We start from the raw sequence: 81084 nt of genomic DNA on the forward strand, positions 1-81084 counted from the left end.
TGCCTTATGGAGTATACCCTTGCCACCAAAATATAAGTATAATATAATAGCAACATAGCAACAGGCACTTTTAAAAAACATTTTACCACAATATTGGCAAGGTGATTATATGGAAAAGGGCAAAGAAATAAAAAGGTTACAGGAGATTATGTCGGTCTTTGTAAAGCACGGCTTAAAAGATGGCATAGCCATTATAAATAAGCCTGCACAGGTAAGGGCAGCAATGGAGGAACTGGGTCCCACCTTTATTAAAATCGGGCAAGTTTTGTCAATGCGTCCTGATATTATCAGCCAACCCTTTATTGAAGAGTTCAGGAACTTAAGGGACAATGTAAAACCGGAAAGCTTCGAAGATATAAAGGCAATTATAGAGCATGAACTGGCAAAGCCTTTGGATGATATCTTTTTATCCTTTGAAAGTGAGCCTATAGCCTGTGCTTCAATAGCCCAGGTCCATCTTGCCGAACTTAAGAACGGAGAAAGGGTTGTTGTAAAAGTCCAGCGTCCAAAGATTAAAGATATGATGATCAGCGATATTAATATATTAAGAAGGATGGCCAAACTTTTGAAAATTACCCCCCAAGGTGCTGTTATGGACCCTGTTGAGATTATCGATGAACTGGGAAATACCTTGAAAACAGAATTGGACTTTTTGAATGAAGCTAAAAACATTAAAACTTTTGCTGAAAATAACAAGAAAGTAAAATATATTAAATGCCCTAAAGTATTTGAAAGATATACCACACAAAGCCTTCTAGTCATGGAATACATTGAGGGAATAAAAATATCGGATAAAAAGCAACTTGAAAAGAAAGGTTATTATCTTGACGATATTGCTTTGAAACTTGCCAATAACTATATGCAGCAGGTTTTTATCGATGGCTTTTTCCACGGAGACCCTCACCCAGGAAATATAATTATAACGGAAGATACTATTGCATATATCGATTTCGGAATGATGGGCACATTAAGTAAAAGTATGAGACAGAAGTATATTTCTTTATTGGAAGGTATAGCAACAGGTAATATAGACACCATAACAAACGCCGTCTTAAGGATTGGTATAAAAAAAGGCAATGTTAATCCAAACAAGTTAAGACCTCAAATTGAAGAGTTTTACAGTTATTACGCATATCTTCCAATTGAAGAAATGGATATTCCTGAGGCAATAGACGAATTGATTAAAGTTTGCAGAAGAAATAACATAGCCATGCCAAGAGAAATTACAATGCTGGCCAAGGGAATAATGACTATAGAAAGCTTAATATCCGACCTCTCTCCTGGTATTAATATCATGAAAATAACAGTCCCTTTCATTCGCAGGCTTAAATTTGAAGAAATAGATTTAAAGCAGGATATGACTGAGCAGCTTGAAAATCTATACCTGCTTTCAAAACAGGGTCTGAAGATACCCCTACGAATTGGCGACCTTGTCAACAATGCGGTTGAAGGCAAGTTAAAGGTTAAACTGGAACATTCAAATCTCGAAAAAAGCGTCGGCGAACTCAATAAAATGATTAACCGTCTTGCTTTTAGTGTAATAGTAGCAGGCCTTATTGTGGGTTCTTCCCTTATTATTAGGGCTGAACCGGGGAAAGATCTGCGCATACTTGGAATTAGCAATATTAATTTACTTGGCCTTGCAGGATACCTGGGTGCGGCCATCCTAGGTTTCTGGCTTTTAATTTCTATAATCCGTTCAGGTAGAATTTAACTCCAAAAATTTACTTGTCTAATCACCGGTTTTCTTGTTTCTTACTAACTAATTATTCCTTTCTTTTTCCTGCTTTGTTATGTTTCCACTTTATTATACTGTGTTTCCCGTATTTTTTATAGTTTCTGCTTTTATTTACATGATTTATTGGGGATTCGGTTGCAAGAGCAATCTTGCCAAACCTTTTCGACCTTTTTTCTTCCTTTCTTGCCCTGGCCTTAGTACGGACGTACTCCTGGTAGTAGGGAGATTGGCACAAAAGATACCAGCGCACAATAGGGCGAAAAAGCTTGATGAAGAACGCCCTCTTCCCAAAAAGCTTTGCCTGCTCTTTGAGAAAATCATCAAAAGTATGTTTCTGATATTTAAGAAGCCTTTCGCTTTCTTGTGAATCCATCCAGTCAGTATGGTAGCATTTCTTCCCAAAGGCCTCATCAGGCAGCATTCCTATTCCAAGCATATCCAATGCTTTTTCCATGAACTCCCTTTGATACATCTGGCATTTTTTCCCTCCACCAATCAACAGGATTTTTCCCCATATTTCCTCTGATTCAACTGCATTTGCCAAGGCATATCCAATATCGCCGGGATGTACAAACTCTATCCTGTCGGTTAGCGGCACATCATACATTATTGGGTCAATCCTTCTCCAATCTATGGACGGCGCTGCTGCAAGCCTTAATATAGACCATTGTATTCCCGAACTCATAACAATTTTTTCGCATTCTATTTTCTGGTGGCCATAATTATCTACAGGATTCAGGGGATCCCCAACCTTTCGCGGCGGTGGCAAATGCTGTGAATCTCCATATACTGCTATTGTAGAAGTAAATATAAGCTTTGGGGGATTTTCTTGAGCTTTAATTGTCTCAACAACCCGCCTGGTTCCCCCCACATTAATTTTATAAGCTAGTTCCGGAGCCTTTTCACTGGCAGGAGGAATAATGAAAGCCAAATGTACTACTACGTCCTGTCCCCTTACTGCTGTGTCAAGATTTTCTCCCGTCTTTAAATTCCCCCATATTACTTTTACTTCTCCGGATAATGATTTTGCCGCTTTTATGTTTCTTCCTGTTCTAACATCATAACATGTTACATCATGGCCTTTTTTCAATAATTCAGAAACAGCGTATTTACCTACATTTCCAAAGGCTCCCGTCAATAATACTTTCATACCAAACAATCTCCTTTCTTTACATTCCCTTACATTTTGTTAGGCCTATTTGTATCACTTATTAAGACCTATTTATATCACATTGCCAAAATTCGGCCATTTAATTCACTCTCCTAATCCCTTTTTAAGTACTTTTAACAGTATCTTGTACTCAGGCGTATTCTTAATAGTTTTCTCTGCAGTGTCAACATATATGATATCTGTTAAACCCAGTGCATAAAGCAACCAAGCAAAAAAGCGGGTAAAATCCGTAGAATCAATGTCTTTTCTTAAACCAGGCAATCTAATGGAGTTTACAAAATAATCTTCAATTGGTTTATTAAAGGGTTTGCTGTATTTTCTTAAATATTCTCCGCCAAATTCATTTGCATCCAGTATTATCAGCTTGAAAAAGTAGAGGTTTTCATCTGCAAATGATACCAGGTTATCCAACACTGTCTCTATATTCTCATCCAAGGTTTTATCATAAGATACCCCTTTAATAAATAGTTCAATAAAATTTCCTGGGAATTTCTCACAGAACAAATGCTCAAATATTTCCTCTTTGGTCGAGAAATAATTGTAAATATTTCCCTGCGACACCCCTGCATCAATCGCTATTTCTTTAATGCTGGTGTTGCCAAATCCTTTACTGCAAAAAAGTTTCAGGCTTGATTCCACTATTGCTTCCTTGTTTTTTCCAGGTCTCATTATGCACCGCCATTTCCGGGTATTATTCAATACCACTACACAATAAGATATCACTCGTATAATGAGTGAATGTTCATTCATATTTTAATTTTAAAAGAACACCTCTTAGTTGTCAATAGATAATTTTATGCTATTATGATAATTTTATGCTATCTGGGCTGGTTCCCTGAACTGGCTCATATAAAGATTATAGTAAAAACCTTTTGCTTCCATCAGTCCGTCATGGGTCCCTCTCTCTATTATCTCTCCGTTATTTATTACCAGTATCTGGTCAGCTGCTCTTATCGTACTCAAACGGTGAGCTATTACAAAACTTGTGCGTCCTTTCATCAAAGACAGCATGGCTTCCTGGATTTTCATTTCGGTCATGGTATCAACACTGCTGGTAGCCTCATCCAGAATAAGTATTGCAGGGTCTGCCAATATTGCTCTGGCTATTGTAATCAACTGTCTTTGCCCTTGGCTTAAGTTAGCACCTCCCTCAGTAATCATGGTATCATATCCATCAGGAAGCCTATGAATAAAAGAGTGGGCATTGGCAAGACGCGCAGCTTCTTCAACTTCCTCGTCGGTAGCATCCAGCCTGCCGTAACGGATATTTTCCCTGACTGTACCGGAAAACAGGTATGTGTCTTGAAGCACCATCCCCAAAGACTTCCTTAGCCGTTCTAATTCATATTTTCTAATGTCCACTCCATCTATGAGGATACTGCCTTCGTTTACATCATAAAAACGCATGAGAAGGTTTACTATGGTGGTTTTGCCGGCACCTGTAGGACCGACAAGGGCTATGGACTGCCCAGGCCAGGCTTTAATATTGATATTCTTCAATATAGGTACATCTTTTTTGTATGAAAAAGATACATTATCAAAAATAACTTCGCCTTTTACATTTTCAATATCAATTTTCTCTTCAGCATTATTAGTATTAACTTCAGGAGCCTGATCCATAATTTCAAATACTCTTTCGGCACCTGCCAGTGCAGACTGAATGGTATTAAACTGATTGGCTATTTCATTAACAGGCCTGGAAAAGTATTTTGAATAGGTAATAAAACTTGCAATGACTCCTACAGTTATTACCTGCTTTATAACAAGCCAGCCGCCTGCACCTGCCACCAAAGCAAAGGAAAGCTGGTTGAGCACGTTCATCAGAGGAGGTATTATCCCTGAAAAAATCTGGGCTTTTATTCCCGCCTCTTTAAGCCTTATGTTTATATTCCCAAACTCCAATACTGCCTTCTTTTCTCTTGTAAATGCTTTTACCACCCTTTGTCCCGACACAATTTCCTCAATGTATCCGTTTATCTCACCAAGCTCTTTTTGCTGGGTAACAAACAATTTCCTCGTTTTCTCAGCTATTTTAAATGTTAAAGCCATCCCCAGAGGCATTACTATAAGGCTTATAATAGTTAAAAGAGGGCTTAGTACCAGCATCATAATAAATGCTCCTACTACTGTTATAAGGCTTGAAACCATATGCACAGCGCTTTGCATTAGAGTATTACTGATTGTCTCTATATCATTAGTAAGCCTGCTCATTATTTCTCCATGAGTCCTGGTATCAAAGAAACTTACAGGAAGGGTCTGCAATTTTTCAAACAGGTCTTTCCTCAATTCCTTCACTGTATTCTGTGATATGTCAGCCATTACAAAAGTCTGAAGCCAGGTCATAAGAGCACTCAAACCATAGAATACTACCATTATAAATATAATGTTAGCCAGTTTCTTGAAGTCAACACTTCCTATTCCGCCTTTAATTGTATCAATAGCTACACCGGTAAGATAAGGACCTACAAGGCTTAACACCGAGCTTGTCAAGGCCATTATAATAACAAGAATTAATTTCGCTTTTCGCCTGTTCAAATATTTTAACAATCTTTTTAAAGTGCCTCTCGCATCCTTTGCCCTGACTTTAGGTCCCATCATGCCATGTCTCCCTGGGCCGGGACCGATCATGGGACCTCTTCCCGGACCACCTTGAAAACCGGGGCTACCTCCCATCCCCTGGCTACCACCCACACCGTGGGTACTATTCACACCTTGGGCTCTTCCCGTGCCTTGGGCACTTCCCATCCCCTGGGTACCACTCATACCCGGCCCCGGCCTGCCTTCAGAAGCCTTTCCGGCATATTGCACCGCATTTGATCCCAATCGGTTGTTATCTTCACGTGAATAACCGGTTTTAGACATAAGCCACCATCCTTCCGCCCAACTGTGAATTGTAAATATCCTGGTATACCCTACAGGTTTGTAGAAGTTCTTCATGGGTACCCATATCAACAATTTTTCCGTCTTCAAGGACTATAATTCTATCTGCTTCCATAACAGTGCTGATACGTTGTGCTATAACAAAGCATGTTGAATTTTTCATCAGATTCTTCAATGCACTTTGTATCCTTGCCTCTGTTTCCATATCAATAGCACTTGTACTATCATCCATTATGAGAATGGCTGGCTTTTTTAATAAAGCCCTCGCAATAGATATTCTCTGCTTCTGTCCCCCTGAAACATTGACTCCTCTTTGTCCTAATACTGTGTTATATTTATCAGGAAATTCCATAATAAAATTATGGGCTTGGGCTGCTTTAGCAGCCTCAATAACTTCTTCTTCCGATGCCTCCTCACAACCCCAGCGAATATTATCCATAATTGTACCGGTAAAGAGAATGCTTTCTTGTAATACTACGCCAATATTTTTTCTAAGTTCTTCAAGATCAATGTCTCTTATATCTATGCCGTCAATTAAAATGCTGCCTTCGGTTACTTCGTAAAACCTGGGGATGAGATTGACCAAAGTAGATTTACCCGAACCGGTAGGCCCTATTATTGCTATTGTTTCACCCGGCATAGCTGTAAAAGTAATGTTTTTCAGTACAGGATCCCCGGTTGCGCCTTTATATTTAAATGAAACGTTTTTAAACTCTACACGCCCTTTAAAATTTACACTTTCTTTCATTTCTTTTATTAAAGGCTTTGATACAGCTTTATTTAGTTCTGCTCCGGTTGGTTCTGTTGCTTCACCTTCAGTATTAAGAACTTCAATTATTCTATCGGCAGAAGCCTTAGCTCTGGTAATCATTGTGAATATAAAAGCCACCATCATTAAAGAAAACAGTATTTGTGTCATATATGTAATATATGCCATTATTTCTCCTACCAACATTTCTCCGGTATTCACTTTAATACCACCAAACCATATAATGGCTATTACACTTCCATTCATTATCAGCATGTTTAATGGCATAATAGCTCCAACAATACGAGCAGCTTTTATAGTAATGTCTGTTAGGCTTTGATTAGCCGTTGCAAATCTCCGGTTTTCATATTCTGAACGTACAAAAGCCTTTACCACCCTGACTCCTGCCAGGTTTTCCTGCACAACTGTATTTACTTTATCCAGTCTTTCCTGCACCTTAGTAAAGAGAAGGAAACCTTTCTTCATAACAAAAGTAATAGATAAAATCAGTAAAGGCATTGTAACTAAGATAATGATGGATAACCTGATATTTATAGTCAGGGCCATTATAATGCCTCCTATACAAAGAAGTGGCGCCCTTACCAACATTCTCAACATAAAAAGTACCGCATTCTGTACCTGGACTACATCATTTGTAAGTCTGGTCACAAGGGAAGCAGTCCTGAATTTGTCCAATGCATCAAAAGAAAATGACTGCACCTTTTTAAAAAGATCAAGTCTTAAGTCCGCACCAAAATTTTGAGATGCCTTACTTGAAAAGTATGTTGCACCTATACCTCCTCCAACACCTATAATAGATATAGCTATCATCAGTAAACCTGTTTTAAGAATAAAAGGTATATCTCCATTTGTTATACCATTATCTACTATGGAAGCCATAAGTTTTGGTTGCATAAGTTCCATAAGGACTTCAACCATCATTAATAACGGCGCAAGAACGGCCATTTTCCAGTATGGCTTTAGATATTTAACCAGTTTTTTCAAGTAATAATCACCTCTTTTTAATTTGACGGCTTATTTTTGACAGCTTATTATTAATTATATATCTTTTAACTCTTTGGACGCTTTCATAAGATTATCCCTTATATGAATTAAAAAACGTCGTAAAAGTATTTTTTCTTCTTCCGTAAATCCATCAAAGCATTCCTTTTCAAGGCTTGTGAATATTTCCTCCATCTCAATTATTTTTTCTCTACCTGTTTCTGTTAAATATACCCTAGAAACTCGAAGATCTTTATCATCGGTTTTACGAAAAAGTAGATGATTTTTCTCCATTCGTTTTAACATAACAGTAACTGTGGCATTTTTTAGTTTAAGTTTTTCCGCGAGCTCCTTCTGGCTTATTCCATTGTGATTCATAAGTGTAAACAATACCGCAGGCTGTCCGGGATATACACCCAATTTGCTCAAAAGCATATGGGTTCTATAATGATACAAGCGCATTAAATGTCTGAATATGAAATTGAGTGAATTTTCATCATATTTGATCATTCTATAACTCCCTATGCACTATGTGCAGTTTTAATTATTATAGCTAATTCCAGGCTAGTATTTTAAAGGAAATTTAATATACTACTACCTGTAACATTATTATTTACTTAGTCGACTAAACATTAAGATATTAACACATGAATATTTTTATGTCAAGGCTATTTTTGAAGGATTGTTTTTTGATAGGGTATGTATTTTTATTTATTGCTTAATATTCACGTTCTTGTTTAATATTCAAGTTCTAATGCTTCACCAGTTACCCAAAATTCGGTTTTTTGGACTTTAGTACCGGTAAGTTGCTCGCTTCTCTTGTCAGGCTGACTTCCTCCAATATATACTTCAAACTTTCCAGGTTCAAGAATGCATTTTCCTTCGTCGTTTATTAGGGCCATTTGTCTCGGTGTAAGTGTAAAAGATACATTTTTGGACTGTCCGGGGGCAAGCCTTATCCTTTTTATACCCCTAAGCTGCCATACAGGAACCTCAACTGATGCTTCAACGTCAGCCAAGTATAGCTGAACCACTTCTTCAGCCTCAATGTTACCGATATTTTGTACAGAAACAGTAAAATGTACTGTTTCTCCGGCATTTATTACGCTGCTGCTTGCTTTTATATCGCTATATTGAAATCCGGTATAGCTCAAGCCGTACCCGAAAGGATATAGAGCCTCGTTTTTCATATACCTGTAAGTTCTGTTTTTCATGGAATAGTCCCTGAAATCCGGAAGTTCTTCAGTTGACTTGTAAAACGTAATCGGAAGCCTGCCCGAAGGGCTGTACTCTCCGAATATCAATTCTGCGACCGCCTTGCCTCCTTCACTGCCGGGGTACCAAGCCTGAATGATAGCAGGAATATGTTTGTCAGCCCAGGTAATTGCAAGGGCGCTTCCTGAAAGAATCACTAATATTATTGGTTTTCCCGTATTAAAGATTGTTTCCAGGAGTTCCTGCTGGAGGCCGGGAAAATTCAAATCAGGTTTGTCCCCTCTGCCATATTCACTTGATGCGTCTCCTTCTTCTCCTTCTATAGAAGCATCCAGCCCAAGACACATAATGACTACATCCGCCCTTTCAGCAGCTGATATAGCCTCAGAAAATCTATCTTTAATTTCTCCGAGGCTTTCGACCTTATCCCTGTACAGGTGACACCCTTGTGCGTAAAATATCCTTGTACCCGGCAAAACTGCTTCTCTTATTCCTTCAAGTACTGTGACACTTCTTGAAGGCGTTCCATTATAGTTGCCCAACAATACACTTCTGCTATCAGCATTCGGTCCTATTACAGCAATGTTTTTAATCTTTGCCTTATTAAGTGGAAGTATATTGTTTTGGTTTTTTAGTAAAACCATTGATTTTCTTGCTGCTTCCAGGGCAGCTTTCCTATGCTCTTCACAGTCGTTTACTTCATACGGTATGCTGGCATAAGGTACTTTTCTCTCATTGTCAAACATTCCAAGCTTAAACCGTGCAGTCATTAACCTTATAACTGCCCTGTCAATAGCTTCCTCACTGATTAGTCCTTCTTCATGTGCAATCAGGAGATTGCCGAAAGTACTTCCGCAGTTTAGGTCACAGCCATTATTAACAGCCATTGCTGCAGATTCTGGCCCTGTGTTTGTCACCCTGTGGTGAAGGTGAAAGTCAGAGACAGCTCCACAGTCCGACACAACATACCCTTCAAAACCCCACTCTTCCCGTAGTATTTTCTGAAGAAGAGTTTTGCTTCCGCAACAAGGTTCACCATTTGTTCTATTGTACGCACCCATTATTGACTGGGCATTGGCTTCCTTAACACATTCTTTGAATGCGGGAAGGTATGTTTCCCTTAAATCTTTAGGAGAAACTACGGCATTAAAACTATGCCTTTCATCTTCAGGCCCGCTATGTACTGCAAAGTGTTTTGGAGTTGCAATAAGTTTCAGGTATTTAGGGTCGTTTCCCTGAAGCCCCTTTACAAATGCAACACCAAGCCTCCCTGTAAGATATGGGTCTTCCCCATAGGTTTCATGGCCTCTTCCCCACCTTGGGTCACGAAATATGTTAACATTTGGCGACCAGAATGTAAGACCCTTGTATATCCCGCAGTCGCCTTTACGCTGAAATTCATGGTATTTTGCCCTTGCTTCTGTAGATATTATATCTGCAATCTTATACATGAAATCTTCATCAAAAGTTGCAGCAAGCCCGATTGCCTGTGGAAATACTGTTGCAACACCAGCCCTGGCAACTCCATGAAGACATTCATTCCACCAGTTGTAAGCCGGTATTCCAAGCCTTGGAATAGCAGGGGAACTGTGAAGCATCTGTGAAACTTTTTCTTCCAAGGTCATCCTTGACACCAGGTCCTTAGCACGCTCTTCAAAGCTCAGGGTTTCATCTTTATAAGCTGGAATTTCTGACATAAAAATGCCTCCTCCTAAAAAGCTCTTAATTTTAATGTTAATTGAAAATTGAAATAACATTGCGGCATACACTCTTTTTTGTTCTTTAGTTTGCCAACAAATCTATCGATATGGTGGAGCATAGGGGACTTGAACCCCTGACCCTCGCATTGCGAACGCGATGCTCTCCCAGCTGAGCCAATGCCCCAAAATTGGTGGGGAATGTTGGATTCGAACCAACGACTTCTACCGTGTGAAGATAGCACTCTCCCACTGAGTTAATCCCCCATCATATTTTTCATATTTTTATATTACTCTTCATTACATTAATTTGTCAAGACACGGAGTGATCATCAAATATTAAATTTATAGCTTTTTGTTAACTGTTATTACTGCCTATCTTTATTAATTCATTAAATTTTTTTGAAAAACCAGTTGTATAAAAATTTATGTCTGAACCAAGCTTCTACTAACCAGGCTTCTTTTTCATATGTTCAAATATCATTATCTTTTTCTATTATTTATCATTTTCACCAGTAATAACTATGGTCTTTAATAATATAACAATATGACAATGTTTAACATATAATAGAGTAGTAAAATAAGATAATAATACATGATTAAACAAAAATTGGGGGATATATTATGCAATTTACAAATCCTTATTTATATTTATATGCATATGATGATATTGCTTTGGCGAAGATAAAAGGCGGACCACTGGCCCCTAATCTCAGTGGTTATGTTGTATTCAAGGATGTCCCGGGAGGGGTTGAAGTCTGCGCTGAAGTATGGGGACTTCCACCTTATAAACCTGCTCAAAACGGCAAACCACCGATTGGTCCCCATGGTTTTCATATACATGAATCGGGCAATTGTGAAGTGGGAGACCCTTCCGAACCATTCAAAGCGGCAGGAGAACACTGGAATCCGACAAACCAGCCACATGGGAATCATGCAGGGGATTTCCCCGTATTATTTTCAAATGACGGATATGCAAGAATGTGCTTTTTTACCAATAAATTTAAGGTGCGTGATATAATCGGGAAATCAGTTATTATACATGAAAATCCTGATGACTACAGGACCCAGCCTGCAGGAGCGGCTGGAAAACGGCTGGCTTGTGGAGTCATCAAATCTCACCTCATTTAAATGGATCTTCATTCTTATACAACATACCCTCCGGCCGGTTAAAATCCACCTCTTCAATACCAAGCATTTTCATTGCAGCAAATAAAACTTTACCGGTATGTTTAAAAGCTACCGCCGTATGATGAGGATACCTCTTTTCAATAAGTACATACCTGTAAAACCTTCCCATTTCCTTTATTGCAAACACACCTATGCCGCCAAAAGATTTGGGATCCAGATCAATAACCTCACCCTGGGCAACATAACTTTTAAGTACACAGTCGGCAGTACCCTGGAGCCTGAATATGGTTATTTCTCCCGGCCTTATTATCCCTTCCAACGTCCCCCTTGTAATATCCGGTTCTTTATCGGGTTCCAATAGGCGGTGCATAATTAACTGGTATTTCATTTGTGCCGTTTTCATACAACATACAGGAGTATTGCCGCAATGGAATCCCATAAATAAATCAGTATGCTTGTAACCTGCAAACTTGTGTTTGTTGTTTTGGTACATGTCCTTGGGAACCGTATTGTTTATATCAAGGATAGTAGGAGGTATACAGGTAGAACATGCAATTATGTATTCACTAAGTGCTCCGTAAATATCCACTTCACAAGCTATCGGAATCCCCTTGGAGGCAAACCTTGAATTTACATAACAGGGTACAAATCCAAACTGGGTCTGGAATGCCGGCCAGCATTTATTTGCAAATACGGCAAATTCCGATGCACCAATATTCGCTTCCATCCAGTCTTTTAATGTAAGTTCATATTGTGCAAGCCTCTCTAAAACAGCCGGGTAGTTATTACCGCTCCCCAATTCTTTAGCCATGTCATTTACTACATCCGGAATTCTGGGATCATCTTTATGTTTATTATATGCTTCAAAAAGGTCAAGTTCAGAATTTTCCATTATTTCAATGCCCAAATCGTATAAAGGTTTTATGGGCGCATTACACGCAAGGAAATCCTGGGGTCTTGGTCCAAAACCGAAAATTTTCAATTTGGAAAGACCAAGAATAACTCTCGCAATGTCTTCAAATTCCGATATCATATCTGCTATTTCTTCAGCAGTGCCAACAGGGTATTCCGGAATATACGGCTTTAATTTTCTTAATCCCAGGTTGTAAGAAGCATTCAGCATACCGCAATATGCATCTCCGCGGCCACCTATCAAGTCGTTCTCAGTTTCTTCTGCGGCAGCCACAAACATCACAGGACTTCCAAACTTTTGAGCCAATAAAGTTTCAGGACCTTCCGGTCCAAAGTTTCCTAAATAAACAACTAAAGCATTCACATCGGCATTTTTCAACTCATTAAGTGCTTTTAATACATCCTTTTCGTTTTCAACAGTGGTATTTGCTTCATAGATTTTAATTTTCCTGTCTTTGCAAGCCTCTACAACTGCCTTTCTTCTTTTCTCACTTAAAGTGACGGGAAAGCAATCTCTGCTTACTGCAACAATTCCCATTTTAACCTGTGGGATATTTAACATATCAACAGCCCCCTTCTTAATATAAATAAGTACATAAGTAAAGTACATAAGCATAAATCGCGCAAATCTAAGAATTATCCGTTAACAATATCCACTCCTGTATAATAGAGTGCATAATAATTATATCATTAAATGTACACGAGTACAAGCAATAAGGCAATAAGGCAATAAGGTTGCAAAATTGCAAAAGTTAACTTGTTATTCATTTGCTATTGTAGTATAATAAAGTTAGTAAATATCAAATAAGAGGAATGAGTTTATGGAAAAAATAAAAATCGAAATTGATATTCCGCAGGATGTAATTATTAGTGTTAATAAAAGTACGAAAGAGTTTTCGGAAGATATAAAAAAGGTTATGGCTGTGGAGTTATATAGTACTTCAAAGCTTTCCCTTGGTAAAAGTGCCCGGTTGGCAGGATTATGTAAGGAAGACTTTATAAAATATTTAAGTGATAAAGGAAAGAGCTTGTTTAATTGGGATGAGGAAGAATTAGAAACAGAAATTCAAACTATAGAAAAGCTTTTGAAGGAGTAAGACAATGAAGGCAATTATTAATTCGTCTCCTTTGATAGCACTGGGCGGTATTAAAAAGCTTGAGCTTTTACCGAAAATATTTTCTGAAATAGTTATTCCTCAAGAAGTATATAATGAGACGGTTGTTAATGGAAAAGATGATACAATATTTAAAGCTATAGATGGTAATGCAGGATTTAAGATTGTATCTGCAAATAACCTTATTCTTATTGAGTTTTTGAATGATTATTTAGATAAAGGTGAAGCCGAGGTTATAGCTTTAGCGAAAGAACTTGGTATTAATAATGTAATTATTGATGAAGCAAAGGGTAGAAAAATAGCAAAACGACATAGTCTTGATGTGATAGGAAGTCTTGGCATTCTGGTAATAGCAAAACATAAAGAGCTCATAAATAATGTTGGAGAACAAATTAAATTAATGATTCAAAACGGAATTAGAATTAGTGATGATGTAAAGCTAAAGATATTGGAGATGAGCGGTGAGTAATGCTATTATAATTAATTACTCGTATTTATAATTTAAATTATTATTTAGTAACGTGCATATCTATACAATAATAGCATTTCTTCCGTAAAGGTCTTAAGGAGCCTGTAAATTCACTTATGCCTTCTCAATTCTTATTCTGCTGCCCAACCCATCGGCTGTAGGAGGCTCTACAATTAACCTCCTGTAGATGCGTTGCTTCATTTCGGGTACATGGCTTATCACCCCAATCACCCTCTCTGTTGTGCTCAAGCGTTCAAGGGCGTCTATAACCATATCAAGGAGCTCCCTATCTAAAGTACCGAAGCCTTCATCAAGGAAAAAGAATTCCAGGGGGCTTTGTCCCTTTAATTGTATTTGTTTTGATAGCGCAAGAGCAAGGCATAGGGAAGTAATAAAGGTTTCACCCCCCGATAATGAGTTAACCATCCTGTGTACCCCGCCATTTATATTATCCCTTATTACGAAACCTATATCCGGCTCTAATTCCAATGCATACCTGTACCTGGTCAATGTGCCCAATGTTTCCGAAGCTTCACGGGCAATATATCTTAATCTTTCTTCTGCTACAAAGTCAATAAAGTTATTTCCCCTTAACAGGCTTTTTATTTGTTCCAGCATATCCGCTTTCCGGGATAATTCATTATTTTTATTGTTTAAAACCATCCACTCTTCATGCTTTTCCCGGGTCCTGTCAAAATTGCTCTTTGCTACTTCATACTGTGAGGATGCCTTATCTTTTGTTTCAAGCTTTTCCCTGTATAATGCTTCTATTTTATGCCATTCTTCTTCTGTGATACTCCGTCCTCCTAATTTATGTAAAAGTATGTTTTTCTGTGCTGCAAGGTTTCTTTCAATCTTTTCATATTCATCAATTTCATCTTTCAGAGTCTTTTGAGCTTCTTTGCTCAACATGGATTTTTCCACATCCTGGATGCTGTTGAAGCCTTTTTCTTTCAAAGCATTCTCAAATCTTTGAGATTCCCGCTGTAAATTCTCTTCGAATATTTTCACCTGGTTTTCCAGGGTGTTTTTTTGCATCTTCCGGTTGTTATATTGTTCTTCCAGGCTCTTTACCAGTTCAGACAGCATCTTTTCTTTTTTCCCCATGTCCAGTATTTTATTTTCAATAATCTTAATGTTTTCCTCTATTTCACTTATACCTATACCGGCATTGGACAATACATTAATACTACTTTCACCTAAAAGTTCCCTTACTTTGGATTCTTTTTCTTCCTTTATTTCTCTTGTATTTTTATAATTTGTATCCAGTTCGGCAAATTGGCTGCTCATCTGCCTTCTTTCTTCCTGCAGTTTGTCAAGCCTTTCTCTTGTTGTCTTTTGAAGTTCCTGCAGTTTTTTTATCTCTTTCTGCAGTCTATCAATTTCTCTTTCATTGCCAGAAATCCGTTCAAGTTCAAAAGAAGCACCTTTAACATTATATTTATCCAAAAACTCTTTATATAATTTTTCTTTCTCGTTGAATATTTGTAAGGATTCCTCTGTTTCTCTTTTTGTTTGTTCCAGTGTTTCCCTATTCACCTGTAATTGAGATTTAATACTGCTTTCACTAACTTTAAAACCGTTTAATATGTCTTTTCCCTTTTTTATGTTATCATTTATGGCATTAAGCCTTTTTTCCCATTTATCAATTTCCCTTTTCTTATCCTCAGCCTGCATGTTTATCTTTTCAATTTCTTCTTCCATTGCTTCCACACTTAATGTGCGTATTTTATCAGGCAGATTATCTATTAGCCTGTCCAACTCACCCCTTTTTGCCAGAATATCCTGCTTTAATTGCGTAATTTGCATTTCTGTATTACTTATCTGTCCGCTTATCTCAATGTGTCTTTTCTCTGCCTCCATAAAAGCAGCTTCAGCTTTTGAAAACAAATCTTCAGCCTCCCTTAGCATATCTTCCAGAATAAGCGTATTCTCCAGTTTAAGATTCCCTTTCTCATCTTTTACAGCATATTCTGATCCTGCATGTTCTGCATATTCTGATTGAAATGCCGGACTGGGATGATGTGTGGACCCGCATACCGGGCAAGGCTCTCCTTCCCTTAAGCTTTTTGACAAAATATATGCGGTATCCTGTTCTATTCTCTTTCTGATGTTTTTTACTTCCTCATCCCTCTTTTCCATTTCAATTTTAATGGTATCTTTATAAGCCTGTGTCTTTTTCAGGTTTTCTTTGTATTTGCCAAGTGCCTCCATTTTTTCCTGGAGCCTTGATTCCATGGTGTTTATATCTGCCGTTTTAGATTTGAGAGTATTTAAAGCAGATTTAAGTTTAAGATACTGCTCAATTATTTGGGTTAACTCCTCCCTTTCTCCAGGCTTAGCCTTTTCGTGCTCGGCAAGCTTGGCATCCAATAGTTTTAAATTCTCTTCCGCATTATTAGTATTTTTTATGATTTCAGCAAGTTCAGTTTCCAGCCTGCTTACTTTAGAAGCAAGATTATATTCCTTTTTTCTAAGAACCTCAATATTCTTTCCAGCAGCATTAAGCTCATTTTCAAGATTTACAGCCTTTTGCACTTCATTTTTATACTCCGGATCAACTTTTAAATTTTCAATTGTTAATTGGTACTTGCCGATATCTTCTTCCATAGCTGTGATTTTTATTTTTATGTTCCCTGCTTCCTTTTCTTTCAAAACAGCACTTCTTTTAACTTCCTCAATGCTGTTATGTAATATATTTATTCTATGTTCAAGCTGCTCAATTTCTTTCTTTATCTCCAGTGCATTTATAAGTTTTGTTTTATTTTCAAGCAGTCTTGGGGTCTCAATTTCCAGATTTTTGCGCTGCTTTTCCAGTTGCATTTTAGCGTCCGAAAGTTCTTTCTCTAAGTCCGGCAACCCGCTTATAACCTGGTCCAACTGTTTTTGAGTTTCCTCAAACCTTGTAACGGCATCTTTGTAACTGTTTATCATGTCTATTAATCCTTCAGCTTTAATTGACCTATCCAATAAATCCTTTTTTCTATTGACAGTTTCCAAATTGGATAAATGGGCTTTTTCCTTTTTCTCAACAAATTCCAGTTCACCAACAAGCTGCCAGACTTCTTTTGCTTCTTCAAACTTTTTTTCCAGATTCTTTAACTCATTCGCCGCCCTTTCCCTGGCCGCTTCAGCCTCTTTGAACTCCTCTTCAGCCTTGAATAGTGCTTCTTCAGAAGCGTCACCCAATGCAGATAAAGCTCCTTCCAGGTTTGATAGTTTTATTTTTGTTGCCGATATCTTTTCAGAAAGTTTCAGGTTAAGTTCCTTCCCGTATTCTTCCAGGTAAAAGATGCGCTCCAGCATATCTCTTTTCCTGGCTTTCTCCATCAGCAGAAATTCTTGAAACTTATTTTGCGGAAGCACCACAGCCCGGGTAAAATCATCATGCTTTAAACCCAGAAGTTCTTCAATTTTGCTGTTTACATCACCCAGTCTGTCAGCAATAGGTACTTCAACACTATCACATTCTTCTACAAGTCTCGCCAGTTTTGCCTCACAGGAGTTTTCAGAGCCTTTCTTCCTGTTATATACCCTTTCCACTCTATATGTTTTCCTCTCATTATCTTTCAGCAAATCAAACCTGAAGGTTACTTTAACTCTGTTGCAATCCGTGTTTATAATTCCCTGGGTTCCCATGTTTGCCCTGTGTACTTTGCCATAAAGAGCCAGGGTAATTGCATCAAGCACTGTTGATTTCCCACTTCCCGTCGGACCAAAAATACCAAAAAGCCCCGTTTCACTCAATTCATCAAAGTCAATTTTCTGCAATTGCTTAAAACTTTGCAAACCTTCTATTTCAAGATATCTGGGTCTCATATTCAATCTCCCCCAATATTTCATCGCTACCCTCATCACTGCTGCCTTCGTTTAATACTTCAAGAAACACAGACATTAATTCCTCGGATATTTCAGTTCCTGTTCTCAATTTGTAAAATTCTCTGAAGAGCTGGTCAATTTTCCTGCCCTCTCTATTTTCAAAAGCAATCTCCTCAGTTATATCATTTTTTAGTACCGGTCTTATATTTATTATCCCGGGATGTAATTGTCTGAGTTTTTTTTGTTCTTCCGCAGTAAATGGCCTATCTGTAATAATCTCAAGGTCTATCCATGCATTTTTGTCTCTTCCTGTTTCACACCATTCAAATGCCTGCATTATACCATCCCTGGCCTGCCACCTTTTTAAAGGCTTGCCGCAGTCCAGAAAAATCTCTTTTATATCCGCTTCTTTTCCAGGTTCCGCATCAATTATGTATAACGCCTTGCTGTAATCTGCTTCGGAAAAACTATAAGCTAATGGCGATCCTGAATAACATGCCGGACATGGCGCATTTTTGACCCACTGGGGTCTGTGAAGATGTCCGAGAGCAACAAAATGGGCATTTGAAGGCAGTACAGAAGGGTCAACAGTAAACGCTCCTCCCACCTGGATGGTCCTTTCGGATTCTGATTCTCTCCCCCCTCGCATGAATAAATGACTCATTGCAAGATTTATTGTATCCTTCCTGAAATTCTCCTTTAATCTTCCAAGCAGGTTTCCCACTTTATCTGAATAAGCTTTCTGAAGTAATTCTTCATCCGCTTCACGGGTTAGAACTTCCTCAAGACGCGCCTCGGATGGATAAGGCAAAGTTAATATTACCGCGCTTTCGTTACAATGTGCTATACCCAGTTCCAACCATCCGGGACCTGAATTGACAAGTTTTATATTATCCGTGTTAATTTTATATGTACCAGGGTCACTTCCCGGATAACCCAAAAGAATAATTCCGTTTTTATATGCTAAGGGGCTTGCAGCGCATAGCCTTTCCGGATTGTCGTGATTCCCCGCAATAACCACCACTGCTCTCCGTCCCCTTGCGTTAAGCTTGTCTACCGCATCGTAAAAAAGCTCTTCCGCTGCAGTTGGCGGATTATAGGTGTCATATACATCCCCAGATACAAGCACAAGATCAATTCGTTCTTCTTCCACTATTTTACACAAGCACTCAATAAATTCCCGCTGTTCATCAATACGGTTTATTTGACGGTTTATTTGCTCTAGGGATTTACCCAGGTGCCAATCCGACGTGTGCAGTATTCTCATAAAACCCTCCACTATCAACTACAGTTATATAATTATAATATCACGATAAATCCAATAATTACAAGTATGTCTTACATAACTTGGATTATGACCTATCTATATAGAATATGGAATATGGAATATGGAATACAGAATAGAATGGAATAAATACGAGGTAAATTAGATTGGTAAAGGAAACCAATAAAACAAAAGGCAGGCAAAACGTGAAGATTTAACACCTATTCTGCCTGCCTTTTTTTATTCTTGCGGGGCTATACAAGCAGTGACTATACAAGCAATGACTTTATTAACAGTGACTATATAAACAGATAAAGCATTCTGGTCTGAGGAATACTAATGCTCAGCCTGTTATCTTGAAAGCTGAAATCCACCTGAATACATTCACCTTCTATATCCTCCCCTGTAATCTTTTCAGGCTTTTTATCCATATTTATAACAATGCTACCTCTTGCAAGCTGATTGCAGTTACCTATAATGAACAGGTCATTTTCATTTTCACTAATCCATCGGCTGCATTTCAACCCCTCGCTCATGTAAAGTATACCCTCATCATCTGCATATCGTCTATTTATGATAAAGGAATTCAGCTTTCTTCTGAAACAAAGGGCCTTCCTTGCATACTCTCGAAGTTCTGCATTATCATCAAATTTATATGTTACTCCAAGCCACATTACCGACCCTAAGAGCAGAGCTCTCTCCATGTCTTTATAAAACCTGTAAACCATTTCTTCGCCATGAAGTCCTGCTCTTGGGTTGACCATATTTACCTGGACATACTCGGGGAATGTGTATTTAAAAATATTGAAGTACTCATCATAAGGGTCCCCGTTCCAGGTGAGGCTCCCCCATACATAGCTTCCATATATGTCTCCACAATTCTCAATCATAATAAACGAATCCGGATTCAGTCTTTTTAATTTCTCATTCAATGTTTTGAGTACATATAGGTATCCTTTATTAAATTCACCAATGTTTCCATGACTGTGCTTTTCATTATAACACGGGTAAGGCTCTGCCGAACCCAGTTGGTCAAGATATATTCCCGTAGCACCATAACTTTTTACCATCCAGCAAGCTGTATCGATCAGAAGCTTCTGCCATCTTTCATCAGATGGACACATTACGGCAAATTTGACAGGGCTCCCATACTGTTCGACAATGAAATCCCCATCTTCTTTTTTTATGGCCATCTCCTGACCAAGTGTGGGAAAAAACTCTGAGTCCATGTCAAATATTCTTGCATTTATATAGAAGGTAACAAAACCCCCATTTTTATTTACATAACTGCATCCATTATATAAATCCATGGAAGTCCCCAGGTCCATATCCGGGTAATACTCTGCATAGTTACAGTCAAATCCCTTTCTGTTCCAGCTGGCTATAAACATATGCCTCAATCCGTATTCCATACCTCTGTCAAACAGATTGGGTATTTTATCGAACCTGTTCATGACTTTTCCATCTTTCTTAAAATTGTAACATTGATTTAAAGCATACTCATTTTTAAGATATGAGGGATTATTATCAAACATGAGGTATTGTTCAATCCATTTTCTGTAAGTTTTTGCACCCCAATGCCAGTCCTCGCAGTTTACTGCAATGATATAAGGGTTTGATCTCCATTTTTCTCCATTCTTAATTCTTAGGTATTTTCTTATACCAAAACCCATCCATGGGTTTTTCGGTCCACCTGTCTCGACGCGCATCCCAGTTACCGGAAAATCACCGTCATTTGAGCTTATATAAAAACCGTTATTCTCGTCGTAGTAGTACATCCACATCATTGAGGCAAGACCACAATAGTTTATTTCCCTGTAATAAATGCCGTCCTTAATGTTTGTGTTGGCCCTCCAAAAATTCAAGTATCTATCCGTAACATACTCTTCAACCGGATTCTTCGTCTTCTCTCCCGCATGATGCGGATAAATAACCACATCATCCTTCCAGCTTTCGCCCAGATAAATACCGGTTATACGCGGAAATAGGACTTCCACAATATCATATTTTGTATCCCTGTTTTCCAGCTCAATGCTCCATTGGGTAGCACAATCGTCTTTTAGTTCAATCAGGATTTTTACAACAATATCAACACTGTTTTCTACACTGTTTTCGGCACTGTTTTCTATACTCGAAAGCCCCTCGTAGTATATCTCAGCCCTGTTGGTTCCCACATCCTGCGACATATTCACCACTCCTGCCGCAGAAGGAACAAACACTTCTTTTACCCCCTCCTGTTTTCTTATACATGAAAGGGAAAAAATGGGGTATCCTGGGACAGTTTTGATATAATTATCGTTGGTAATTTTGTTTCTAATTTCTACCAGATTATTAATGCAACTATCAAAAGTCAGGTTCAAAAAATTGTTACCTAAAGTATGTAGCATAACTGCACCCCTATTCTGCTTTTTCTTTTTGTTACGATTGTTGTTTTAAGTGTTCTATTGTTTTTTCATTCTACTCTTTATTTCTCTTTTACTCATTATTTTACTTGTTGTTATATTTCATAGGTTGAGAATTCCTCTGACACCCAAACATTTTTAAAATACTTTTTCGCCTCAGAAAGATATTTCTCTCTTTTTTCTTCATACCAAAAATGTGTAAGTATAAGTTTGTTTACTCCTGATGAAGCTGCAACTCTGCCTGCCGCTCCCGCCGACATATGATGTGCCAGCCTGGTACCACCTGTTTTTTCGAGTACCGATGATTCACACAGGAAGAGGTCTGCCCCCTTTGCTGCTTCTGTAATTTCATCACCAAAACATGTATCTCCTGAATAAACAAATCTCTTCTCGCCTTTTATAATTATGATTGCATAACTTTCAATTAGATGAGGGACTCTGGCAAAAGATATTTTTAATCCTCCTGCTGTAATTTCGGAATTTTCCATAATAAATTCGTGGTCAAATACATTATCCCTGCATATTTCTTCCGCCAATACCGAAGGGCGCATGGGAAGACAAAGTCTCATCCTCCTCATATTCTGGTTCATCCCAACTTTCGTCTCTATCGCATATTTCAGAGGGAAAATGTCAGCAATATGATCAAAATGCAGGTGCGAAAGAATTATCATATCTATATCCTCTATCCTGCAATATCGCTGAAGCCTGCTTATAGTTCCATTTCCACAATCTATAAGTATCCTTGTGCTTTCATCCTGTATAAAATATCCGGAACAAGCCCCGTTAACTCCGGGGAAAGTGCCATAGTTGCCAAGTATTGTAAGTTTCATTCAATTCCACTCCCCAAATTATTAATATCCCTTCCTATCATCAATATGTCTTTCTTACTTTAATAATATTATATCATTATAGCTCACTTCCAGGTTGTTAATAATTAAGTCATTGTAAATATCTATCCCTGCCTCCTTCATCGCAATCATCAGAGAGCCGACTGAGGGTTTAAATTTTGGGTTCCTGACATTTATATTGTTATTTCCTTTTTTTACATACTCAATAAAAGGTTTTATTAAAAAATCTCCAAATTTAGTTACCCCACCTGTAAGTACGGCATCATATTCACCATCATACATGTTTAACCTCTTTGCCATCCTTTTTACAAGAGAGGCAAGGTGTTTTGCAGCATCTTTAATTATACCTACTGAAACAGCATCGCCTTCAGCTGCTTCGCTATACACAATCTTACTTATTTGTGATATCTTTAATCTGTCAAATTCACTGTTATAAACAAGGTGTCTTATTTCCGGAATTTCGCTTATACCAAAATATTCTTTCAGTTTTTCTGTAAGTGAAGTTTTTAAACTTCTATCTTCATATTCCCTGATTACGGCTTTTAAAGCAGAAAGGCCCATATAATATCCACTGCCTTCATCTCCAAGAACAGGGCCCCATCCTCCCATCTCGGCACTTTCACCTTTCCTGTTTACACCCATTGCAAATGAACCGGTACCACTTAATACAACTATACCAAAAGGCTTTGCCAGCGCACTGTAAAATGCACTCAATTCATCTCCTGTAACACAAATATTACGTATTTCAGATGCATAATCTTCCTTTAATTCGTTTCCGTACTTTCTCATACCCGGAACACAAATAGCCGCATAATCAAAAGTACCTTCGATTTGCCCACTGTATGCTGCTTCTCTAATGGATTGCCTTATTGCCTCCATGGCTACAGATTTATCAACAAAAAGCGGATTTGATGGGCCTCCGGTTCCTCTTCCTAATATAACACCATTTTCATTACAAATCAGGGTTTCGGTCTTTGTACCTCCCCCATCTACACCTACAAACAGCATCATTAATACAAACCTCTTATCCTTTCTCTGTATTTGCTTATATAATAAGCGTTATGCTCATCGCCTCCCGGTACATTTGCACTCATAAAAACCGGTGGCTTTTTCCCTTTTTTCAGAAATTCATTAACAACACTAATAACCAGCTTCTGGGCTATGTAGATTCCCGCTATTGATGAAATTGCTCCAACCTTTTGCCCATATTCTTGAATCTCTATTGACGCATCATCTCCTTTTATGCAGTTATCAATAACATAATCGGCAATATCCATAAGTTTTTTACCAGATGCATGTCTTGGCTGCAGCGAACTTGACAGACTTACAGATGTGATGGCTATAACCTTCAGACTATTTTGCTTACAGAGAAGAGCCATCTCCACCGGTACTGAATTTATCCCGGAGTTTGATATAATAAGAACGGGCTCTCCTTTCTTAAATCTTACGCTTTCAAAAACTCCAGCTGCATATCCTGAAAGACGCTCAACCTTTGTACTCTTGAAAGCTCCTTCATGAAGCATAAGTACAGGATCAAGTATGGGGTTTACCGGCACAAGTCCACCTGCTCTGTAGAACATTTCTTCCACAATCATATGGGAGTGCCCTGTAGAAAAAACATGCAGCAACCCTTCATTTTCTATAGCTTCACTTATTATCCTTCCTGCTTCTCTTATTACCTCGCTTTGTGTTCTTTCTATTTCATTCAAAAGATCAATTACAACCACCTTGAACCTGCTTTCATCAATCATTATATTTACCCCCCTCTTAGTATACATTGATGGGTTCTTTTCAAAAATATTCACTTTATGTAATTTTTAATTCTTTTGTAAGGTTGTAACGAAAATTTTTTGCTATTCATAAAACTTTTATTGGTATAAATATAATACCACAAATACCCATATTAACCGCATTTCTACATTTGTAAGTATAACTCCAAGAATTTTATTGTAAATTTTTCATTTATACATATATTATCCCATAATCGTATTCTTCAGGTATATATCTATATGGTGTAATTTTGTTTCTACTTAATGGGATACAGAGGCAGGGCAAAAATAACTTCAAACCCTTTACCTGGCACTATACTATCTGGAATTTGGAGAAAGATATCTACTTTCTAGTATCCATATTTCTCATAATTTTGCCAGGACTCGGTGTTAATTTTACCAGCATTTTCTATATGGTTGCTTACATATACACTGGGCTTTTTGCCTCTTTCTAACATTCTTTCTACCACTTCCGCCTGTAATGCCCACATTATATAAGCAGCAGCTATACCACTGGATGGACATATAGATTTGCCCAGTTCTTCTACTTCTACCAGTGTATCCCCAATATTACTGCAGTTATCGAGGACATAATCGCACACTTCGAATAATTTTTTCCCACTTGGGTGCTCTGCCTTAAGACTCTTTGAATACTCTATTGAAGTCAGCGCAATTGTATGCACTCCCATCTTCCTGGCTTCTAAGGCCATTTCCACAGGCAGTATGTTCTTTCCTGAGACAGAACCTATTAATAAAACATCTCCCGCCATAATGTTTGACTTAAAAAGAATAAATTTAGGAAGTCCTTCGATCTCATCCAGATAAACTTTCTTTTTACCAGTAATGGTTCTCGGCCTGGTCGGGTTGTTAACATCAACTGTTATATATACTGGCCTTACAGCCATCATTCCCCCGCTCCTGCCGATGCCTTCATGCATCAACATATGTCCCGTGTCAAGAAGGTGCCATACTCCATTATTGCAAAGCGATTCAGCTATAACCTCCGAGCACCTCTTTATAGTTTCAATTTGTGTCTTCTCTATCTTTTCCAGTACTTTTTTCATGTTTTCAAAGTATAGATTTGCAAGCATCTTATCACCCTCAACTGTTAATCATATATTTTTTATAAGAATCATGCAGATTCTTTAAAATACTCTCACTTTCAATATTAATTCCCGATTCAATCATTGCAACCAGCAGTGAACCAACTGCAGGCCTTAACTTTGGAGTTCCTACATTTAGACAGTCACTGATTTTTTTTACTTCCTCTGTAAAAGGTTTCAAAATCAGTTCACCAAAGTTACTTATGCCACCTGTTAAGACAACATCATACTCTTTATCATACATGTTTAACTTTTCTACTATAACTCTAACATATTCGGCAAGGTGTTTTGCTGCATTATTTATAATTTCAATTGCAACGACATCACCGTCTCTTGCTGATTCGTGAACAATTTTACTAAGGCTGCTTATGATACTCCTGTTACATTCCTCGGAATAAACTTTTTTTCTTAATTCAGTTACTTCCTTAATACCAAAAAAGTCTAATACCTTAGGAGTAAGAGTAGTCTTCAAACCTGTCTCTTCATATTCCTTTATCACAGACTTCAAACACAAAATTCCTATGAAATACCCGCTTCCCTCATCTCCAAGAATGGGGCCCCAGCCTCCTAATTTATGCTTTTTACCTTCTCTGTTGATTCCTAACGCAAAAGAACCAGTACCACTCAAGACAATTATCCCATATGGCTTTAAAAGCGCACTATAGAAAGCATTTAAATCATCACCGAAAATACCAACCTTTTTGCAGTATTTCAAATACTCTGATTCTACTTCACTTTTATATAGCTTTATCCCTGGAATACATACGGCGGCATACTCAATCTTTTTATCTCCGCCAATATCCTGAAAAGCTGAACCAGCCGATTCTCTTATTGTTTCCATTAACTTACTCTTTTCGGTAAAAAGAGGATTTGACGGTGCACCGACATATCTGCCTATTATATTACCTTCTTCATCACATATGAGGGTTTCTGTTTTTGTACCCCCACCATCAATACCTAGAAATAAACGCATTAGTATAAACTCCTTATTTTCTTCTTATACTTTTCGATCAATTTGGCATTATGTTCATCTCCATCTAGATAAGACCGCCCGCCCTGTAGAAAAGCTCTTCAGCTATCATATGCGAGTTCCCGGTTGAAAAAACGTGCAAAACACCTTCATTGCTTAAAGCCTGACTTATTAACGCACCGGCCTTTTCTATATTTTCTCGCTGTGTAGTTTCTATCTCGTTTATCAGGTCTACTACTACATTGTTAAACTTGCCCTCATCAAATATATTTAACCCCCGGTTGTTATATTTATGAAGAGCCCTTTTCAGAGCTCTTCATAAAGGTTTATGGACTATTCACCTGCCAGTATTTTATTTCCCTGTGTTTCAATTGCAGCTGCCACTTCATCTACACTCTTCTGGCCGGCAAACAGGAATTCCATTTCTTCTCTCCACATCTTGTAGAAAGCCGAACCATATAACAACGTTCTGAAAGGAACTGCATATTCGAGTGAATCAATCAGGTGCTTATTATCAGGTCTTGCAGCAAGGAAACCGGATGTATCAACCTGCTTGCTGGCCGGCAAGCCCATTTTCTCATTGAGCACAATCTGCTGTCCTTCCTTGCCAGACAGGAACTCAAGCAATTTCCATGATGTCTTGGGATCCTTTACGCCCTTAGGCATGCACCATGTATTAACGAAAGCATGTGAAACCTTCTTGCCATCATTACTAACCGGAAGAGGAACTATTGCATATTCAACAGGAGGTGTAGCGGTATCAAAATCGAATGATGCTGAAAGACCTCCAATTGTCATTGCAACCTTTCCTGCAACTACCGGGGCAGTACCTGATGTTCCAAATTGCTCTGCTTCTGCAGCGGTAGGCATTACCTTGTATTTGAAAATCAAGTCATGCAGGAACTGCATTGCTGCTTTTGATTCTGGTGTGTTCATCATAACCTTCTTTCCATCTGCTGAAACATAGTCCCCCCCGAAAAGCAGGAACCAGTCATAAAAAGGATCAGGATACAGTTTGTTATAGTATCCCCACTGTACAGGTTTTCCATTCTCTACCTTTGTCATCTTTTTGCAAATGTCAAGGAAGTCGTTGACGGTCCAACCTGGCTGCGGTAGCGGTATACCTGCGTCATCAAACATCTTTTTATTGCAGAACATAACCATTGTTGTTACGTCTCTTGCAACAGCGTAAAGCTTACCCTCGATTGTCAATGCATTCAGAACAAGAGGATAAAGGCTTGCTTTATATTCATCAGAGACATATGGAGTGAGGTCCTGAATTGCACCTGCATTTGCATATCTTGGTACCTGGTCCATCGCAAGCATCATTACATCCGGCATGTCTCCTCCGCCAGCAATAAGTGTAATAACCTTGTCTGCATATCCTGAACCAATCTGAGTGAATTCGATTTTCATATTCGGATTCAGTTCTTCGAATTTAGCTTTTAGGTTCTGCAAAGCTGTAGACTTTGTGGCGTCCCACCATGAAAGCACCTTTACCGTTATTTTTTCAGCAGGCTGGCTGGTCGTGGCAGCAGCATTATCAGTTCTTCCTGTTGCTGCACTGTCATCTGTGTCAACCTTCTTTGACTGTTGTACACATCCAATTAATGTGAACAGCATAAAGCATACGAGCATTAAAGTTACAAGTTTTGTAAACAACCTTTGTTTCATACAAATCCCCCTTTTAATTTAATTTTTTTGATTTGTTTTACTGCTTGGGCTTTATACAAATGCTCTACTCAACAAATGTGAAGATGCTCTGTTATCGTTTTTGAGTATCGCCTTTTATACAAAGTCCCAGTAAAAGAGTTTTATAATAAACCCCATTAAGGGTTATTATCTGATTTCTTACCTATTTAGGCTTTATTGTCCTCCCAATCCGGTATTTACAACTGTCCTTATAAAATATTTCTGGAAGACAAGGAATATTATAATTGTCGGAAGTATTGCTATCGTTGACCCCGCAAGCACTATGCCCCAGTTTGTATTTACAGAGCCCTTGAGATATTGGAGTCCTACCTGTATGGGCATTTTTTCATAGGTGTTCATTACAATCATGGGCCACAGAAATTCATTCCACTTTCTGTTAAAGGACAGGATTGCCACCGTAGCCAATGCGGGTTTCGCATTAGGTAATATAATGTTCAAAAATACCCTGAAACGTGAACATCCATCAATTATTGCAGCAGCCTCCAAATCCTTCGGTATTGATAGAAAATACTGTCTTAGAAAAAATATGTTAAATATATTACCACCGCTCACCAGTGAAGGTACTATCAGGGCTTCATATTTGTCAATCCAGTGAAGTATACGCATGATTATAAAATTTGGGATTAGTGTTACATGTCCGGGAATCATCATTGTGCCCAGGAGCATAAGAAAGATTATATTTTTCCCTTTAAAGTTTAGCCTTGCAAATGAATATGCGGCCATTGACGCCAGTATTATCTGCAAAACAGGCACAAAAGTTGATAAAAATAATGAGTTCAAAACAAATCTTCCAAATGGAAGCAGTTCCACAACTCTTTCATAATTGTAAGTGGTAATCGGATTTGGTATTAAATTAAAAGGATTGCCGTTATACAGCTGTGCCGTAGTTTTGAAAGAAGCGGTAACTCCCCATATAAACGGATAAATCATAGTAATGGATAAAACAGTCATAACAGAATAAAATATTATACTCCCAACCTTTATTTTCAAAAAATTCACCTCCATCAACAGGTTAATATTCTACATAAGCCATCTCATCACTGCTGCTCTTTCTTCCTTCTCAGCCTGAACTGAATGAGAGTCAAAACGAACAGTATAGCAAATAATATCCATGCCAGAGCAGAGGCATATCCCATTCTATAATACTGAAAACCGTTATAATAAATATAGTACAGCAGTGTATTCGTAGAACCTGCCGGTCTTCCCTCAGTCATAACAAAAATTGCTTCGAAAATGTTAAACGCCTCTATTATTAACATAATGGTCACAAAAAACGTTGTATTAGAAAGCATGGGAACCGTAATATATCTGTATTTCTGCCACTTCCTGGCCCCATCAACTTCGGCCGCCTCATATAGAGTTTCGGGTATTGTTTGTAACCCGGCAAGGAACATTATCATATAATAGCCACACATCTGCCATATTCTCATAATGATAAGAGCAGGCTTTGCCCAAACCACGCTTTGAAGCCACATGGGTGTATTTGTTATGCCTATTAAGTGGAGCAGAGTATTTATCAGTCCATTGGTCGGGTTTAGAATCCAGAGCCATATCATCGATACAGCTATTGTAGATGTAATATTTGGTATGTAAAACGAAACCTTAAAGAAGCTGGTAAGTTTATTTACCTTTTGATTTATAGCTATTGCTGTTAACATTGACAGTATAAGGACGGAAGGCACCAATCCTATAACAAAATAAACGGTGTTATACATGCACTGCCAGAAGGATTCATCCTTAAATACCCTTATGTAATTCTGTATCCCTATAAAGACAGGCGGGGTTAATAGGTCCCATTTTGTAAGGGATATTACCAGAGAATATATTACAGACCCTGCAACAAAAACCAAAAACCCAATAAGTATTGGAAGAATAAACAGCCATCCAGTTATAGTCTCCTGTTTTTTTAGACTGATATGTATTTTGCCTGAAAGCCTTGGCGTAGTTGTAGTTACCCTACTATTTTCTCGGTTCAGCAGGCTCATAAAATTATCTGCCCCTCCTCAATTTTAGTTATAGGTTTTATTTACAGCCTTCACCTGATAAGATCAATTTACTTTTTCATTAATAATTATATACTTAAAACTACCTTAAGCATATGGAAACTTTATACAGTTTATTATGTTGTCATGGTATTATGTTATTATAACAACTTTGTGTAAAAATTTTCTCTTTAAATACAATTGCTGGTTTCCATATGACAACGATAATTAACTCCTTTTTTTCATCCTCTCATCTATATAAGTCAACATAAAACTTATATTTATCTCCTCTGTAAACTGATTTTACATACTCAAGTGGTGTGTCATTAGATGTATATGTCACCCTTTCAATAATAAGAGCTTGTGTACCGGTCCTTACATTAAGAAGCTTTGCTGTTCTTTTATCAATAAACCCTGCCTCAATACTCTGCCTTCCTTTTTTGATAGAGATATTGTATTTTTCCTGTAAGATTTTATAAAGCGAGCCGGTTAAATCATTCTGCTCAATGTCGGGGCAAAGGAAAAAAGGTATAAATACATTTTCCAGAGAAAGAGCCTGCTTATTAGCATATCGAACTCTCTCAATCGAATACACCTTGACGGAAAGATCAATATTAAGCTTTTCTGCAACATCGGACGACGGGTTGCATATTACCAGCGACAGTAGTTTGGTACTCGGCTCCAATCCCTTACTTCTCATCTCCTCAGAAAAACCTTGAAGAGAATTCAGCTGCATATTCATTTTATTCATTTTTACATAAGAGCCTTTACCTTGCTTTTTAACTATATATCCTTTATTTGTTAACCCCTCCAATGCCTGTCTTGCAGTTATCCTGCTTACATTGAAAAAATTACAGATTTCCTGTTCTGTCGGAAGCTTGTCGCCTTCTTTTAACTCACCGCTATCAATCTTTTCTGCAAAATACTGTATTATTTGCAGATATCTAGGTGTAAGTTCGCTAATATTTATACCGATTTTATTCACCCTCCATTGCTCTAAGATAGTTGCGTAAGAAAAAGTAATTATGTTATTATGGTATTATGTTGTCATAACAAGTTGTCTTAAACTATACCTTATTTAAATGATAACACATCCGCATTCCGAAGTCAATAATTTTGTGTTAAATTTGTGTTAAAATTTTTGGCAAGCCTTCATTCCATTCTTTGGCAGGAGTGTTGTAAATCATTTTATTGCTCATAAGAATTCCCCTTTCAGCACTCTATTATTTCGCCGTTCCAAAATAAATAAATATACTTCTCCTTAACCTTTTTCTGCAGCAGTTTCTCCAGAACCATTGTGTAATACTGAATTTGCATTTTATATTGATCCTTTATCCGAATGATTGCATTTTGTCCGGCTCCGGATTGTATATAATCAGTCTTATAGTCTAACAACACCAGCCCATCGTTCTCTTCAAAAAAGCAGTCAACAACTCCCTGAAGAAGGACAGTTTCATCATCATAAAAACTACCTTTCAGGTGAGTAAACAATTCGCTGCTGCTTATTTGAATGTTGAATGGTACTTCTCTATATATCTTCACGGAATCCAGCATTCTTTTGCCAAGGGTCGAATTAAAAAATCTGTAAATTTTTCGAATATCTATAGCCTTTGCCTGTTGTTCCGTTAATAATTCCTTTTCAACCATTCCATCAACCTGGCTTTTAATTTGTTCAATATCTTTCACCATTGTCAAATCAAGATGCTGCATTACAAAATGCATTGCTGTCCCAACCTGGGCTGCATTAAGCCCTCTGCTTTCTTCCAAGAAAGCAGGCTTTTTTATTAGCGTGGGAGTATATACTGAAAATGCCGGATACTCCTCTGAAGATTCAAAAGCAAATCTCCTTTTCAGCTCAGTAACAGATACCTTAATCGGAATACGAGATGCGTCACTGTACTTATACTCCCAGTCCAGCCTTCTCTTTATCTCATCGTAATACATGCTTTGCCCTTTATCAATTGTTGTTGTGCCAGCCTTTATTTTCTCAATACTTTCAAGAAATTCATTATTGGTTTGTTTTTCTTGTTCGTCACCTTTAATGATATCTCCTTTATGCCACAACCTGATATCCCACAAAGAACCATTCATGTTTAACTCAGCATCGTCTTTATTTAAGACAAGAGAGACATGAGAACCGTCCCCTTTGTCTGTGTCTGTGCCTGCGTCTGTGTTTACGATATGAAAACCATTACCTTTGCATTGCCCCTTGTCTATCATAAGGGCAGGACAAATCCAATCAAGGTAATGTTTCCCTTTTAAAATAATGTATGCGGGAATTTTTTTACCATCAGTGGAAGCATATTCTCTCCAGCGTAAAATGCTTTTATTTAAATCCTTTACTGCCCCTGTTAATATTAGTTTTTCTCTTGCCCTGGTAAAACCTACATACAAAATCCTCATTTCTTCCGATAGGCTCTCTGCTTTGATTTGATACCGCAATGCCTGTTTTGCAAGTGTTGGATATGCTATCCTTTTTTCCACATCTACATAGTCAGGCCCAAAACCAAGTTCCTGGTGCAAAATTATGCTTTTATTCATATCCTGGAAGTTAAAACCCTTCCCGCAACCTGAGAGTATTACAACCGGAAATTCCAGCCCTTTACTTTTATGTATACTCATAATCCTTACCACGTTTTCATTTTCACCCAGGATTTTTGCACTTCCCATGTCTCCCCTGCCGCTTCTAAGTTTATTTATAAAATTTATGAAATTGAAAAGCCCCTTATAACTGGTTTCTTCAAACTTCCTGGCCTGCTCAAAAAGCATTCTCAGGTTGGCTTGACGTTGTTCTCCTCCCGGCATAGCACCTGCGTAGCTGTAGAATCCTGTTTCTGTGTACAGGTACCATATAAGCTCATCAGTGGACATGTATAGTGCCTTATCCCTCCACTTTTCAAGTGTTTTAAGGAATTGGGCTGTTTTTTCTACAAGTTTTTTATTAAAGTGGATTTCTGCTTCCTTTTCTTTTTCTTTTTTTATACCTTTCTCCTCTTTCTGCTCAGCGTCATCGTCATCAACCCTTGCAATTTTCTTCAAAGCTTCATATAGAGGCGCTTCTTTATCCGCAAGCCTTATATCTGCCAGTTCATCGGGAGTGAACAGCACAATAGGTGAACGGAGCACTGCAAGCAAAGGTATATCTTGTAAAGGATTATCGATGATTTGCAGTAATGATAGCATAATCTGCACTTCCACAGTTTTAAAAAACCCTGTACCGGTATCTGCATAAACAGGTATACCTTGAGCAGCAAGTTCTTCTACAAAAACGTCCGCCCAGTTTCTGGTTGAACGGAGTAATATTACTATATCCCTGTATTCAATAGGCCTGTATTTCTTTTTTTGTTTATCATATACTTTGAAGATATCACCTGTGTTTTCACTTTCATTACAATGTTTTTTTTCACCAACCAATTCCTTTATTCTTTTGGCCACTATTCTTGCTTCGCATTGGATAATGTCAAGGGATTCATCTTCCTCGTCCCCTTTATATTCCACGCCATTTTCTCCTCCATCTTCTTCTCCATATTTTATCTCCTCTCCGGTATCTACTTCTTTCCTACCTTCTCCTTCTCCTGCTTCCCGTCTCGCTTCTGCTTCAATTATATGCAATTCTGTAGGCCCTCCTACAATAACTTTACCCATGGTTTCCTCAAATTGTTTCTCCTCTTCGGGGTCTTCATACACCGCGCCCGGGTTTAAAGCCTCTTCCTCATTATAATCCAGTTCTCCTACATATTCGGACATTATCCGGCTAAAAATGAAATTTACACTATCAATAACTTCCTTACGGCTTCTGAAATTCTTGTAAAGCTGAATTTTTCTGTATTTTTCTCTCTTTTCTCGTGAATAAGTATTATATTTCTCCAGGAAAAGCTCTGGCCTTGCCTGCCTGAACCTATATATACTCTGTTTTACATCCCCTACCATAAATATGTTGGGGGTGCCCAGATCCTTTCTCGACACCACATTAAGAATAATTTCCTGGACCAGGTTGCTGTCCTGGTATTCATCCACAAGAATTTCTTCAAACCTCTCTTTATATTCCATTGCAACACTGGAAGGTGAAAATCCCCCATTCTCCTTCCTTTCAGTAAGTATATCCAGGCAAAAGTGTTCTAAGTCGTTAAAGTCGAGAACGGACCTTTCTCTTTTCTTTTCTGTGTACTTCCTATCAAATTCTATTACCAGCTCTGAGAGGTATTTTAGCAAAGGATAAAGGCGGTTTAACTCTTCTATAACCTCATTCGAAGAAGCTGCAAATATGTTGCTCTTAAGCTTACTGATCCTATCCTTTACCTCATTCCTGACGGATTTCACATGTTCCTGCGCACTTTTATCTACATCTTTTTTACAGTTCGGAAGCCTCTTAAACTCAAAAGAGGAAAAGGCATTATAGATGCTGTCCCAGGTGGTATCTCTACATAATTTTACCAACGAATCAATACCTGTAATTTCTTCCCGGAAATTGGGAAGGTATGGATCCAAACCTTCTGAAGTCTCAATTATTGAAAGTGCCTTTTCCATCATTGCCTTTAGGCTTTCAAGTTCAATGGCAGCATTTTTTAAAAGCAGTTCTCCCCACCTGGTTTTTGCAAAATCTTCCCCAGGGCTCAGATTGAAATACTCTGTTTTTCCCTTAAGCCAGTCTTCCGGCCAAGGAAAGCTGTGAATAAATTCATATAAGGAAAAGACCAGATCTTTTAAGGACTGGTCATCCCTGTTACCTCCATAGCATTCAAGGAGTTCAAAGAATTCTTCTTTTAGTTTTTCTTGTTCATATATCTCTTCAAAGAGGTCGTCTAAAGTTTCCATTTTTATTAATAAGGCTTCGGTCTCGTCGGCAATCCTGAATCCGGGGTTTAAGCCTATATAGTGAAAGTTGTTTTTGATAACCTCAAGGCAAAAAGAGTGTATTGTTGTTATATTAGCTTTATTTAAAAGGGCTAACTGTCTTTGAAGCAGTTTTGACCCGGGGTTTTCGTCAAGGGCTTTTGAAATTGCGTCGGCTATCCGTTCTCTCATTTCGGTAGCGGCAGCATTGGTAAAGGTTACAATAAGGAGCCTGTCTATATCTACAGGATTCTCTTCACATGTTATCTTCCTGATTATTCTTTCAACTAAAACCGCAGTTTTTCCGGCACCAGCTGCTGCCGCTACCAAAAGGTTGCAATCCTTCTCAGTTATCGCCTCCAGTTGTTCGTCGCTCCACTTGGTTTCTTCCATTAACTATTACTCCTTTCTTCCCCACAGCACAGTTCCATTAACTTCCAGATTTCCTCATCACTGTTGTCTGTTAAAATCCGGTACCTGTTATCTCTTAAAACAGGGTCAAATTGACATATGGAAGTATAGTTACAATATTGGCATGAAGTAATCTTTTTATTCTTGTAGGGCTTAATTGAAATATCGCCTTTCAACATTTCCATTCCTAAGTTTTCAAGGAGCTTTCTTACATATTTACATAATGTATTAAATTGCTCAATAGTCGCTGCAGAAGAAGCCTTCCCTAAAACATCCCCCTTATTTATTCTTGCAGGTATTATCAGAGAATCTCCATCTATTGTTTTATCCATCTCTTTTATTACTTTGACATCTGCAAGGAGAAGCCCTCTCATTTTAAGCTCCTTCATAATGGCTTTTTCAATGTCCTTTTCCGTTAGTTCTTTTTTATTCCTTATTATAGGGTCGTCAATTTTAAAGTAAAGAATACCACCTGGCATTATCGGGAGTTTTAGTTTTTCGCCCATTGTTTTCCTTATTGTTTCCCCTTCTCCCCATAGGGCATAGAGGTAGGCAATTAATTGTATCTGCACTCCATAATATACATTAGAAAGACTAAATTCCTCACTTCCGGACTTATAGTCTATAATCCTTATATAAGTTTTATCTCCCGTCTCCAATGCATCTACCCTGTCGACCCGTCCCGTAAGTTTGATAACTTCCCCTGTAGGAAGTTCTATATTTATAGGGGGCAAGCCATCCTTGCTACCAAAGTCTATTTCATAACCAACAGGTTCAAAACTGCTCCTTTTTATATGCTCAACTATCAACCAAATAGCCCTGAAAAGCACCCTATCAAGTCTTTTTACAATAATTTTATACCGTTTTGTCCCATTTTTAATTGGCCCGCCCTGCATGTTTTCCAGTAACCTATCCGATATTTCGGCAACCTTTTTGGCACACCAATCTCTGTCAATATCCCGCCATGATATGCCATTTTCGGCCACATATCTTGAAAACTCTTCAAGTACTCCATGGAGAAATGTCCCTATATCGGGATGAGTAAGGTTAAATATTCTTCTTTCTTTTGCTTTCAACCCATATTGTATGTAATATGCAAAAGGACAGGATGCATATTTTTCAAATCTGGATACACTGGAATACACCGGATTTCCATATAATTTACGCACTTTTTCTTTTTCAATTGGAGCCACCAGGTTGGTATAAGTCAAGGCTAACTGTGCGGCCGTGCACTTATCCCGCCATTCTCTGCGGCTTACATACCAGAGGTAGACATCCTGCCACAGGGACTTTATATCATGGCCTTCCATGGCTTTTCTCATTGCAGAAAGCAGTTCATTATATGTTGGCGATCTACCTGAAATAAGCTCCAATTCCTCTTTGTCTTCACCAGAATATACAATATTGCCGGTTTCTAATATATTGGGGAATAGTTTCCTTATTCTTGAAATCGTTATTGAGGGTCTAAGGGTCCTTCCTTCATGATCTGCTATGGGTACGCTCAGTCTCAAGTATTTCCTCGCAGTGGTTAATACAGAATATACCATATACTGGTCCTCGAAAGCTTTAGTGCGTGTATCGCTCGCAAGCTCCAGGCCAAGGGACTGTAGTACGCCCCTGTCTTTATCGGATAAAATTTTCTCCCCGGTATCTGGTACCGGAAATACCCCATCGTTTACTCCAAGTATGTAAAGGGCTTCCACTTCATGGGTCTTTGAGCGTTCAATGTTTCCAACCAGTACCTGGTCCAGGGCAGGAGGGATAAGCCCTGTTTTATGCTCACCAAACCCTATTTTTAAAATATTTAGAAACCTTTCCAGGCCCATCCTTTCACTTCCCATCAATTCTACAGCCTGGTCCAGTATTTCCATTGTAATATTCCATATCTGTCCGTATTCACCTGCAAGGTTTAGCTCTCCCTCTTCCTTAAATTTATCTATATACATATCCATTCGCTTGGGTACTTCTAAAACACATAGCAAGTCGAACAAGGCCTCACATATTTCCCTGGCCGTTTTTCTCCCTGCAGCGCGGCTGTGAAATTCCATCAAGGGGGTAATTATCTGTCTTCGGATATCATTTATCTTCATTAATAAATCCTGGTATTCCTGCTTCTTTTCATCATCCCATACCATTTCGGGTATGTATTCCCAATATTCCTCTTTTGCCCATTTATTTCCTCTTATTCCGCAGGCCAGGACATAATTTTCAATTAAATCAATATCTTCCCTGGGTATACCGGTAAGGCCGGTTTTCAAATATCTGAAAACCGCTTCGTAAGACCAGTTGTAGATAAATATCTCAAATACGGATATTATTAGCTGCACAAGGGGATGTTTAGTTACTTCCCTTTTTTTATCAATAAAGCAGGGTATATCATATTCTGCAAGTATGACCCTTATAAGCTTTTCATATACATCCAGGTCACCGCATACAACTGTAATATCCCTATATCTTAAACCCCTGTCCCTGCAAAGCCTTATAATATCCCTTGCCGTACATTCAATTTCAGTATATATATTGGATGCTGTAAAAATGGTTATATCTTTTGTTTTATCAAAGTTTCCATCTCCTGTATATCGCTTGTAAGGAAACGAGAAAAAGTATCTTTCCAGGTGCTCTAATTCAGGGCTATCTTTAAACCTGTAGAGACGCCTCCCATCCTTATTATTTAAATTATGCTCCTCCACTATTACAGGAGGTTCAACAGGTATATTTGACTCCTTTGCTATTTGCATCAATTTTTTAACTACATTTTTTACAGGGGAAAAAACATCCGTATAGTCAATATATCCATATCCATATCCATAACTATAAGCTGCCTGTGCGGCATCATCTATCAGGCAGTCGGTACAAAGGCTTACATTAACCCTATAGGCTTTATCCATAAGTTTTGCAATAACTTTATATTCTTGGGATGTAAACCCTGAAAATTCGTCAATCCATATTTCTGCCCCATTAAACATTGCAGTTTTATCAAGTTTTTCACATAGAATTGTAAGGTCGTCGTCAGCATCCCGGTACTTTTCATGTATAGTGTTTTCATATTCCCGGTATATCAAAGCAAGTTCTTTTAATTTCTCTTTCAATAAAGAATTATTTGCATGGTTTGTTTCCATATTTTTATATCCTTTTTCCAGGTCTTCAGGCATAACATTATATCTTTTAAACTCCGCAATCATATCTGAAATTGCGTTTACAAACCCTTGCTGCCCGACAGATTTTGAAAATATCCTAAGATCATCTTTCATGTTTTCAAGTATTTTATGTATAACCATGCATTTACCTGCAGAATTTATACGGGTATAAGTAAGGCCTCCCACCTCGTTAAATACCCTGTAAGCCATACGTTTAAAACTTAAAACTTCCGCTTTGATAATTCCACCGGTCCCTATTGTTTTCACCAGGTTTCTTTCGGCCTGCAAGGAAAACTGTTCCGGTACCAGCAATATAAGGGAGTTGGTTTTACCACTGTCTATCCTTGATTTTATTTCATTCAGGCAATAATAGCTCTTGCCGCTGCCGGCCCTTCCGTATATAAACCGCAAGCTCATTTGCAGTCCCTCCAAAATACAAAATACCATCATTGGTGCTGCAATACTTATTATTATTATAACATTAAAACAAAGTGCATCAAGTAACAATTCTTTTTTATTTGTCGAATTGTGCCGAATTATTATACTTGAAATTATAATAATTTCTGTTATAATAAGATGAACCAAACTTTCTGCTCCATCGAGAAGTGTCGGAGGTGGGAAGCTACTTTTCAATTATCAAAACAATCGCCGCTGGAAATCAAAAGCTTTCTAAAATAGCGGCAACCTTAGAACTTAAGCAAACAGATCTTACAAAATATCTTAATACACTCATAAACCTTGATATATTGGAAAGGGTAGTTCCGGTAACAGAGAGCAACCCGGAAAAAAGCAAGCGAGGGCTTTATAAAATCAAAGATAACTTTTTGTTATTCTGGTTTAAGTTTATCTTTCCAAACTTGAGCTTCATCGAGTCAGGCAATGAGGAATTAGCAATGAAAATAATCCGCAAAAACTTGGTAGACGGGCATATAAGCTTCGTATACGAGGATGTATGCATCGAGGAAATGTGGAGGCTCAATGCCGAGGATATATGGTATTTCCACTTTGATAAGGTGGGACGCTGGTGGAATGGCAGGACCGAAATCGATATCGTGGCACTTGACAGTACAGGTACCAACATTATCTTTGGTGAGTGCAAATATTTAGAAAATAAAGTAGGTATCAATGTACTAACTGCCCTTGAAGAAAAGGCAAAAGCGGTTGAATGGAAGAGAGATAGGCGAAAAGACCATTTCGTCCTGTTTTCCATCAATGGATTTACAGATGATTTGATAAAGCTTGCTGAAACAAGAGAAGACCTGCTGCTCTGCCGGTAAGTAATCAATGTCGGCGGTATCCTCCCCTTGATAAGGCATAGGCTGCGAAAAGAGTTACAAAAAGGTTTAACTTAGCTACTAAACTCAATATTTTACCATTACCGGCTGCCTTATTTTTGCCGATTCAATAACGGCACATAATGCAAGGGAGGTATTTGCGGCATCTTCAAGAGTTACATAAAACTCCTTCCCGTCAATCAGCCTGTCTATAAAATGCCTTATGCTTTCAAAAGCAAATCCTTTTGGTTTACCATGGACAAAATTACTTACCAGTATGTCAGGAGTATCTGCCTTCGATTCGGTAAACTTCTGAATTAGGTTGTGATTGCTGGCATCAATGCTTATCATACCCTTTTGTTCCCAGGATATTGAACTTAATATCATTTATATTGGTATTACCATTCGGGGTAATCCAGCCATTTTCCATTTGTGCGATACCACCGTGTTTGAACTCGATAGTAGTAAGATAAACATCAATAGTATCTACTCCAAGGCCTTTTAATACGCCCTCCCTTGATACTGAATACACTCTTTCCACTTCATCATTGAATTCACCCTGATCTTATTCACATTTATTCAATAATATGCTATATTATAAAAGTAATTATATATGTTTTAAATCATGGACCGTATTAGTTTAATTTTTTATCTAGAGTCGTTATAAGATTGCTTGCATCTTTTTAAGATGTCCGGGGTGGTGTGTTTATGCGAAAATTTTTATATTATATAGAAGTTATTATAATTCTTACGATATTTTGGATAATCATTAATGAAAAAATTACTCCCATACAAATTATTGTCGGTATTTTTTTAGGTTTTCTTGCAGTCATTTTTACTGAGAAATACTTATTGCTGGGGGATTATAAACATACTTATATTATTAGTCCGAAGATTCTTATAAAGTATCTTATTTATCTATTCATTGAAATTTATATGTCAGGTTTTACGGCTATTTACAGGATACTCAGCCATAAAGTTAATGTAGGGGTTATTGAATATGAAAGCAATCTTGACAACGACTTTTTAGTGTGCATACTTGCTAATTCAATCACCTTAACTCCAGGGACAGTAACTATTGATAAAAAGGGCAAAAAATTAAAAATATTATGTTTGAGCTGTCCGGAAGATGGCAAAAACTCATTACAGGCAAGTGTAAGGGCTAAATTTGAGAATATATTGAAGGGAGGTAATTAATGGGTTTTAATCAGATTGTTCTTCTAATAATAGCAATTCTTGGGTTGGCAGCGCTTGTGAGGACAATTTTAGGGCCGACTATATGGGATAGAATTCTGGGTTTAAATCTTCTATCTTCAAAGGTTATAATGTCCATTGTAGTATTTGCCTTTTCACTTAATAAATCGTATTTATTAGATATTGCAATTATATATGCGCTATTTGGCTTTATTAGCATTGTAATGATCGCAAGATTCATTGAAAAAAGAGGTGACTTATGAGGGAACAAATTGGAAATATTCTGATTGTCACAGCATTAATATTTATATTTTTTGGAGTATATGGCATTTTCAAGTTTAAAGATTTCTATCCTCGGATTTTAATATCATCCAAGGTAGATACTGTAGGATTAATTACATTAATGCTTGGAATTATTGTTAAATCGGGTATTAACTTTTTCAGTCTTAAAGTACTTATAATACTATTGCTGGTTATTATTACGAATCCCCTTTCAACACATTCAATAGCAAGATCCGCATATATAAGCGGTTATAAAGTTAAAAAGGAGTAGTTAAGGAGTTTATGATTATAAAGATTTTTCTTGGAGTAATGACTGTATTTGCATTATTAGCAGTCCAGACTCATCAATTGAGAAGGGCAGTAATCTATCTGGGGGTTTTCTCCTTGATAAACTCCTTTGCATATGTGTTCTACGGTGCGCCTGATGTTTCTTTAGCTGAAGCAATAATAGGAAGCACATTAGTAACGGTTCTATATTTAATTGCCCTTAAAAAATATAAGCCCCTACCAACACGTTATACTATAACAACACATTATACTTATAGACAAAACACGTTCAGTATAATCAAGGTGTTTGGCAAAAGCCGCAAATTGGTATTAGCCGGCTTCTGTGCTGTTATTGCATTTTTAACTCTAAGTACTTATATTAATACTATTGAACTAACAGGGACACCCGCATGGGACTATTATGTGAAATTTTTCAAGCAGGATACAGGTGCAAATAATGCGGTAACGGCAATTTATTTAAATTATCGGGTTTTTGATACCTTATTTGAAGCGCTATTACTTCTGATTAGCGTAATTGCAGTAATTTATTTTTCATGGAGGAGCGAGGGATAGAAAGCTGTGATTAACAGGAAAACAATGAACAGTAATAATTCCGAAGTTGTATCTAAAATAACAGGCTCACTTTATCCATTTATAATCATGTATGGTTTCTACATAATTATAAACGGTCATATTACTCCAGGAGGAGGTTTTCAGGGAGGTACCGTCCTTGCTGCGGTATTTATAAGCCGCTATCTTGCCTTCCCTGTTTTCGATATCCGTATTAGTACCTTGCAAACCCTTGAAAAGATCTTTTTTATATGTATTCTTTCAATACCTGTATTATTTATTTTTCATGAGTGGAGCTTTAAGAATGACCTATTTAATTCAATTTATCTTGTACTTATGAATACTTTAATTGGGTTCAAAGTCTGCTGTGGTATATCAATAATATTTTTTAGATTTATGTTTTATGAAGGAAAGTAAACCGAAAGTTTATTCAGGAGGTTTCGAAAAAAGAAGGAGCGGTGGTTTTAATGTTGTTAACCGGTGAAATTGTAAGTATTCTGGTATTTTTTATCGGCCTATATGGGTTAATTGCTAAAAGGAATATTATAAAATCCATAATTTCTATTGGAATTATGGACACCGCAGTAATACTGTATTTTATTTCATGCAGTTTTAAGGAAGGGCGTCTCCCCCCAATTGGTGATATTTTGCCACAAGAAATGGTCGACCCTCTTCCCCAGGCTCTCATGATAACGGCTATTGTAATAGGAGTAGGAGTTACAGCTATAGCTTTAACCATGTATATTCACTTGTACCGCAAGTATGGTACGGATAATTGGAAAAAAGTTATGAAGAAAAGGATGAAATAAATGATACCTTTATATATACTTATACTTTCCCCCATATTCTTTGGAGGATTAAGTTTTATAACATTAGACAAATATTCAAGACATGTCGCTATAGTCTTCCAGTGCCTGCTTATCTTTGTATCGTTAAACAACTTTATACATCTGAAGAACTCTGTCAGCTATACATATATGGAGAAGTTGGGAGGGTGGAGTAATACTATTGGAATCTCCTTGAAACTAGATTTAATATCAGCTGTATTGGTGATTTTGACTACAGTTTTGTTTATGGCAATGCTTGTTTTTAACCTCAAAAGCGCTTATGTTAATAAGCTGTTTTTATTCCTGTTCCTTGTTCTTGAAGGCTTAATAATAGGTATATTTGTCTCCCATGACTTTTTCAATGTTTTTGTTTTATATGAAGTATCAACTGTTATTGTAAGTATATTGATCATGTTTAAGAAGGATAAGCAGTCAATATACGATGGAATGCTGTATTTGCTTATAAATATAGTTGCAATGGTTTTTTTCCTGTTTGGAACCGGTATTCTTTACAGGATATTTGGTGTTCTTGATTTTGCAGTTATACATGATAGAATGCTGCTTTTAAAAAATCCGCGCAGTTTGATTTTGCCTTACACATTTATTATTACTGCTGTAAGTCTTAAAACCGCTCTTATGCCTCTTTTCAGCTGGCTTCCCAAAGCTCATGGTACACCCAGTGCACCTTCTATCATATCTGCAATACTATCAGGATTGTATGTTAAAAATGGTGTCTACCTGTTTTTGAGAGTTCAGAAAGTTTTTGAACCTCACATTGATACAACGGATATCTTTCTTTTGATGGGCTTTTTAACGGCAATTGCCGGTTTTATACTTGCAATTTCCCAAAAAGATATAAAACTTATTTTAGCTTATCATACCGTTTCCCAGATTGGTCTTATCATGATGGGACTTAATATGGACAACGAACAGGCCTTTTGGGGAGCTGTTTACCATATAATTAACCATGCTTTTTTTAAGTCTGTACTTTTCCTTACAGCAGGTATAATGATAGAGGAATACGGCACAAGAAATATATATGAAATACGAGGGACATTGAAACGTATGCCTTCTGTTTCTATTGCAACAATTTTTGCTATTCTCGGTATTACCGGTGCTCCATTTTTTAACGGAAGCATGTCCAAGTACTGGATTGCATATGGAGCAAAAGACTCCCTTCTGGAAGTAGGTCTTATTATTGTAAATCTTGGTACAATAATATCCTTTGTAAAATACTCCACGGTATTCTTTGCACGGTCGGATACACCCCCGGCAGTTACCCCGAATGTGCCTTTGTTACGTAAGATTACAGTCATGGGTATGGGAATTATATGTCTTGCCGGTGGTGTTTTTGCCAAACAGCTTATAGGCTTTTTCTTCAATCAGCATTTGCCGGTAGAGCCAATTTCTTATATGGGGAAAGCCGGAATATTTATAATAAGCCTTTTCATAGGAAGTCTTATCTATTTTAGGATTATCAAGAATCTTAAGCTGTTTTACAAATCAAAATCCGTAGAACTATCTTTTAATGATATATGTCTAACTATTTTCCTATTTTTTTCGTTTATGCTTATATATTTGAAGATAAAATACTAGCGTTACATCGAATTTTTGTTCAAATTGTTTCCGGGTTTATTTGCCCCCGAAGTGAATTACACGTTCTATAAGCCTATAGCATCATTTCCGGAATATAATTCGTCATGGGAGGAAAATGTGCCCATAGTCTTTTATAGACTTCCTTATAAAAATTTGCTGTTTCCCCTAAATCGTTTGACCAGATTCTTCAATATGCTGTAATTCTCGTAATAGTCAATATTATATGTAACTTCGTTTTCTCTTGGTATAATGAGAACTCCAAGGTCATTTATACCTTCAGGGTAACATTTGTATTCATATTTCTTTTCTTTTCCGTCAGTACCAATAACCTCAACCCAAATAAAAGTGGGAAAACTCCCTAGCGCCTCTGCCATCCCCTCTTCTGTCTGCACATCCTTCCCATTTATACTCATTATAATATCCCCTCTTTTCATTCCCATCTTAAAGGCATGGCTTTCAGGTGGTACATCCAGTACTCTTACACCTCTGCGCACAGGTACAAACATAGGTATACCATGCCGTTCCCTGTAACGGCTATATAATACTATAGCTTCATGAGCTGCTATGGCAAAAACAGTCCCGATAACACTAAAAATATAAACATACCTGGCCGTTATTGCCAGTAAAAAAAGTAATACGCTATACAATAGAAACTGTATTCCCATTTCATGGCTTTTCTTCTCAGGCTGCCTTGTTATTGCCATGTCGGTATAACATAAAACTGAAATGGCACAATCTAGGCCAAATGCTATTGTCCCTGCTTCCACTGTTACAGGATTAAAGAGAGTCCACCAGTCCACAGTAATACTTTCTGTTATAATATTTGTGTACTCTTGGGCAAGAAATGTAAGAAAAATAAGCGGCACCGGCCAAAACCTCCTGGTTAAAAAAGCTCCGGCAATTCCATGTTCGCTCCTTATATATATAGGAATGCAGTCCTTTCCTGCACCGGCATATACCATTATACCTTCAAAAAAGTGTACTATAGCCACCATGGCCAGTATTGAAGCAACGCTAATTCCGGGAATTTTAAAAACAAGACTTATAAATGCCAGTATTCCTCCCGCATAAGACAGACAAATATATCTAATATTAAATAGAATCAGGAAAGCCATAATAATGAGTAAATATTCAAAAACCTTTGTGTCCAAAGTAACGCCTACGGATACTATTAAAAAACCGGAAACAAATCCGGCAACTACCCCAAAAAATATAGTTTCCTGGAATATTTCCCAAAGCTCTTTTTGAGTTTTTCCGTCATTACCGATATTAAATCCCCTATGCCTTATATACTGTGTTTTAACAAGCAGTACAATAATTATATAAACGGGAATAAGCTTATAGTTTAAAATAAACGCCGCCAGCAATTCCCGGGCAACAGCAGAAAGTATTTTTAATACAGGCAAATCATTCATCTCCTGTTATATTCAAATTAAGTGCATATCAAACTCATACATTGTTTTATTCTTTTTTTATAGTATAATTATAGCATATATTATCCAATAAAATATTAAAATTCGATAAAAGGGGTGCATTTTTTAAAAGTGAAGAAATATATTCGCTGATGACATAAAATCATCTCTGGGATATAATACATATGTATATGTAATATATGCATAAAAGGAGAGATTTTTTTTGCCAGGATCTATCACGGATTTTATTAAAGAAAGTCCATATGTGCTTGCCGATGGGGCAATGGGAACCTATTTTGCGAAGTTGAGCGGAATAAGTGTAGATAGATGTGAGTTTTCCAATATTGAGGCACCGGGTATAATAAAACGGATACACCAAGAATATATTGCAGCAGGAGCCCAGATTATAAAGACAAATACTTTTGCCGCAAATACAATTTCCCTTAAAACAGATTTAAGTACTATCAAAGATATAGTTAGTAAAGGATTTGAAATAGCAAGCAGAGCTGCTGAAGGGAAAAAGGTATATGTGCTTGGCGATATTGGGCCCATTCCGGAAGTAGAAGGGCATGATACTTTTTCAGAATACAAGGTTATTGTTGATACATTTATTGATTTAGGAGTCGAAGGTTTTATCTTCGAAACATTTAGCTCCTTTGACAAGCTTCTTGACATCTGTAAATATATTAAACTTAAGGATGGCAAAGCTTTTATCCTTACCCAATTCGCAGTAACTCCAGAAGGTTTTACCAGAAAGGGAATTTCAGGTAAAAGAATCATAGACGCTGTCGCCAACTCTGGCGTAATAGATGCTTATGGATTTAATTGCTTATCAGGACCCATGCACCTGTTAAAATATGTAAAAGGTTTTAATATAGCTGCTAAAATTAATACACATGAAAATAATAATTTAATATTGTCTGTAATGCCCAATGCAGGGTATCCTACTATCGAAAATGAGCGCACCCTTTATATGGATAATCCGGAGTATTTTGCAAATATTATGTCGGAGATAAGGAACCTGGGTGTAAAAATACTTGGAGGCTGTTGCGGCACCACACCCCGGCACATAAAAGAAATGGCGAAAATTCTAGGAGACAATAGAAAGATATACTCTTTTATAGAAACAGGAAAAAGGCCAAAAACCTACCCTGTTTTTGTCAAAAATAAATTTATGGAAAAGCTTGTCAGCGGTGAAATGGTATTAGCAGTAGAACTTGATCCACCTGCCGATGCACATATTGAAAATATGATTGAAGGAGCAAAAGCTATCAGGGAATGTGGGGCGGATATAATAACAATTGCCGATTGTCCCCTTGGAAGGGCAAGGGTTGACAGCTCTATCCTCGCTGCAAAAATTAAAAGGGAAGCAAACATTGATACCCTCCCCCATATAGCCTGCAGAGACAGAAATTTGAATGCAATAAAGGCATTATTATTAGGTTTGCACATTGAAGGCATACGAAATGTACTTGCAGTTACAGGAGACCCAATACCTGAAGCTGAAAGGAATCAAATAAAAGGGGTGTTTAATTTTAACTCGTATATGCTTATTGAATTCATAAAAGAGTTAAATCATAATGAGTTTACCGGAGACGGTCTTTTTATCGGCGGGGCGCTTAATGTAAACTCCACAAACTTTGATGTGGAGCTTAAAAGGGCAAAAACCAAAATACAAAAGGGTGCCGGATACTTTTTAACTCAACCGGTTTTCAGTGATAAGGGAATAAATGCTTTAAAAGAAGCGAAAAATACCCTTGATGCAAAAATTCTGGGTGGTATACTTCCAATAGTAAGTTACCGCAATGCCAACTTTTTGAATAATGAGATTCCGGGAATAATGGTACCTGAAAGTATTATAAAGCAATTTGAAGGAAAAGGCCGGGAAGAAGCGGAAGTAACAGGCATTAGCTTTGCTGTTGAAATGTGTAGTAGAATTATACCTTATGTGGATGGAATTTATCTTATAACACCTTTTAACAGGTGGCAGATGATATGTAAAATCATTAAAGAGATTAAATCCCGTCTTACTTGAATTGGCCTTTGAAATATAGACGTTATTATATTATCTCAACAATTTTTTTAATAAGCTTTACAAGCTTGCTGGCAACAGTGTTTGCCGTATCTACCACATCCCTGTGATTTAGAGGTTTGCCAAGCACTCCTGCAGCCATATTTGTTATACAGGAAATACCCAATACATTAATTCCTCCATGGTTTGCGACAATAACTTCAGGTACTGTAGACATACCTACGGCATCTGCTCCTATTATTCTTAAATACCTTATTTCAGCCGGTGTTTCATAGCTGGGTCCTGTTAGAGCGGCATAAATTCCTTTTCGTAATTCTATAGAAAGGCTTCTAGCAGCTTCTTCAGCTTTTCTTCCAAGTTCCCTGTCGTAAGCCTCGGACATGTCCGGGAACCTTGGGCCGAAGCTCTCAATGTTTTCCCCTATTAGGGGATTCACACCCATAAGGTTTATATGGTCTTCTATAAGCATTAGGTCCCCCGGTTTAAATTCTATATTAATCCCCCCTGCAGAATTAGTTACAATAAGCTTTGATATTCCAAGCTTTTGCATAACCCTTACAGGATAAGTAACTTGATATATACTGTAGCCTTCATAGTAGTGAAATCTCCCCTGCATGCAGATAACAGGTTTCCCTGATAGTTCACCCAAGACAAGCTGCCCTTTGTGGCCTTCTACCGTAGATACGGGGAAGTGAGGAATATTTATATAAGGTATAACTACCATATCCTCTATTGCTTCTGCCAGCACTCCGAGCCCAGAACCCAAGATAAGCCCAATTTCCGGACCGGTTTCAGAGCTTATTCCTGCCTGTTCTTTTATATACTTGATGGTATCATTTATCTTCCGGTTTAATAGTATCATCAGTCACTGCTCCCTCCTTTCTTTCTTCATACTACCACCCAAGAATCCTACGGTTTAGTCGTTTGGAGTGTCAATCTGTTGCATAATTATCAAAATAGCCTTGGATCAATACTATTGGAGTGCCTTATTCTGTCCACTTTTTACATTTCAGAATAAGTATACACTAATATAATCCACCAGTCAAAAGTTTTTTATATAAAAATGTTTAAAAGTATGATATGGTGGCATATATAAGTCATATACGTAATTACTGGTTAATTCTATTATATTTATTTTAATAAATAATATCATTTTACAGGAGGTTGTTTTTAATGAAATCACTAAAAGGCACAAAAACTGCCGAGAATCTTTTAAAAGCTTTTGCCGGCGAATCCCAGGCCAGGAACCGTTATACATTTTATGCATCGGTTGCCGACAAGGAGGGATATAAGCAGATTAAGAATATTTTCATTGAAACTGCCGATAATGAAAAGGAACATGCTAAAAGATTTTATAAGTTCCTGTTGGAAGGCTTAAAGGAAGAGTTGCCTGCAACAGTTGAAATTAATGCAGCTTATCCCGTTGCTCAGGGCACAACGCTGGACAACCTTAAAGCAGCAGCCAGCGGTGAGAATGAAGAATGGTCGGAACTTTATCCTGCTTTCGCAAAAGTTGCTGAAGAAGAGGGATTCCCGGAAATAGCAAATGTATTTAGAATGATTGCTTCTGTAGAAAAAAGGCACGAAACCAGGTATCAGAAGCTGGCAGACAATATTGTTAATAACAAGGTGTTTAATAAAGACAATAAAATTCTCTGGAAATGCGGCAACTGCGGTTATGTACATGAAGGCACAAGCGCACCCGAAATTTGTCCTGCCTGCGCGCATCCACAGGCTTTCTTTGAAGTGTTTGTTGAAGCATATTAGCAGTAAATCGGATTCACATGTAAATTTCCCCTATGGCCTTTAAGTCATTCCATTTCGGAAACCAGGGGGTATTTCTGTTTAATTTTAAACTCCTGGTTTCTTTTATTATTTCTGCCAAGCCAGCTGGTTCTCGTTCTTTTCTTAGTTTATAAACTTCAATATGATCTGCTTATAAAACTGCACATGCTATGCTGCACATTACGAATCTAACTCCTCAGAGCTGGGTTATGAATTTGGTAATTGAGAGGAATAAATTTACGTGCGTCATCCAGTCCCAATTATTTCTTATACAGGATTTTACCGCCAACTATAGTCATTTCAACGTTTATATTTTCATCAAATATTACAATATCAGCATCTTTTCCAGGTACTATACTGCCCTTATTATTGCTTACACCAATAATTGACGCTGGAGTTAGAGTCATCATCTTGACCGCATCTATAAGGGAAACACCTGCTAAATTAACCATATTCCGCACCAGTCGGTCAGCAGTCGCCACACTGCCTGCAAAGGCTGTCCTATCGGGAAGCTTTGCAACCCCATCTTCAACAATAACCCGCATGCCGTTTTCCAAACTTCCGATAATGCTTTCACCTTCAGGTAGTCCGGCAGCGCGCATAGAATCCGTTACTAAAGCAATACGGTCTGCACCTTTAATTTTATATATGAGTTTTAAAAGGCTTGCAGGCAGGTGAGAACCATCAGCAATTATTTCGACAGTCATCTCATCAATCAAATAAGCTGCCTCTACAACCCCGGCATACCTGTATGCATTTATTCTCCTTACCATGGATGTAGCTGAGTACAAATGGGTAATATGGGTAAACCCATTTTCAAAAGCCTCCAATACTTGTTCATAAATAGCATCAGTGTGAGCTATTGAAGCAAGAATACCCCTTTTCTTTAAATACCTGCCGAACTTCAGAGCACCTTCCAATTCGGGGGCTGCACTCCACCTGATTATATCATCGGTCCAGCTTAATATCTCCTTATATTCTTCAGGTTTCGGATTCCTTATAAATCTTGGATCCTGTGCACCTTTCTGGGCCATGGAAAAATAAGGACCCTCCAGGTGCAAGCCCAAAAACTGTGAGCCTCTTTTGTTTTCCAGTTTAGCCTTTCTATAAACCTCAAAAGTTTTCTTTAATTCTTCATTTGTGCTTGTAGTGGTAGTAGGTACCATGGCAGTTGTGCCATGCTGTACATGCTTTTCTGCAGCTCCAAGATATGCTTCAACCGTACCATCGAGGAAATCGTGTCCTCCTCCCCCATGTGTATGAATATCTATAAACCCGGGTGCTACATACTTGCCTTCTGCATCCACTATTTCGCAACAGCCATTGTTTGTTTTACAATAACTATCGTTTACTTCACTCTCTTCTTCTCCTACCTTAATTATTTCCCCTTCTTCTATTAATACACAACTGTTCTTAATAATCCTAAAAGGTGTTATCACATTTGCATTAACAATCATCATTTTTCCCATACAGCCACACTCTCACTTTCTAAACATGTAGTTTTTTATATGCATACAAGTATATCTGCATTTGCTTGACTCTGTCACAGCAAAGCCACGGGATTCTTGAGAAGTTTGGCGATGTTTTGCCAAGGTATTTCTACTTGGGCCAGTTTGCAAAATACAGATACTCCAGGTTTTCTTCCGAAATACACGTCATATTATGTCTCTTGTTCCTTGGTACATAAGCAACCATACCAGGACCCACTTCCTGTTTCTCATCTCCAACCATAAGTATTGCCCGTCCTTTAAGTATAACATATATTTCTTCTTCATCATCATGTATATCAATTTTTGTGGAATTCCCGCTCTCTACCTGTACATATCCCAATGCAATAGTTTCTGTTTCCTCTCTTTTTACTAAAAGCCTGTTTATTGCTCCTGCTATTTCGCCTTCTTCCCATATTTTTCTTACCAACATGTTAATATCCTCCTTTCAATGAACCATAATTTGTTCCATTACAACTATTGATAAAAATACCAATATCTATTTTCTTAATAACCTCTTTTATAATACATTTTTTATAATACATTTCTTCCGCTGTCCTTATCAATATAAAGTATTGCATTATCATGCTTCCTCAAAATAGATGCAGGGCATTCTTCACTAATTCTGCCCTTAATTGTATTGGTAACGGCTTCTGTTTTCGTGTTTCCCGGAACCATACAAAAAATATATTTTCCTGCCATAAGAGCCGGTATTGTGAGTGTTATCGCATACTTGGGCACATCGTCCAGTGTTTTGAAACATCCGTCATTTACCTGTTGTTGCCTGCATTTTTCCTCCAATTCTACAACCTTTACAAGTTTCTTATCGTTAAAATCCGCAACAGGAGGATCGTTAAAAGCGATATGTCCATTCTCTCCTATACCCATACATACAATATCAGTAGGGTATTGCTTTAATAGAGTGGAATACCTTTCACATTCCTTTTCCGTGTCTTCGGCACTTAAATCAATATAGTTTACCGATTTGAAGCTTACTTTGCCGAATATCCTCTCTTTAAGAAAATTTCCAAAAGCCTGTGGTGCATCTTTAGATATTCCTACATATTCATCCATATGGAAAGCATTAATCCTGCTCCAGTCAATATCCTTTTCTTTTACCAGCGAAGCTAAAAATTCGTTCTGAGAAGGAGCAGCAGCAAAAATAATATTAATCTCCTGCTTTTCCTGAAGAAGCTCCCTGATTTTAACGGCTGCTTCTTTTGCAGCTTCTTCTCCCAGGGCCTGTCTTGAGTCAAATACCTTAACAATTAAACTGTCAACTTTCATTTCTTTAATTTTACTCATTTAATATAACCTCCTATATTTCAGTGTTTTGCTTATCATTAATACAATTTTTTGTAATTTATATGCTTTATAACTATCGACATTAATAAACGTTTCTTCTGCCCATTGTCACTGCTCCAAATCATATGTGAATAAGTATTTAGTAGTAATCGTTTACTATATTAAGTTTACATCAAAATTACTGAAATGGCAAGTAATATAAAATAATAAATCCTTTTGAACCGGAAGACTAACTGCCTCCTATGCATTCAAACGGATTTTATAAAAAATCTTCTTGAATATCTTGAATATATAATATAGATATGATATAATTCCTTTATTAGTATAGATTTAATTAACCTATAGACCTTATCCTCCTTAATTAATTTGGAGATAATAGTCAAGTTAATTAAATCTCCAATTATTAAGGAGGTGTTTGTATGGCAGATAAGACTCTTATTTGCAAGGATTGCAATAGTGAATTTGTTTTTACCGAAGGAGAACAGGCCTTTTACAAAGAAAAGGGCTTTCAGAACGAACCGCAAAGGTGTCCTGAGTGTAGAAGAGCAAGAAAACAGCAAAGAAGAAATAATGCTGGCTTCGGTTCTCGTAGATTTGGTGAAAACAGGTAAAATTAATTGCCACATTATTAAATAAAGGAGAGTGTATACTCTCCTTTATTTAGTTTTGGAATACTTCAATCAATTATTGGATCGGGAATACATACGGGAATACATAAAAATTACATGTTCACATTTCTTAATATATATTATATTATTAAATATATTAAATATATATTTATATATATTTAATATTTATATAATACTAATATTGCAATGTTTAATATTGGTTTAATATTGTAATGTTTAATACTCGGGAGGTGAATAATTATGAAAAATATTCCTCTTTACGACGTGAGACCCATTAGAAACTTGAAGGATATGATTAATTCAAGTGTAGATATTTTTGGAGAAAAAACCGCATTTTTAGTAAAGAATAAGTCCGGCAACGACAATAATTACAGTCCTATAACCTATAAACAGTTTAAGTATGACTTGGATGCAATAGGGACTGCACTTTTAAATTTAGGTTTAAAAAATAAAAGAATCGCCTTAATCGGTGAAAACAGGTATGAATGGGCAATATCGTATCTAGCAGTTGTGAATGGGACAGGAGTTGTTGTCCCTCTGGATAAAGACCTTCCGCAGAACGAAATTGAGAATCTCCTCAGAAGGTCCGAAGCAAATGCAATCATTTTCTCAGGCAGTATTTATCCTCAAATAAAGGAAATAATCAGAAATAACAACTCTGTAGAATATTACATAAACATGGACGGCATAGAAGATGATGACAGTATTCTTGCATTCAACAAGTTGCTTGAAAAAGGGAAAGAACTTCTGGATAAAGGAGATAAAAGTTTTATTGATGCAGAAATTGATGAAAAAGTCATGAATATTCTATTATTTACTTCCGCAACAACCGATAAATCCAAAGCGGTAATGCTGTCTCACGAAAATATATGCACCAATCTTATGGCCATGAGTTCAATGACATATATTGATCCTACGGATATTTTCCTATCAGTACTACCTATACATCATACATACGAGTGTACCTGCGGATTTCTATGCCCCCTCTACAGAGGAGCCGCAATTGCTTACTGCGAGGGCTTAAGGCATATACTAAAGAATCTCCAGGAATCAAAAGCTACAGTAATGCTCGCAGTCCCATTAATTTTTGAAGCCATATATAAAAGAATATGGGAACAAGCTGCAAAAAGCGGATCAGCCAATAAACTTAAAACAGGAATAAAAATAAGTAATTTTTTGCGTAAGTTAGGTATAGATATTACAAAAAGGTTATTTGCACCCATATATAATAATTTTGGTGGTAATATAAGGCTGTTTATAAGTGGGGCTGCTCCTATTGATCCCTATGTTTCAAAAGGCTTCAGGGACTTTGGTTTAACATTTATACAAGGGTATGGACTTACCGAGTGCAGCCCGATAGTTACACTAAATAGAGATGTGTACTTCAAAGATGACGCAGCCGGCCTTCCCCTTCCCGGATTAGAAGTAAAAATTGATAATCCTAATGAAGAAGGAGTGGGTGAAATCATAGTTAAAGGAAAAAATGTTATGTTGGGTTATTATCAGGATGAAGAAGCAACATCAAAAGCTTTGAAAGACGGGTGGTTTTATACCGGCGATCTGGGATATATTGATACAGACGGATTTATACATATTACAGGAAGGAAGAAGCATGTTATAGTTACAAAAAACGGTAAAAATATTTACCCGGAAGAAATTGAAATCCTTTTGAATAGAAGCCCATATATTAAAGAATCTTTAGTTTACGGAAAAAATGATGAAGTTTACGGTGATGTCGTAGTTTCAGCGGTAATAGTCCCCGACATGGACAAAATACAGGAAGATTTTAAAGACCAGGCCCTCTCCGACGAAGAAATTTATAATTTAATAAAAAAAGAAGTTAAAGAAGTAAATAAAAAACTTGTAATGTATAAATATATTAGAGACTTTAGTTTGCGTGAAAATGAATTTGCAAAGACTACAACGAAGAAAATAAAGCGCTATATGGAAAAAATGAATTAACACAACAAGTTGAGTTAACATAATTAGTTAAGTTAAGTTAAGTTTTTTGTTACAACATACCCATATGGGGTATATTGTATAATAACCGAAATTTTTTAGGAGGTAATTATATGAAAGTTAAAGTATATTCAACACCCACATGCCCCTGGTGTACAGTGGCCAAAAAATATCTTGCTTCAAAAAACGTAGTTTTTGAAGATTTAGACGTATCGGCAGATAGGAATGCTGCCATAGAAATGGTCCAAAAATCCGGTCAAAGAGGGGTACCGGTAATTGATATTGACGGCAATATAGTAGTGGGCTTTAACCAGGATGCTATTGATAAATTATTAAAGTTGTAGCAGGTTTTAGGAGAGAGGTTATATTGAAGAAAAAAATATTAACTACCGAAGATAAATTAAAGAAATATAAAAAAAGGTTTTTTATTTTACTGGTAATTTTTATTTTATTTATTGGTTTCATAAGTATTTATATATACTTAAACTATGATTACCTGGTTTTTAAACACTTTATTACACAGCATTATATATATACCGATACCCTGGATAAATTATATAATGATGAGTTGAAAAGAGATGTAAGAGGTCGGTATTTTAATTATTTTGATGATGTAGTGATATCTGTCGTTACAAAAAGAATACAAGAAATAGGCAATGACCGTTATACATACCTTTATACCCCTGAACACTATAAAAAATATAAAGAAGAAGAAAAAGAAGAAGCCTTACAGTCACAATTAAAGGTTTTGGATAATCACACTGTTTATCTTCATATAACCAATTTCTCCATCCATACCAGGAAGTTTATAGAAGACAACATCGAAGAAATAAAAAAATATCCTAACCTTATAATAGATTTAAGAAGTAATTACGGTGGTGATACCTTTGCAATGTATGCAATGGCCGATTTATTCCTTCCCAAGGGCAGTGTTATAGCCACCGACAGAATGAGACTTTTTTCAAAAACCGTTAAAGCAAAGAAAGGGAAAATCCTTTCTAACAATAAAATAGTTATACTCCAGGATAAAAATACGGCCAGTGCATCAGAAAACTTTATAGCAGCATTACATGATAACCTGGATAATGTAATTCTGATAGGCGATAAAACTTTCGGCAAAGGCATAGGACAGTTTACCATGCCCTTAAAAAAAGGTTTTGCTGTTAAAGCCACCACTATGCTTTGGTATACTCCCAATGGAACAAATATCCAGGGGCAAGGAATAAGCCCGGATATTTACTATACCAACGAAGATATAATAGATTTTGCCGTTAAAAAATTTGATCAATGGGATTAACTTTTTTTACCTGAAGGAATTTGCCTCCATCCATGGGGATATAGATTTTTTAACATTTTTCCCGTTTGCTTTGCCCATCCTACAGTAAACCCGTCAACACACACACCAATAAGCCCTTTTTCTCCTCCAACCAATAACGTTTCACCTTTTAAATATTTAATTATTTCGGTAGACTCTGACGGGAAATCCGCAACATTTTTGAGGTCTCCCTTCCTTAAGGACATAATCATGGAGTGTGAGGGTTCAAACATATTCTTTAAATTATTTGTACCCATTAAACTCTTCGAAAATCTACCCAGATACCATCCAAATTTTACCACTTTTATGCCATTTAAATCAGGCAATGGTACTGAGAGACAATATAAATTATTGCCTGTCAGGGTAAAGTGACCTTCAATTTCCATGTTAAGATTATTATGCATAAATTCTTTAAAAATTTCCAGGTATTCTTTTGACAACATTTTCTTAAGTTCATCATGCTTTTCTTGAATAGATAAATAATTTTCGTTTTGGCCTTTTTTGGCTAATAGGACAACAAAATGCCCTTCTCCCCTAACCTTATGGGGCCAAAGGCGTATAGCCTTAGCTATCCTTTCGTCTCCACCGGCCCACTCAGGCCTTCCTCTCTCTGCACCCTCAGGCAAAGGCACTTCAAGCAGTTCATAGTTATCATGCTTTTTTAAGAAACTTGATATCACCTCTTCATTTTCTTCAAGTGAAAAAGTGCAGGTGGAATAAACAAGCCTGCCACCCGGCTTTAGCATCTTATCGGCAGACTCCAGTATATCCTTTTGAATATCGAAACAATCTTCACACTTATATTTTCCCCAACTTTTTACGGCATTTTCATCTTTACGGAACATTCCCTCTCCTGAACATGGAGCATCTACAAGTATTTTATCAAAAAATTCCGGAAACTTAACGGCAAGATTGCAGGGCAGTTCATTTGTAACTATCGCATTTCTTATACCACAAAGCTCAATATTTTTTACCAGGACTTTTACCCGGGCGGGATTTGAATCATTTGCCACCAGTAGCCCTTCCCCCATCATTCCCGCAGCGATTTGTACAGTCTTTCCCCCAGGTGCGGCACAAAGGTCAAGTATATATTCGCCTGGCTTTGCATCCAATACTTCCGCAGGAAGCATGGCGCTGGGTTCCTGTATATAATAGAGACCTGCATGGTAAAAAGGATGTTTTCCCGGATTATCTCCTTCATTATAGTAAAATCCATCTTTGGTCCATGGTACTTTTTCAAGCTTGAAGGGAGATATTTCTATAAAACGGCTAACACTTGTTTTTAAAGTGTTAACCCTGAGCCCGTAATGCCTGGGCATATCAAAAGATAAAACAAATTCTTCGTATTCTTTTTCATTCATAAGAGCTTTCATTTTTTCTAAAAACTCATCCGGTAATTTCATAGCGGCAGTATGTTGTTCAAAGCTTCCTTTCTTATATTTCTGTATGCATAGAAATCGGAATCCAAGGTAATTATATCCCTAATATTTTCAATCTCCGATATCACAATCATTGTCGCATCTGCAAAATCCATAGGCATATCTCTATACTTTTCAGATAGTTCAATAATTTTAGAAATATGGTCTTTTGTTATAGGATATATTTTTAAAGCACCGCGTTCAATCCACTTTAAAAAATCTAATTGCACATTTACATTGAAATCGAGTAGGTGCAACACTTCAGTTATAACCGGCAAAGAAGTTACTAGCCTTCCCTCTAATGTCTTAAAAAAGCTTTTTACTTTATCATGATAACTGTCGTCTTTATCAAAAAGGGCTATTAATGGTCCTGCATCAATGAGGTATTTTTTCACGGATTTTCTCCTTTACTTTTTCTTTGTATTCTTTTGATAAATTACCTTTACCACTCCCATATTTGCCAAAAAGCTCCTTCCCTAATTCATAGGGGTGCTGTTGTTTTTCTAAATCAGTTAAATAAATTTCCCGTGCTTCCTTAATAATTTCAGACTTAGACTTATTTTCTCTTTTGGAAGCAAGGTTTAATTTGTTTTCTAATTTTTCTCCCAATCTTATACTTGTCATAGTATCACTCCTGTAATGCAATTTGTATTACAAGTGTATCTTATTTTAAAATCGATGTCAAGGTTACGTAGTATAAATAAAAATTTCTGTTGAAATAATCTTCGTGCCATGCTATAATGTTTTTGTGAATAAAATAAAATGGCCCATTGGTCAAGAGGCCTAAGACACCGCCCTCTCACGGCGGAAACAGGGGTTCGAATCCCCTATGGGTCACCATCAGAAGGTCACAATTACAACAGCAAAATAGCCAAGGTTAAATACCTTGGCTATTTTGCTGTTTTCAGCTAGTAGCTTACTTTATTAATCATTGTGTATTCCGGCATATACCCTCTATTCATATTTTGCCATAAAAGCCTTTATTTCTTCCATACTCTTTATGCCCGTGGATGCTCCTACTGCCATGACGCAGTGTGTACCAACAGCATTGGCAAATTTCCCGCATTCATAAAGGCTCCAACCTTTTGAAATTCCTGTTAAGAAGCCTGCAGCAAAAGAATCCCCCGCCCCTGTTGTATCAACAGGTTTTATATCGGTATATGTAGGTATCTTGTGTTTTTCCCCACCTGAATCTTTAATAAAACACCCATCTTTACCAAGCTTTACAACAGCTGTTTTGACTCCCATGGAAAGGAAAACGTCCGCAATATCTTCAGGTTCCTCTTTACCGCTTAGCTGGACTGCTTCTTCATAACTGGGCATAAACAAATCTATATATTCCATGCATGGTTCAAGAACTTTCATCCAACGTCCCTTTGAATCCCATGCAGTGTCCAGTGCTGTATATTTACCCATCTCCTTTGACTTTTTCAATACCCTGGCGCAAGGTTCCCCATCGAAGTTCGGCATTAACATAGTACCTGCAATAAATACTATCTTTGACTTTTCAATTATATTAAAATCTACATCAGTATCAGTAAATTCAGCATTTGCACCAAGACAATGCAAAAAAGACCTTTCACCGCCTGAATCCACCAACACCACTGAAGCTGATGTGCTGGAGTTTGGGCCAATCACCAGGCCATCTACATTTACTTTTTCTTCCTTGAGAGTATTATAAATAAATTTGCCGAATCCATCATTGCCAATCTTACCGATAACAGCCACATTAAGCCCTACTCTGGCCATGGCTATACCTGAATTTACAGCACACCCCCCGGTGTACAAGTCCAGTTGATCTACCAGATTAAGTTTTCCCCTTGCCGGCAACTTATCAACCGTCTTCGCTATTGCGTCTGCAACAAGTATTCCAACACATGCTACATCATACATTTTAAGCGCCCCCTATCCATGTTTTATTACTGCACAATACCTGCCAATTGTTTTATTTATATTCTATTTTACCATAAGCATTATTACAATGCATAGGCATTTATAGTTTAATTTTAGTTTACTTATATGGTATTTTGCATTTTAGCGGCATTTTTACGCCATCGTCTCCAGCATTTTCAGTGTCACACTGTACTTCAGCTCTTTACCCTCCACATAACGTATAAATTCTTCTACAATATAGCATCCCATCCTTTCAACTTCTCTGCCCATGCTGCCGGCTATGTGAGATGTGAGAATTACATTCTCCATTTTTCGAAGTTCACTGTCAAGTGCTGGAGGCTCAGGATCAGTCACGTCAAGAACAGCCGTCCTTGTGGGTACTGCTTTCAATGCCTCGATTAAATCCTTCTCTACTACCTGGGCGCCCCGTCCGGTATTTATAAATGTGGCGTTCGGCAGCATGTTGCTGAAATGCTCCCTATTGAGCATTCCTACTGTGGCTGGAAGGTTTGCTATGTGGTTTGATATTGTCTGGCATTGGGAGAAAATCTCAACCAGAGTGCATTTCCTCACTCCCAGTTTCTCTGCCCTTTCATCGGAAAGAAACGGATCGTATACCAGTACTTCGATGTTAAAATGCCTTAAAAGCTCTATGACCTTTGTTCCTATCATACCTGCCCCTAGTATTCCCACTTTGGCAAAATAATTGCCAGTGAACATCTCCGAATACTTCTTTGCTGAATGAAAATCCTTTTTTGTTTTGAGGGCATTCTGGAAAAAGCCCTTGTTTGCCAATAGGATCTGCGCCAGCGTATACTCGGCAACCGGTACTGCATTTGCTACCCATGCGCTTACTATGGTTATACCTTTACTAAGGAACGGGCGGGCAAAGTGTTGGACGCTACCTGCTGCATAGAACACTGCCTTCAGCTCGGGAAGGTATTGCTCAATTTCTTCTTCCGATAGCACAGGCATACCCCATGTCGAAAATACAACCTCCACGTCCTTGAGGTACTCTTTGTGATCCCCCAGGTTTTCCTTCGCAACCAACTCAGGGTATATTACTGCATATTTACTTATCTTACTTATACTTTCCCGGGTGTAGACCCTGTCTATCAATTCCCTGTTACGCCCTTGCGACATGAACACTGCTTTTACCATAGGATTCCTCCTATCTCAATAAATTATCCGGTTACACTTTTTCTGATATTGTTAATATAATGATAACATAACAAATCAAAGTATGTAAACTTTAGGCTATTAACTTTTATTACCATATTTTATTTTATATAATTTTAAAAGAAGGTTGCCTTCTCTAAATAAGTTGAATAACACTATCAAAGTTGTTATAATTTTTATAGGTAAATATTAAATAATTTCGATTATCTGGTAAGCAAACAATGTCATTTTAAGAAAAGGAGATGTGTTGCAAATGGAAATGAATGTTGGTGCAAAAGTGTGGTTTGTGCCCGATTGTTATTACCCTTCAACAAGCACTGGAAATCTTAAGAGTCATGAAGCTATATGCGTGCTGAACCCCGGAAAAAAGGATGCCAATATCGAAATAACCTTATACTTTGAAGACAGGGATTGTATGCGGGGTTTTAAAGCTGTTTGCAAGGCTGAAAGAACAAATCATATCAGGATGGATAAGTTAAAGAACGAAAATGGTGAAGGTGTACCCATGGATGTACCTTACGCAATGATGGTAATGAGTGATGTGGAAATAATTGCCCAGTATAGCAGAATGGATACCTCCCAGGCAGAGATGGCTTTAATGACAACAATGGCTTTCCCGTTCAAGTAAGAAGGCGAATTAATAGCAACAGGGGGACGCATTAAGCTCAAATAAAAAATGTGCGTCCCTATTTCTTTAAACTTCTCTACTTTTTTTGCAAATGCAATGGTCTTTCTTACTTCGGGACCAAAGGTATCCGTTCCTTCCTGGATATTCCATGGCCCTACTGAAAATTTAAACTGAGATTTCATATATAACCCGTACCTACTATTCCTGCTTTTATCTTCCTCATTCGGATTCCCCTTTAAATGAATGCGAGGCTTTAGGTTATAACCTCATGTTTTCATCAGAGTATTGATTGATTAGCCTTTATCGGAATAGCCCACGGCAGGCAGAAGAAACAGTCTGTACCTTGGGACAATGGTATCGTTTGCCTGGATGCAGAGATATCAATAAAGCTTTTATAAAAGCGGCATTTCAGTCATGCGGAGGTTTGTGCAGCCGTAAGGGATAAGCCGGAGTTCTTCTTCTTCATTGGAAACCCGATCCATTCCAGGGTAGGGGGCAGCACAACCGTTTTTCTTGTCCCAATCTACCTTTTTACCACGAACATGGGCTACTACCGGGGCTCCCCCGGGAGAAAAGGGACAGTCTCCTATAGGAAGTTCCTCAAACCGGATGCCGGATTCTGGATTATTTTTATCAAGACACAGGCCATAATTCCACGGTGTAGCAGGATATATTTCGTAATCACAGTGAGGAGGCTCGCGGCCTGGGATATCCCGGTTAATTCTTACCCAGCGTTCCGCAATGGGAAGCGAGTATACCAGAGGACCCCGGGTTACGGCATAGAGATTATTGGGCCGGCTTACAATACGGGGATGCATTGGGAAGTGAAGAGTAAAGGAGGTTTCCCCACTCCATACTTGCTCAAGACGGTAATAATCTCCATTCTTCAAGGAAATTGAGCGCCCCCCGATTTTTAGACAGGCACCTTCAGCCCATCCAGGCACTCTCAGCCATAGTGCAAATCCAGTCTCACGGTCAACCGTTACCTTAAAATCCAGGGATTCGCGGAAAGGGTACCCGGTATCTAGGGTTATAGAAACCTTTGCATTGTTTACTGAAGTTTTTACTGTACAGGGTGCGTAGATTGGAACAGCCAGTCCGTCCTGGCTTTGCATAAAAATAGACATGGCAAGCTTTGGCCAGGGTTGGCTGAGGTTTGCCGTGCAGCATCCATAATTTGGTTCAAGCCCGAATATGTTTGATTCTCCTCCGTTGGTGCGGTAAAAGCACATTTCTTAAATTTTGCAGCCATTTAATCAGTCCCACCGTTGGTACTATAACCTTCAAAGACAAAAGTATTACCGAATACAGCCCTACGGAATTGAGGAAAAGGATAGTATATTGTTTCCAAACACCTTATCTTTTTGGTGATACAGTAATAGAAAACATCAACTTCCCTTTTTCTATAAGAAATGTAAAACCTGATACCGAAAAGATAAATGAACTGTTTTCAATGTTTCATAGGTATGTTGTTTTCTGTAAAGTAGAGGATTATTTTATCAAAGTTGTTTACATCCCTTGAACTACTTACCTTTACAATATTCTCATCAATCTCTACACTTGAAACACCATCTATTTTGCAGTTTTACCGGTTAATACAAGCAATGTTTTACCAGTCTATATGAATGATGATAATGAAATTTTCATTTCCAGGGGCTTTATCTGGGAATTTCCTTATAGCGGAGGCATTGATTTGATAAAATGAGTTGGGAGATCCAAAAAATTAAGATAAAAGCTTTAATGTCAAATTATATCAATGCCACCACCCATTAAAGCTCCCTTTATATTTCTACATTATATCTCTACATGAATGAATAGAAAGTCGTTATAGATATCCGGCTGGGAGATGGCATCCTGTTATAAACATTACACTGAACCAAGCCTTCCACCCCATTAAAGTAAAGCCTTTCATGCTCCAGTTCCTCTATCCGGTCTATCTTACCCTGCAGATAGTCGTTAATTCTCGCTATGGCAGTATCAAGCCTCATAAGCAGTGCACCATACCTGAGATCAAGTATCTCCCATCCAGATGGTTTGTTGATCATCATCCATAAACTTCTGTGATATTCTCTTAAGTTCTTCACCCTTTTTATCAGTTCAGGTAGCTCTTTTTGGGCTAACTCCTCAAGTACCACGTTATTTTTATTTCTGTAGGCATTTGTTATCCTTATCCCCATTTCAGCCTTTAGTTCCAATACTAGACTTACTCTTCTCAAATACTCAAAAACAAAATTTAAATCCCCATTCCTTCCAGCATACACGCTTAGCTTTTTCGCTAAATCATTGTAATGACTGCTTAAGGGTAACCCCTCAATATTCTTGTCAAATAGGCCAAGGAGAACATCCTGCCACATAAGGTATTTACTCGTGTTCCTGTTATTAGTGTTGCCATTTTGGGTTCCAGGTACCTCGTCAATGTATTTAACGCTTATGAAGTCATCATAGTCTGTCCCCGTACAGAATTTGAACCTTTTCTTCAATTTCTCTTCATCCAGCACTTTGGAATACCCATGTTCGGCAAAAAGCTGTAACCCTACCATGTTGGTATATATATTGCACTCGGTAGTATCATCGCCCCATATTGTTGCAAATACCTCTTTTATTCCCTGCTTCTTGCAAGCGTTGAGTGCAGCATTTGTGTTAGCATAGGTTATACCATAATTAAGTGTGAAACCTGTCCAGCTCCATAGACCTCCTGCGAATATTGGATCAGACCCAAACTCCCTGTGCCTCTTTATCCACTCGTTGTAAAAATCCTCATCCGAGTGGTAGTAATCCCAGTAAACAAGCTGAACCCCTTTTGGTACCATGTCAATCACTTCTTTTGGTATAACAGAGTTTATGTCATAATAGTCCCCTGTTCTGGATGCTGCTCTGAAATACATGTCGCTCCATATCATCGGCTTCAACCCGTATTTTTCTGTTATCTTAAGCACATACGTAAGATGTTCGTTCATTATGTCAAATTTATTGCGATAGCCGTTTAACTTGAGGTAGTTTCCCTGTCCAAGTTTCCATGCTTCATCCATGCCTATATGGATCCTTTTTGTCCTAAAAGGTTCGCATGCTGCAGCTATCATTTTTTCAATAAACTCGTAAGTCTTTTCATAACCTACCAAGAGTGTATCGTCATCTTCTTTAATATCGTTGTAACATCCCCACTTTAAAACATCTATCAAATGTGCAAGTGTCTGTATGCACGGTATTACCTCAATTCCGAAAGCATAAGCATAGTCGTCTATCTCTTTCATCTCTTCATAGCTGTATTTTGATCTCATATATCCAAAATATGGTTGATCCTTTATCTCATAACTGTCTTCAGAGTACAGCATAAGCATATTCAGGCCCATGGCTGCCATATATCTGATTATCTTTTTTACATTATCAATATTTATTACGGCATTACCCTGTGATACATCGAACATAACACCATTCATAGTAAACTGAGGCTCTTCCTGTATCTCAAAAGTATCTGCTTCCTGGAAGGCTTCTATCAACAGTCCAAGAGCTCTGAAAAAATAAATTCTTTCTTTATACTTAATAACTGCAGACTTTCCCTTTTTTACAACACTTATAAGATTATTCTGAACCTTTTCTACATTAATCTCAAGACCTTCCGGGCATACTTCAAAACCAAACATGCCGGAAAATATTTCAATCCCTTTATTAAGACCAGAAATATCTCCTTTAAATGAAAGCTTCATTATAATCCCCCTAACTATTAATCCTGTATTAAAATTAATATTAGCATTAAAATAATAACCAAAGTACAGCAGCTGAACAATTGAACTAATATTTCCCGAATTCCCGCCCAGCCTCTACCATTGCAATCATATTTTCTTCCGGAGTCATCCTGGGAATCATTTCTCCACTGTTGAATATATATCCACCATTCCTGCCACCAGCTTCAATAATTCTTTTCGCCTCTTCCTTAACTTTTTCCGGAGTGCCATTCATCAGTACATTAATAGGGTCAATATTCCCTATCAAACATACTTTGTCTCCAACAGCCTGCTTTACGTCAGCTATATCAACGCCTGGTCCCACACTTAATGCACTGATACCTGTTTGAGCTTGGACTTTAATATGTTCAATTTTGTGCTCACTTGCATGGTAAAAGCTGTAGCCTCTACACCCTTATAAGCCATAATAACCCCTCCAAACCTAAATTTAGTACAACCATTATTAAACCAGGTACACCAAAATCCTAAAATTATATGTCATGGCCTTTCTTGTATGCACAGGTCTACAACTTGGAAACCCTGGGCGGATTATTCATCAAATCCTCAGGCATTATTTGAGCAGTTTTTTTCTCATCACCCGGTTTTCGCTTTCTTGTATACGGATATAACTCACATTTCTTATATTAGAACTTTAGTTAAAACTTTAGCTTCCATAGAGCTTTTAAGACTACCTGCTTATTTAACCTTTCTAGTTCGTGCTATAAACCAACGCTTATTAATTACTTAAATTTAATATTTTATTTGTTGCATAAAATAATAAGATAATTATATTATATTTGTTATACTATTATCTGTCAATGTGATTTTTTTATAGTTATGGTTGTGCAGCAATTTAGATTAACCCAAACTGCAGATGTGCTTTAGAAAATGCTGCAAATCATCAGCTTATAGACAATCATAGGCTTGTAGCCAGGTTTTATTGAGGAATTTGAGCTGCCACTCTAATTCTTATTTCATCAAGGTCATCACCTGATGCGTTAACTATTATTAACATCCTCTGGTAATTATATAGTCCATGGAAAGGGGAGATATTGCATAAGTAAAACAAAAGTCTTTTAGTTGAATAATTCTTCTTTACTCCTTTACACTGCCGCTTAAAATGCCCGCTATAAAATATTTCTGCAAGCATATAAATAGAACGTATATTATAAAGCTGGACACAACTGTTGCAGCCATGAGCTGGTTCCATATAATCTCTGCTTCATCCCTGAACATTGTAAGAGCTATTTGAACAGTTTTCATGCTGTCAGAGTTGGTCATTATAAGTGGCCATGTATATTCATTCCATGTTCCTGTAAATTTTAGTATACCCAGCGATGCCAGGATTGGTTTAGAAAGAGGCAGATATATTCTAACAAACGTCATAAACCTGCTGCACCCATCAATCCTGGCCGAATTATCAATATCTTGAGGAAAAGTTATATAAAACTGCCGGCAAAGAAAAACACCGAAAGAGCCGGCAATAAACGGTATTATAAGCCCGGCGTATGTGTTTATTAATCCCCTTCCGCCTATACCTAATATATTGTTCCCGCCTGCAAGGGGAAATCTTTTCATCATAATAAAAAGCGGGACCATTGTAACCTGGGGTGGAATCATCATACCTATGAGCAGCAGCACAAATAATAAATGTCTGCCCTTAAATTTGATGCGGGCAAAAACATATCCTGTCATGGAATTGATGAAAAGGCTTATAATAACTACAATTATAGTAATATATATACTGTTAAAGAAGTATCTGCCCCAAGAACCATTTGTCATTGCTTTAATATAGTTAATGAATTGGGGTTTTTGGGGAAATAACAACAACTCCGGCGAATATATCTCTTTCATTGTCTGAAGAGATGCCGAAATCATAATAAAAAACGGTATTCCTATGATAATGGTAAACAGCAATACCACAAGCCAGGTTAACAATTTATATATGGTGTCTTTCATTTCTGTTGTCAATCCTCCTGCTCTTTTCCTTCTCCAATGCGCATATTTAAAAGGGTAATTCCAAAAATAATTACCAAAAGTACTATGGACATTGCCGATGCATACCCCATTTTATACTCGCTAAAAGCGCGCATATATATTTGATGAACAATTGTCGTAGTGCTGTTGATTGGCCCCCCGCCAGTCATAATCCGTACCTGTTCAAAGGTTTTAAAGGATTCGATACAAGTTGTAACAAATATAAAAAAGGAAATTGGTGATACCATGGGTACGGTAATTTTGAATAGCATTGCAAATTGCGAAGCACCGTCAACTTTGCCTGCTTCATATAAGCTTGCAGGAATATTTGCAAGCCCTGCCAGGTAAATTATCATCACATATCCTATATTTTTCCAGATATTCATAATAATAAGGCATGGTAATGCCAGGTGTTCATCAAATAACCACTTTAAAGGTTGAAATCCTAAAGCTATAAGTATTTTGTTAAATATTCCCGTTGTAGGTTCGTACATATAAAGCCATACCATGGACACTGCAACCATGGAGGTCACATAAGGAAATATATAAAGCGCTCTTACCATATAAAATACTTTTGACATCCCGTTAACTGCAACTGCGGCAATAAAGCCAAAAACCATGAGAGGCACTACACTAAATGCTGCGTAAATTAAAGTATTCCATATGGAACGGAGAAAGTCCTTATCACTGAATAATTTAATATAGTTATTCAAGCCAACAAAATCCCTTGTTTTTCCAAGGTCGTAGTTTGTAAAACTATTTATAAAATTAGTAACTATAGGCACCAATACAAAAAGGATAAAAAAGGCAAAAAAGGGTGTTATCATGGCATATGCTTCTATATCATCGCTTCTGATTTTGATCTTTTTTTTGGTCATATGTGCATACCTGCACTTTAGTCCGGTGTAATTCCATGTTATGCCAAGTTTTCTTGATACACCCTTCATTGCCCTCTCCTTTTACTGTTTCATTTCTTTATATCTTATCATCTCTGCTTATATCTTATCATCTCTTTATGTCTTATCATTTTTTTATATCTTCCAGTAATTTGTTTTGTGCTTCATTTAAAGCCTCTTCAATTGATACCTTTGAATAAAGCACTTTTTGTACCATTTCATTCCTCAAGGTCTGGAACCTGGGAGACCAGGTAGTCCTGGGCATGCCTATACCAACCTCAACACATTCGGCCCTTACCGAATTGTATGGATCCAGCTTTGCGAATTCGTCAACAAGGGATTTCCTCGTAACAGGTATATTTAGCCTTTTACTGCGTTCAAGCACCTGTTCCTTCGTTAAAGCCATTTCAATGAATTTCCATGCCTCATCTCTATTTTTACATCCGGAGCCCATAAAGAGCATGTTACACCCACAGAATGATGCCTTCTTTTTGTTATACGGCGGTACAGCGATAGCCACTTTCTCTTTCAAATCGGCATCTTCCAGCATAGGCCGCAAAGCAACGTTATTTATCAGTGTCATGGCAGCATTTCCTTTAATAAAAGGATTTACTTCATTGCTGTTGTACGGGATATTTACTTCGTCAATAAAGCTCTTCAAAAACTCGAAAGCTTCTGCTTTTTCAGGTGTATTAATTATAGGCATGCCATCGTCATCAACATATTTACCGCCGTTGCCGAAAACAAAAACATCGAATTCAACAAAATTTCCTGCTGCCATTGGAAATGCAAAACCTGCCCGAGTTATCCTGTCACCTTCCTTTACAGTCAGAAGCCTGGCATAATCTCTTAGCTCATCCCATGTTCTTGGTGGTTTTTCGGGGTCAATGCCGGCTTCTTCAAACATATCCTTGCGATATGCAAAGACAAACGGTGTGGTAGAATATGCAAGACCATATATTTCGCCCTTATAGGTACCATTGGCAAGTACACTTTCCATTATATCGTCCTTGCCTTCCCATTTTGAATAGTAATCCGTAATAGGCTGATAATGACCTGCTTCAACCCTGTTTGCTACAGAAATAATACCATGCCCGATAATATCAGGACCTGCACCTCCTGCAAAAAGTGTGTTAAGTTTGGTTTCCATGGGTTCACCTATCGCAGCATCATCATATTGGATTTTGATATTTGGGTTCTTTAATTCGAATTCTTTGATAAGAGATTTCCAATAATCCGCTTCAGGTGTATCGTTACCTATACGTAAAAAGGTTAATGTTACTATATCTTTATTATAATTATTATCATTTTTGCTTCCACAAGAGGAAAAAAGTATTAAATTTGCTAAAACCATCATAATTACTAATGATACTGTTATTATTCTCTTTATTTTCTTCATTTTTTGTCCTCCTTCTCTTCTCTAAACGGATTTTCGGGGATAGTCCGGTAAAAACCATCCTTACTTACTCATCAATTTTGCTTATTACCACACAACAGACGGATGGCCGTGGATGTTAGGCAACCTGTTGGGCCGTACTAGTGCGCCGCCTTCTTCATAAGAAGTTATTGCAGCAAATGTATATTCCAGTGTTGCCAAAGCATCCCTGCCTGATGCCCTTATAAATTCCTTTGGCACCCCGTTCGTAATATCTTCAAGGAATGCATGGAGCCTTGTGGGGAAGGTTGAGTTAAAATCGGTAATTCCCGTATTGAAAACTTCAGGAGCCGGCGCTTCCTTCTCCCCAGGCTTTGGCGATGCCCAGAAGGTAAGTTTTTCAACACAGTTTTCAATACAAAAAGTGCCTTTTGTACCTGCCATTTCAAAGCTCCACCAGCCTCCCAGGCCAAACATCGCATCACCGCGCTGGGACAGTAAATATCCTACACTTCCGTTTTCAAAGCGGACATGTATGCTGTTGATAGAAAGCATCAGGTCATCTGCGCTTTTCCTTACACCGGGTTTATTCATAAATGCCTGTACATGCGTAATATCTCCGCAAAAATAGCGCATAACACTAAAAGGATGGGCAAGAAACGCCTTTACATGGGAATACGGGCGCTGCCACCTTGGGCTTCCTACTCCTCCATAAGTTGCCTCCCCGCCGTTAAAGCCCATTTTATGAAGGCAATATACCGGCTCACCAACTTTTCCCTCTTTTATATATTGTTTCGCTTTATCTGCCGGCTGGGTGAAATAGTGGTTTAAATTACATCCAAGGTAAACATCCTTTTCTGCCGCAAAGCGTACCATTTCCCTTGCTTCACTAATATCATTGGATATGGGTTTTTCTACCAGGACATGCTTTCCTGCATCAATAGCTTCCATAACAGGAACATAGTGCCAGCTGCCATTTTCATAACCGCTGGTGGTAACATCAATAATATCTAACTCAGGATGGGCTTTCAGCATTTCCTTCAAGCTGTAGTATGCCTTAACCCCATGCCTTTCAGCAGCAGCATCTGCCTTTTCTTTTATAATATCGCATACTGCCGTAAGCTCTGCGAGAGGGTCTTTGTTATAACACTCAGCATGGAGATTTCCTATGCCGCCCATTCCTACTATACCTATTTTTAGAGCCATATAAAATTCCCACCTTTCAAAATATAGTTAAAAATATATATATTGACTTCGTAAATAAATTTTTAATTCTAGGAAATAAATTTTAATTTTCTTCATTTTTACGAAATACTGTAGGTGAAACACCCACAACTTGCTTAAATTGCCGTGAAAAATTGCTTATATCACCAAATCCTGCACTCCTTGCAATCTCCGCAACAGGCATATTTGTTGTTTTAAGTTTTTCCATGGCCTTTGCAATTCTGTAATTACGCAAGTATTCAACAGGAGATAAACCCACTGCATTTTTAAATTGACGCGATATATAGTCAGGTGATAATTTGACCATGCTTGCCATTTCTTTCATTAAGAAATCCCGCTGGTAGTTCTCCTCCATAAACTTTAAAGCGTTATAAATATGAGGCAAGTACACTTTGTTATTTACATTTGTACCGGAATAATGGTTGCTGTATAGTCTTGAGTACAATACCAAAAAACTTACCAAAAGGCTTTTCATATTAAGTTCCCATCCAATACCGCGGTTAACCTGTTCCCACTTCATTTTTTCAAGGCAAAGTAAAACTTCACGCCTTTCAGCAAAATCCAAATGAAGTTTTTCCCATTTAGACTGCCGTTCGCCCAGTATCTGGCTCATACCGGGTAGTTTAACGATTTCTGAAGAAAATCCGTCTAAAGCCTCCATATAAAACAGGCAATTGTATAAATAGGTATGATGGGCGCTTATATATGCATGTACTTCACCGGGCCTTATGGTAAATAAATCGCCGGATGTAAGGATGGTTGTTTCATCATTGCATGAATGCATGGAAAAACCTTTGTCAATATAAACTATTTCAAAGAAGGAATGGCTGTGCAACCATACCTTGCCATGATGTTCCGTATCCATAATTGCAATAGGAAAGTCTCTATCTTCAAAATCCAGGATGTTTTCTTCTTTTCCCAAAACAGCCATTATCCTTCACTTGCTCCTTTTTCTTCTCTTTTCTCTTTTCTCTTTTTCTTTAACGTTTGTTAATAACTTAATAGTTTCCACTATCTCTTAACAGTTTCTACCTTAATGGGTAGCCCTGTTTTAATAGATTCTATAGCTGCATGAATTACACGGCTTGCCTCAAGGCCATGTTCACCGGAGCCATCAATATCTTCAGGCCTATCGCCCCTTGCCACTTGGTTTACAAAGCAGGTAATCCTATCGCGAAATGTATCATAGAAGTCACGGAATCCTCCAAATACAGGATTGGTGTAAACCTGCTTTACAAGGCTGTCAGCAGGATAAAGGACAGCCTCCCTCCACATATCCTCAAGTACTGCACGCCCTTTTGTACCTGCAACCTCGCAACGTTCCATCGGGTGTCCCCGCTTTATGTCATATGAGCTTGTCAAATGGCCAACAGCTCCATTCTTAAATTTAACGTTTATAGAAGCGGTTGACCAGATATCCCTGCCCGGTGCCTTGGTTGCAAAGCAGTGGACGGTATCAACATCACCGCCAAAATAGCGCATGATATCCACACTATGTGGGTTAAGGGCTTTGAGGTGATAATATTCGGAGTCAAAAGAGGGATCAAACCTTCCTATCCATAATGCCATATTTATAAACAGCAGGTGCCCCAAATGCCCTTCATCCTGCCACTGTTTTACAATGCGCGCTGCAGGAGTAAACCGATGGTTTAAGTTGATGGCAAAGCACCTGTTTAACCTTTTTGCCGTATCCACCATTATTTGTGCCTTTTCAAGGTCATTGCAAATAGGCTTTTCACATAATACGTGGCAACCTGCTTCAAGAGCCTGTATTGTGGGCAGATAATGATCACTTGAATATTCGAATCCTCCTGTAGTGACACTGCAGATATCCGGTTTTAATTCATTAAGCATTTTTTCCGCATCCGGATACCAGGGAACACCAAACTTTTTGCCGGCAGCTTCCGCCCTCTCCCGGATGATATCACAGACACCTACGAGTTCAACGTCTTTACACTCTGTATAAACACTTGCGTGGGTGTTTCCTATGTTACCCATTCCGATAACACATACTCTTAGCATTTATAGTCCTTCTTTCATTTTTATTGACCTTTATTTATATTAACATTGATATTCACTCGGATATTCACTCGCAATTATTCATAATTATTCCCGCTTCCGTCACAAAAACTAATCCTTTTTCTGGGCAAGCATAGCCTGAAGTTTTTTTGCAGCCTCAGGGTCGCCTATGTGAAGAGCATCATATGCCTGCTGTGATGTCTTAAAAGGCCCGCACCCTTTTCCATGCCAATCAAGATTGTTATACATGGGATTTTCCCTTCCGGTTTCCTTTTCACGTTTTGCTATATGTTGAAACATACGTTCCTCAAGCATCTTTACAACTCCAGGTTCTTTTTCAGCAACATTATTATTTTCTTCCGGGTCCTTAATTAAATTATAAAGCTCTACTTCAGGCTTGAAGTGGAAATCCGGCTCCAAGGCACGGATAAGTTTCCATTCGGGAGTTCTCCAACCATGCTTTCTCATCCATGTACATTCGGTGATATAGAATTCCGGTTCCGGCTCCCTATACTCACCCCTTGTTAAAGGCATAAGACTTCTTCCATCGAAACGAATACCGGTATCAATTCCCAGGATCTCCAAAATTGTAGGCATAATATCCTTAAGCTGGCAATAATCCGTATACCTCTTCCCTTCAGGAAGTTTTCCCGGGAAACGCAGCACCAAGGGGACAGTCAACGTACAATCATAAAGTCCGTGATGATCAAAGTAACAGTCATGGTCATAGAGAGTTTCCCCATGGTCGGATGTAATAACAACCAGGGTTTCGCCTTCAATGCCCAAAGCTTCCAGTTTGGTTAGGATATTCTGTATGCAGGCATCCATATAAGCAATTGCACCATCGTACTGGGCAATTATATAATCCTTATCGGTGCATCCCGGTGGGAACCAGGTCAAGAAATAGTCCCTGAAAGGCTTAAACTGATATACAGGTTCAAGGGATTTATTATTTGGGTCAAACTCATTTCCGCCATAGAATATTCTGTGAAATGGTTCTGGAGGAAGATATGGAGAATGAGGGTCCATGTGGCGCATAAAAAGGAAGAACGGTTTGTCTTCCTTTGCAAGGCGTTCCAATTCGGGAATAGCTACCTTGTTGAGATTTTCAGCTTTTGGTGAGCGTCCCTTTTCCCAGGAACCCCAGGCCTCATATTCAATATACTTGCCAAAGCCACGGGATGCAGGATTACCGCCAAATCCAATACATGTGGAATTGTACCCGTTTTCATTAAGTACCTCTGCCAGAGTTTTTATTCCATCTGCAATTCCGCCTTTATGTCTTAAAGCTACAATATTTGTTCCGAAGCAATCCATACCGGTAAGCATAGAGCCATAACCTGATGTAGTAGGTACACTAGGGCTAAAACAGTGCTCAAACACTATACCTCCCTGGGCATATTTATCTATATGGGGTGTAGTAAGGTGCTCATAGCCGTAAAGGCTCATATGGTCAGACCTTAGGCTGTCAATTCCGAATAACACTAAATTAGGTTTTTTAGCCATACTTATATCTCCTTTCATTTTATCTTGCTCCAAGTATTTTAAGACATGCATTCATATACCCATAACTTTCAGCCGCAATAATGGATGCAGCAATCATGTCCTGTCCAGGGCCGATAACTTCCAGGCAAACAGGCCCATCATATCCGGCATCCACCATTGCTTTAAAATAACCAAACAGGTTTATATCACCTCTGCCGCATGCTTGCAATGCAGGTTCACCCGGACTGGGACCCCGGCCTTTACAATCACGGATATGTATATGCTTTACCCTGCTTATTACTTGGGGCAGTGCTTCTTCCGGAAACTCTCCCGCACGGTAAATGTGACTTGGGTCCATGTCAATACCAAAAGCAGGACTTTTTATATAACCCATAGCTTTAAGCGTTGTAGGAGTATTATATATTGCTGCACCTACATGGGCTTTTACGCAAAGAGTAACACCGAATTCTTCAGCTTTTTCAGACATTTTTGCAATGGTGTCAAGGCTTGCTTTAAGACTCTCTTCATCGTCAGCTTTTCCTCCCGGCCCGATGTTAATAACCGGGATACCTATTTCCTTGGCTGCTTCAAATGCCTTCATAAGCCTGTCTTCGTCAAGGGAGGCTACCTCGGATGACAACATCATGAGTCCGAATTCTTCCATAACTGCCTTAATATCTTCCTTTTGTGCTTTCCAATTATCAAGGTTTAAATGCTCGCACATACCTTTAATAGCAGAAATCTCCAGACCATCATAACCTGCTGCTTTGATCGCTTTTGCCGCCTCTTTAAGAGAATACGCTTTGAAAAGTACAGTATTTACTCCAAGTTTTATCATCGTTCTCACCCTTTTGGGCATTCACTCCTTTCAAATTAAATTATTTATAATCCTTTCTTTATCCTTCCTTTTTTCCCTGAAACATAATGTCTTTTATTGAAATCCAACAACTGAGAGTATTTTATTAAAGATATTTAAAGAAAGGACAAAATTCAAATTTTTAATTAATATTATGCATCCATTAATAATGCCATCTTAATTATACAGCGAATAAAATTACTCTTCAATTAAATTACTTGATTTGTTCTAATATCGTTACGGAATATGCATAATCCATTATGTTTTTGCAAAATAATATTGAGAACTTATTATGGACAAAATACAAAGAAAATAGATAGTGATGTTGTCGAGTCTGACCATCCGGTAGTCCGGGAATCGGCAAATTACATTAAGTAACAAAGCGTTAAAGCTATAAAGTAATATAGCGTAATTAAATTTAGCTTATATGAACCGGGAGTACAAGGCTAAATAAGCTTTGTACTCCCGGTAGTTTAAAAATCATTGTCTCTCATCCAAAGGTATATATTTTTTAGGCGCAGCTACATTCCTGTAAGCAGGCCTTATTATTTTGCTTCCGTCAACCAGCTCTTCTATCCTGTGGGCACACCATCCAGCAACCCTGGCAATAGCAAAGATCGGTGCATATAATTCCACAGGAATATCCAGCATTTTATATACAAAGCCGGAATAAAAGTCTACATTTGCACACATGGGTTTATTTGTATTTTTAGCCTTGTGGAAAACTTTTGGCGATAATTTCTCAACCCTTTCAAAAAGTCTGAATTCTTCTTCAAAACCTTTTTCCATTGCAAGTTCTTCAGCTTTTTTCTTTAATATTACCGCCCTCGGGTCAGAAAGTGTATATACTGCATGGCCCATACCATAAATTAATCCTGATTTGTCAAAAGCCTCTTTATTAATAATCTTTTCCAGGTATCTTTCGAGTTCTTCTTCATCTTCCCAGTCTTTTACATTATTCTTAATGTCATCCATCATCATCATTACTTTTATGTTTGCTCCACCATGTTTTGGACCCTTAAGAGAACCTAAACCGGCAGCTATGGCAGAATAAGTATCTGTCCCTGTAGAGCTTACAACATGGATTGTAAAGGTTGAATTATTGCCTCCTCCATGTTCTGCATGGAGCACAAGGGCAAGGTCAAGAATTTCAGCTTCACTTTGTGTATATTTGCTATCAGGCCTTATCATATGCAGTATGTTCTCAGCAGTGCTTAAATGACGTTGTGGTTTATGAATATAAAGGCTTTTACCTTTGTAATAATGGGCCAGGGCTTGATATCCATAAGCTGCAAGAGTAGGAAACTGTGCTATTAACTCTATGCTTTGGCGTACCACATTGGTTATACAGGTATCATCGGGATTTTCGTCATAAGAATAAGCCGCAAGGACACTTCTTGCCAACTTGTTCATTATATCTTTACTAGGGGCTTTTAAAATCAAGTCTCGAGTGAATCCATTGGGGAGTTCTCTATGCTCCGCCAACAACCATTTGAATTCTTCGAGCTCCTCTCTTTTCGGAAGCTCTCCAAACAACAAAAGATAACAGCATTCTTCAAATCCGAATCTTTTTTCTTTTTGAAAACCCTCTACCATTTCGCTGATATCAATACCTCTATAAATAAGTTTCCCTTCAACAGGTATTTTTTTATTATCCTCCATCACATACGCGTGGACATCACCTATCTCAGTTAACCCAACAAGCACGCCTGTACCATCACTGTTTCTTAACCCAATTTTCACATTATGCTTCCCGTATAATTCAGGATCTATTCGATTGTTTTTTTCTGCCAAAGTAGCCAAATTATTTATGATGTTTTTAATTTTGACTTCATCTGTTAACTTATTATATACCATTAATTACTCCTCCTTCTATGTTTTTTCATCTTTATTACATTCATACTTTCCTTTTTTCATAAGATTAATTGTTGCATTTTTAACATGCTCTGTCGTAAGCCGTTCTGCCAATTCAGGTTCTCTTGCTGCTAAGGCCTGAAAAATAGCTTTATGCTCTTCAAAAGTTTTCTGTGATCTTCCCGGAATTTCTAAAGAAGCGCCTCTGGCTCGTTGGGCATAATGGTGGAAAGTGCTTAAAATATACATAAGCGGCCTGCTTTTACTGGCTCTGAATAGTATATCATGGAACCTTGAATCCAATTTGAGTAGATTGCTTGTGTTTCTACCTTTTAAAGTGTAAAACTCTTCAAGTTCCAGTATTTCTTTTAACTCTTCTAATTCCTCCTGCGTAATATTTTCTGCAGCCCATCTGGCAGCAAGCCCTTCTATCATCATTCGTATTGTATAAATATCTTCAATATCTTTGTTAGATATTCCCTGTACCACTACTCCTTTACCAGGTATAGATTTAACAAGGCCTTCGAGCTCAAGCTGTTTTAATGCCTCTCGTATTGGAGTTCTGCTTACGCCAAGTTCTTTAGACAGCTTTGTTTCTACTAAATAATCTCCGGGCTGGTACTTTCCGTTAATAATGTCGTTCTGAAGCCGCTTGAAAACCCTTGCACCAAGCGGATTCCCAGCATCACTGTCATCATTATATTCAATTTTAAGCATAATCGTCTCCTCCATTTATTAGCTCTTATTAGTTTTTATAGATTATTTATTTACCCTCACATTATTCATTCTGTTTTCTGGTGTAATTTAATAACCCTCCGGCAAGAATTATTTCTACCTGTCTTTCCGATAATGTAACTTTTACCTTAAACTTTCTGTCCTTTGTCTTGTTTAAAATAACCAGTTCAGACCCATTTTTTATCTGTTCCCTTGCATTTTCGAGAATAAGTTCATCGCCCATGTCGAGATTGTCATAATCCCCTTCATCTACGAAAGTCATAGGCAGTATACCTGAGTTTACGAGGTTTGCCATGTGTATCCTGGCAAAAGATTTAGCTATAACACCTTTTACTCCCAGGTATAAAGGCACCAGCGCTGCATGTTCACGGCTTGAGCCCTGTCCGTAGTTAGATCCTCCAACAATAAAGCCGCCCCCATTTTCCTTCGCCTTTTTTGGAAATTCAGGGTCACAAGGCGTTAAGCAATAATCTGCCAAATAAGGAATATTGGATCTAAAAGGAAGGAGTTTTGCATTTGAAGGCATAATATGGTCTGTAGTTATATTGTCTCCTACTTTTATCAGAACTTTGCCTTCAACTTTATCTGCAAGTTCTTTATTAATAGGGAAGGGTTTTATGTTTGGCCCCCTTACGACTTTAACATCTTTACCGTCCGGTGCAGGAGGTATAATCATATTGTCATTTATTAAAAATTTTTCTGGCATTGTTATTTTAGGTTCCTGCCCATACTCGCGCGGGTCGGTCAATACACCTGTTATTGCACTTACAGCAGCAACTTCAGGGCTCACAAGATATACTTTTGCTGATACTGTACCGCTTCTTCCTTCAAAATTCCTGTTAAAGGTACGCAAAGATACTGCATTTGATGCAGGTGCCTGCCCCATACCTATACATGGTCCACAAGCGGACTCTAATATCCTCGAGCCGGCAGCTACCATGTCAGCAAGTGCCCCATTTTGGGCAAGCATTGTTAATACCTGTTTTGAACCGGGAGATATAACAAGGCTTACATCAGGATGTACTTTCCTTCCTTTTAAAATTGAAGCCACTTTCATCATGTCAATATATGATGAGTTTGTACAGCTTCCTATAGCTACTTGGTCTACTTTTATTTTCCCTATATCCTTAACTTTAGCGACGTTATCCGGGCTGTGAGGCTGAGCAGCCATAGGTTCCAGTAGGTCCAAATCTATTTCCAGTTCCCCATGATATTCTGCGTCCTCATCCGCTTTAAGCTCTACCCAATCCTCTTCCCTGCCCTGGGCTTTCAGAAATTCCCTTGTAACCTCGTCGCTTGGGAATATTGATGTCGTAGCACCCAACTCCGCCCCCATATTTGTTATAGTGGCTCTTTCAGGGACAGTAAGAGTTTTGACCCCTTCCCCCGAATATTCAATAATTTTGCCTACACCACCTTTTACAGTAAGTATCCTCAATATTTCAAGAATAATATCTTTAGCGGATACCCAGGGTCTTAAAGAACCTTTTAAATTAACTCTGTAAACTTCAGGCATAGTCAGATAATATGCTCCTCCACCCATAGCCACTGCCACATCGAGCCCTCCTGCCCCTATAGCAAGCATACCCAATCCACCGGCTGTGGGTGTGTGGCTATCAGATCCCAAGAGGGTCATACCCGGCATACCGAACCTTTCAAGATGGACCTGGTGGCATATACCATTTCCCGGCTTTGAAAAGTATATCCCGTATTTAGCAGCAACCGTCTGGATAAATTTATGGTCATCCGCATTTTCGAAACCTGTCTGTAAAGTATTGTGATCTATATAAGCAACAGACTTTTTGGTCCTGACACGGGGAATTCCCATAGTCTCAAACTGTAAATATGCCATGGTCCCGGTAGAATCCTGGGTAAGAGTCTGGTCTATTCTTATGGCTATTTCTTTGCCCGGTGTCATTTCTCCACTTATTAAATGCTCTTTTATGATTTTTTGCGCTAAATTCAACTTCATTATCGTACCTCCTAGTCAAGAATGTCCGGCGCTAGTTCCTTGATTACCTCGACAAATTCGTCGTCACCAATTGCAGTAACACGCCCGTCTTCATATTGTTTGTCAATCCACTCCTTAATTTTAATAACCCTCTCATCTCTTTTATCAATTCTCTTGCTTCCGGATAAACCGAGAAAGGAGTTTATCCAGTAGGCTATCCCTGCAAGGCCTGAAAATTGGTTGATGGCAACTCCTGCAGGTCTTTTTAATAATAAGGTCGTATCAAATATATTGTATATTTCCTCATCTTTAAATATACCGTCTGCATGGATACCGGCCTGGGTTACATTAAAATGCCTTCCTACAAAAGGTGTCCTTTCCGGTATTTTGTAACCAATTTCTTTTTCATAGTATTCAGCAATTTCAGTTATAACAGTGGTATCCATACCATCTGTTGTCCCCCTTAGCTGGGCATACTCAATTACCATGGCTTCCAAAGGAGTGTTGCCTGTACGTTCTCCAATACCAAGGAATGAACAATTAACGCTTGAAGCTCCGTACAGCCAGGCTATAGCAGAATTGACCACAGCTTTATAAAAATCGTTATGCCCATGCCATTCAATCAGTTCACTAGGAAACCCTGCATGATGTGTAAGTCCGTATATAATTCCCGGTACCGACCTAGGCAGTGCTGCGCCCGGATATGGGACACCGTAACCCAAGGTATCACATGCCCGGATTTTTATCGGCATTTTTAATTCATCCATAAGATTTCTAAGTTCAATGGCAAAAGGAACAACAAATCCATAGAAATCTGCCCTTGTAATATCTTCAAAATGGCATCTGGGTTTTATTCCTGCATCAATAGCATCTTTTATTATATCAAGATAATGGTCAAGGGCTTGTTTTCTGCTCATATTAAGTTTTTTGAAAATATGGTAGTCGGAACAGCTTACTAAAATGCCACATTCCTTGACTCCCATTTCCTTTGCCAACTGAAAGTCTTTCTTGGTTGCTCTTATCCAGCCTGTTACCTCGGGATACTCATAACCTCTTTCCATACATTTGTAAACAGCCTGTTTATCTCTATTACTATATAAGAAAAATTCAGTCTGACGTATTATACCGTTAGGACCTCCCAATCTATGTAAAAAATCAAAAAGGGTTACTATTTGCTCAACAGTATATGGTGCTCTGGACTGCTGCCCATCTCTGAAAGTAGTATCCGTTATCCAGATTTCATCAGGAGGAAACATGGGGACTTTTCTATGGTTAAAAGTACACTTAGGTATTTCATGATAGGTAAATATGTCCCTATATAAGTTAGGCTCTGCCACATCTTGCAAAGAATACTTATATAAGGTTTGCTCCAGTGTGTTGGTTTTTTTATTAAATTTTATCACTATACTCCCCCCTTAACACTTATCAACGCCTGCACTAAAGTACAGGAGCTATACTTTCGACTAAAAGTCGACAAAAGTAAATTCAGACATCACGTAAACCCACCACTTTAAGTAGCGGGTAGTCGAATATTAAGTAGCTCCAAAAATGTATATGTGTATAATTGTATACAGGCAAATAAATCTTGTCAAGAGTTTTTTATGTTGAT

The 81084-nt window shown here is 37.9% G+C and carries 69 protein-coding genes and 3 tRNA genes; 21 read left to right on the forward strand and 51 right to left on the reverse strand.

Features of this window, described 5'->3' with window-relative positions:
• Positions 1–109: 109 nt before the first annotated feature.
• A complete protein-coding gene (locus tag HPY74_00580) occupies positions 110–1714 on the forward strand; it encodes an AarF/ABC1/UbiB kinase family protein (GenBank protein ID NSW89174.1) in 1605 nt (534 codons plus the stop codon).
• Between the two features lie 52 nt (positions 1715–1766).
• Here the strand turns inward: HPY74_00580 and HPY74_00585 are convergent, their stop codons facing one another.
• The 8 genes from HPY74_00585 to HPY74_00620 form a co-directional block, all read right to left on the reverse strand.
• Positions 1767–2888 (reverse strand): NAD(P)-dependent oxidoreductase, encoded by a 1122-nt coding sequence (locus HPY74_00585; GenBank protein ID NSW89175.1) that lies wholly within the window; start codon positions 2886–2888, stop codon positions 1767–1769.
• Positions 2889–2993: 105 nt separating this feature from the next.
• The gene (locus HPY74_00590) at positions 2994–3578 is read right to left on the reverse strand and encodes a TetR/AcrR family transcriptional regulator (GenBank protein NSW89176.1); all 585 of its coding nucleotides are present in this window, start codon (positions 3576–3578) and stop codon (positions 2994–2996) included.
• A 144-nt stretch (positions 3579–3722) separates the two neighbouring features.
• Positions 3723–5537 carry an ABC transporter ATP-binding protein gene (locus HPY74_00595; GenBank protein ID NSW89177.1) on the reverse strand — a complete coding sequence of 605 codons (1815 nt, stop codon included), beginning with the start codon at positions 5535–5537 and terminating at the stop codon, positions 3723–3725.
• Between the two features lie 226 nt (positions 5538–5763).
• On the reverse strand, positions 5764–7542 hold the full coding sequence (locus HPY74_00600) for an ABC transporter ATP-binding protein (protein NSW89178.1): 1779 nt from the start codon (positions 7540–7542) through the stop codon (positions 5764–5766).
• Between the two features lie 54 nt (positions 7543–7596).
• Entirely contained in the window at positions 7597–8049 is a 453-nt protein-coding gene (locus tag HPY74_00605; GenBank protein NSW89179.1) for a MarR family transcriptional regulator, read from the reverse strand.
• Between the two features lie 227 nt (positions 8050–8276).
• A complete protein-coding gene (locus HPY74_00610) occupies positions 8277–10451 on the reverse strand; it encodes a glycoside hydrolase family 3 C-terminal domain-containing protein (protein NSW89180.1) in 2175 nt (724 codons plus the stop codon).
• 111 nt (positions 10452–10562) lie between these two features.
• A tRNA-Ala gene (locus tag HPY74_00615) sits at positions 10563–10638 on the reverse strand.
• A 5-nt stretch (positions 10639–10643) separates the two neighbouring features.
• A tRNA-Val gene (locus HPY74_00620) sits at positions 10644–10718 on the reverse strand.
• A 357-nt stretch (positions 10719–11075) separates the two neighbouring features.
• On the opposite strand from HPY74_00620, the gene HPY74_00625 reads away from it, so the two are divergent.
• Positions 11076–11582 (forward strand): superoxide dismutase family protein, encoded by a 507-nt coding sequence (locus tag HPY74_00625; GenBank protein ID NSW89181.1) that lies wholly within the window; start codon positions 11076–11078, stop codon positions 11580–11582.
• Here HPY74_00625 and HPY74_00630 read toward each other — a convergent pair.
• A complete protein-coding gene (locus tag HPY74_00630; protein ID NSW89182.1) occupies positions 11575–13056 on the reverse strand; it encodes a fucose isomerase in 1482 nt (493 codons plus the stop codon). The genes HPY74_00625 and HPY74_00630 overlap by 8 nt on opposite strands.
• Positions 13057–13315: 259 nt before the next feature.
• Between HPY74_00630 and HPY74_00635 the strand changes: the two genes are divergently transcribed.
• Positions 13316–13591, forward strand: a complete 276-nt coding sequence (locus HPY74_00635; protein ID NSW89183.1) for a UPF0175 family protein — start codon at positions 13316–13318, stop codon at positions 13589–13591.
• Positions 13592–13595: 4 nt separating this feature from the next.
• A complete protein-coding gene (locus tag HPY74_00640; GenBank protein ID NSW89184.1) occupies positions 13596–14078 on the forward strand; it encodes a DUF3368 domain-containing protein in 483 nt (160 codons plus the stop codon).
• 114 nt (positions 14079–14192) lie between these two features.
• On the opposite strand, the gene HPY74_00645 is transcribed toward HPY74_00640, so the two are convergent.
• The 15 genes from HPY74_00645 to addB form a co-directional block, all read right to left on the reverse strand.
• Positions 14193–17897 (reverse strand): AAA family ATPase, encoded by a 3705-nt coding sequence (locus HPY74_00645; GenBank protein NSW89185.1) that lies wholly within the window; start codon positions 17895–17897, stop codon positions 14193–14195.
• Complete coding sequence (locus tag HPY74_00650) at positions 17878–19164, reverse strand: exonuclease SbcCD subunit D (protein ID NSW89186.1); 1287 nt, start codon at positions 19162–19164, stop codon at positions 17878–17880. Before HPY74_00650 ends, HPY74_00645 begins: the two co-directional genes overlap by 20 nt.
• Positions 19165–19460: 296 nt before the next feature.
• Positions 19461–21548 carry a hypothetical protein gene (locus HPY74_00655; protein NSW89187.1) on the reverse strand — a complete coding sequence of 696 codons (2088 nt, stop codon included), beginning with the start codon at positions 21546–21548 and terminating at the stop codon, positions 19461–19463.
• Positions 21549–21658: 110 nt separating this feature from the next.
• Entirely contained in the window at positions 21659–22393 is a 735-nt protein-coding gene (locus HPY74_00660) for an MBL fold metallo-hydrolase (GenBank protein NSW89188.1), read from the reverse strand.
• 54 nt (positions 22394–22447) lie between these two features.
• On the reverse strand, positions 22448–23422 hold the full coding sequence (locus tag HPY74_00665) for a hypothetical protein (GenBank protein NSW89189.1): 975 nt from the start codon (positions 23420–23422) through the stop codon (positions 22448–22450).
• On the reverse strand, positions 23422–24162 hold the full coding sequence (locus HPY74_00670; GenBank protein NSW89190.1) for an SIS domain-containing protein: 741 nt from the start codon (positions 24160–24162) through the stop codon (positions 23422–23424). The genes HPY74_00665 and HPY74_00670 overlap by 1 nt, the downstream gene beginning before the upstream one ends.
• 368 nt (positions 24163–24530) lie before the next feature.
• Positions 24531–25271 carry a sugar isomerase domain-containing protein gene (locus HPY74_00675; GenBank protein NSW89191.1) on the reverse strand — a complete coding sequence of 247 codons (741 nt, stop codon included), beginning with the start codon at positions 25269–25271 and terminating at the stop codon, positions 24531–24533.
• Between the two features lie 10 nt (positions 25272–25281).
• Entirely contained in the window at positions 25282–26256 is a 975-nt protein-coding gene (locus tag HPY74_00680; GenBank protein NSW89192.1) for a hypothetical protein, read from the reverse strand.
• Positions 26257–26320: 64 nt separating this feature from the next.
• Positions 26321–26563: an SIS domain-containing protein gene (locus HPY74_00685; protein NSW89193.1), complete on the reverse strand. Its 243-nt coding sequence runs from the start codon at positions 26561–26563 to the stop codon at positions 26321–26323.
• Positions 26564–26586: 23 nt separating this feature from the next.
• Positions 26587–27927, reverse strand: coding sequence for a sugar ABC transporter substrate-binding protein (locus HPY74_00690; protein NSW89194.1), 1341 nt, complete (start codon positions 27925–27927; stop codon positions 26587–26589).
• Between the two features lie 192 nt (positions 27928–28119).
• Positions 28120–28971, reverse strand: coding sequence for a carbohydrate ABC transporter permease (locus HPY74_00695; GenBank protein NSW89195.1), 852 nt, complete (start codon positions 28969–28971; stop codon positions 28120–28122).
• 32 nt (positions 28972–29003) lie between these two features.
• Entirely contained in the window at positions 29004–29951 is a 948-nt protein-coding gene (locus HPY74_00700) for a sugar ABC transporter permease (GenBank protein NSW89196.1), read from the reverse strand.
• Positions 29952–30198: 247 nt separating this feature from the next.
• On the reverse strand, positions 30199–30933 hold the full coding sequence (locus HPY74_00705; protein ID NSW89197.1) for a GntR family transcriptional regulator: 735 nt from the start codon (positions 30931–30933) through the stop codon (positions 30199–30201).
• A 227-nt stretch (positions 30934–31160) separates the two neighbouring features.
• Positions 31161–35174 carry a helicase-exonuclease AddAB subunit AddA gene (gene addA, locus HPY74_00710; protein NSW89198.1) on the reverse strand — a complete coding sequence of 1338 codons (4014 nt, stop codon included), beginning with the start codon at positions 35172–35174 and terminating at the stop codon, positions 31161–31163.
• Complete coding sequence (gene addB, locus HPY74_00715; protein NSW89199.1) at positions 35174–38746, reverse strand: helicase-exonuclease AddAB subunit AddB; 3573 nt, start codon at positions 38744–38746, stop codon at positions 35174–35176. Before addB ends, addA begins: the two co-directional genes overlap by 1 nt.
• 173 nt (positions 38747–38919) lie before the next feature.
• Here addB and HPY74_00720 point away from each other — a divergent pair, with 173 nt between their 5' ends.
• Positions 38920–39606, forward strand: a complete 687-nt coding sequence (locus HPY74_00720; GenBank protein NSW89200.1) for an ATP-binding protein — start codon at positions 38920–38922, stop codon at positions 39604–39606.
• A gap of 84 nt (positions 39607–39690) precedes the next feature.
• Here HPY74_00720 and HPY74_00725 read toward each other — a convergent pair whose 3' ends face one another.
• Positions 39691–39954: a hypothetical protein gene (locus HPY74_00725; protein NSW89201.1), complete on the reverse strand. Its 264-nt coding sequence runs from the start codon at positions 39952–39954 to the stop codon at positions 39691–39693.
• Positions 39941–40144 carry a hypothetical protein gene (locus HPY74_00730; GenBank protein NSW89202.1) on the reverse strand — a complete coding sequence of 68 codons (204 nt, stop codon included), beginning with the start codon at positions 40142–40144 and terminating at the stop codon, positions 39941–39943. Before HPY74_00730 ends, HPY74_00725 begins: the two co-directional genes overlap by 14 nt.
• Positions 40145–40311: 167 nt before the next feature.
• On the opposite strand from HPY74_00730, the gene HPY74_00735 reads away from it, so the two are divergent.
• The 7 genes from HPY74_00735 to HPY74_00765 are packed head-to-tail and all read left to right on the forward strand — an operon-like array spanning position 40312 to position 44339.
• Complete coding sequence (locus HPY74_00735) at positions 40312–40800, forward strand: Na+/H+ antiporter subunit E (protein NSW89203.1); 489 nt, start codon at positions 40312–40314, stop codon at positions 40798–40800.
• Positions 40800–41060, forward strand: a complete 261-nt coding sequence (locus tag HPY74_00740) for a pH regulation protein F (GenBank protein NSW89204.1) — start codon at positions 40800–40802, stop codon at positions 41058–41060. Before HPY74_00735 ends, HPY74_00740 begins: the two co-directional genes overlap by 1 nt.
• Complete coding sequence (locus tag HPY74_00745; protein NSW89205.1) at positions 41057–41350, forward strand: monovalent cation/H(+) antiporter subunit G; 294 nt, start codon at positions 41057–41059, stop codon at positions 41348–41350. The genes HPY74_00740 and HPY74_00745 overlap by 4 nt, the downstream gene beginning before the upstream one ends.
• An 11-nt stretch (positions 41351–41361) precedes the next feature.
• Positions 41362–41919, forward strand: a complete 558-nt coding sequence (locus HPY74_00750) for a DUF4040 domain-containing protein (protein ID NSW89206.1) — start codon at positions 41362–41364, stop codon at positions 41917–41919.
• Between the two features lie 24 nt (positions 41920–41943).
• On the forward strand, positions 41944–42333 hold the full coding sequence (locus tag HPY74_00755) for an MnhB domain-containing protein (GenBank protein NSW89207.1): 390 nt from the start codon (positions 41944–41946) through the stop codon (positions 42331–42333).
• Positions 42334–42383: 50 nt separating this feature from the next.
• Complete coding sequence (locus HPY74_00760) at positions 42384–42725, forward strand: cation:proton antiporter subunit C (GenBank protein ID NSW89208.1); 342 nt, start codon at positions 42384–42386, stop codon at positions 42723–42725.
• Positions 42726–44339: a proton-conducting membrane transporter gene (locus HPY74_00765; GenBank protein ID NSW89209.1), complete on the forward strand. Its 1614-nt coding sequence runs from the start codon at positions 42726–42728 to the stop codon at positions 44337–44339.
• A 143-nt stretch (positions 44340–44482) separates the two neighbouring features.
• Here HPY74_00765 and HPY74_00770 read toward each other — a convergent pair whose 3' ends face one another.
• Entirely contained in the window at positions 44483–45745 is a 1263-nt protein-coding gene (locus HPY74_00770) for a PDZ domain-containing protein (protein ID NSW89210.1), read from the reverse strand.
• A 289-nt stretch (positions 45746–46034) separates the two neighbouring features.
• Here HPY74_00770 and HPY74_00775 point away from each other — a divergent pair, with 289 nt between their 5' ends.
• Positions 46035–47786 (forward strand): bifunctional homocysteine S-methyltransferase/methylenetetrahydrofolate reductase, encoded by a 1752-nt coding sequence (locus HPY74_00775; GenBank protein ID NSW89211.1) that lies wholly within the window; start codon positions 46035–46037, stop codon positions 47784–47786.
• A gap of 25 nt (positions 47787–47811) precedes the next feature.
• Here HPY74_00775 and HPY74_00780 read toward each other — a convergent pair whose 3' ends face one another.
• Positions 47812–48642: a purine-nucleoside phosphorylase gene (locus HPY74_00780; GenBank protein ID NSW89212.1), complete on the reverse strand. Its 831-nt coding sequence runs from the start codon at positions 48640–48642 to the stop codon at positions 47812–47814.
• Positions 48643–48956: 314 nt separating this feature from the next.
• Here HPY74_00780 and HPY74_00785 point away from each other — a divergent pair, with 314 nt between their 5' ends.
• Positions 48957–49550: a rubrerythrin family protein gene (locus HPY74_00785; GenBank protein NSW89213.1), complete on the forward strand. Its 594-nt coding sequence runs from the start codon at positions 48957–48959 to the stop codon at positions 49548–49550.
• 278 nt (positions 49551–49828) lie between these two features.
• Here HPY74_00785 and nagA read toward each other — a convergent pair whose 3' ends face one another.
• From nagA to HPY74_00800, 3 genes are all read right to left on the reverse strand, one after another.
• A complete protein-coding gene (gene nagA / locus HPY74_00790; GenBank protein ID NSW89214.1) occupies positions 49829–51037 on the reverse strand; it encodes an N-acetylglucosamine-6-phosphate deacetylase in 1209 nt (402 codons plus the stop codon).
• Between the two features lie 130 nt (positions 51038–51167).
• Positions 51168–51488, reverse strand: a complete 321-nt coding sequence (locus tag HPY74_00795; GenBank protein NSW89215.1) for a cupin domain-containing protein — start codon at positions 51486–51488, stop codon at positions 51168–51170.
• Between the two features lie 101 nt (positions 51489–51589).
• Positions 51590–52360 carry a glucosamine-6-phosphate deaminase gene (locus tag HPY74_00800; protein NSW89216.1) on the reverse strand — a complete coding sequence of 257 codons (771 nt, stop codon included), beginning with the start codon at positions 52358–52360 and terminating at the stop codon, positions 51590–51592.
• 419 nt (positions 52361–52779) lie between these two features.
• Here HPY74_00800 and HPY74_00805 point away from each other — a divergent pair, with 419 nt between their 5' ends.
• From HPY74_00805 to HPY74_00820, 4 genes are all read left to right on the forward strand, one after another.
• Positions 52780–52971, forward strand: coding sequence for a zinc-ribbon domain-containing protein (locus HPY74_00805; GenBank protein NSW89217.1), 192 nt, complete (start codon positions 52780–52782; stop codon positions 52969–52971).
• Between the two features lie 258 nt (positions 52972–53229).
• Entirely contained in the window at positions 53230–54951 is a 1722-nt protein-coding gene (locus tag HPY74_00810) for an AMP-binding protein (protein ID NSW89218.1), read from the forward strand.
• Positions 54952–55061: 110 nt separating this feature from the next.
• A complete protein-coding gene (locus HPY74_00815) occupies positions 55062–55292 on the forward strand; it encodes a glutathione S-transferase N-terminal domain-containing protein (protein ID NSW89219.1) in 231 nt (76 codons plus the stop codon).
• Positions 55293–55315: 23 nt separating this feature from the next.
• The gene (locus HPY74_00820) at positions 55316–56245 is read left to right on the forward strand and encodes a hypothetical protein (GenBank protein ID NSW89220.1); all 930 of its coding nucleotides are present in this window, start codon (positions 55316–55318) and stop codon (positions 56243–56245) included.
• On the opposite strand, the gene HPY74_00825 is transcribed toward HPY74_00820, so the two are convergent.
• Genes HPY74_00825 through HPY74_00835 form a run of 3 tightly spaced genes read right to left on the reverse strand, consistent with a single transcriptional unit; the run spans position 56242 to position 58305 of the window.
• Complete coding sequence (locus tag HPY74_00825; GenBank protein ID NSW89221.1) at positions 56242–57666, reverse strand: RsmF rRNA methyltransferase first C-terminal domain-containing protein; 1425 nt, start codon at positions 57664–57666, stop codon at positions 56242–56244. The two genes, HPY74_00820 and HPY74_00825, sit on opposite strands and share 4 nt — an antisense overlap.
• Positions 57663–58076 carry a PIN domain-containing protein gene (locus HPY74_00830; protein ID NSW89222.1) on the reverse strand — a complete coding sequence of 138 codons (414 nt, stop codon included), beginning with the start codon at positions 58074–58076 and terminating at the stop codon, positions 57663–57665. The genes HPY74_00825 and HPY74_00830 overlap by 4 nt, the downstream gene beginning before the upstream one ends.
• Complete coding sequence (locus HPY74_00835; protein NSW89223.1) at positions 58057–58305, reverse strand: ribbon-helix-helix protein, CopG family; 249 nt, start codon at positions 58303–58305, stop codon at positions 58057–58059. Before HPY74_00835 ends, HPY74_00830 begins: the two co-directional genes overlap by 20 nt.
• 140 nt (positions 58306–58445) lie before the next feature.
• Here HPY74_00835 and HPY74_00840 point away from each other — a divergent pair.
• A tRNA-Glu gene (locus HPY74_00840) sits at positions 58446–58521 on the forward strand.
• Positions 58522–58635: 114 nt separating this feature from the next.
• Here the strand turns inward: HPY74_00840 and HPY74_00845 are convergent.
• A complete protein-coding gene (locus HPY74_00845; protein ID NSW89224.1) occupies positions 58636–59574 on the reverse strand; it encodes a carbohydrate kinase family protein in 939 nt (312 codons plus the stop codon).
• Between the two features lie 153 nt (positions 59575–59727).
• Positions 59728–60735, reverse strand: a complete 1008-nt coding sequence (locus tag HPY74_00850) for a hydroxyacid dehydrogenase (protein NSW89225.1) — start codon at positions 60733–60735, stop codon at positions 59728–59730.
• A gap of 277 nt (positions 60736–61012) precedes the next feature.
• Between HPY74_00850 and HPY74_00855 the strand changes: the two genes are divergently transcribed.
• The gene (locus HPY74_00855) at positions 61013–61381 is read left to right on the forward strand and encodes a hypothetical protein (GenBank protein ID NSW89226.1); all 369 of its coding nucleotides are present in this window, start codon (positions 61013–61015) and stop codon (positions 61379–61381) included.
• Between the two features lie 392 nt (positions 61382–61773).
• On the opposite strand, the gene HPY74_00860 is transcribed toward HPY74_00855, so the two are convergent.
• Positions 61774–62613, reverse strand: coding sequence for a glycoside hydrolase family 127 protein (locus HPY74_00860; protein ID NSW89227.1), 840 nt, complete (start codon positions 62611–62613; stop codon positions 61774–61776).
• On the opposite strand from HPY74_00860, the gene HPY74_00865 reads away from it, so the two are divergent.
• The gene (locus tag HPY74_00865; protein ID NSW89228.1) at positions 62538–62903 is read left to right on the forward strand and encodes an ATP-binding cassette domain-containing protein; all 366 of its coding nucleotides are present in this window, start codon (positions 62538–62540) and stop codon (positions 62901–62903) included. The two genes, HPY74_00860 and HPY74_00865, sit on opposite strands and share 76 nt — an antisense overlap.
• Positions 62904–63183: 280 nt before the next feature.
• Here the strand turns inward: HPY74_00865 and HPY74_00870 are convergent, their stop codons facing one another.
• From HPY74_00870 to HPY74_00935, 14 genes are all read right to left on the reverse strand, one after another.
• Entirely contained in the window at positions 63184–65085 is a 1902-nt protein-coding gene (locus HPY74_00870; GenBank protein ID NSW89229.1) for a beta-N-acetylhexosaminidase, read from the reverse strand.
• Positions 65086–65170: 85 nt separating this feature from the next.
• Positions 65171–65476 (reverse strand): hypothetical protein, encoded by a 306-nt coding sequence (locus HPY74_00875; protein NSW89230.1) that lies wholly within the window; start codon positions 65474–65476, stop codon positions 65171–65173.
• A 722-nt stretch (positions 65477–66198) separates the two neighbouring features.
• Positions 66199–67062, reverse strand: a complete 864-nt coding sequence (locus HPY74_00880) for a carbohydrate ABC transporter permease (GenBank protein ID NSW89231.1) — start codon at positions 67060–67062, stop codon at positions 66199–66201.
• A gap of 8 nt (positions 67063–67070) precedes the next feature.
• Positions 67071–67958: a sugar ABC transporter permease gene (locus HPY74_00885; GenBank protein ID NSW89232.1), complete on the reverse strand. Its 888-nt coding sequence runs from the start codon at positions 67956–67958 to the stop codon at positions 67071–67073.
• A 145-nt stretch (positions 67959–68103) separates the two neighbouring features.
• Entirely contained in the window at positions 68104–69375 is a 1272-nt protein-coding gene (locus HPY74_00890; protein ID NSW89233.1) for an ABC transporter substrate-binding protein, read from the reverse strand.
• An 84-nt stretch (positions 69376–69459) separates the two neighbouring features.
• Positions 69460–70557 carry a Gfo/Idh/MocA family oxidoreductase gene (locus HPY74_00895; GenBank protein ID NSW89234.1) on the reverse strand — a complete coding sequence of 366 codons (1098 nt, stop codon included), beginning with the start codon at positions 70555–70557 and terminating at the stop codon, positions 69460–69462.
• 82 nt (positions 70558–70639) lie between these two features.
• Positions 70640–71506 carry a helix-turn-helix transcriptional regulator gene (locus HPY74_00900; GenBank protein ID NSW89235.1) on the reverse strand — a complete coding sequence of 289 codons (867 nt, stop codon included), beginning with the start codon at positions 71504–71506 and terminating at the stop codon, positions 70640–70642.
• A gap of 80 nt (positions 71507–71586) precedes the next feature.
• On the reverse strand, positions 71587–72597 hold the full coding sequence (locus HPY74_00905; protein ID NSW89236.1) for a Gfo/Idh/MocA family oxidoreductase: 1011 nt from the start codon (positions 72595–72597) through the stop codon (positions 71587–71589).
• A gap of 108 nt (positions 72598–72705) precedes the next feature.
• Positions 72706–74100, reverse strand: coding sequence for a sulfatase (locus tag HPY74_00910; GenBank protein ID NSW89237.1), 1395 nt, complete (start codon positions 74098–74100; stop codon positions 72706–72708).
• A gap of 19 nt (positions 74101–74119) precedes the next feature.
• On the reverse strand, positions 74120–74917 hold the full coding sequence (locus tag HPY74_00915) for a sugar phosphate isomerase/epimerase (GenBank protein ID NSW89238.1): 798 nt from the start codon (positions 74915–74917) through the stop codon (positions 74120–74122).
• A 498-nt stretch (positions 74918–75415) separates the two neighbouring features.
• On the reverse strand, positions 75416–76792 hold the full coding sequence (locus HPY74_00920) for a citrate/2-methylcitrate synthase (protein NSW89239.1): 1377 nt from the start codon (positions 76790–76792) through the stop codon (positions 75416–75418).
• Between the two features lie 15 nt (positions 76793–76807).
• Positions 76808–77506, reverse strand: coding sequence for a GntR family transcriptional regulator (locus HPY74_00925; protein ID NSW89240.1), 699 nt, complete (start codon positions 77504–77506; stop codon positions 76808–76810).
• Between the two features lie 61 nt (positions 77507–77567).
• Positions 77568–79496 (reverse strand): aconitate hydratase, encoded by a 1929-nt coding sequence (locus HPY74_00930; GenBank protein NSW89241.1) that lies wholly within the window; start codon positions 79494–79496, stop codon positions 77568–77570.
• An 11-nt stretch (positions 79497–79507) separates the two neighbouring features.
• Entirely contained in the window at positions 79508–80878 is a 1371-nt protein-coding gene (locus HPY74_00935; GenBank protein ID NSW89242.1) for a 2-isopropylmalate synthase, read from the reverse strand.
• Positions 80879–81084: the final 206 nt, after the last annotated feature.

The sequence above is a fragment of the Bacillota bacterium genome (assembly GCA_013314855.1).
Classification (GTDB): Bacteria; Bacillota; Clostridia; order Acetivibrionales; family DUMC01; genus Ch48.

Excerpts from the sequence above, each read along its gene's own strand:
- HPY74_00735 (NSW89203.1), top strand. The coding sequence starts at position 40,312 with ATGCGAAAATTTTTATATTATATAGAAGTTATTATAATTCTTACGATA.
- HPY74_00670 (NSW89190.1), bottom strand. The coding sequence starts at position 24,162 with ATGATTGATGAAAGCAGGTTCAAGGTGGTTGTAATTGATCTTTTGAAT.
- HPY74_00915 (NSW89238.1), bottom strand. The coding sequence starts at position 74,917 with ATGATAAAACTTGGAGTAAATACTGTACTTTTCAAAGCGTATTCTCTT.
- HPY74_00640 (NSW89184.1), top strand. The coding sequence starts at position 13,596 with ATGAAGGCAATTATTAATTCGTCTCCTTTGATAGCACTGGGCGGTATT.
- HPY74_00690 (NSW89194.1), bottom strand. The coding sequence starts at position 27,927 with ATGAAACAAAGGTTGTTTACAAAACTTGTAACTTTAATGCTCGTATGC.
- HPY74_00850 (NSW89225.1), bottom strand. The coding sequence starts at position 60,735 with ATGGTAAAAGCAGTGTTCATGTCGCAAGGGCGTAACAGGGAATTGATA.
- HPY74_00680 (NSW89192.1), bottom strand. The coding sequence starts at position 26,256 with ATGCGTTTATTTCTAGGTATTGATGGTGGGGGTACAAAAACAGAAACC.
- HPY74_00655 (NSW89187.1), bottom strand. The coding sequence starts at position 21,548 with ATGCTACATACTTTAGGTAACAATTTTTTGAACCTGACTTTTGATAGT.
- HPY74_00595 (NSW89177.1), bottom strand. The coding sequence starts at position 5,537 with ATGATCGGTCCCGGCCCAGGGAGACATGGCATGATGGGACCTAAAGTC.
- HPY74_00775 (NSW89211.1), top strand. The coding sequence starts at position 46,035 with ATGGGAACCTATTTTGCGAAGTTGAGCGGAATAAGTGTAGATAGATGT.
- HPY74_00800 (NSW89216.1), bottom strand. The coding sequence starts at position 52,360 with ATGAGTAAAATTAAAGAAATGAAAGTTGACAGTTTAATTGTTAAGGTA.
- HPY74_00745 (NSW89205.1), top strand. The coding sequence starts at position 41,057 with ATGAGGGAACAAATTGGAAATATTCTGATTGTCACAGCATTAATATTT.
- HPY74_00605 (NSW89179.1), bottom strand. The coding sequence starts at position 8,049 with ATGATCAAATATGATGAAAATTCACTCAATTTCATATTCAGACATTTA.
- HPY74_00860 (NSW89227.1), bottom strand. The coding sequence starts at position 62,613 with ATGTGCTTTTACCGCACCAACGGAGGAGAATCAAACATATTCGGGCTT.
- HPY74_00885 (NSW89232.1), bottom strand. The coding sequence starts at position 67,958 with ATGACCAAAAAAAAGATCAAAATCAGAAGCGATGATATAGAAGCATAT.
- HPY74_00585 (NSW89175.1), bottom strand. The coding sequence starts at position 2,888 with ATGAAAGTATTATTGACGGGAGCCTTTGGAAATGTAGGTAAATACGCT.
- HPY74_00835 (NSW89223.1), bottom strand. The coding sequence starts at position 58,305 with ATGACAAGTATAAGATTGGGAGAAAAATTAGAAAACAAATTAAACCTT.
- addB (NSW89199.1), bottom strand. The coding sequence starts at position 38,746 with ATGAGCTTGCGGTTTATATACGGAAGGGCCGGCAGCGGCAAGAGCTAT.
- HPY74_00625 (NSW89181.1), top strand. The coding sequence starts at position 11,076 with ATGCAATTTACAAATCCTTATTTATATTTATATGCATATGATGATATT.
- HPY74_00765 (NSW89209.1), top strand. The coding sequence starts at position 42,726 with ATGATACCTTTATATATACTTATACTTTCCCCCATATTCTTTGGAGGA.
- HPY74_00695 (NSW89195.1), bottom strand. The coding sequence starts at position 28,971 with ATGGAGGTGAATTTTTTGAAAATAAAGGTTGGGAGTATAATATTTTAT.
- HPY74_00610 (NSW89180.1), bottom strand. The coding sequence starts at position 10,451 with ATGTCAGAAATTCCAGCTTATAAAGATGAAACCCTGAGCTTTGAAGAG.
- HPY74_00870 (NSW89229.1), bottom strand. The coding sequence starts at position 65,085 with ATGAAGCTTTCATTTAAAGGAGATATTTCTGGTCTTAATAAAGGGATT.
- HPY74_00925 (NSW89240.1), bottom strand. The coding sequence starts at position 77,506 with ATGCTTAAAATTGAATATAATGATGACAGTGATGCTGGGAATCCGCTT.
- HPY74_00675 (NSW89191.1), bottom strand. The coding sequence starts at position 25,271 with ATGCTTGCAAATCTATACTTTGAAAACATGAAAAAAGTACTGGAAAAG.
- HPY74_00910 (NSW89237.1), bottom strand. The coding sequence starts at position 74,100 with ATGGCTAAAAAACCTAATTTAGTGTTATTCGGAATTGACAGCCTAAGG.
- HPY74_00740 (NSW89204.1), top strand. The coding sequence starts at position 40,800 with ATGGGTTTTAATCAGATTGTTCTTCTAATAATAGCAATTCTTGGGTTG.
- HPY74_00750 (NSW89206.1), top strand. The coding sequence starts at position 41,362 with ATGATTATAAAGATTTTTCTTGGAGTAATGACTGTATTTGCATTATTA.
- HPY74_00855 (NSW89226.1), top strand. The coding sequence starts at position 61,013 with ATGAATGTTGGTGCAAAAGTGTGGTTTGTGCCCGATTGTTATTACCCT.
- HPY74_00900 (NSW89235.1), bottom strand. The coding sequence starts at position 71,506 with ATGGCTGTTTTGGGAAAAGAAGAAAACATCCTGGATTTTGAAGATAGA.
- HPY74_00785 (NSW89213.1), top strand. The coding sequence starts at position 48,957 with ATGAAATCACTAAAAGGCACAAAAACTGCCGAGAATCTTTTAAAAGCT.
- HPY74_00810 (NSW89218.1), top strand. The coding sequence starts at position 53,230 with ATGAAAAATATTCCTCTTTACGACGTGAGACCCATTAGAAACTTGAAG.
- HPY74_00590 (NSW89176.1), bottom strand. The coding sequence starts at position 3,578 with ATGAGACCTGGAAAAAACAAGGAAGCAATAGTGGAATCAAGCCTGAAA.
- HPY74_00920 (NSW89239.1), bottom strand. The coding sequence starts at position 76,792 with ATGGTATATAATAAGTTAACAGATGAAGTCAAAATTAAAAACATCATA.
- HPY74_00630 (NSW89182.1), bottom strand. The coding sequence starts at position 13,056 with ATGTTAAATATCCCACAGGTTAAAATGGGAATTGTTGCAGTAAGCAGA.
- HPY74_00825 (NSW89221.1), bottom strand. The coding sequence starts at position 57,666 with ATGAAATTACCGGATGAGTTTTTAGAAAAAATGAAAGCTCTTATGAAT.
- nagA (NSW89214.1), bottom strand. The coding sequence starts at position 51,037 with ATGGGAAAAATGATGATTGTTAATGCAAATGTGATAACACCTTTTAGG.
- HPY74_00755 (NSW89207.1), top strand. The coding sequence starts at position 41,944 with ATGAACAGTAATAATTCCGAAGTTGTATCTAAAATAACAGGCTCACTT.
- HPY74_00660 (NSW89188.1), bottom strand. The coding sequence starts at position 22,393 with ATGAAACTTACAATACTTGGCAACTATGGCACTTTCCCCGGAGTTAAC.
- HPY74_00930 (NSW89241.1), bottom strand. The coding sequence starts at position 79,496 with ATGAAGTTGAATTTAGCGCAAAAAATCATAAAAGAGCATTTAATAAGT.
- HPY74_00580 (NSW89174.1), top strand. The coding sequence starts at position 110 with ATGGAAAAGGGCAAAGAAATAAAAAGGTTACAGGAGATTATGTCGGTC.
- HPY74_00845 (NSW89224.1), bottom strand. The coding sequence starts at position 59,574 with ATGTATGATGTAGCATGTGTTGGAATACTTGTTGCAGACGCAATAGCG.
- HPY74_00665 (NSW89189.1), bottom strand. The coding sequence starts at position 23,422 with ATGATGCTGTTTGTAGGTGTAGATGGGGGAGGTACAAAGACCGAAACC.
- HPY74_00890 (NSW89233.1), bottom strand. The coding sequence starts at position 69,375 with ATGAAGAAAATAAAGAGAATAATAACAGTATCATTAGTAATTATGATG.
- HPY74_00760 (NSW89208.1), top strand. The coding sequence starts at position 42,384 with ATGTTGTTAACCGGTGAAATTGTAAGTATTCTGGTATTTTTTATCGGC.
- HPY74_00815 (NSW89219.1), top strand. The coding sequence starts at position 55,062 with ATGAAAGTTAAAGTATATTCAACACCCACATGCCCCTGGTGTACAGTG.
- HPY74_00645 (NSW89185.1), bottom strand. The coding sequence starts at position 17,897 with ATGAGACCCAGATATCTTGAAATAGAAGGTTTGCAAAGTTTTAAGCAA.
- HPY74_00880 (NSW89231.1), bottom strand. The coding sequence starts at position 67,062 with ATGAAAGACACCATATATAAATTGTTAACCTGGCTTGTGGTATTGCTG.
- HPY74_00725 (NSW89201.1), bottom strand. The coding sequence starts at position 39,954 with ATGATAAGCATTGATGCCAGCAATCACAACCTAATTCAGAAGTTTACC.
- HPY74_00795 (NSW89215.1), bottom strand. The coding sequence starts at position 51,488 with ATGTTGGTAAGAAAAATATGGGAAGAAGGCGAAATAGCAGGAGCAATA.
- HPY74_00650 (NSW89186.1), bottom strand. The coding sequence starts at position 19,164 with ATGAGAATACTGCACACGTCGGATTGGCACCTGGGTAAATCCCTAGAG.
- HPY74_00905 (NSW89236.1), bottom strand. The coding sequence starts at position 72,597 with ATGCTAAGAGTATGTGTTATCGGAATGGGTAACATAGGAAACACCCAC.
- HPY74_00635 (NSW89183.1), top strand. The coding sequence starts at position 13,316 with ATGGAAAAAATAAAAATCGAAATTGATATTCCGCAGGATGTAATTATT.
- HPY74_00700 (NSW89196.1), bottom strand. The coding sequence starts at position 29,951 with ATGAGCCTGCTGAACCGAGAAAATAGTAGGGTAACTACAACTACGCCA.
- addA (NSW89198.1), bottom strand. The coding sequence starts at position 35,174 with ATGGAAGAAACCAAGTGGAGCGACGAACAACTGGAGGCGATAACTGAG.
- HPY74_00805 (NSW89217.1), top strand. The coding sequence starts at position 52,780 with ATGGCAGATAAGACTCTTATTTGCAAGGATTGCAATAGTGAATTTGTT.
- HPY74_00895 (NSW89234.1), bottom strand. The coding sequence starts at position 70,557 with ATGGCTCTAAAAATAGGTATAGTAGGAATGGGCGGCATAGGAAATCTC.